The 115,343-nt window shown below is 47.0% G+C and carries 105 protein-coding genes, 2 pseudogenes, 1 CRISPR repeat array and 1 riboswitch (2 of these 109 only partly in view); of the genes and pseudogenes, 41 read left to right on the forward strand and 66 right to left on the reverse strand.

Annotation, left to right across the window (positions count from 1 at the left end; genetic code table 11):
• From brnQ to DESLBE_RS05455, 4 genes and pseudogenes are all read right to left on the reverse strand, one after another.
• Nucleotides 1-521 carry the start of a branched-chain amino acid transport system II carrier protein gene (gene brnQ, locus DESLBE_RS05440; RefSeq protein WP_144675540.1) on the reverse strand. The gene continues 793 nt to the left of window position 1, outside the view, so the window shows 521 of its 1,314 coding nt (coding positions 1-521); the start codon lies at nt 519-521; its stop codon lies off the left edge, out of view.
• 180 nt (nt 522-701) lie between these two features.
• The gene (locus tag DESLBE_RS05445; RefSeq protein ID WP_005814448.1) at nt 702-1,058 is read right to left on the reverse strand and encodes an arsenate reductase family protein; all 357 of its coding nucleotides are present in this window, start codon (nt 1,056-1,058) and stop codon (nt 702-704) included.
• Nucleotides 1,059-1,263: 205 nt separating this feature from the next.
• A pseudogene (locus DESLBE_RS26770) lies at nt 1,264-1,395 on the reverse strand (MBL fold metallo-hydrolase); the annotation flags it as partial.
• Between the two features lie 21 nt (nt 1,396-1,416).
• On the reverse strand, nt 1,417-1,863 hold the full coding sequence (locus DESLBE_RS05455) for an Lrp/AsnC family transcriptional regulator (protein ID WP_018213092.1): 447 nt from the start codon (nt 1,861-1,863) through the stop codon (nt 1,417-1,419).
• A gap of 135 nt (nt 1,864-1,998) precedes the next feature.
• Here DESLBE_RS05455 and DESLBE_RS05460 point away from each other — a divergent pair, with 135 nt between their 5' ends.
• The 3 genes from DESLBE_RS05460 (at nt 1,999) to DESLBE_RS05470 (ending at nt 3,527) form a co-directional block, all read left to right on the forward strand.
• The gene (locus DESLBE_RS05460) at nt 1,999-2,415 is read left to right on the forward strand and encodes a carboxymuconolactone decarboxylase family protein (protein WP_144675542.1); all 417 of its coding nucleotides are present in this window, start codon (nt 1,999-2,001) and stop codon (nt 2,413-2,415) included.
• Between the two features lie 199 nt (nt 2,416-2,614).
• Entirely contained in the window at nt 2,615-2,971 is a 357-nt protein-coding gene (locus DESLBE_RS05465; protein ID WP_194239729.1) for a hypothetical protein, read from the forward strand.
• Nucleotides 2,972-3,038: 67 nt separating this feature from the next.
• The gene (locus DESLBE_RS05470) at nt 3,039-3,527 is read left to right on the forward strand and encodes a GNAT family N-acetyltransferase (RefSeq protein ID WP_144675544.1); all 489 of its coding nucleotides are present in this window, start codon (nt 3,039-3,041) and stop codon (nt 3,525-3,527) included.
• Between the two features lie 237 nt (nt 3,528-3,764).
• Here the strand turns inward: DESLBE_RS05470 and DESLBE_RS05475 are convergent, their stop codons facing one another.
• From DESLBE_RS05475 to DESLBE_RS05515, 9 genes are all read right to left on the reverse strand, one after another.
• Nucleotides 3,765-6,026 (reverse strand): UvrD-helicase domain-containing protein, encoded by a 2,262-nt coding sequence (locus tag DESLBE_RS05475; protein WP_144675546.1) that lies wholly within the window; start codon nt 6,024-6,026, stop codon nt 3,765-3,767.
• A 310-nt stretch (nt 6,027-6,336) separates the two neighbouring features.
• Nucleotides 6,337-7,236, reverse strand: coding sequence for a YitT family protein (locus DESLBE_RS05480; protein ID WP_144675548.1), 900 nt, complete (start codon nt 7,234-7,236; stop codon nt 6,337-6,339).
• A 186-nt stretch (nt 7,237-7,422) separates the two neighbouring features.
• A complete protein-coding gene (locus DESLBE_RS05485) occupies nt 7,423-8,193 on the reverse strand; it encodes an ADP-ribosylglycohydrolase family protein (RefSeq protein ID WP_144675550.1) in 771 nt (256 codons plus the stop codon).
• A gap of 55 nt (nt 8,194-8,248) precedes the next feature.
• A complete protein-coding gene (locus tag DESLBE_RS05490) occupies nt 8,249-10,711 on the reverse strand; it encodes an excinuclease ABC subunit UvrA (RefSeq protein WP_018213100.1) in 2,463 nt (820 codons plus the stop codon).
• Nucleotides 10,712-10,946: 235 nt separating this feature from the next.
• Nucleotides 10,947-13,106, reverse strand: coding sequence for an HD domain-containing phosphohydrolase (locus DESLBE_RS05495; protein WP_144675552.1), 2,160 nt, complete (start codon nt 13,104-13,106; stop codon nt 10,947-10,949).
• The gene (locus DESLBE_RS05500; RefSeq protein WP_144675554.1) at nt 13,093-13,278 is read right to left on the reverse strand and encodes a hypothetical protein; all 186 of its coding nucleotides are present in this window, start codon (nt 13,276-13,278) and stop codon (nt 13,093-13,095) included. The genes DESLBE_RS05495 and DESLBE_RS05500 overlap by 14 nt, the downstream gene beginning before the upstream one ends.
• A gap of 13 nt (nt 13,279-13,291) precedes the next feature.
• Nucleotides 13,292-13,750, reverse strand: coding sequence for a chemotaxis protein CheX (locus DESLBE_RS05505; RefSeq protein ID WP_144675556.1), 459 nt, complete (start codon nt 13,748-13,750; stop codon nt 13,292-13,294).
• Nucleotides 13,747-14,166, reverse strand: coding sequence for a hemerythrin family protein (locus DESLBE_RS05510; RefSeq protein WP_144675558.1), 420 nt, complete (start codon nt 14,164-14,166; stop codon nt 13,747-13,749). The genes DESLBE_RS05505 and DESLBE_RS05510 overlap by 4 nt, the downstream gene beginning before the upstream one ends.
• A gap of 112 nt (nt 14,167-14,278) precedes the next feature.
• Nucleotides 14,279-15,082 (reverse strand): TVP38/TMEM64 family protein, encoded by an 804-nt coding sequence (locus DESLBE_RS05515; protein ID WP_005814431.1) that lies wholly within the window; start codon nt 15,080-15,082, stop codon nt 14,279-14,281.
• 228 nt (nt 15,083-15,310) lie between these two features.
• On the opposite strand from DESLBE_RS05515, the gene DESLBE_RS05520 reads away from it, so the two are divergent.
• The 8 genes from DESLBE_RS05520 (at nt 15,311) to DESLBE_RS05555 (ending at nt 23,402) form a co-directional block, all read left to right on the forward strand.
• Nucleotides 15,311-15,823 carry a ferritin gene (locus DESLBE_RS05520; RefSeq protein WP_005814430.1) on the forward strand — a complete coding sequence of 171 codons (513 nt, stop codon included), beginning with the start codon at nt 15,311-15,313 and terminating at the stop codon, nt 15,821-15,823.
• A 275-nt stretch (nt 15,824-16,098) separates the two neighbouring features.
• Nucleotides 16,099-17,283, forward strand: a complete 1,185-nt coding sequence (locus DESLBE_RS05525; RefSeq protein WP_144675560.1) for a BMP family ABC transporter substrate-binding protein — start codon at nt 16,099-16,101, stop codon at nt 17,281-17,283.
• A gap of 88 nt (nt 17,284-17,371) precedes the next feature.
• Complete coding sequence (locus DESLBE_RS05530; protein WP_144675562.1) at nt 17,372-18,916, forward strand: ABC transporter ATP-binding protein; 1,545 nt, start codon at nt 17,372-17,374, stop codon at nt 18,914-18,916.
• Nucleotides 18,906-20,135, forward strand: a complete 1,230-nt coding sequence (locus DESLBE_RS05535; RefSeq protein WP_144675564.1) for an ABC transporter permease — start codon at nt 18,906-18,908, stop codon at nt 20,133-20,135. The genes DESLBE_RS05530 and DESLBE_RS05535 overlap by 11 nt, the downstream gene beginning before the upstream one ends.
• Nucleotides 20,136-20,137: 2 nt before the next feature.
• Nucleotides 20,138-21,103 carry an ABC transporter permease gene (locus DESLBE_RS05540; RefSeq protein WP_018305885.1) on the forward strand — a complete coding sequence of 322 codons (966 nt, stop codon included), beginning with the start codon at nt 20,138-20,140 and terminating at the stop codon, nt 21,101-21,103.
• Nucleotides 21,104-21,239: 136 nt separating this feature from the next.
• The gene (locus DESLBE_RS26895) at nt 21,240-21,452 is read left to right on the forward strand and encodes a hypothetical protein (protein WP_018305886.1); all 213 of its coding nucleotides are present in this window, start codon (nt 21,240-21,242) and stop codon (nt 21,450-21,452) included.
• Nucleotides 21,453-21,675: 223 nt separating this feature from the next.
• Nucleotides 21,676-22,077, forward strand: coding sequence for a cytochrome c (locus tag DESLBE_RS05550; protein WP_011459546.1), 402 nt, complete (start codon nt 21,676-21,678; stop codon nt 22,075-22,077).
• A complete protein-coding gene (locus tag DESLBE_RS05555) occupies nt 22,074-23,402 on the forward strand; it encodes a cbb3-type cytochrome c oxidase subunit I (RefSeq protein ID WP_144675568.1) in 1,329 nt (442 codons plus the stop codon). Before DESLBE_RS05550 ends, DESLBE_RS05555 begins: the two co-directional genes overlap by 4 nt.
• A gap of 15 nt (nt 23,403-23,417) precedes the next feature.
• Here the strand turns inward: DESLBE_RS05555 and DESLBE_RS05560 are convergent, their stop codons facing one another.
• Nucleotides 23,418-24,134 (reverse strand): DUF169 domain-containing protein, encoded by a 717-nt coding sequence (locus tag DESLBE_RS05560; RefSeq protein WP_005814415.1) that lies wholly within the window; start codon nt 24,132-24,134, stop codon nt 23,418-23,420.
• 92 nt (nt 24,135-24,226) lie between these two features.
• Entirely contained in the window at nt 24,227-25,090 is an 864-nt protein-coding gene (locus DESLBE_RS05565) for an AraC family transcriptional regulator (RefSeq protein ID WP_144675570.1), read from the reverse strand.
• 159 nt (nt 25,091-25,249) lie between these two features.
• Between DESLBE_RS05565 and sigX the strand changes: the two genes are divergently transcribed.
• From sigX to DESLBE_RS05585, 4 genes are all read left to right on the forward strand, one after another.
• Nucleotides 25,250-25,807 carry an RNA polymerase sigma factor SigX gene (gene sigX, locus DESLBE_RS05570; RefSeq protein WP_144675572.1) on the forward strand — a complete coding sequence of 186 codons (558 nt, stop codon included), beginning with the start codon at nt 25,250-25,252 and terminating at the stop codon, nt 25,805-25,807.
• A complete protein-coding gene (locus DESLBE_RS05575) occupies nt 25,807-27,045 on the forward strand; it encodes a zf-HC2 domain-containing protein (protein ID WP_144675574.1) in 1,239 nt (412 codons plus the stop codon). Before sigX ends, DESLBE_RS05575 begins: the two co-directional genes overlap by 1 nt.
• A gap of 69 nt (nt 27,046-27,114) precedes the next feature.
• Nucleotides 27,115-28,062 carry an ABC transporter ATP-binding protein gene (locus tag DESLBE_RS05580; RefSeq protein ID WP_144675576.1) on the forward strand — a complete coding sequence of 316 codons (948 nt, stop codon included), beginning with the start codon at nt 27,115-27,117 and terminating at the stop codon, nt 28,060-28,062.
• The gene (locus tag DESLBE_RS05585) at nt 28,046-28,900 is read left to right on the forward strand and encodes an ABC transporter permease subunit (RefSeq protein WP_144675578.1); all 855 of its coding nucleotides are present in this window, start codon (nt 28,046-28,048) and stop codon (nt 28,898-28,900) included. Before DESLBE_RS05580 ends, DESLBE_RS05585 begins: the two co-directional genes overlap by 17 nt.
• A 3-nt stretch (nt 28,901-28,903) precedes the next feature.
• On the opposite strand, the gene DESLBE_RS05590 is transcribed toward DESLBE_RS05585, so the two are convergent.
• Genes DESLBE_RS05590 through DESLBE_RS05600 form a run of 3 tightly spaced genes read right to left on the reverse strand, consistent with a single transcriptional unit; the run spans nt 28,904 to nt 33,178 of the window.
• Nucleotides 28,904-30,859, reverse strand: a complete 1,956-nt coding sequence (locus tag DESLBE_RS05590) for an ABC transporter ATP-binding protein (protein ID WP_144675580.1) — start codon at nt 30,857-30,859, stop codon at nt 28,904-28,906.
• On the reverse strand, nt 30,856-32,604 hold the full coding sequence (locus DESLBE_RS05595) for an ABC transporter ATP-binding protein (RefSeq protein WP_144675582.1): 1,749 nt from the start codon (nt 32,602-32,604) through the stop codon (nt 30,856-30,858). The genes DESLBE_RS05590 and DESLBE_RS05595 overlap by 4 nt, the downstream gene beginning before the upstream one ends.
• 31 nt (nt 32,605-32,635) lie before the next feature.
• Nucleotides 32,636-33,178: a MarR family transcriptional regulator gene (locus tag DESLBE_RS05600; protein WP_144675584.1), complete on the reverse strand. Its 543-nt coding sequence runs from the start codon at nt 33,176-33,178 to the stop codon at nt 32,636-32,638.
• Nucleotides 33,179-33,378: 200 nt separating this feature from the next.
• On the opposite strand from DESLBE_RS05600, the gene DESLBE_RS05605 reads away from it, so the two are divergent.
• A complete protein-coding gene (locus tag DESLBE_RS05605; protein WP_144675586.1) occupies nt 33,379-33,699 on the forward strand; it encodes an SCP2 sterol-binding domain-containing protein in 321 nt (106 codons plus the stop codon).
• A gap of 185 nt (nt 33,700-33,884) precedes the next feature.
• Here DESLBE_RS05605 and DESLBE_RS05610 read toward each other — a convergent pair whose 3' ends face one another.
• On the reverse strand, nt 33,885-34,883 hold the full coding sequence (locus DESLBE_RS05610) for a chlorophenol reductase (protein ID WP_144675588.1): 999 nt from the start codon (nt 34,881-34,883) through the stop codon (nt 33,885-33,887).
• A 361-nt stretch (nt 34,884-35,244) separates the two neighbouring features.
• On the reverse strand, nt 35,245-35,844 hold the full coding sequence (locus DESLBE_RS05615; RefSeq protein WP_144675590.1) for a TetR/AcrR family transcriptional regulator: 600 nt from the start codon (nt 35,842-35,844) through the stop codon (nt 35,245-35,247).
• Between the two features lie 183 nt (nt 35,845-36,027).
• Between DESLBE_RS05615 and DESLBE_RS05620 the strand changes: the two genes are divergently transcribed.
• On the forward strand, nt 36,028-36,687 hold the full coding sequence (locus DESLBE_RS05620; RefSeq protein ID WP_144678616.1) for an ABC transporter ATP-binding protein: 660 nt from the start codon (nt 36,028-36,030) through the stop codon (nt 36,685-36,687).
• On the forward strand, nt 36,681-38,999 hold the full coding sequence (locus tag DESLBE_RS05625; RefSeq protein ID WP_144675592.1) for an FtsX-like permease family protein: 2,319 nt from the start codon (nt 36,681-36,683) through the stop codon (nt 38,997-38,999). The genes DESLBE_RS05620 and DESLBE_RS05625 overlap by 7 nt, the downstream gene beginning before the upstream one ends.
• A gap of 15 nt (nt 39,000-39,014) precedes the next feature.
• Here DESLBE_RS05625 and tsaA read toward each other — a convergent pair whose 3' ends face one another.
• From tsaA to DESLBE_RS05645, 6 genes are all read right to left on the reverse strand, one after another.
• Complete coding sequence (tsaA, locus tag DESLBE_RS05630; protein WP_144675595.1) at nt 39,015-39,716, reverse strand: tRNA (N6-threonylcarbamoyladenosine(37)-N6)-methyltransferase TrmO; 702 nt, start codon at nt 39,714-39,716, stop codon at nt 39,015-39,017.
• Between the two features lie 87 nt (nt 39,717-39,803).
• Nucleotides 39,804-40,181 (reverse strand): TipAS antibiotic-recognition domain-containing protein, encoded by a 378-nt coding sequence (locus DESLBE_RS26900; protein WP_243131388.1) that lies wholly within the window; start codon nt 40,179-40,181, stop codon nt 39,804-39,806.
• Nucleotides 40,182-40,235: 54 nt separating this feature from the next.
• Nucleotides 40,236-40,481, reverse strand: coding sequence for a MerR family transcriptional regulator (locus tag DESLBE_RS26905; protein WP_282433896.1), 246 nt, complete (start codon nt 40,479-40,481; stop codon nt 40,236-40,238).
• A gap of 3 nt (nt 40,482-40,484) precedes the next feature.
• A complete protein-coding gene (locus DESLBE_RS26910; protein ID WP_243131238.1) occupies nt 40,485-40,643 on the reverse strand; it encodes a hypothetical protein in 159 nt (52 codons plus the stop codon).
• 236 nt (nt 40,644-40,879) lie between these two features.
• A complete protein-coding gene (gene rbr, locus DESLBE_RS26915; RefSeq protein WP_172625379.1) occupies nt 40,880-42,058 on the reverse strand; it encodes a rubrerythrin in 1,179 nt (392 codons plus the stop codon).
• A gap of 7 nt (nt 42,059-42,065) precedes the next feature.
• A complete protein-coding gene (locus DESLBE_RS05645) occupies nt 42,066-42,728 on the reverse strand; it encodes a rubredoxin (protein WP_144675597.1) in 663 nt (220 codons plus the stop codon).
• 283 nt (nt 42,729-43,011) lie between these two features.
• Here DESLBE_RS05645 and DESLBE_RS05650 point away from each other — a divergent pair, with 283 nt between their 5' ends.
• The 5 genes from DESLBE_RS05650 (at nt 43,012) to DESLBE_RS05670 (ending at nt 47,469) form a co-directional block, all read left to right on the forward strand.
• Nucleotides 43,012-43,653 carry a Vat family streptogramin A O-acetyltransferase gene (locus DESLBE_RS05650; protein WP_144675599.1) on the forward strand — a complete coding sequence of 214 codons (642 nt, stop codon included), beginning with the start codon at nt 43,012-43,014 and terminating at the stop codon, nt 43,651-43,653.
• A 127-nt stretch (nt 43,654-43,780) separates the two neighbouring features.
• A complete protein-coding gene (locus DESLBE_RS05655) occupies nt 43,781-44,386 on the forward strand; it encodes an HD domain-containing protein (protein WP_144675602.1) in 606 nt (201 codons plus the stop codon).
• A 350-nt stretch (nt 44,387-44,736) separates the two neighbouring features.
• Nucleotides 44,737-45,288: a hypothetical protein gene (locus DESLBE_RS05660; protein WP_011459532.1), complete on the forward strand. Its 552-nt coding sequence runs from the start codon at nt 44,737-44,739 to the stop codon at nt 45,286-45,288.
• A gap of 26 nt (nt 45,289-45,314) precedes the next feature.
• Complete coding sequence (locus DESLBE_RS05665; RefSeq protein ID WP_041272297.1) at nt 45,315-45,995, forward strand: response regulator transcription factor; 681 nt, start codon at nt 45,315-45,317, stop codon at nt 45,993-45,995.
• Entirely contained in the window at nt 45,985-47,469 is a 1,485-nt protein-coding gene (locus tag DESLBE_RS05670) for a HAMP domain-containing sensor histidine kinase (protein WP_144675603.1), read from the forward strand. The genes DESLBE_RS05665 and DESLBE_RS05670 overlap by 11 nt, the downstream gene beginning before the upstream one ends.
• Nucleotides 47,470-47,632: 163 nt before the next feature.
• Here DESLBE_RS05670 and modD read toward each other — a convergent pair whose 3' ends face one another.
• From modD to DESLBE_RS05695, 6 genes are all read right to left on the reverse strand, one after another.
• Nucleotides 47,633-48,490: a ModD protein gene (gene modD / locus DESLBE_RS05675; RefSeq protein WP_144675605.1), complete on the reverse strand. Its 858-nt coding sequence runs from the start codon at nt 48,488-48,490 to the stop codon at nt 47,633-47,635.
• A 25-nt stretch (nt 48,491-48,515) separates the two neighbouring features.
• The gene (locus DESLBE_RS05680) at nt 48,516-49,241 is read right to left on the reverse strand and encodes an ATP-binding cassette domain-containing protein (protein ID WP_144675607.1); all 726 of its coding nucleotides are present in this window, start codon (nt 49,239-49,241) and stop codon (nt 48,516-48,518) included.
• Nucleotides 49,232-50,056: an ABC transporter permease gene (locus DESLBE_RS05685; protein WP_144675609.1), complete on the reverse strand. Its 825-nt coding sequence runs from the start codon at nt 50,054-50,056 to the stop codon at nt 49,232-49,234. The genes DESLBE_RS05680 and DESLBE_RS05685 overlap by 10 nt, the downstream gene beginning before the upstream one ends.
• Before the next feature lie 17 nt (nt 50,057-50,073).
• Nucleotides 50,074-50,871 (reverse strand): molybdate ABC transporter substrate-binding protein, encoded by a 798-nt coding sequence (modA, locus tag DESLBE_RS05690; protein WP_144675611.1) that lies wholly within the window; start codon nt 50,869-50,871, stop codon nt 50,074-50,076.
• Between the two features lie 89 nt (nt 50,872-50,960).
• On the reverse strand, nt 50,961-51,113 hold the full coding sequence (locus DESLBE_RS26505) for a hypothetical protein (RefSeq protein ID WP_172625380.1): 153 nt from the start codon (nt 51,111-51,113) through the stop codon (nt 50,961-50,963).
• Between the two features lie 43 nt (nt 51,114-51,156).
• A riboswitch (molybdenum cofactor riboswitch) is annotated at nt 51,157-51,288 on the reverse strand.
• A gap of 237 nt (nt 51,289-51,525) precedes the next feature.
• Nucleotides 51,526-54,174, reverse strand: coding sequence for a TetM/TetW/TetO/TetS family tetracycline resistance ribosomal protection protein (locus DESLBE_RS05695; RefSeq protein ID WP_144675613.1), 2,649 nt, complete (start codon nt 54,172-54,174; stop codon nt 51,526-51,528).
• A 255-nt stretch (nt 54,175-54,429) separates the two neighbouring features.
• Between DESLBE_RS05695 and DESLBE_RS05700 the strand changes: the two genes are divergently transcribed.
• Nucleotides 54,430-55,074, forward strand: a complete 645-nt coding sequence (locus DESLBE_RS05700) for a class I SAM-dependent methyltransferase (protein WP_144675616.1) — start codon at nt 54,430-54,432, stop codon at nt 55,072-55,074.
• 3 nt (nt 55,075-55,077) lie between these two features.
• Here the strand turns inward: DESLBE_RS05700 and DESLBE_RS05705 are convergent, their stop codons facing one another.
• Together DESLBE_RS05705 and DESLBE_RS05710 are read right to left on the reverse strand one after the other, a co-directional pair.
• Nucleotides 55,078-55,935, reverse strand: a complete 858-nt coding sequence (locus tag DESLBE_RS05705) for a DUF3102 domain-containing protein (protein ID WP_015943929.1) — start codon at nt 55,933-55,935, stop codon at nt 55,078-55,080.
• Nucleotides 55,936-56,027: 92 nt separating this feature from the next.
• On the reverse strand, nt 56,028-56,438 hold the full coding sequence (locus DESLBE_RS05710; RefSeq protein WP_144678617.1) for a response regulator: 411 nt from the start codon (nt 56,436-56,438) through the stop codon (nt 56,028-56,030).
• 602 nt (nt 56,439-57,040) lie between these two features.
• Here DESLBE_RS05710 and DESLBE_RS05715 point away from each other — a divergent pair.
• From DESLBE_RS05715 to DESLBE_RS05735, 5 genes are all read left to right on the forward strand, one after another.
• A complete protein-coding gene (locus tag DESLBE_RS05715; protein WP_005814354.1) occupies nt 57,041-57,283 on the forward strand; it encodes a hypothetical protein in 243 nt (80 codons plus the stop codon).
• A 264-nt stretch (nt 57,284-57,547) separates the two neighbouring features.
• A complete protein-coding gene (locus tag DESLBE_RS05720; RefSeq protein WP_005814352.1) occupies nt 57,548-57,928 on the forward strand; it encodes a DUF4183 domain-containing protein in 381 nt (126 codons plus the stop codon).
• A gap of 286 nt (nt 57,929-58,214) precedes the next feature.
• A complete protein-coding gene (locus tag DESLBE_RS05725; RefSeq protein ID WP_144675618.1) occupies nt 58,215-61,364 on the forward strand; it encodes a DUF4183 domain-containing protein in 3,150 nt (1,049 codons plus the stop codon).
• Between the two features lie 45 nt (nt 61,365-61,409).
• A complete protein-coding gene (locus DESLBE_RS05730) occupies nt 61,410-61,781 on the forward strand; it encodes a hypothetical protein (RefSeq protein WP_144675620.1) in 372 nt (123 codons plus the stop codon).
• Nucleotides 61,782-61,814: 33 nt separating this feature from the next.
• Nucleotides 61,815-62,684: a hypothetical protein gene (locus DESLBE_RS05735; RefSeq protein ID WP_144675622.1), complete on the forward strand. Its 870-nt coding sequence runs from the start codon at nt 61,815-61,817 to the stop codon at nt 62,682-62,684.
• A 5-nt stretch (nt 62,685-62,689) separates the two neighbouring features.
• On the opposite strand, the gene DESLBE_RS05740 is transcribed toward DESLBE_RS05735, so the two are convergent.
• The 3 genes from DESLBE_RS05740 to DESLBE_RS05750 all read right to left on the reverse strand — a co-directional run bounded on the left by DESLBE_RS05740 (nt 62,690) and on the right by DESLBE_RS05750 (nt 64,393).
• The gene (locus DESLBE_RS05740) at nt 62,690-62,893 is read right to left on the reverse strand and encodes a hypothetical protein (RefSeq protein ID WP_018305912.1); all 204 of its coding nucleotides are present in this window, start codon (nt 62,891-62,893) and stop codon (nt 62,690-62,692) included.
• Nucleotides 62,886-63,359, reverse strand: coding sequence for a MarR family transcriptional regulator (locus DESLBE_RS05745; RefSeq protein ID WP_144675624.1), 474 nt, complete (start codon nt 63,357-63,359; stop codon nt 62,886-62,888). The genes DESLBE_RS05740 and DESLBE_RS05745 overlap by 8 nt, the downstream gene beginning before the upstream one ends.
• Before the next feature lie 158 nt (nt 63,360-63,517).
• Nucleotides 63,518-64,393: an AraC family transcriptional regulator gene (locus DESLBE_RS05750; protein ID WP_144675626.1), complete on the reverse strand. Its 876-nt coding sequence runs from the start codon at nt 64,391-64,393 to the stop codon at nt 63,518-63,520.
• Nucleotides 64,394-64,625: 232 nt separating this feature from the next.
• Here DESLBE_RS05750 and DESLBE_RS05755 point away from each other — a divergent pair, with 232 nt between their 5' ends.
• Complete coding sequence (locus DESLBE_RS05755; protein ID WP_172625381.1) at nt 64,626-65,291, forward strand: phenylalanine--tRNA ligase beta subunit-related protein; 666 nt, start codon at nt 64,626-64,628, stop codon at nt 65,289-65,291.
• A 136-nt stretch (nt 65,292-65,427) separates the two neighbouring features.
• Here DESLBE_RS05755 and DESLBE_RS05760 read toward each other — a convergent pair whose 3' ends face one another.
• The 3 genes from DESLBE_RS05760 to DESLBE_RS05770 all read right to left on the reverse strand — a co-directional run bounded on the left by DESLBE_RS05760 (nt 65,428) and on the right by DESLBE_RS05770 (nt 68,978).
• Nucleotides 65,428-66,672: an MFS transporter gene (locus DESLBE_RS05760; RefSeq protein ID WP_172625382.1), complete on the reverse strand. Its 1,245-nt coding sequence runs from the start codon at nt 66,670-66,672 to the stop codon at nt 65,428-65,430.
• A 155-nt stretch (nt 66,673-66,827) separates the two neighbouring features.
• Nucleotides 66,828-67,256: an FMN-binding protein gene (locus tag DESLBE_RS05765; protein WP_144675632.1), complete on the reverse strand. Its 429-nt coding sequence runs from the start codon at nt 67,254-67,256 to the stop codon at nt 66,828-66,830.
• Nucleotides 67,257-67,295: 39 nt separating this feature from the next.
• Nucleotides 67,296-68,978 carry an FAD-binding protein gene (locus tag DESLBE_RS05770; RefSeq protein WP_172625383.1) on the reverse strand — a complete coding sequence of 561 codons (1,683 nt, stop codon included), beginning with the start codon at nt 68,976-68,978 and terminating at the stop codon, nt 67,296-67,298.
• A gap of 186 nt (nt 68,979-69,164) precedes the next feature.
• Here DESLBE_RS05770 and DESLBE_RS05775 point away from each other — a divergent pair, with 186 nt between their 5' ends.
• Complete coding sequence (locus tag DESLBE_RS05775) at nt 69,165-70,058, forward strand: LysR family transcriptional regulator (protein ID WP_243131239.1); 894 nt, start codon at nt 69,165-69,167, stop codon at nt 70,056-70,058.
• Between the two features lie 167 nt (nt 70,059-70,225).
• On the opposite strand, the gene DESLBE_RS05780 is transcribed toward DESLBE_RS05775, so the two are convergent.
• On the reverse strand, nt 70,226-70,588 hold the full coding sequence (locus DESLBE_RS05780) for an FMN-binding protein (RefSeq protein ID WP_018305920.1): 363 nt from the start codon (nt 70,586-70,588) through the stop codon (nt 70,226-70,228).
• A gap of 43 nt (nt 70,589-70,631) precedes the next feature.
• Nucleotides 70,632-72,401, reverse strand: coding sequence for an FAD-dependent oxidoreductase (locus DESLBE_RS05785; RefSeq protein WP_144675636.1), 1,770 nt, complete (start codon nt 72,399-72,401; stop codon nt 70,632-70,634).
• Between the two features lie 234 nt (nt 72,402-72,635).
• On the opposite strand from DESLBE_RS05785, the gene DESLBE_RS05790 reads away from it, so the two are divergent.
• The 6 genes from DESLBE_RS05790 (at nt 72,636) to DESLBE_RS05810 (ending at nt 78,457) form a co-directional block, all read left to right on the forward strand.
• A complete protein-coding gene (locus DESLBE_RS05790) occupies nt 72,636-73,598 on the forward strand; it encodes a helix-turn-helix transcriptional regulator (protein ID WP_144675638.1) in 963 nt (320 codons plus the stop codon).
• 270 nt (nt 73,599-73,868) lie between these two features.
• Nucleotides 73,869-74,531 carry a Crp/Fnr family transcriptional regulator gene (locus DESLBE_RS05795; protein WP_144675640.1) on the forward strand — a complete coding sequence of 221 codons (663 nt, stop codon included), beginning with the start codon at nt 73,869-73,871 and terminating at the stop codon, nt 74,529-74,531.
• Nucleotides 74,532-74,701: 170 nt separating this feature from the next.
• Nucleotides 74,702-75,892, forward strand: coding sequence for a M24 family metallopeptidase (locus tag DESLBE_RS05800; protein WP_144675642.1), 1,191 nt, complete (start codon nt 74,702-74,704; stop codon nt 75,890-75,892).
• A 51-nt stretch (nt 75,893-75,943) separates the two neighbouring features.
• Nucleotides 75,944-76,663, forward strand: a complete 720-nt coding sequence (locus tag DESLBE_RS27235; RefSeq protein ID WP_282433878.1) for an NAD(P)-dependent oxidoreductase — start codon at nt 75,944-75,946, stop codon at nt 76,661-76,663.
• Nucleotides 76,664-76,682: 19 nt separating this feature from the next.
• On the forward strand, nt 76,683-76,922 hold the full coding sequence (locus DESLBE_RS27240) for an NAD(P)-dependent oxidoreductase (protein WP_282433879.1): 240 nt from the start codon (nt 76,683-76,685) through the stop codon (nt 76,920-76,922).
• 236 nt (nt 76,923-77,158) lie between these two features.
• Nucleotides 77,159-78,457: an MFS transporter gene (locus tag DESLBE_RS05810; protein ID WP_144675644.1), complete on the forward strand. Its 1,299-nt coding sequence runs from the start codon at nt 77,159-77,161 to the stop codon at nt 78,455-78,457.
• A 300-nt stretch (nt 78,458-78,757) separates the two neighbouring features.
• On the opposite strand, the gene DESLBE_RS05815 is transcribed toward DESLBE_RS05810, so the two are convergent.
• The 10 genes and pseudogenes from DESLBE_RS05815 to DESLBE_RS05860 form a co-directional block, all read right to left on the reverse strand.
• A complete protein-coding gene (locus DESLBE_RS05815) occupies nt 78,758-79,792 on the reverse strand; it encodes an alcohol dehydrogenase catalytic domain-containing protein (RefSeq protein WP_172625384.1) in 1,035 nt (344 codons plus the stop codon).
• A gap of 366 nt (nt 79,793-80,158) precedes the next feature.
• Nucleotides 80,159-80,487, reverse strand: a pseudogene (locus DESLBE_RS05825) (4Fe-4S dicluster domain-containing protein).
• A 22-nt stretch (nt 80,488-80,509) separates the two neighbouring features.
• On the reverse strand, nt 80,510-82,768 hold the full coding sequence (locus tag DESLBE_RS05830) for a molybdopterin-dependent oxidoreductase (RefSeq protein WP_144675650.1): 2,259 nt from the start codon (nt 82,766-82,768) through the stop codon (nt 80,510-80,512).
• Nucleotides 82,769-82,822: 54 nt separating this feature from the next.
• On the reverse strand, nt 82,823-83,431 hold the full coding sequence (locus DESLBE_RS05835; protein WP_243131240.1) for a 4Fe-4S dicluster domain-containing protein: 609 nt from the start codon (nt 83,429-83,431) through the stop codon (nt 82,823-82,825).
• Nucleotides 83,362-83,631, reverse strand: a complete 270-nt coding sequence (locus DESLBE_RS26920) for a hypothetical protein (protein WP_243131241.1) — start codon at nt 83,629-83,631, stop codon at nt 83,362-83,364. The genes DESLBE_RS05835 and DESLBE_RS26920 overlap by 70 nt, the downstream gene beginning before the upstream one ends.
• Complete coding sequence (locus DESLBE_RS05840) at nt 83,631-86,210, reverse strand: molybdopterin-dependent oxidoreductase (RefSeq protein WP_144675652.1); 2,580 nt, start codon at nt 86,208-86,210, stop codon at nt 83,631-83,633. The genes DESLBE_RS26920 and DESLBE_RS05840 overlap by 1 nt, the downstream gene beginning before the upstream one ends.
• 357 nt (nt 86,211-86,567) lie before the next feature.
• Complete coding sequence (locus DESLBE_RS05845) at nt 86,568-88,607, reverse strand: sigma-54-dependent Fis family transcriptional regulator (RefSeq protein ID WP_018305934.1); 2,040 nt, start codon at nt 88,605-88,607, stop codon at nt 86,568-86,570.
• Between the two features lie 253 nt (nt 88,608-88,860).
• Entirely contained in the window at nt 88,861-90,078 is a 1,218-nt protein-coding gene (locus tag DESLBE_RS05850) for an MFS transporter (protein ID WP_018305935.1), read from the reverse strand.
• A 369-nt stretch (nt 90,079-90,447) separates the two neighbouring features.
• A complete protein-coding gene (locus DESLBE_RS05855; protein ID WP_144675654.1) occupies nt 90,448-92,262 on the reverse strand; it encodes an FAD-dependent oxidoreductase in 1,815 nt (604 codons plus the stop codon).
• A 55-nt stretch (nt 92,263-92,317) separates the two neighbouring features.
• Nucleotides 92,318-92,680, reverse strand: coding sequence for an FMN-binding protein (locus tag DESLBE_RS05860; RefSeq protein WP_144675657.1), 363 nt, complete (start codon nt 92,678-92,680; stop codon nt 92,318-92,320).
• 200 nt (nt 92,681-92,880) lie between these two features.
• Between DESLBE_RS05860 and DESLBE_RS05865 the strand changes: the two genes are divergently transcribed.
• Both DESLBE_RS05865 and DESLBE_RS05870 read left to right on the forward strand, forming a co-directional pair.
• Nucleotides 92,881-93,594 carry a LytTR family DNA-binding domain-containing protein gene (locus tag DESLBE_RS05865; RefSeq protein ID WP_144675659.1) on the forward strand — a complete coding sequence of 238 codons (714 nt, stop codon included), beginning with the start codon at nt 92,881-92,883 and terminating at the stop codon, nt 93,592-93,594.
• Nucleotides 93,594-94,946 carry an ATP-binding protein gene (locus DESLBE_RS05870; RefSeq protein WP_144675661.1) on the forward strand — a complete coding sequence of 451 codons (1,353 nt, stop codon included), beginning with the start codon at nt 93,594-93,596 and terminating at the stop codon, nt 94,944-94,946. Before DESLBE_RS05865 ends, DESLBE_RS05870 begins: the two co-directional genes overlap by 1 nt.
• Nucleotides 94,947-95,061: 115 nt before the next feature.
• On the opposite strand, the gene DESLBE_RS05875 is transcribed toward DESLBE_RS05870, so the two are convergent.
• The 4 genes from DESLBE_RS05875 to DESLBE_RS05890 are packed head-to-tail and all read right to left on the reverse strand — an operon-like array spanning nt 95,062 to nt 100,626.
• Nucleotides 95,062-96,549, reverse strand: coding sequence for a hypothetical protein (locus tag DESLBE_RS05875; protein ID WP_144675663.1), 1,488 nt, complete (start codon nt 96,547-96,549; stop codon nt 95,062-95,064).
• Nucleotides 96,542-97,936 (reverse strand): ATP-binding protein, encoded by a 1,395-nt coding sequence (locus tag DESLBE_RS05880; RefSeq protein ID WP_144675665.1) that lies wholly within the window; start codon nt 97,934-97,936, stop codon nt 96,542-96,544. The genes DESLBE_RS05875 and DESLBE_RS05880 overlap by 8 nt, the downstream gene beginning before the upstream one ends.
• Complete coding sequence (locus DESLBE_RS05885) at nt 97,933-98,646, reverse strand: response regulator transcription factor (protein WP_018213195.1); 714 nt, start codon at nt 98,644-98,646, stop codon at nt 97,933-97,935. The genes DESLBE_RS05880 and DESLBE_RS05885 overlap by 4 nt, the downstream gene beginning before the upstream one ends.
• Nucleotides 98,647-98,706: 60 nt before the next feature.
• Complete coding sequence (locus tag DESLBE_RS05890) at nt 98,707-100,626, reverse strand: acyltransferase family protein (protein WP_144675667.1); 1,920 nt, start codon at nt 100,624-100,626, stop codon at nt 98,707-98,709.
• Between the two features lie 269 nt (nt 100,627-100,895).
• On the opposite strand from DESLBE_RS05890, the gene DESLBE_RS05895 reads away from it, so the two are divergent.
• Together DESLBE_RS05895 and DESLBE_RS05900 are read left to right on the forward strand one after the other, a co-directional pair.
• Nucleotides 100,896-101,243, forward strand: coding sequence for a PadR family transcriptional regulator (locus tag DESLBE_RS05895; RefSeq protein ID WP_018213197.1), 348 nt, complete (start codon nt 100,896-100,898; stop codon nt 101,241-101,243).
• A complete protein-coding gene (locus DESLBE_RS05900) occupies nt 101,236-102,261 on the forward strand; it encodes a hypothetical protein (RefSeq protein ID WP_144675669.1) in 1,026 nt (341 codons plus the stop codon). The genes DESLBE_RS05895 and DESLBE_RS05900 overlap by 8 nt, the downstream gene beginning before the upstream one ends.
• Nucleotides 102,262-102,443: 182 nt before the next feature.
• A CRISPR array of direct repeats spans nt 102,444-104,492; the repeat unit is 33 nt; unit sequence ATTTCAACCCTCGAGCCTCGCAGAGGCCTCGAC.
• A 168-nt stretch (nt 104,493-104,660) separates the two neighbouring features.
• On the opposite strand, the gene cas2 is transcribed toward DESLBE_RS05900, so the two are convergent.
• The 10 genes from cas2 to DESLBE_RS05950 all read right to left on the reverse strand — a co-directional run.
• Nucleotides 104,661-104,951, reverse strand: coding sequence for a CRISPR-associated endonuclease Cas2 (cas2, locus tag DESLBE_RS05905; protein ID WP_026184041.1), 291 nt, complete (start codon nt 104,949-104,951; stop codon nt 104,661-104,663).
• Between the two features lie 9 nt (nt 104,952-104,960).
• The gene (cas1c, locus tag DESLBE_RS05910) at nt 104,961-105,992 is read right to left on the reverse strand and encodes a type I-C CRISPR-associated endonuclease Cas1c (protein ID WP_144675671.1); all 1,032 of its coding nucleotides are present in this window, start codon (nt 105,990-105,992) and stop codon (nt 104,961-104,963) included.
• Nucleotides 105,989-106,666 (reverse strand): CRISPR-associated protein Cas4, encoded by a 678-nt coding sequence (gene cas4, locus DESLBE_RS05915; RefSeq protein ID WP_144675673.1) that lies wholly within the window; start codon nt 106,664-106,666, stop codon nt 105,989-105,991. The genes cas1c and cas4 overlap by 4 nt, the downstream gene beginning before the upstream one ends.
• Nucleotides 106,663-107,544 (reverse strand): type I-C CRISPR-associated protein Cas7/Csd2, encoded by an 882-nt coding sequence (gene cas7c / locus DESLBE_RS05920; RefSeq protein ID WP_144675675.1) that lies wholly within the window; start codon nt 107,542-107,544, stop codon nt 106,663-106,665. Before cas7c ends, cas4 begins: the two co-directional genes overlap by 4 nt.
• Nucleotides 107,545-107,546: 2 nt before the next feature.
• Nucleotides 107,547-109,334, reverse strand: coding sequence for a type I-C CRISPR-associated protein Cas8c/Csd1 (cas8c, locus tag DESLBE_RS05925; RefSeq protein WP_144675677.1), 1,788 nt, complete (start codon nt 109,332-109,334; stop codon nt 107,547-107,549).
• Complete coding sequence (cas5c, locus tag DESLBE_RS05930; protein WP_144675679.1) at nt 109,331-109,987, reverse strand: type I-C CRISPR-associated protein Cas5c; 657 nt, start codon at nt 109,985-109,987, stop codon at nt 109,331-109,333. The genes cas8c and cas5c overlap by 4 nt, the downstream gene beginning before the upstream one ends.
• 70 nt (nt 109,988-110,057) lie before the next feature.
• Nucleotides 110,058-112,226: a CRISPR-associated helicase Cas3' gene (gene cas3 / locus DESLBE_RS05935; protein ID WP_144675681.1), complete on the reverse strand. Its 2,169-nt coding sequence runs from the start codon at nt 112,224-112,226 to the stop codon at nt 110,058-110,060.
• 478 nt (nt 112,227-112,704) lie between these two features.
• Nucleotides 112,705-114,075, reverse strand: a complete 1,371-nt coding sequence (locus tag DESLBE_RS05940; protein WP_144675683.1) for an aldehyde dehydrogenase — start codon at nt 114,073-114,075, stop codon at nt 112,705-112,707.
• Nucleotides 114,076-115,293: an iron-containing alcohol dehydrogenase gene (locus DESLBE_RS05945; RefSeq protein ID WP_144678619.1), complete on the reverse strand. Its 1,218-nt coding sequence runs from the start codon at nt 115,291-115,293 to the stop codon at nt 114,076-114,078.
• A gap of 47 nt (nt 115,294-115,340) precedes the next feature.
• Nucleotides 115,341-115,343, reverse strand: the 3' portion of a protein-coding gene (locus tag DESLBE_RS05950; protein ID WP_144678620.1) for a TetR/AcrR family transcriptional regulator. It continues 537 nt past the right edge of the window; 3 of the gene's 540 nt are visible here — the last part of the coding sequence; its start codon lies beyond the right edge, outside the window — the gene reads right to left on this strand; its stop codon occupies nt 115,341-115,343.

Raw genomic sequence — 115,343 nt, forward strand, 5'->3', positions numbered from 1 at the left:
ATCGTTCCTAAAGGATGGGTGACTCCGACATAAATGATCAGGGTTAAAAAAATCAGCATAAAGGGAGTAAGTATTTTACCCACACTATCAAGAATTTTCGCCGGCCTTAGGACAAAAAATAAGACAATGATAAAAAAGACAACCGATGTCAGCAATAAAGCCAGCTGAGGATGGATGGACTGGGTCACAGGAGCAATCGCTACTTCATAAGTTGTGGCGGCGGTCCTGGGAATAGCCAGAAGGGGGCCGATACAGAGAACAGAAATCGTCGTGATCATTTTACTGAAGGCAGGGTGAACCCGATTAGCGAGCAATTCCAAATCCCCGCCGGCTTTCGCCACGGCAGTTACTCCTAAAAAAGGTAAGCCAACTCCTGTAGCAATAAAACCCAATAAAGCCCAGGAAAGCTGATCTCCACTTTGCAAACCAAGCATAGGCGGAAAAATTAGGTTGCCTGCCCCAAAAAACATAGCTAAGAGTGCGAATCCTGTAATTAAAATGTCCTTGCTGGAAAGCTTCATTATTTCGCTCCTTATTGTAGTATTGGTTGGAATTCTAATATTTATATTATTTTCAAAAACTATTATAGAATAGCATTCACCCCAAAGCGATGTCAACCATGATTTGTCATTCATACTCTGTGCAAAAAACAAACCCAGTATCCCCGATTAATCAGGATACTGAGTTTGTCAGTGCCGGCCTTATGATTTGCTTAATCTCTCTTCCCATTCAGCTTCTTTAAAACCTGTCAGAACAAAATCCTCCCCCAGCAAAAGGGGGCGTTTCACCAGCATTCCATCTGTAGCCAGAAGCTTTAACTGCTCTTCTTCAGTCATCTCAGGCAGCTTATCCTTGAGATTTAAGCTCTTATACTGTTGACCGCTGGTGTTAAAGAAACGTTTCAAGGGCAACCCGCTAAGTTTATACCATGTTTGCAGTTCCGCAAAGGTTGGATTATCTCCTTTGATATCCCGGACTTCAAAGGAATGCTCTTTTTCCTCTAACCATTTCCTTGCTTTTTGACACGTCGTGCATCTGGAGTAGCATATAAATTGCATTCTTTCCCTCCTTACTGTCGTAACTATTTTAGGCGCTGCCAGGTGTTGGTTATTATACAACAAAGTACGGTTTACATGGGATTACACAGGGTAACGGTCTGATGGAATTGTGTTCTACCCGTCAGATTTTCCATGTAATGTTCATCTTATCGCTAACGGATTCCATGGTAGTAACTAGCAAATCCAGCACCTGCTGCTTATCATCAAGGCCGGTGTCAATGAGCAAACACCGATCTCCACCTTCAAGCAGGTAGCAGTGTGTTTCCTCCCAATAGCGGTATTCGCTGATAATATGAGTATCTGTATCAATTTGGTCGAGCGTAAACCAGTTTCCCATTCTTCCTGCTGTGCTGTGTAATTAAATTAAGAATTTATCAATACAGTCATTGACCTCCACTTCTGAAAAAACAATGGATGTCTTTGTGGAAGCATAAGCGGATACGACATTGATAAATGATTCAATATCATCTAAAGAAGGAACCGATAATTTGACAATAAAGCACGCGTCACCCGCGATACGGTAGCACCATTCGCTGTATTGATAATCTGTAATAAAATTTTTAAATTTCTCATACTGACTATCTCTCATGGTGACTTCTATAATACAGTCTATGGCAAGGCCAAGGTTCTTCTTGTTGAGGCGGATAGTATATCCCTCAATAACGTGATGATCCTCAAGTCTTCGCACTCTCTCTGTAACGGAAGGTGGTGAAAGATGTATTCGTTTTGATAGCTCCCTAATGGAAATTCGGCTATCAGTCTGCAACTCCTGTAAAATTTTTGCGTCGATTTCGTCCATCTTCATTAGAAACACCTTTTTCAAATATACATATCGAAAAATATATTATTACAAAATAATTATATCATATGGAATGCAATTTACATTGTATGTCTGCTACAATTTTTTTGTCAACAAATATATGATTTAGGAGGAAAGAGTATGGAATTGATTTCTTTCTCGCAAAACGGTTCTACACCATTTCAGCTGCTATTGGGACATAATAGAAACATATTAGAGAAATGGGCATCACTGGAAGAATGTCTTTTTTCCAGCAATACATTTTCTTCAGAATTAAAAGAGGAGGTCCGGCGTACCCTGGCTTTTCATAACGGCTGTGAATACTGCAAAGCCAAGGGGATTCCTTCAGAAATAATAATGGATCAGCGGATACAAACGGCCATCCATGCCGCGGATATATCCTGTGAAAAGATACATATGAGTAATGATGAATTCAGTTTGCTAAAAGAGGTGTTTACAGACAGCGAGATTTCGGAGCTTTTGGCACTCATTTGCTTTATAACAGCTTGTCAAAGATTTGGTGCCTTATTGAACTTAGGGCCAGTCTGCCAGATTTGATCGACCAACATAACCCCTCTCGTTTTATATACCCAAATGACAAGTCTGGAGTTGTTGGTAACAACTCCAGACCATTATCATGTGTAGTTCATTGTGAAACTGATCAAAATGCTATATTAATACTACTTTATACGCAATCGAACATAAATAGTTGTTATAAAATGATGGGAGGGAAAGAAAGTGCCGAGAATATCAAATATTGAAATTTGAAAAAGCAGAGCAGCCTACTATATCCATTCGTACGAATACAAAGGTTGAAAATCTTCCTATGCTTATTGGTGAAAGCTATGGGAAAATGGCAGCGTATCTAAAAGAATTAGAGGAATTCTTGTCCGATGTCCCTTACGTTGCCTATCACAATGTGGATATACAAAATCTTGATGTTGAAATTGGCTTTCCTGTGTCAAAACCTTTGCCTGGAATAGGAAGATTCAGTCAGATCTTATTCCGGCTGGAAAGGTTATCTTTTGCATGTATCGCGGGGCATACAGTGAGATGGAAACAAAAGGAGGGCACAACAGTATGCATACCATCCGTCCTCCATGCTAAGCGTTAAACCTGATTCGAGGGCCTTCGGGCAATGTTGTTTCCATATTCAAAATTTTTTAACGGAGGTCTGAAAAGTGCAAAACAAAGAACTGGCACTTCGCCCCCTCGATGATACGGATCTGAATTTGTTAACCGTATGGCTAAACAAACCCTATATTTTAAGCTGGTACCATGACGCAGATGAATGGCTTGCTGAAATAAACGAACGGCACGGCGCTTATGCGTGGATCCGCCATTTTATCGTTATGGAGGGCGAAACCCCTATCGGCTTTTGTCAATATTACGACTGCTGCGATGCAAACGATATGGAAGATTGGTATAGCGTCACCACACCCGGCGATACTTTTTCGATTGATTATCTGATCGGAAACGAAGCCTATCTAAGCAAAGGGTACGGAAAAGCAATTATCCGGCTTTTATCCAATACCATTCAAGCCGTGGAAGCTGCCAGGAGGATTATTGTCCAGCCGGATGCTGAAAACCATGCGTCCAACCATGTACTGCTGGCGAACGGCTATATCTATGATGCGCAGCAGGAATATTTCTACAAATCTCTGAATTAATTCAACCAATTTGAATCAGAGTTTGCAAAGGCAATGATGGGTTTATATACGCCCTGTCGCTGTCGAAATCAGGTCATCATTTACGACTTTTCACAGCAAATTTCCGCCCGCATTCTTGCCGCTTCAAATACCCCGACAACAAAACAAGCTGCATATTCTCACTGAGGAACATGCAGACCTTTTGTTGTCAGCAGCCTGTTTCACGGTCTGCGTGTAGTTCCCACACCAAAACAAAATTTAATGCGCACTGAACCGCAGGAAAGGGCTTTCTTCACCCACAGCATAGAGCTGCAAACGATGCAGAGCCCTGGTGCAGGCGATATAGAGCAGCCGTTTGTCCAGTTCGCTTTGGTAATTCTGCACATCCGCTCCATGAATCAACGCACAATCAAATTCCAGCCCTTTTGCTCCATAGGCCGGGATGATTAAAACCCCTTTCTCCATTTCCCCTTCCCGGGGATGAACCAGACTAACTTTGATTTTCTGATGAAGCTTTTTGTAGATCTCCTGACAGTCCGCAAAGGTCTTGCCGATCACGGCAATTGTTTCAAAGCCTTCTTCCTGAAAAGCCGCGATGTCCCGAAGCATTTTTCCCGTCATCTCCTGCAGGTTGGCGGCGAGCTTTACTTCCGGCTCCGGGCCGTGTCGTTCAAAAGGAAAACCACCTCTGCTTTCTCCATAAATCCTCTGGGCAAAGGCGCTGATTTCGAAGGTTGAGCGATAACCTTTGGTTAAGGTAAGCTTAAGGGTATGGGGGCAGGCGAAGATTTCCTTAACTTGGTCATAGGCTGCCTCATCTCCAGTGCGCTCAATAGTTTGGGCTACATCCCCCAGGATAGTGAAGTGAGCATTCGGGAACAAAAGCTTAAACACTTGGTACTGCAGGGGGCTATAGTCTTGGGCTTCATCGATCACCACTTGCCGTATATCCGAGTAATGTTCACCCTCCAGCCTCAGCTTAAGATAGAACAAAGCTGCGCTGTCTTCATAACTAAGCTCTCCTTTAGCCATATCTTCAAGGGTTCCCTCCAATAGCTCCTCAATCCCCTCAGGAAGTTCCAAGCCCTGGGCCAGTTTGCCAAAAAGGCGGCGGTCTTTCAATAAACGCTCATAAACCTCTTGATAATCCACCTCGGTAAAGCTATGAATTCTTTCCATTAAAGCATGAGCCTCCCTTAAGGCCAGGAGCCGGGCATAGGGTTTGATCTCCAGCAAATGCTCTGGATTTACAGCGACAAGGCGGGTCAAGGCAGCTCTGCGCTTCTTCTGCAAGGGATGAATCCGCTCCCATAGAGTCTTCTCGATGCGTTTCAGCTGCTTGGTCATAGGTATACCGATTTTGTTATTCAAAAAGCGGCTTTTAATCAGCTGTTTGGACTCGATTAATTGGCCGTGATAATAGACATCCTCAAACTGGATAAGCTGATGACCATAATGATAAATCAAGCGTTCCAGGATCTTCAAGAAAGACCGGGACCCTTTGAACATGATGTTTTTTCCCTTACGGCTGCCCAGTGGTGTGTTCTGCCGGTTCAGCAGAAGCTCCAGCTGTTGATCCCTTGTCTCCACTCTAAATCTCCCCGGAAAGACTCTGCCGGTTAAATCGTCGAAAGTAGCCTGGAGCACATTCTCTTCCCCTAATTCAGGAAGCACTGTGGAAATGTACTGGCAGAACACATCATTGGGAGAGATGATCAGGATATTATTGGAACGGAGGCGGGAGTTAAAGCCCTCATACATTAAATAAGCAATGCGATGCAAAGCGATGGAGGTTTTGCCGCTGCCGGCCACCCCTTGCACGATCAGCACTTCATTTGACCTATCCCGGATAATCTCATCCTGTTCCTTTTGCAGTGTTTCCACGATTTGCCGCATCGTGGGCGAAGAATTCCTGCCCAGAATCTCCTGGAGAGCGTCATCCGTAATGCGGAGACTGCTGTCAAAAAAATACTTCAACTGGGAGTGCCTAATCTTATACTGCCTTTTTAAGGAAACCTCACCCATTATTTCCCCCTGCGGGGCTTGGTACCTGGCCTCACCCAACTCATAGCGGTAAAAAATGCTGGAGATGGGTGCCCGCCAATCGTATACCCGGACATCCTGAGTGCGGGCATCAATAACATTATAAAGACCGATATAGATCTTCTCCTGATCATATCCTTCTTCCTGAAAATCAAAACGTCCAAAATAGGGAGAGCCCAGGATTTTTTTATAGCGCTCCACTCTCCTGGCGGTATGGGTATACTTTTCTGTCTGGTTTTTAACCACCGCAAGGTATTGATTCATTTCAGTCAGCCGGGTAAAATCCCTGGAATAGTGAACAGTATCCTCATACATTTCTTTACGAAAGGCTATCAGCTCTTCCTTGCTTAATGCCGCATTCTTCAGTTCTTCCTCCATCTGCTGGTTGACTAAATCCAGGACTTCCGACAGATAATGCTGCTCCTCCTCTGCTTGGCCCCCCTCCTGGTTGCCCTGGCCTTTGATATCGTCCTGCATCAGAATTCCTCCTCTGTCTAGTAACCATGGTGTATTGCTTCAACACTTTTCATTAAATGTTTATCTTGACATTCCTCGCAAATCATGATATGATATATGCGAGATAGGTTTATAATGTTATTTTTGTGTCTATCTTTTTATTATACACAAAAATCCTCAGATCGTAAACACTGTTTGTTATATTTTTTTACAATATACAATAAAGACTTAGTGCTCAGAGAGCCGTTCCCTGATCACTAAGTCTTTCTTATTATCCTTTTAACACACAAGGCCGCTTAGACCTCCGTGCAGCTTATTGCCAATCTTAAGATTAATGGATATCCCTTTTCTTAAACCTCCCACCTTTGACTTCTCCCACATCTGAGATAATCACAAAGGCAGAAGGATCGATTTCTCTGATAATATCTTTCATTTTAGCTTCTTCCAGCCGGGTAAAAACACAGAAAATGATATTCTTATCGTCTCCGGTGAAGGAGCCCTCTCCTCTTAAATAGGTCACTCCACGGCCTAATCTTTGCGCAATGGTTTCGGCAATGATTTGATTGCATTCACTGATGATATAAACGGACTTCATATCTTCAAAGCCTTTAACCACGATATCGATGGTCTTAAAAGCAATATAGTAGGTCAACATGGAATATAAGGCGTTATCCAGGCCGTAGACAAAGGCAGCCACGGAGAAAATAATAACATTGATAATCATGATAATCTCGCCTACCGAGAAAGGAAGTTTTTTCTCGATAAGAATGGCCAACGTCTCCGTTCCATCGAGAACTCCGCCGTTACGGATAACCAAGCCGACTCCAAAGCCCAGCATCAAACCGCCGAAAACCACAGCTAGAATCTCATCATGTACTACAGGAGCCAAATCATGCATGAGGAAGGTTGACACAGCCAAAGTGAGAATTCCGTAAAGCATGCTCACCGCAAAGGTCTTGCCTATTTGTTTATACCCCAGGAAAAAGAAGGGCAAGTTAAGCAGAAATAAAAATACCCCGAGCTTGATGGGGGTTAAATGGGAAAGCATCATGGAGACTCCGGTAACTCCTCCATCAATAATATGATTAGGAATCAATATCCCCTCAAGGCCAAAAGCCATTGCAACCGCTCCGAAGGTTATAAAAAACGCCCTCTTCACGAGGCTTCTTATTTTCATCTTTTGATGATTTCTTGTTAAACAGGCTTGAACTACAGCTTCTTCTTCAACCAATATGCATTCCTCCACTCTTTTTATACATTTTTTGCCATTAAGCTTTAACAATTAATTGTATCTTATCTCAATAGAATTAAGCAAGATTTTTATGCATAATTTTTTTATCCTTGCTTAGAGTTATCTTTTCTGAGGCAACAAAATAAGCCATCCTGAGCTCAGGATGGCTTATGGACCAGTGAAGGGCTAATCTTGAGCAACTTCATAAAAGCTGTTCAATAAGGCCTGGAGCGGATCATCCAGATAAGTTAAGGCCTGCTTTTTAATCTCTTCAGGAACATGACCATAATAGGCTTCTGCCAAGGCTCCCGTTATGCAAGCGATGGTATCACTATCCCCGCCGATGGATATGGCATTTCTTATGGCATCTTCAAAGTTCTCAGACTCCAGGAAGGCCCGGATAGCCTGGGGTACACTGCCTTGGCAAGAGACATCAAAAGTATACCCCTTCCTGATCTTCGCTAAGGGTTCATTCAGATTATAACCGAACTCCTGCTCAACCGTCTCTTTCAGCTTACTTTTTGTTTCTCCATGCTTAGCAAGAAATACAGCCGCTGCCGTGGCCTGAGCTCCCTTGATTCCTTCGGGATGACTATGGGTGACTTCGGCGCTCTGCTTGGCTGCCGCCAGCACTTCATCCAGTGTTTTATGGTAAAAGCCGATGGGGCTGACCCGCATAGCGGAACCATTGCCCCAACTGTTATAGGGCTCATTCTGACCGGACTCGGCCCAGGCTTTAAAACTCCGCCCATATCCCGCCTGGGGATACCGCTGAAACCAGGCCCGATAGGCTTCCCCGAAAGGCAGCTTATGGATAAGTGCATCCATGGTGGCCATGGTCAATACAGTATCATCCGTAAACCGTGAGCGGGAGGAAAACAGCGGAAAGTCCTTACTCTTTATATTCGCGAACTCATAGACCGAGCCAATGATATCGCCAACGACAGCCCCGAGCATTTTCCTCACATCCCTTCAGTTTTTCATCGTTCCAGTGAAGCTGAACTTTGTTTCCTCAAAGAAACCTTCCCGTAACTGAATCCGGCTCACTTTTTATCTGTTCAGGTGTTCCAACCGCCATGACCCTGCCCCCTTTGTGGCCCCCTTCGGGACCGAGGTCGATAATCCAATCAGAGGCCCGCATGACTTGTTGGTTATGTTCCACCACAATGACTGTGCTCCCGGCATCCACCATCCGGTTCAGCAGAGCCAGAAAGTTCTCTACATCCAGCGGATGGAGTCCTGTCGTGGGTTCATCAATGAGATAGAGATTCGTCTTTCCCTCGTTGCCGATCAGTTCCTTAGCCAGCTTGAGGCGTTGCCCTTCACCGCCGGATAAAGTAGTCAGAGTCTGCCCCAGCTCAAGATAGCCTAAGCCCACTTCTTCAAGCAGCTCCAGGACTTTAGTAATCCGTGGATGCAGGGCGAAGACTGCCAAGGTCTCTTCCACGGACATGCCCAGGACATCTTTGATACTGTGTCCCTTATACTTTACTGAAAGCACCTCATCCTGAAACTGGTCGCCATGACAGACCGGGCAGGAAACCTCCAGATCCTCAAAAAACAACATATTGCTGACCACATAACCCAGCCCTTCGCAATTCTCACAGCGCCCTCCCCGGCTATTGAAGGAGAAGTGCCTGGGGGTAATCCCTTTCCTTCTCGCCTCACTCAGATTGCCAAAAATCTTCCGGATTTCTGTGTAGACACCGGAATAGGTGGCCACATTAGAGCGTTTCATCCGGGTAACGGGAGATTGCTCTACGGTGATAATCTGCTCAAATAGTTCAGTACCCGTGACATGATTGCGCTTCATGGGATCCCCTTGACTTCTGAACTTTCCTTTGGCTAAGACCTCAAACACCAAGGTGGATTTTCCAGAGCCTGAAACACCGGTCACACTTATTAAGCACCCTACCGGGAATCTTACATTGATGTTCTTAAGATTATAAAGATCGCCATGCTGGACTTCGATAAACTCCCCCGTTCCCTTGCGGTAAGATCGAGTTTCCCGTACAGGCCGGTTAAGATAAAGGCCGGTAACGGACCTGCCTTGCTCTTTAAGTTCATCAATACTGCCCTGGCCGACGATCTCGCCGCCAAGTTTCCCGGCACCCGGACCTATATCAACAATGAAATCTGCGGCACTCATCACATCCATATCATGCTCAATAACGATGACGGTATTGCCTAAATCCCTTAGCTCCTTAAGAATCTGGATGATCCCCTGGGTATCCTGGGGATGAAGACCGATCGTGGGTTCATCCATAATATAGATAATCCCGGTCAAGGTGGAGTCTAAGGTTGCCGCCAATTTAATTCTTTGGGCTTCCCCGCCGGATAAGGTCATGGTTTGGCGGTCCAGAGATAAATAGCCCAGCCCCACCTTGATAATCCTCCGTATCTTTGTTTTCAAATCATTAAGATAGGATGCCACAAGATCCTGATGGGTGCCGGTTACCGAGTCCTCCAGCTTGATCAGCCAATCCTGCAGCTCCTCCAAAGATAAAGAAGCCAGTTCCGGTAAACGGGTTCCCAATACGGTCACACTGCGGCTTAACCCGTTCAAGCGTTCCCCCGCGCAATCCGGGCAGATTTGTTCGGCAAAGTAAGCAGATAACCCTCTCGGGTCACCGCTTTTTTCCGCGATACGCCGCCACAAAACGGGATAGATTCCTTCGAATCTTCCTCCCCCCACCGTTTTGGGCGCCTGGATATCCGGGAAAAACTCCTTCACTTGGTCGCTGTCCACGCCGTAAAAGAGAATGGCTTTTTGCACATTAGTAAATTCCCTCACCGGGGTGTCCGGTTCAATAGGAACGCCATAATGCTGAAAGGCATTGTAGAGAACTGAGATTTGGTAGTCCTTATATTTTTGCTCCCAAAAATCGACAGCTCCAGCTTCCAACGACAGCTTTTCATTGACGACATTATCTTTATTGACCTGGAGTATCTTCCCTAAGCCTTGACAGGTAGGGCAGGCTCCTTCCCGGGTGTTATATGAAAAATAAGTCCGAGTCAGTTTGTCCATTTTATGGCCGCAATGATTGCAGTACATATAGACTTTAAACTCATCTTCCCTCTTCTCCAGTTCCTCCTGGCATTGATCCGCCCTGATGTCTCTGTGGCAATGAGGACAGGTCCGTTGACTGAGCTTCTCATAAATCATCCGCAGTTCGGTGTAGATATTGGTTACCGTACCCACTGTGGAACGAGGATTTTTGCGGTATTCATTTTGAGTGATGCGTACGGCTGGAGAAGCATTGCGCAACTCATCCAGCTTCGGTTTATGTATCCCTTGGTACCCGATGGCCTCCAGATACTGTCTCTGACACTCTTGGTAGAGGACATCGATGGCCAGGGTTGTTTTTCCTGAACCCGACAAGCCTGTAAAAATCACCAGTTTATTTCTCGGTAGGGTTAAAGAAATATCCTTAAGATTCCCTTCTCTAACCCCATGCAAAAAAATATCTGCCATTTGAACCACCCCCTTCTCTATAATACCCTATCTGGGGGATTCTAGATAGGAATTGGCAGAAATTACATCTTGATGGCAATGGCTTTATGGTGAGAAGACGAAAGTTATATCTCCAGGATTTTGCTTTACACCGGTCGCTCCATAAGCTGCGCGGACAAAACTAACGCGAAAAGCTCGCCGCTCCGAAAGGTGTCCGGTGGACAGTTTCGCTCAAGGCCTAATGAGCCATTTCGGATTAATGTACACATCCGGACTCGCTATAGATCTTTTTCCCCAGAACTTTCTCTACGAAAACCTTCACAAGCTCAGGATCAAACTGGGTTCCGGCATTCTTGATCAGCTCGGCTACAGCCACTTCTTCAGGCAAAGCTTTGCGATAGCTTCTCTCACTGATCATGGCATCGTAGGCATCGGCAATGGCTATAATTCTAGCCTGAAGAGGAATTTCTTTCCCCTTTAAAGCCTTAGGATATCCTGTGCCATCCCATCGTTCATGATGGGCGAGGACGTACTCTGCCATTTCCGACATCTCTTTGATAGTACACAGCAACCGGTAACCGATCTCGGGATGACGCTCAATCTCTTTCCATTCATCATCCCGGAGTTTACCCGGCTTGTTCAAGATAGCTTCACTAATGACAATTTTCCCAATGTCGTGAAGCAGGCCCACTGTCTTAAGTTCCTCAATTTCGTCATTGGAACAATCCAGTTCGGTAGCTGTTTTCCTGCATAATTCCGAGACTCGATGGGAATGCTGCTCTTCCCGTTTGTTCTTTTCATGCAGGGTCTTAATAATAGTGTCAATGGTGTTGCTTCTGATACTGGGGCTTTCCGACAGCTTGTTCTTATACATATAATCTTCGGCTTTTTTCAGCAGTTCACTAATGCTCTTTTCGGAAGTCTCCATGGTTTCATACCCAAAAGAGACGGACAATTCGAAGGCGCCGATTTTTTCCTGCAAGGCCATGGCTTTGAGCCCCTTGATCACCCTCCGCGCCTCAAGTTCAGTGGTTCTGGGCATGAGAATAATAAACTCATCCCCACCAATTCTGGCCACCACGTCATCCTGCCGGCACCCCTCCTGAATGACTTCAGCTACTTTGCGAATCAACAGATCTCCATAAGCATGCCCGAAAGAATCATTGACAAGCTTAAGTCCGTTGACATCCGCCATCGTAATCGTTAAGGGCAAATCCTGATTAAAGTCAATGCGGGTGAGCTTCTCTTCCAGAAATCTGCGATTATAAAGACCGGTAAGCTGATCGTGGTAACTTAAATATTCGATCTTCTCTTGCTTCTCTTTGACAGATTGTAAACTTAATTTATATCTTTCTTTTTCCCAAAAGAGTTCCTCATTCTTTTGTCTGAGTTCGTTTACAAGACGACTATCCTGCAGGATGAACACAAAACCTATGACATCCTGGAGTCTTCTATCTTTAATCTGTTTGCATACTACATTGACGGGCAGGGTCCCTTGATCTTTCTTGATTACTTCTATATCTGTATACTTAAGATCCCTGTTTTTCATTTGGAGCAAGTCAAATTTGCCTTGATCCCCTTCCCGAAAAAGAAATCCCAGAGTGTGGTCTATAACTTCATCTGCATCATAACCAAGCAAGGCTTTCATCTGGCTGGATACCTTCCGTATCCGGCCTTCCCGGTCCGCCACAATCACCATATCCAGCGTTTCATTCATAATCTCCTGCATAATGATGCTTTCCGGAAGTTTAAAAAAGTTATAACGGGTTACCACAACAAAAACACCAAAAATCATGATCAGAGAGTAAAGTTGTCCCATCCCGGGCAAATCAATGTGGAGCAGGGCAGGTAAAATGGTCTGGGTCATTAAGTTTAATAAAAATGGGATCAGGCTTGTGATGACGAGGATCCGGGATTGTTTTTTAATCCGGATATGGGGTGATGCATACCCCCACTTAAACATCAAGGCAATGGCGATAAGCAAATAGGAAAAATCATATAGAAAGTCACCAACATAGAAAAATTTGACCACTTGGGCAGGAGTCTCCAGATCCGGGCCAAAAAAGAATACGGCAAGTACATAAAAAACAAAACCAGGCAAAAAGATCATGAACTTAATCCCGGCGTTTTTTACCAGAGGACTTTCGGTGATGTGCAGAACAAGGTAAAGAATCAGAGCGCTAAAACTGCACCAGCCCAGAGCGGACAGCTTATTCCAAAAGGAAAAGGCGAAGGCATCCTGAGCCAGATAAGCAAAGGCATAGGCAAAAGACCAAATTGAATAACTCAGACATAAAAGGAGAAAAGATTGATGAATGCGGGATTGAGGACTCTGTCTATATGTATAAATACCAAAAGACATATAAATAACTGCAGCAAGTAAAGAAAATGCTGAAAGCAAATTATGTATGGTCATTGGTTTCTCCTTCAATCGATTGCTTTTTGCTCATCTGATAAACTGCTTCAATATCTGCTGAATTTTGTTGTAGCCTGACCAATGTGTCTAAATTATATTGCTGTTCAGAATTATTTTCAACATAATAAAAATAAGCCCTGTTCATTTGCCATGAATAGGGCTTGATGCTCATAGGGTTGGCTACCTTAAACCGTACGGAAATTAAGCTCCACATCCCCAATCGAGGTCTTGACTTTGGTCCGGTAAATAGAACATTCCTTACCAGCAGGAAGGGCTCCTCCTTCAAGAATTTTAGGAGGACGGATATCGCACACCACTTGAGATTGGGAGAGCCCGGTCATGGCATTGCCACTGATAATATTGGCAATTTCACCTAAAGCCGATTTCACAAAGTCGTCGATTTCATTAAACTCCATGCCACTCATCATTTTGACCATTTCCAGAGTGGTGTCCTTCGGAAAGCTGTACATTACCTCTCCGGCCAGATCACCCGTAATCTCAATGACAATATTAACTTTTTCTTTAGTTTCCTCGCAGTTATCTGTGGGTTGACTTGAGTCCGTAGATACATCCAGATCCAGTAAGAGCTTAAAGGTTTGGCTGGCTGCATTGGAAAAGGGGGTCAGAAGGTCTTTCGTGCTCATTGCTTCCCCTCCTTGCTTCTTGCATATTCAGCTATTTTCTGATCATCAGCTACCACATGGTTGATCAGCCAAGCCAAAAGTTTTCCCCCAAATTGCTGCATAAGCTCTTCTTTAAAGCCTTCCTTTTCGTACTCCCGGGATACAGCAACCACATAAGCAACCATATTTTTATGTATCATCTGATGCTCTTCAAAATGCGGATAGCCAATCTCCAATTGATAAGCCTCTTCATCGGCAAAGTGAGTCACCACATAGTCTTTCATAAATTCGAGGGTTTCATTGACCTTTTCAACCTTTTGTTCCCATGGTTTGTCGGAACGCAATGTTTCCACGAAGCTCCCTACCCTTGAAAACAGCTCCTCATGCTGACTGTCAATAACAGGATCGCCGACCTTGTATTTTTCCTTCCAGATCATAGACTGACTCCTTTCACTCTCTCCTCAAATTAGTTCTATAATTTAGTCCCTATAATTCCTTCTCATTATAGCATAAGTGAAAATCCTATCAAAGAGTAATTATTCTTTGTTTTTACCGTTGAATGGGGGTGACTGTAGCGGCATAATAAAGGAACACAAAAATAATGACCAGCACAATAGTCCCAACAATGATCTTGTGCCAATACAGATTCCATTGCTCACTTATGAATTGAGTCCGGTTCCTGTGTTCGACAAACCTCCGCAGCCACTCTCGTTTCCACCAGCCCAGGATGAAGATAAGAATCAATGCCACAAGGGTAACCACCACAGGGTTGAGGTTTTCCAAGGCTAAGCCATTGCCCATAAAGGTCAGGACAGCATAGCCCGGCAGCCGGCCTGCCACAGAGATCAGAACCAAGGTGCGGATGGGAATCGTCGTTAGTCCGGCGATAAAGGCAATAAGATCGTCTGGAAAAGCGGGCAGAAGAAAAATGAAAAAGAATACCCAGGCTCCTTTTTCCTCTGTGAGATGATCAAAGCGCTCCATCGTCTTCTTGTCCACAAACCGTTCCACAAAAGGACGCCCCAATTTCCGGGAAAGAAGAAAAACCAGAGTAAAACCAAGGGTGGCTCCCAGCATTGTGTAAAATAAGCCCAGTAAGGGGCCGAATAAAAATCCGCCAATGACCCCAATCACCTGACCGGGTATGGGGGCAATCAAGATTTGCACGATCTGCAGAAGCATAAACACCAGTGGTCCCCAAGTTCCTGAGCGAATGATGAGCTCCCGGACCTGATCAGGATCACTTAAAAGAGTTAAGTAGGGCCAGCCCCAATATAGCAAAGAACCTATAATCACGATGGCTATCAGTCCAATAATCAAAAACGAAGGCTTTTGATGCTGCTTTTGCTTCATAGCTTCTTATTCCTTTAGATGTAATATTAACTTAATGACACTATTATAAATTAAAAAATGTCTGCATGAAATATCAACTTTTGACATTCTATTTTACCCGGAAAGGATTTACTAAATTAAAGGAATATTTCTCCTCATTGCTGACCGAATCCTGCGCTTGCTTGGGTTATGAGTAAAATTCTGCTATAATATGGTTAAATCCAAAATAAAAAAGAAGGAGAATTGCTTATGCTTGATCGTGAAGTCGCTTCATTGCTCAATGAACAAATCAACAAGGAACTCTATTCTGCTTATCTCTATTTGGATATGGCCAATTATTATTCCGACAATGGTTTGGATGGCTTTGAAAATTGGTTTTATATCCAAGCCCAGGAGGAAAGAGACCATGCCATGCTCTTCCGGACTTATCTTCTTAACAACGATGAAAAAGTTACTCTCGACGCTATAGCAGCTCCCGACCTTACTTATGAAGATTTTAAGGCTCCCCTTCTGGCTGCCTTGAAGCACGAGCAATTGGTGACAGCCTCTATCAACACCATTTACGCCGCGGCTTACGAGAAGAGGGATTTCCGCACCATGCAATTTTTAGACTGGTTCGTCAAGGAGCAAGGCGAAGAAGAGAAAACCTCCACAGATCTGATCAGCAAATTTGAACTTTTCGGACAGGATCCCAAAAGCCTCTATATGCTGAACCAAGAACTTGGCGCCCGGGTCTATTCCGCACCTTCGCTGGTTCTCTAATTATTGAAGAAGGCATGAAGTATTCATCAACGATACTCCTGCCTTCTTTCTTTTTCTTTTGCTCTCCTCATTAACATTTGTTAAGTTAATCTGCATTTGCTAAAAAACCCTGCTAAAAACTCAGCTAAAACGCTGTTAAAAACACTGCTAAAAAATTATCTGAAGCTTTAAAAATAGAATAGTTGTAAATTCCTATAAGAATGATAAAATACATTTGGGATACAAAATACATTAGAAACTCACAGAAGAAAAAGGAACAAAAAGGAGAAGAGAAGATGAAAAAAATTACATCCGTTCTATTGGCTCTTTTGATGGTAGCCCTTTTAGCTACCGGATGCGGCAGCAGCGCTCCAGCCGCCAAAGATGGAGGCAATAGCGGCACCCCCAGCACCTCCGGCCAGGGTTTTGAGATCGCTCTCATTACCGACAAAGGCAATATCGATGACAAGTCCTTTAATCAGGGATCCTGGGAAGGTGTCGTTGAATTCGCCGAAGCCAACAATGTTACCCACAAATACTACAAACCTGAAGAAGCTACCGACGCAGGTTATCTGGCCGCCATTGATTTAGCCGTTACCGGCGGCGCTAAGGTTATTGTCACCCCCGGCTTCCTGTTTGAGGTACCTATCTTTGAAGCCCAAACAATCTACCCTGATGTAAAGTTCATCCTTTTGGACGGAGCACCTCACACTGCCGACTATGCAACTTTTGAAACCAAAGACAATGTAGCCAGTATTATGTATGCTGAAGAAGAATCCGGTTATCTGGCCGGTTATGCCGCTGTTATGGATGGCATGACCAAGCTTGGCTTCATGGGCGGTATGGCTGTTCCTGCCGTACAAGCTTTCGGTTACGGCTATTTGCAGGGTGCTGAAAAAGCTGCCGCAGAACTCGGTCTGGCCGATGGAGCAATCTCGGCAATTTACCATTACACCGGGGATTTCGCTGAGACAGATACCAATAAAGCAACCGCTAAAACCATCTATCAAGGCGGTACTGAAGTGATCTTTGCCTGCGGCGGTTCCGTTGGCAAGAGCGTCATGTCTGCCGCTGCTGAAGCCGGTAAAAAAGTCATCGGTGTTGACGTTGACCAACGCTATGACAGTGAAACCGTCATTACTTCCGCAACCAAAGGTCTGCGGGCTTCTGTTGTTCAGGTTCTGGAGTCCATTTACAAAACCAACAGCTGGAGCACTTTTGCCGGACAAACCACCTATTTCACAGCAGCCAACGAGGGAATCGGACTCCCCACCACTGTCATCGGGGATGCCAATGCCAAAGCCTTTGACCGCTTTGAAAAATTCACCATGGAACAATATGAAGGCGCGTTTAAATCTTTAGTGGATGGTACTGTGGATCCGATCCGCACCATCGATGTTGAAGATGCCAACGGTTACGCCACTGCGGATGAGCTGGTATCCGGACTTAAGCTCAGCAAAGTCAAGGTTGAAGTAAGATAATTTAAACAGCACTTGATCGGGGAAAGGGAATACCCTTTCCCCTTTCCTCTATTTACATGTCCATGACTACCTACGAAGAGGGGTTATTATGAACGATTATATTATTGAGATGCTCAACATCACCAAAGAATTCCCCGGCATCATCGCCAACGACAATATCACTCTGCGTTTAAAAAAAGGCGAGATTCATGCTCTGCTGGGAGAAAACGGTGCCGGAAAATCCACCCTGATGAGCGTTTTATTCGGTTTGTATCAACCGGAAAAGGGCGAAATCCGCAAGAACGGCAACACCGTAAAAATCAACAACCCCAATGACGCCAATGCCTTAGGCATCGGCATGGTCCATCAGCATTTTAAATTGGTGGAGATCTTTACCGTTCTCGAAAATATTATCTTGGGAGTTGAGCCCCATGCCCTTGGTTTTTTACAAAAGAAAAAAGCCAGGGAAAAAGTCGTTGAGCTGAGCAAGCAGTATGGACTGGAAGTCAATCCTGATGCTCTTATTGAAAAAATATCCGTGGGCATGCAGCAAAGGGTTGAGATTCTCAAAATGCTCTATCGGGATAATGAGATTTTAATCTTTGATGAACCCACAGCGGTTTTAACCCCTCAGGAAATTGATGAACTTATGGAAATCATGCGCCGTTTTGCCAAAGAAGGCAAATCGATCTTATTCATAACTCATAAATTAAACGAGATCATGGCAGTTGCCGATCGTTGCACCGTATTGCGCAAAGGGCAATATGTAGGCACTGTTGACATAAAAGATACCACAAAAGAAGAACTCTCCCGGATGATGGTGGGCCGGGATGTAAGTTTCCGGGTTCAAAAAGAAGCCAGCACCCCCGAACGGGTGGTCTTATCTGTAAGAAATGTCTCCGTTCCCTCCAAAACCAGTAAGAAGAATGCTGTCAGCAATGTGTCTTTCGATGTTCGCGCCGGTGAAATCGTCTGCCTGGCCGGTATCGACGGCAATGGACAGACCGAATTCGTCTCTGCCCTGACCGGGCTGGAAAGACACACAAGCGGTACGATCACCCTTTGCGATCAGGATATCAGCAAAGCTTCCGTCCGCACCCGTTCCCAAGCAGGGATGAGCCATATTCCTGAAGATCGGCACAAATACGGCCTGGTCCTGGATTATACCCTGGAAGACAATCTGGTCATCCAGCGTTATTGGCAGCCACAGTTCCAACGGTTTGGCTTTATCAGGCGCAAAGCCGTGCGCTCCTATGCCGAAGGATTAATCAAACAATACGATGTACGCAGCGGGCAAGGACCTCTGACCATCGCCCGCAGTATGTCCGGGGGCAATCAGCAAAAAGCCATTATCGGCAGGGAAATCGATAAGGATCACGAACTGTTGGTGGCCGTGCAGCCTACCCGGGGCCTGGATGTAGGCGCTATCGAATATATCCATAAGCAACTGGTAGCCAGGAGAAATGCCGAAAAAGCGGTTTTGCTGGTCTCCCTGGAACTCGATGAGGTCATGAATGTCAGCGACCGGATTCTGGTCATGTATGAAGGGGAAATCGTGGGGGAACTGGACCCCAAAACCACCACCGTACAGGAGCTGGGTCTTTACATGTCCGGGGCAAAACGTAACCTGAAGGAGGGCTCCCATGCAGGATAAAACATCACTTACTTCAAAACCCTCTCTAATCAATAAGTTTACCCACAGCAAAGGCTTTTCGGCCTTCACGGCCGCCCTTATGTCTATTTTCCTGGGCTTTGTCTTTGCTTTCCTGATCATGGCCTTGGCCAGTCCCGACAACGCCGCTTCCGGACTGAAAATGCTGCTCTTCGGGGGCTTCAAGCGCCTGGCTGATGTCTTCTATTTTGCCACACCGATCCTGATGACCGGGTTAGCCGTTGGCTTTGCTTTTAAAATGGGGCTCTTCAACATTGGGGCCGCCGGTCAATACACCATGGGCATGTTCTTCGCCTTGTATGTGGGATTTATGTGGGACCTTCCCGATGGCATCCACTGGGTGGCCTGCGTCATAGCCGGTATGATCGGCGGACTTCTCTGGGGTTTGATTCCAGGTCTCTTTAAAGCTCTGCTCAATGTCCACGAGGTCATCACCTCCATCATGTTCAACTATATCGGGATGTATTTGGTGGATATGCTTATCCAGAGCAATGCAGCCATGTATGTTTCCTCCAAGACCCGTACTGCCTATCTTCCCGCTTCCGCTCAATTACCCAGTCTGGGCATCGAGCGTTCCAATGCCAATATCTCGATTATCCTGGCTGTCCTGATCGCTGTTCTTCTCTATATCATCTTAAATAAGACCACCTTTGGCTATGAACTCAGAGCCACAGGCTTTAATAAATTTGCCAGCACCTATGCCGGTATGAACGGTAAACGCAATATTATCCTCACCATGGGGATCGCCGGAGCCATGGCTGGCTTGGGGGGCGCTTTTGCCATTCTGGCTCCTTCCACTATTCAGGGCAGCAGTATGACTTATGAACCCATTAACGTCATCGCCGCCAACGGTTTTAACGGGATCGCCGTAGCCCTTCTGGGCAGCAATAATCCCTTAGGGATCATCTTTGCCGCAGTATTCATTTCTCACATCCAACGGGGGGGCACTCTGGCCAGCCTCTACGGTTACAAGCCGGAGATCATCGATATCGTTATCGCTGTCATCATCTACTTCTCAGCTTTTGCCATGCTGATGAATACTACGGTGGTATCCTTCTTCAAAAAGCTTTTCAAGCAAAATCAATCTTCTCCTTCAACAGAGCCTTCAACAACTTCGTCAGAGGCTTCAAAGGAGCTTTTATCCGAGAAAATCCCCTCTAAGGATCAGGAAATTTCAACATCAACCAAGGAGGAGGCGTAATTATGGATACCGTATATTATTTGGTTCAGAACACGCTTCCTGTGGCAATCCCCCTGCTCTTAGTGGCTCTGGGGGGAATGTTCAGCGAACGCAGCGGCATCATCAACATCGCCTTGGAAGGGATTATGCTCTTCGGCGCCTTCTTCGGCTGTCTCTTTGTCTACTTTATTCAAGGCTCTTCCCTGAACCCGCAGTATATACTCTTGCTGGGCATGGCGGTGGCCGCCCTGGCAGGCATAATCTTTTCCCTATTGCTATCTCTCGCCACAGTGACGATGAAGGCCGACCAAACCATCTCGGGAACGGCTTTAAATATGCTGGTTCCCGGCATGATCCTGCTCTATGCAAAAATGTTCTTTAACAGCGACGGTATCACCACCAACGTGAATTTTTACCTGCGCAAGGTTCCCCTTCTGGGAGATCTGCCAGTCATCGGCAAATTATTTTTTCAAAACACCTATATCACCGTCTATATCGGTTTCCTTTTCCTGATTATCGCCGCGATCATCTTCTATAAGACGCGCTTTGGTTTGCGCCTGAGGGCCTGCGGTGAGCATCCTCATGCTGCGGATTCAGTGGGCATCAATGTTTATGTGATGCGTTACGCAGGAGTCAGCATGTCCGGTTTCCTCGGCGGAATGGGCGGATTTTTCTATGCTGTGGGAGTCATGAACAGCAACATCAACGGCCACACCGGGGTAGCGGGATTCGGCTTCTTAGCCTTGGCCGTCATGATCTTCGGACAGTGGAAACCTTTTCAGATTCTGCTGGCAGCCCTCTTTTTTGCCTTCCTGCGCACCTTGGCCTATTCCATTGCCCTTATCCCCTTCCTCCATGACCTGAACATCAATCAAACCTTTTACAAAATGCTGCCCTACCTGGCGACGATGGTGGTTCTGGCCTTCACCTCGCAAAAATCCCGGGCGCCGAAAGCTGAAGGGATACCTTACGACAAGAGCCAGCGCTGATCAGCCATTAGACCATGGCTTTCCTATTGGCATTGTCGATGGTATAGTAAAATATTACTATAACGAAATCTCCGAATTCTGTGCCAAGACCAAACGACCGATTTATATCACGAAGAACGGGCGGGCCGACCTGACGGTGATCAACAGCGCCGAGTTTGACCGGATGCTGGAAATCGTGCAACTGTACACCGCAACACTCTCGCCTGCGCCGGAAAGCATTACCTTCCACAGTAAGGAAGAGCTATACCGAATGCTGGATGAAGGCTTGGAAGCTGTCAGGCAGGGTAACGTCAGACCGATTGAGGAAGCGTTCCCAGAAATAAAACGGAGGCTTGGTTTCGATGTATAAAGTCGTCCAAACCGTATTCCTGCTCCGCTTCCTCTACGCCGGCAGTAACTGGCAAAATAAGATTTAGCGTCTGACCCCGGCTGCACAAGCAGCCGGGGATTTATTTTGCTTAAACGAGATTATTCTTAAGGGCGGGGAGGTATTGATCTGCCCAACTCGTGAATACTAAAGAGAGGTGCTCTATAAGCATACTGCTTCATATTGCAGGAACGGATGATACGCTTTGAAACTCAGAACCTTTATTCTCATTTCCTTGTCTTCTTTCGCCCTGTTTGCTTGGGTCGTTAAATCCTCCTGGGCGCTGGACGCTCCCATGAGTGAGGAAGCGGTGGCCGGTAAAGAAGTCTGGCAGCGCTATAACTGCGTCAGCTGTCATACTTTATTCGGCAATGGCGGCTATGTGGGCGGAGATTTAACTCAGATCACGGCGCGGCGCAGCCCTGAGCAGCTGAGTGATTTTTTCAGCAACCCGCCGGTCATTCCACCCCATCAAAAAGAGACCCATGTCGCTTTAACTGAAGAAGAAACCCAGGCTATGACTGCCTATTTCGACTACCTGAACACCATTCCCACTTTAGGCTGGCCTCCTCAGCCAAGGGTGCTAGAAGGCGGGGATGCCCCTTGAAAACCTTCTCCGGAAAACAGATCGCCCGCAGATATGTCCTCTATGGTGTGTTCCTTTTTGCCATTCAGGGCATAGTTGCCCTGCTGGGAGCGACTTCATTGATATTTCCCGACTTGCCCTCCCCTGTTTCCTATGCATACGGCCGGGCAGTGCATCTGGCCCTGGCTACTTTTTGGCCGGTCATCGGTATGATGGGGATGGTCTATTACTACACCGTAGAGCAGCTTAAGGCAGATATCTACTCGCCGAAGCTAGCCAGATGGCAGTTTCTGATATTATTAATGGCTTCAGCAGGGCTCCTGGGAACATTGGCCTTGGGGATCGGCAACGGTCGGGAGTATCTGGACGGATTGCCTGTTTTTTATCTGGGAATTTCTCTGGGGCTATTGCTGGGGGCCTATAATTTAATCCGGACCCTTTGGCAAAACAAACAAAAAATAACCCCTGCTGCCGGAATTATGGCAGTAGGGGCAGTGTTTCTCTGTGTGCTGATCATTCCCAATGTTTTGAGATTCACTAATCCCGTGGCTGACGAAGCGGTAAAATTCTGGGTCGTCCATCTGTGGGAGGAAATGGCTTTTGAACTCACCACCAGTGGTTTCATCGCTTCCTTTTTTGTCACAGCCGGTATTGCGGAGAAAAGGGATATAGAAAAGTGGCTTTACTTAGAAGCCACTCTCTCAGTGATCGGAGGATTATTCGGCACGGGGCACCATTACTTCTGGATTGGCTTTCCCCCGGTTTGGCTCTTTCTCGGCACGTTTTTCAGCCTTATTCAGGTCCTGCCCGTCTTTCTCCTGGCTTATCTAGTCTATAAAGGCTTTAAGAAACATAAACCTTTCAGCCTCCGGGAAAAGCTTGCTGTTGGGCTGATTTTAAGCAGTATCTTTCATCATCTTACCGGAGCGACTCTTTTAGGGATCTTGATCACGATCCCCTGGATCAATGTCTATGCTCATGGCACCTATATAACCTCAGGCCATGCCCACCTGGCCTTGTTCGGCACCATCGGTTTTCTGGTTCTGGCCGGTGCTTATACCATTTTAAGTGAGAAAGAACCCCTGGACAAAAAAGCTTATGGCTATGGCCTATCCGGAGTCATCCTCCTCAACCTTGGCCTGATCGGCATGAGCAGCAGCTTGATCCTGGCCGGTTTTCTGCAGACTTATCTGTGGAGAGTCATGGGTATTGATTTCATGGCGGTCAATTCAGTCATCAATCCTTACTTAATCCTGCGGGTTCTCTGGGGCTCCCTGTTCACTCTGGGAGCAGCTATCCTCTGCTCTTTAATCATCCGAACCTGGTGGAAGACAAGAAAGGCTTAACTGCATTCCAAAAGCCTAGATGCGTTCCGCAACCTTCAGCCAGGTTTCCTTGGTCAAAAAGCTTTCCTCCACCTGTTCCTCCAATTCCAGAAAACGTTTATAGGTCATGCTGAAAGAAAGGATATCCTTATCGATAAATTTGCGGGCCGAAGGATCCGTGAGCCCGATAAAACAGTGATCCTCGTCCTTATCCACTTGATCTAAGGTAAAGAGCACGGTCTGGTGACAGCCTGCTCCAAAATTAACTTTAACATTATCCTGAGTCGGCCGGTCATAATTGGCCAGCACAGTCAAAGCCGAGATCTGATCCGCATTGGCTAAAAAGATGATTCCTTCCGGGGTTTCGTCAGCCTTTAGTTCGGACAGAGGTTTAAAGATAATATATTCTTTGGCTGTCACTTTAGGCAGCTCAAGAGCAAATTTACCGGCCAATTCAGGGTTCTTTTTATAAAACTCCCCTTCCCGTCCGCCTACACCGCCTACAGATAAGAAATGCTCGATAAAACCCAACTCAAATTGCCTGAATCCCAGTCCTACCTTACCACCGCTACAAGTAGTCGTAGAGTTGGCAAATACCGCAACCTGCCCTTTAGCAGCCATGTTGAGCAGAGAGATGGCACACCCCCATCTCCCCTCTTTAAACTGCATAGCCCCTTCGGGCTTGGCATCGGAACGCATTACTGCGACAGGCTGGTTTCCCAATTTAATCGCTTCGGCAATTTTGCTTTGCATAAGAACTACACCTCACTTTTTAAATTTCTGGAGAAGTTAACTATTATGCCTATGTTTTCGCTTGCCTCATGGGAAATCCTCTTTTAAATCGTTCAATTTTTCCGAACTGGAATCCAAACTTCACTGTAAGCGTAGTCTTTTTTATGCTGATTCATTTTGGTAAAAGAAAAAGCAGGGGCCTTGATTACTTCGTAATTTGAAGACGGAAGCCATTCTGAATATATTTTTGCCATTGTATCCTGTAACATAGAAGGAAATGGTCCTTCGTTGGGAAATATAGCCCAAGTGCAGGCTTCCACCGGCACTTTTTCCAATAGGTCACTTACTTGATTTTCCGTCGTTAAAATACCTATCAGATGAGTTAAATCACCTTCTTCTTTCAAAAAGTCTGCGTCAGCATCATAAGAAGCATTAATGATTTCATAAGGCTCAATATTTTGCAGAGCATGCATTTCTTCTCTTTGCTCCGCTGTGATGCTTTGGGCAAGTTTGACAATTTCCTTATTAACCCCTTCAAATTGCATGGGAACACGTTTGCTTACACCGACTAAATTAAAGGCCGGTTTGTCCTCAATTCTAAATTCCATAGCAGTTCCTCCCTTGACGCTTATTACAAATGAAAGTTTGGGAAAGGATTTACTTAGGCCTTTTTTTATTACATCTGAGGGTACGAAACCACTCCATTTTTTAAAAGCCCGAGTAAAGCCGTCCATTGACTGATAACCATATTTAAAAGCAACCTCCGTAACTGTTTCTCCCTGTAATAAATCCTTATTTGCTTCCGATAATTTTCTGTTTTTGATATATTCGCTAAGGGTCAACCCTGAAAGATAGAAAAAGATCTTTCTAAAGTGATAGTCAGAAACTCCGGCATATTCAGAAATGATTTCAAGAGACAGCTCCTCGGTTAAGTGCTCTTCAATATAGTCAATCACATGATTTAATTCCCGTAACATGATCTCCCTCCTTTCTACAGCTGCATAATACCAAAACTATTATAACGATGCTCGACTTTTATTAACCAAAATATATCGAATCCTTATCTATAAAGTGTACTTTTCTTGTCACAAAAACCCCGCCAGCGGTTTTATAGTTATGTCGAGAGGGGGTCAGAAATGAGAGAAGATCCTATAGTGACTAGGGAGCAGACGGCTGAACAGATGGCAGAGCAGACTCCGGATCCTTCTGATTTCGCCGCTGTATTTCAACACTACTACCCTATGGTGGTTCAGACCATCGAGAAGATCCTTCAGGAGAGAAATACCGCTGAGGATTTAGCCCAGGATGTCTTTTGGCGCTTATATCATGCACCCTGGCAAGACATCGGGAATCTTAAGGCCTACTTAATCCAATCCGGGATCAATGCCGCCTACAATCATTTGCGTACCAGCAAACGACAGCATAGTCTCTGGGAAAGGCTCACCCGCCAGACATCAGCCAACGAACCCTCAGCAGAAACACAATGGCTTAGAGCCGAAGAGATTCAACGAGTCAGAGAAGTCCTGACTGAGCTGCCTGAGCGGGATCGGTCCCTGCTCCTGCTGCGCTTTGCAGGGTTAAGCTACAAGGAAATCAGCGAGACGATCTCTATGGAATTTGCTTCCGTAGGAAAATCCTTGGTACGGGCCAAAGAGCGCTTCCGCAAAGGTTACCTGAAAAGGGGGGAATACTAATGACCTGTGGCCTTGAACAAGACTATATTCAGGCCTATCTTGACGGTGAATTGTCAAGAGAGGAAAGAAAAGAGATGGCTCTTCATCTGCAGAGCTGCCCCGGCTGTCGGGAAGAGCTGCAAAACATGAAAAAACTGGATGAATGGATCAAGACAGCCTTGACCGAGAGCTTGACGTTAAGCACCGGCAGCGAGGGATCTCCCGATACCCAGGCCGCTTGGGAGAAATTCCAAGCCCGGCTGGCCACGGCACCCGGTCCCCGCCCCGGTGACAACGCTCTGGGAGCTTTGGAATTACCTAACCCCAATACAGAACCAGCACAAAACCTGACAAAGAGTCTCAGGACGAAAGGAAGATGGTCAACAATGAAAATCAATCCCAAACGCTGGATAGCCGGAGGCGTAGCGGCCGCGGTCCTGGCTTCCGCTCTGTTCATACCCCAGGTGAGAGTGGCCGCCAGCGATATGCTGGGCTTATTGCGCATCGACAAACTGCAAACGGTTAAACTTACCCCGGAAGATATTGAACAGATTAAAGCCAATATGAGCGCCCTGCACAACGGGGAGATCGATCTTAAAGGCATGGGCCATATGTCTGTAGCCGGCCAGCCTGAACCGGCAGTCTTTACCTCACTTGAAGCAGCCCGCCAAGCCGGTGTGTCCGTTCCTGAACTAACAGGTTATACCATGCTTCGAGCCGGGAAACAGGAGCCCTTTTCTGCCGATATGCAAATCGACGTAGCCCAGTTTGAAGCCTTTGCTCAGCAATTAGGCACTGCCGTAGCCTTGGATCCCAAGCTGAATAAGGAGAGCATTTTTATCTCCTTTGGTCAAAGCAGTTTTATTGAGTATAGCTCGGAGAGCAATCCCCAGGCTCGTTTGCATTATGCTGTATCCGCCTCACCTCAGCTCAAAGTACCCGAGGGGATTGATGTGGATCAGGTAAGAGGCGCTCTCTTAATGACGCCTCTCCTTCCCGAAAATGTCCGTCAGCAATTAGCCAATATTCAGGATTGGGAGTCCACTCTTCCCATTCCTTATGTGGAAGGCCAGGATTATTCTGAAGATGTTAAAGTCCAGGGGAACCCTGGAGTATTTGTTGCCTATGCCGGCGGGGAGCATGCCGTGCTGATTTGGCAAAAGGATGGTTTAATGCACATGCTGGCCTCCCAGGGAATGGAAGCCCAAAGCAATAAAGAACTGAAAAACAGCCTGCTTGCTATGGCAAGCCAAATTTAAATCCTTCATAATACCTAAAGGGCAGCCCCACCGGCTGCTCTTTAGGCTTATCAAGCAATGAGGTGGCTTATGTCGGAATTCGTCATTCAAACCTGGAATTTAACCAAACACTATGATGGCAAAGCCGGGTGCTCGGATGTGAGCTTACAGGTCCCTCCCGGTGTCGTCTATGGTTTTATCGGACCCAATGGTGCGGGAAAGAGCACTTTTGTCAGAACCTTGCTGGGTTTAATCCATCCGACTTCAGGACGGGCGGAAATCCTCGGCCATCCCCTCAAAGAGGTTAAGGCTCGGGCCAAAGTGGGCTATCTCCCTGAGCTTTTCCGTTATCCCGATTGGCTGACAGGGGTTCAACTGCTGGAACTCCATGGCGATTTGGCCGGAGTACCTTCCGCGGAACGGAGACTGCGGATTCAGAACTTAGTGGAACGGGTGGGGTTATCCGGCCGTGAGCAGGAAAAAATCCGGCGCTACAGCAAAGGAATGCAGCAGCGCATCGGCTTGGCTTGTGCCTTGATCTCCGATCCTGAACTGATCTTTCTTGATGAGCCCACCTCCGCCCTGGACCCTATCGGCCGCCGGGACGTGCGGGATCTCATCCTTGCCCTGCGCAAGGAAGGTAAGACAGTGTTTCTCAACAGCCATCTCCTGGCCGAAGTGGAAAATGTCTGCGACCAAGTGGCCATTATTAACCAGGGAAAAGTAGTCGCCCAAGGAGACTGGCGGACCCTCTGTGACTTTAAATCGGAAATTAAACTGCGGGCTCAAGGGTTGACTCAGGAAATCCTGAACACGGTGAATTCACTGGTTCAGAATGCCGAGCTTTTATCCCGAACCCAGGAAATCTCCGAATGGCGGGTGCAGCTCAGCTCGGGGGAGGCTGTGCCGGAGCTGATCTATCGCCTCAGCGGGATGGGAATTGGGCTCTATGAAGTGGTTTCCCTGCAGCCCCATTTGGAAGAGGTGTTTATGTATTGGGTGGAGCGAAAGGAGAGAGAACATGCTGTCCATCATTAAGCTGACCTTCAGGGAGATTCTCTCGCGGCGGATCTTTTTCATCACCCTGCTCATGACCCTTGCCTTTTTAATCTTCTTTGGGGTGGTCAATCATTATGCTGCCCAAGGCTTCATTCAAGCTATGCACGGTTTTGACGGCACCAACACGGTTATCCAAAATTCAATCCGTTCCCAAATTATTATGATGGGACTTAATTTTTCCAGCATGATTCTGGCTCTGCTCACCATACTCTCCACAGTGGGAGGGGTAGCCGGGGAAATCGAAAATCATCAGATCGATACGATTCTGGCCCGTCCCCTCCCCCGCCGTTCTTATGTTTTAGGAAAGTTCCTTGGCTTGGGAACCGTAGTCGTAGTTTATGCTCTTAGCTTATTTGTTGGTGTACTGCTGATCAATCAGCTGACCGGCGGGGATATTGCCGCCCGCCTTGAACCTTCCTCTGTTGTTCAAGGCGGGCTGATATTTGTCCTATCCCCTCTCCTCATCGTCGCCGCAGGTTTATGGCTGAGTACCCGTATGAGCACGATCAACAGCGGCATCATTCTCATTATTCTCTATGGGGCAGGCTTTGTGGGCGGGCTGGTGGAACAGATCGGAACCCTGCTCAATAACCCGTCCTTAATCAACACAGGCATCGTCTCCAGCCTCATCTTTCCCTATAATGCTCTCTTTCGCAAAACCGATGCTTTGCTGACGGATTCCGGGAACAGCGCCATGGCCATGTTCAACGGCGGGGCAGGGAGTGAGCCCAGCAATCTGATGCTCGGATATGGGGTCTTCTACACTGTGGCTTTGTTGTTCTGGGCAATCCGCCATTTCGAGGGGCGGGATGTTTGAGCACTACTCCAGTTCAAAGGCTCCCGTATAGAGCTGATAATATTTGCCCTTTTCAGCAATCAGCTTCTCATGGCTGCCCCGTTCAATAACTCTCCCCTCCTCAAGAACCATGATCACATCGGAGTTCTTGACGGTGGAAAGCCTGTGGGCAATGACAAAGACCGTTCTCCCTTCCATTAAGGAGTCCATGCCCCGTTGGACGATGGCCTCGGTGCGGGTATCGATGGAGGAAGTGGCTTCATCGAGAATCATCACCGGCGGATCTGCTACCGCAGCACGGGCAATGGAGATGAGCTGCCGCTGACCCTGGGATAAACCGCTGCCGTCCCCGGAAAGAACTGTCTGATAACCTTGGGGGAGCATGCGGATAAAACCGTCGGCATTGGCCAGCTTGGCCGCCGCGATACAGTCCTCATCCGTGGCATCCAGGCGGCCATAGCGGATATTTTCCATCACCGACCCTGTAAACAGATTGACATCCTGGAGCACGATACCTAAGGAGCGGCGCAAGTCCTCCTTTTTGATTTTATTGATATTAATACCGTCATAGCGGATCTTGCCGTCGGCCAGATCATAGAAACGGTTGATGAGATTGGTAATAGTGGTCTTGCCCGCTCCCGTAGCCCCCACAAAAGCCACCTTTTGCCCGGGTTCGGCATACAAAGTGATGTTGTGCAGAACCATCTTGTTCTCCTCGTAGCCAAAGTCCACATCGAAGAAACGGACTTCTCCTTTAAGCTCCCGATATTCCACCGTGCCATCTTCCTGAGGAATTTTCCAGGCCCACCCATCGGTATGCGAGCTGGTTTCAACTATGGGGCCCCTTTCTTGTTTGACATGGACCAAGGTCACTTGCCCTTCATCCTTTTCCGGCTTTTCATCAAGGAGTTTGAAGATCCGTTCCGCCCCTGCCAAAGCCATAATAATGGCATTCAACTGCTGGGACACCTGCGCAATGGGCATGATAAAACTGCGGGACAACTGCAGAAAAGAAGCAATGGTTCCCAGGGTGAGCGCATTGGTCCCGGCGATGGTCAGATTGGTCACTCCTCCAATCGCCAGGAGACCTCCCACAATGGCCAACGCTACATAAAGGAGATAGCCAAAATTGCTCATCATGGGCATGATGATATTGACATAGGAATTGGCGGCGGTGGCATGGGCGCAAAGCTCTTCATTTTTGCGGTTAAAGGCCTCTTTGCTTTTTTCCTCATAGTTGAAGACCTTGACCACCCGCTGGCCATGAATCATTTCCTCAATATAGCCATTGAGAGTTCCCAGGGCTTGCTGCTGCTGCATAAAATAGGTGCCGCTCTTGCCGGCGATGCTGCCAATAACCTTTAGGATTAGGAAAATACACAAGACCACAAACACGGTCAGCCAGACACTGAGGTAAAGCATGGCAAAGAAAACCGCCACAATCGTAATGAAGGAAGAAAAGGTCTGAGGGATACCCTGAGAGATCATCTGTCTTAAGGTATCCGTATCATTGGTGTAATGGCTCATCACATCCCCATGAGTATGGGAATCAAAGTATTTAACCGGCAGCTTCTGCATGTGGGAAAACATCTCATCCCGGATTTTCTTTAAGATGCCTTGGGAGATCGACACCATAATCCAGTTGTACATTAAGGTGGCCAGAACGCCAATCAGGTAAATCCCTGCCATCACCATTATGATCCGCAGCAATCCGGCATAGTTGGGAACAGCCTCCAGAAGAAGAGGTGCAATATAATCATCGATCAGGATTTTCAGGAATACTGAAGACAGAACCCCAACCAGGGCACTGATCAGAATAGCGACCATAACGAAGAAGGTTTGCACCTTGTAATCCCGCAAATAGGATAAAAGCCGTTTTGCGGTCTGGAGGCTGAACTTGGCATGGGGCGGTTTCCCGCCGGGAAGTCCCCTGCCATGAGCAGAACTCTTGCCGCCCGGACCGCCTCTGAGTCCCATCATTCTTCATCCCCTCCTTTTGCTTGTGACTCGTAGACCTCTCTGTAAATCTCACTGGTCTGCAGCAATTCCTCATGGGAACCCACAGCCTTTATTTTCCCATCGTCCATGACGATGATCCGGTCGGCATCCTGGACCGATGAAACCCGCTGAGCGATAATTAGCTTGGTGGTATCCGGCAGGTGCTCAGCCAGCGCCTTGCGGATCTGGGCATCCGTCTCCATATCCACGGCACTTGTTGAATCATCGAGAATCAGGATTTGCGGGTTCTTCAGCAAAGCCCGGGCGATACAGAGCCGCTGCTTCTGCCCTCCCGAGAGATTGACCCCTCCCTGCTCGATCAGGGTATCGTATTGGTCGGGGAACCCGGCGATGAAATCATGGGCATGGGCCAGCTTGCAGGCCTGAATCATCTCTTCCTCAGTAGCCTGCTCATTCCCCCAGCGCAGATTCTCTTTAATCGTTCCTGAGAAAAGCACATTCTTCTGCAGGACCATGGCTACTTGGTTGCGCAGCGTCTCCAGGTCATAATCCCTGACATCAACACCGCCCACCTTGACCTTGCCCTCAGTCACATCATACAAACGGGGAATCAATTGGACTAACGTGGATTTAGAGGATCCCGTTCCCCCCAGAATGCCAAGAGTCTCACCGGATCGAATGTCCAGATTGATCCTATCCAGGACCGGTTTATCCGCATCTTTGCTATAGCTGAAGCTGACATTTTCAAAGGAGATATCGCCATTGGGGACTTGGCAAACCGGGTGGTCCTTGTTTTGCAGGTTGCTCTCTTCCTCCAGAAGTTCCACGATTCTCGCGGCAGAAGCCCGGGAGATGGTCAGCATCACAAAGACCATGGAAAGCATCATCAGACTCATGAGAATCTGAGTGGCATAAGTAATCAAACTCAAAAGTTCCCCGGTGGAAAGTCCGGCCACAGGATCGCCGCCGGAAGCCACAATGGCCCGGGCGCCAAACCAGGATACGAAAAGGATACAGGCATACATGCAAAATTGCATCAGCGGCATATTAAAGACCAGCAGCCGTTCCGCTTTGCTAAAGTCCTTATAAATGGATTGGGAAATAGTCATGAATTTTTGGGTTTCAAAATCTTCGCGGACAAAAGACTTAACCACGCGCATGCCCCGGAGATTTTCCTGAACGACATTATTGAGCTTATCATAGGTCCGGAAGACCCTGGCGAAGATGGGATGAACATTGCTCATAATCAGCCATAGCCCCACGCCGAGAATGGGGATGCTCCCCAGGAAAATAAGGGACAGCTTCTGATCGATGCTAAAGGAGACAAAGAGGGCAAAGCAAAGCATGATCGGACTGCGTATAGCCATACGGGTCAGCATTTGGAAGGAGTTCTGCACATTGGTGACATCAGTGGTCAACCGGGTCACAATGCTTGCCGTGGAGAACTTATCAATATTGGAGAATGAAAAGCTCTGGACTTTATAAAACATGTCTTGACGCAGATTCTGGGCAAAGCCTGCTGAGGCAACGGCGGCAGTCCTCCCCGCCAACAGTCCGAAAGCCAGGCTGATCAAGGCGGCAAGGAGAAGAGCGCCTCCCATTTTAGCTACATAGTTCATATCGCCCGCGTCAATGCCATAGTCGATCAGCCGGGCCATCAATAAAGGAATGATCACTTCCATGGTCACTTCCAAAGCCACAAAAAACGGCGTCAAGAGAGTGGTTTTCTTGTACTGCCGGATACTTCCGGCCAGTTTTTTAATCATAGATCAAACTCCTCCAATAACTACCTTATAACTACTTACACTGACATTCACCATCTTTTTTACCTGTTAAGTTTTCTTTCATCCTCTCGATATAATCATTGAATTGCTGGATTTCCTCTTCCGTAAAACCTTGAATCAGCATGGTTTCCAGGCTGTCAATATCCTCAACGATACTTTGGTGAAGAGCCAGGGCCTTAGGTGTAAGCACCAGTTTTTTCAGACGGGCATCATCGGGTACACTCCGACGCTCAATAAGCTCTTTCTGCTCCATAAGTTTCAGCACTTTTGAAGTCGTCGACCGATTCACAGTAAACATCTCTTCGATATCTTTCTGAAAGATATCCTTATCCCTGTTTTCCGCCAGATAGGCTATAATCCAGCTGTTTGTTCCGGTAATACTTTTAGCATATTGAAAGTTTGCTGAGTTTTCCACATGCCGTTTAATCAGATGATTGAGAGAACGAATCTGAAAGCCTATGTCCTTTTTGCCTTTATGAATTGGTTTCATGCTTTTATCCCTCTCTATGCCAATAAGATTATAATGTTGCACAACGAATTGTTTGCTATGCAACATTATAATCTTTTCCTGTGTCATTTTCAATTAATATTAAGTTAAGATTCACAACTTCTTTAAATATTACGTGCGAGTAATTTTAAGGCTTCTAATAAAAATAATTTAAATTCCGGGCTGGATATGCTAGAGTTGATGTTAGAATATTCTGTCAATATCGGCGGCTTTTTAACTTTTGACAGGAAAAAACGGGGGGTAATACCATGGATTCACCAAAGGCACTGATGGATGACTTCATCAGAAAGACCGAGGAAAAAGCAGAGCTAACCTCAAGCATCAACGGTGTTTATCAATATGATTTTTCAGCCAGCGACCACGGGGTATGGATCATTACTTTTGAAAACGGCAAAGCTGTCTATACAGAGGGCGAAACTCAGAATCCCGTAGTTACCATCAAAGCTAAATTTGATACTTTTGTTGATTTTTACCAAGGGAAGCTCAACGCTATGTCTGCGGTTATGACAGGCAAAATCAAGATCAAAGGCAATATGTCCGCTGCCATGAAGATGCAGCAATTCCTATAATATAGCTTCACATTGAGCAAAGCAGCCCTACAAGAGCAAAACAGTTCTCTGCTCAAGCTGCTGCTGAGATTGGCACCCCGTATGTCTTCTGTATCACTGCGGAAAATGTGCGGGGTATTTAGCGCAAAAAAATGCCTTGAATTGGACAACCAATTCAAGGCAACTCTTTGTAATTATCTGCTATGTTATTTAACTTCTTTTCTGACTTCATAAGCTTTTACTAAAGCATCTATGAAGCGGGAATGTGGATCTTGGAGTGACATAGTAGCACCGGTAGTAACGTCTACCAGCATTTTCTTTTCAGCTTCTGTGAAGGTTGCAACTTTAGCTTTATCAGCGTCAGTTAACTTCTCAGGATAAGCCATTTTGTAAGGTCTTCCGTTGGCATCGCAATACTTAGCAAACCAATCCTGAACTTCAGCGACAGTCTTCCCTTTGAAGTATTCTTCATAGAAGTTCATTTGCTCCCACCATTCTTTACCGGAAACAGCACTGGCTTTCATGCCATAAGCATCGCCTTCTTCTTTCTTGGTTTCCCAGTTAAAGCCATTGGCTTGAGCATCTTTATAGAATGACTTGTCTGCAGCTTCAGGATCCATCCAACCTGGGAACATATCAGGCAGGATTTCCACAACATCAAACTGTAATTTTACAATCTTGCCGGCATCATCAAAAAGTGCGGCAACTGTAGTAATGTTTAAATTGTCGTGATCTTTTTGTCTGGCAGTGTTATCACGATAGTTGGCTACCATACCAATTCCTTGGTAAAGTTTCTTGGCTGCTGGGGCAACGGCAACAGTAGAAGTAGAAGTAGAAGTAGAAGTAGCAGCAACTTCTTCAGCTTTAACAAGAATTTTTTGACCGGGGAAAATCAGGTTAACATTCTTAATCTGTGGATTTAATTTTGCTAATGCATCAATTGTCAGTCCATGCTTCGCCGCAATTTGCCAGAAAAAATCACCGCTTACTACTGTGTAGTAAGTTCCTGCTGCGATTTTAGAAGTATCAACACTAGGGGCTGCTGCCGGGGCCGTTGCTGCAGGTTTTGCAGGTGTTGCAGGTGCAGCTGGTGTTGCCGCCTCCACTGTTGCTGAAGTTGTAGTGTCAACTGCAGCAAAAATCGGGAGTGCCAGTACGGAAAAAGCGAGCGAAATTGATAGAATAATACCCAGGGTTTTTTTCATGTTACTCCTCCTTAAATTTTTTTATTCCAGGATTCACAAACCCGAGTTCATGAACCCCAAATCTAACCCCTCAATAATCGCTTATTATCTATCTGCTATCTGGCAATATCACTTTGTGAGAATCATGGTAAACCCAGGCAAAATTATGTAGCTTTTGGACTGACTGATTAAATATAGTCTAAGTTCTAACTTTCATAAATCCTTCGATTATTGCAGATACAATTATTATCTAGTCAAGTATTAGATAAACAAGTATTGCACCGACAAGTATCTGACATGTAAAAATTAACATAGCTTTAAGAGTTAGTCAATAGATATTTTTATCAAAGTATAAAAAATCTAAATAGACTTAATTTCATACTTATTTTCTATTTTTCTGCTGAATTAATCCATCAAGGAAAAGCACATTAAGCTGTCGTACCAATTCCGGATTGTGCTCAAGCTGGTTGCGGATTTCTTTATTATGCAAAAAATAGGACTGAATCATATCGAGATAAATGCCAATTGCCGTATCGGATACATCCTGCGCGAAAACTGCGGAGCGCTTACCGGCTGCTATGAATTTAATAAACAGCTCTTTATTCGCGGTGTTGTAATGGTCAAAATAATTGCGAAGCTCCGGATCACTCTCAACGGCTTCAAAAAAGAACCGCAAACTGTATTGGCCATAATACCAGGTGCGGATCTGGATATACTGCTCAATTTTAGCGAAGAAATCCCCCTCTTTTTCAATGAGCTCTTTTATTTTGGCAATGCTTTCATCCAGCATATTCATGATGATGATACGCCGCAGATTATCCTTGCTTTCAAAAAAGTTATAAATAGAGACTTTGGAAACATGGGCTTTTTCGGCGATTTCCGTCATCGTGACTTTATCAAATCCATAGTGATCGAATAATTCCAAAGCCGTCTGCATGATGGCTTTTTTCTTATCATTTCTCCTCTTTGCAAATCCATCCAAAACAAATCACCTCAAATTATGAACTATATATACCTTAAACGTAAATAATATAGCATAGGGTCCTTGACGAGTCAAGGCACAGCTAGTAATATATGAACTATAATAGTATTTATAGTTCATATATTTGAAGGAGGTATTGAGGTGGCGGACATTCGTTTTGAAAAGGTTAGAAAAGAGTATCAGATGGGAGAAGTCGTCATTTGTGCAGCAAATGATGTGTCCTTTCAGGTGAAGAGCGGTGAGCTTTGTATCATACTCGGCCCCTCCGGCGCAGGCAAGACCACGGTGCTTAATCTGCTGGGAGGCATAGATACAGCCACATCCGGGAGAATCCTCTTTAACGGCAAGGATATTACCGCTATGAACGATCTGGAATTGACCGACTACCGCAGACACAAGATTGGTTTCGTTTTTCAGTTTTATAACCTGATTCCTAATCTTACTGCTATTGAAAACGTGGAGCTGGCCAGGCAAGTCTGCAAATCCCCCCTCGATCCGGAAGAGGCCCTGAGAATTGTGGGTTTGCAGGATAGGATTCATAATTTCCCGGCCCAGCTTTCCGGCGGGGAGCAGCAGCGGGTTGCTATCGCCAGAGCTGTCTGCAAAAACCCGGACCTGCTTCTTTGCGATGAGCCCACCGGCGCCCTTGACACGGAAACAGGCAAAACTGTATTGAAAGTATTAGCGGATGTGAGCCGCAATATGGGTAAAACCGTAATCATCATTACCCACAATTCCCTGCTCGCACCCATCGCCGACCGACTGATTGAGATGAAGAACGGGGCGATCATCAAGGAACACCTTGAAAAATCGCCCCTTGAGCTGGAGGGAATCCAATGGTAAGCATGTTGCAGAAGAAAGTTCTTCGGGATACAAAGGAAAATCGCTGGTCCTTTCTGGCTATCGTGTGCATTTGCTCACTAGGGATTGCCCTGTTCAGCGGCATCAACATGTATGTGACTACGGTCGAAACTGCAGTATCCGATGCCTATAAGCAGGCAAATCTTGCTGACTACTGGATTTATAAAGGGGAAATTTCTCCTTCCCATTTGGCTGACCTACGGTCTTTGGGGGAAGTTCAAGAGGTTCAGCGGCGGAAAGTAACCGACATCACTCTCCCCGGAACCTCAGGGGCGGTGCTTCATCTGCACGCACTGGATGAAACAGCCACCATCAATGTGCCGGAGCTTCTGGAAGGCAGCGGACTGGATGGCAGTGAAGCCAACGTCCTTTTGCTGGACAGCCGCTTTGCTGAGGCTCATGGACTGTCTGTCGGTGACAGAATTACGGCAGGAGAAGGGGAAAAACAGACAGAGTGGCTAATCCAAGGGATTGTCCGTGCCGGGGAATACATTTATTACGCGCCGGAAGGCTTAACCGTTCCCGACTACCAAAAATATGGCTTCGCCTACACCAATGCTTCCTCTTTGCCGGAGGTTCCTTTCAATGAAATCATCCTCACTGTTGCTGAAGGCTCAACTCTTGCACAGGCAGAAGTTTCGGCCCAAATACGGGAAAGGCTGGCCGGAGCCAATATCCTCAGCCGCCACCATCAGACAAGCTACCGGAAGGTTGCGGATGCTATGACCGGGATCAAACAAATCGGTCTGCTGTTTTCCTTGGCTTTTTTCCTGACAGGGGCCCTGGTGACCTGGATTACAGTATCCAGAATGCTGGAGAACCAACGCCAGCATTTGGGAACCCTTCGTTCTTTAGGCTACTCCAAAAAGGAAATTACAGGGCGGTACGCGCTTTTTGGGGTTTTGATCACTCTGCCCAGCATGATTTTAGGCTGGATGATGGCCCGCTATCTGATTGCGGAATTTTTGTACAGGATTGGCATGACCTATTACACCATCGAAGCTACCGGTGTCATCCCCTTTACGCCCCACTTCTTCCTGTCGGCCCTCTGTGTGGCGGCGGTTACCTGCGGCGGGGCCCTCCTCTCCTGCCGCAGATCATTGAAGCTGACACCGGCTGCTCTGATGAGACCCAAGCCACCGGCTCAAGGACACCGGATTTTTCTGGAGCGAATCACGCCTTATTGGCGCAGACTCAGCTTCAGCGGTAAAATCGTGACAAGGAATCTGTTCCGCAACAAAGGCCGGATGCTCATGGGGCTTGTCGGCATTATCGGCTCCACTTCCCTGATTTTGTGCGGCTTCGGACTGATGAATTCCATTAACGGGATGCTTGACAAGGCCTTTAAGGAGACGGTTCACTATGACGTGGAAATCAAACTCCGTACTCCATCCACCGTTGAAGAGCTTGCCGATATGTATAATACATTGAGCGGGCAGCATGTAGACGCCACCATGGCTCTCAGTGTCTATCTCTATGGGAAGGGGGATGTACAAAGCCCTTATCTTGTGGTGATGGACGAAGGGCAAAAAAGCCTCAACTTCAAGGACACAAAAGGTAAGGAGATTCCTTTACCGGAGGAGGGAGCCTTGATTACTCCCAGAATGGCCAAGGCTCTGGCCGTGGACGCAGGGGATATCCTCAGAGCGGAAAGCCTGGATGGAACGGTCATGGCCCTGAAGGTTGCTGATATTGTAGATTTCCCTGTGGGTAATGAAATCTATCTATCCAAAACCGCCTTTGCCAAGGTGTCCGCTCTCCCCTTCCTGGTCAGAACCCTTCTCATGCAGGGCCAGGATCTTGATTTAAGCAAGCTGAACGGGGATCCGCGAATTTCCCTGGTGGAAACAAAGGAAGAAATGCGCAACAATATGCTGATTGTTTTGGAAAGCCTGCAAAGCTTTCAAATGATCTTGATTTTATTTGCGGGCTTGCTGGCCTTTGCCGTTATGATGGTCCTGGGCCGGATGAACTACTATGAGCGAATCCGCGAGCTTGCGACCCTGAAAGTCCTGGGGTTTTATGAAAATGAGATGAAAAGGCTGGTATTGCGCGAAACGATCTGGATTACCGTATTCGGTCTGCCTTTCGGCTACATCCTGGGCTCTTTGCTGCTGGGCGTCATTGTTGACCAGGCCACAACGCCGGACTTGGAAATTCTGCCCATGATTGATCTTTCCAGCATTGCTGTAGGGTTTGCTTTCATGCTGGGCTTTACCATGCTTGTAAATTTTATGATGGGGAGAAAATTCAAAAATGTCGATATGGTGGCATCACTAAAAAGCGTGGAGTGAAGCTTGGCGTGATTTTTAAGGAACAGGATGAGTTCCGGTTTGTTTCACCTCACACACGGTCAGCACCTTATCCAGCACCGTAAACTTTATCTCGAATCCGGCGAATTCGAGGCCGTAAATCCGTTGGGGATCCTTTTGATAGGAGGGCCTGGGATCATGGGCCAGTACCCTTACCAGGGCTTGGCGCCGCTGGGGCGGAATGCTGTTCAGCCATTGTTCAGGGAAATCCACCACCAATTCATGGTCGGCGAGAGGCTCGATGAATCCCCCTGTCGCCTCCGGGTGACAGTCCGTATAAGGAAGGTAGGGCTTAATATCGAAGATGGGCGTCTGATCCAGGAGATCGGCTCCTGATACATGGAGAATCGGCCCCAGCTCCGGATCGACTTCAATACTGTCCAGGCGGACGGAAGAGAGTCCCAGGGGGTTAGGCCGGAAGGGGGAGCGGGTGGCAAAGACACCCATGCGTTTGTTCCCCCCCAGCCGCGGCGGGCGCACCGTGGGCGACCAGGTGTCACGCAGGGCGGCGGAAAACTCCCAGATGAGCCAGATATGGGAAAACCCTTCCAAACCCCGCAGAGCGTCGGCATTGCGGTATTCCGGCTCGAAGACGACCGCTGCTTTCAGGTCATCAATCAGGCCGCTTTGCCGGGGAATTCCAAACTTGGTCGGAAAATCCGTGCGAATGCGGGCGATGATGTTTAGTTCTTTGGACATGATTCGTTTGCCCTCCAGTCTTTTTCAAGTAACTGTCCCTGCCATGGGGGTCAATTTTTTATAGAATTTAATCAGAGCATTCAGCATTTAACATTCATCATTCATCGCTTCAATAGCCTTACTCAAGTATCCATATAATTCATGAGTAAGACCATAATTCAAATGAGGATCATTATTCTCTGCGTGGAATTTATGGGCAGCATCAACAATGTCTTGATCGATATCAGAAAATGTCTTTAAAAAATCCTGCCAATAGGCAGCCAGCTCCTGGATATCATCACCATCAACAGGCTTATTTTCCTTCTTGCATGCCGCTAATCTGGCAATAAAATTTTGCCACTCCTTTTTCAGGTTTATTTCTTGTTCGATGGAAAAGGAGGAGTACAGGCTTTTCAGCTGAGCTATTTGTTCCTCTGTCAAATAGTTTTGGGAATGATGCTGAGCCATTTCAATCAGAGCTACCATATCTGCCAAGGATGGGGAACTTTCAGCCTTCAGCTTTTTTTGAACCTCAACCAATCAATTGTACAGGGCTTGCTGCAACTCAAGCGCTTCGGCAGCTTTTTCCACCTGAAGATTAATTAAAACTAAGGGATCCGGATCTATTGAGGATGTCATCTTCCCTATTTCTTCTAAGCTGAAGCCGAAATTTTTCAAGGTGATGATCTGGTAAAGTCTTTTCACATCGTTTTCGTTGTAAAGACGATGACCGGAGGCCGTCATCTGACTGGGAATCAGCAACCCTATCTGGTGGTAATAGTGCAGGGTTCATACCGTAACTCCGCATAAATTGGCTAAATCACCTATCTTAATGAGGAATTCTTCCATCAGGCGCTCCTCCCTTTTCATTTTAGCAGAGATACAATATCTTTGGCAGCATACACAATATTTTTTACCACAACCACTGCAGGCTGTCGCTTTCATCATAGCTTCTCCCCTTTCGTCGCCTCCCATTATATAACCTGACGTAAGGTAAGGTACAAGTTCCTTCCTTAAACTTCCATATATTGCATAAGCCGGGGTATGACAACTATAGCACAGCTTTCGTGCCGACAGTTGCTGACAGTTATAAAACAAGCATGGCAACGGCTGAGCAAAGGTGATCAAATAAGGAGCTGCCTTCAGCGACAGCTCCCATCTTTTAGTCTATAAGCATGAATCGTTTAATAGTTTTCTTTTCTTACTTCAAAATAACTCTGGGAATACTTACATACCGGGCAAACATCGGGGGCTTTCCTGCCCATGACAAGATGCCCGCAGATACGGCATTCCCACATGGCTTCTTCCCCTTTGGCAAAGACCTGCTGCATCTCCACGTTTTTCAGCAAGGCACGGTATCTTTCTTCATGGGCTTTCTCGATAGCACCCACTTTGCGGAATCTTGCCGCTAAATCCTTGAACCCTTCCGCTTCAGCATCCTTGGCAAAGCGGTCGTACATATCCGTCCATTCATAGTTTTCCCCTTCAGCCGCATGCAAAAGGTTTTCGGCGGTCCTGCCCAGATTGCCCAGCTCTTCATACCAGATGCGGGCATGTTCCTGCTCATTCCTTGCCGTATGCAAAAAGAGTTCGGCAATTTGATCGTATCCCTCTCTTTGGGCTATGGCGGCGAAATAAGTATATTTATTTCTGGCCTGGCTTTCTCCGGCAAAGGCGTCCAGAAGATTTTTCTCTGTTTTGGTGCCGGCGTAAGGATTGCCTGCACTCCCCTTCTCTTCTACCAGTTGAAATACGGAAGCGGGTTGTTTACAGATTGGACATTTAAAGTCCGCGGTTAATTCTCCTTCATGAAGGTAACCACAAATTGAACAACGATAGTGAGTCATTTTTTTCTCCTCCTGCCCTTTTTCCTGATTGGTTTTCAGTTTCGCTAATAATCTTGCCGCCGCTTCCCTGGGAAAATCCTCTCCTTGGGGGCTGTCCAGCAAGGATTGAAGAAAATCCTGAATGTTGACGCTCTGGGGCAGCAGATACCCGGCTTCACGCAGAATATCTTCGGCCATGAGCCGGTTGGAGGCGCTTAAGGCTTCGGCAAACTGCCGCAAAATCGGGCTGCCTGATCGCTCCGCCACTTGGGCCGCGATCTTTTCCTGTTTGGTTTTACTTGCCGATAAAGATAACATGGCTCTTTTTACCGAAGCGGATTTTTCTTGTTGAGGAGGATACACATCAGGTACAAAGGATATGGCGTGGGATGGGCAGGCGTCGACGCAGGCCCGGCATCCGTCCAGACATTTGGCTGGATCAATCTGACCTGTTTCTGTATCGGTTGCTCCTGTCGGGCAAACATAAAGACACAGGCAATCCTTGGTACAGAGATTGATATTTCTAACTGCAGGCATAGTTCGCTTACCCCCTTTTCACCTCAGTAATCTTCTTCCTGGGAACTTTGCACACCGGACAGATCTCAGGCGCTTCCTCACCTATGTAGACGAAACCACAAATTTCACAAACATAGACATGGGTGTTTGCCAATAAGGCCTCTCCTTGTTTGTCATAGCGATTGAGAAGAGAGTTGAGGATTCTGGTTACTTTTTCTCCCCAGACAAGAGCCCTGAGAGCCCCCCGGTCGGCTGCCCGGGCCGCAACACCATTGACATGGGGATAAGCGGAATTCAAATCCTCTTCAATAAGTGCCATGAGATCCTTTAAGCTGCCTTCTTCTGCCAGGCTGTTCCTGCTGTTGTAGTACTCTGCCAATTGGTTAAACAGATCGGCTTCTTCATTCCGATATTGCTTTTCACACCCTTTGGCCAGGTTTGAGCATAAAGCACTCAGTTCACCGAAGGATAACTCCCGCATATCCTCTCCATCATGCTCGTCACTTAACTCCTGGACAACGGTTGGAGCACCGCTTTGCTCCTGGAAGTCGGATTTTGTTGCACCACATAGGGGACATTCCCATCCCTCAGGTACATCCGCCCACAGGGTGCCTGGAGCAATCCCTCTCTCAGGGTCCCCGGCGGCTTCATCATAGATATACCCGCATATAGAACATGCAAGCTTTCTCAAATTCCATACCCCCTTCAGCTACTTTATAATAATTATAAACTAGACAAAGCGATATTTCCAGTAATTTATTTATTTTTTTAAATTAATATCGTTTATATTTATTAAATGAAATCCTTTAAGTTTATCTCAACAAAGGACAATACTTTTGTATCCTTTCATTCTGAGCTGTTGATGTTCTGATGATGTCCTGATGGTGTCGGTGTTGCAGTTCCATTTTTTGTGCAGAAATGGTACACTGATTTTTGAGAATCCGATATTACTTTTCTTATGCGAGGTGACAAGCATGCGTTATGGCCCTGATCCCAATGCCATCCATCCCAACGAAGCTATTAAAAGCCTTTGCTATATCAAAAATGTCATTACCCGTCCCAATATCATGGTGGGGGATTATACCTATTATGATGATGATCAGGGGCCGGAAAAGTTCGAAGACCATGTGACACATCACTATGAGTTTTTGGGAGATAAGCTGATCATCGGCAAATTCTGTGCTATTGCCAAAGGAATAGAATTTGTCATGAACGGGGCAAACCACCGGATGTCTTCCGTCACTACCTATCCTTTTAACATCATGGGAAACGGCTGGGAGATCGCAATGCCTTCTTTAGCGGACTTGCCCTTTAAGGGGGACACGGTAGTCGGCAATGATGTCTGGATTGGACAGAATGTTACGGTCATGCCCGGCGTACATATCGGCGACGGCGCGGTTATCGCAGCCAACAGCGTCGTGGTAAAAGATGTTCCCCCTTACCATATCGCCGGCGGGAATCCGGGCAAGCTCATCAAAAAACGGTTCAGCGACGATCTGATAGACTATCTGCTGGACTTGAAGTGGTGGGATTGGCCGGCTGAGAAACTATTCCGCAATCTTGATGTTCTTTGCAGCTCTGATCTGGAAAGAATCAAGACGGTAAAAGATTTGTGATTTCTGCTCCGCTGGCGTAAGCTCCTTTTTGGCACATTGGAGGAAAAATAATAGACAAAGAAAATATATCAACTCAATAAACTGTGCCCTGTAATATATGTAAACTTAATTTACTGAAGGGGATATTATGTTAAGTCCGAAAGAAGCAGAAAGAGAGCTGTCAATAGCTGCACAACTCAATCCAGGACCCTGGATAAAACATAGCATGTCTGTTGGTTTGAATGCTAAATTCATTGCAGATAACATTGATATATTAGATAGCAATCAAGCTTATGTTATGGGATTATTGCATGATATTGGCCGCAGAGAAGGCATAAAATCAATTATGCACACGATTGACGGGTATAATTATATGATGAGTTTAAACCAAAAGGAGATTGCCAGAATATGTTTAACTCATTCATATCCGATACAAGATGTAACTACGTTTTTTGGAAAATTTGATTGCACAGAAGAGCAGAAGGCTTTCTTGTCGTGCTTTATAAAGAATGCAATATATGATGATTATGACCGATTAATACAACTGTGTGACGCAATATCATTGCCAAATGGTGCCTGTATAATGGAGAAAAGACTAATTGATGTGGCATTAAGACATGGTTTAACAGGTTTCACTATTGATAAATGGAAGGCATTTTTAGAGTTAAAAAATTATTTTGATAGATTGTGTGATTGCAATATATACACGCTATTACCAAATGTTGTAGAAAACTCTTATGATAGTTTGCTGTAAATCCCAATTATCTCATCACACAAATCCTGCCCTATCATTTTTGTTTTTCTACCTTGTTTTATCCTCCGAACAACGCTCGGGGGCACTAAATATTCCCTGGCGTTCAGAACGATACCGCGAGCCATTGACTTAATCTGAAATTTGTATATTATGGGTTTATTACGCGTATATTACGCACAGAAAATTAGACTTTTTACAAGCAATTAAACCCTTGAAAAGCCTGAAATATACTTTATTTTACTTTCACCGTTTTTTAATCCCATTTTAATTTTCAGCAAACGATCCTTAAAGTTTTTTGGGTTAGAATTCAAACATAGCCAGTTGAAATACCAAAAAACAAGGAGGAACCCATGATGACACTTTTAGAAAAAGTAGAAAAACTATGCTCAATGGGCAATATAACTTTTGAAGAGGCTAAAGCTGCTCTGGATGCCGCTAACGGTGATCTGCTGGACGCCATCATCTATCTGGAAAAGCAAGGCAAAATCCACGCCCCTGCCGGCGGTGGTTATTACAACAGTGAAAAAACCGTCGATGCCCATGTGGTCTCCTATCAGGCCAAGGATTGGAAACACCAGAATCATGGCAGCGACAAGGAGAATCCTTTCCTTTCTTTCTGCAAGGACGCCTGGAACCTTTTCGTAAAACTTCTGCGCAAGGGCAACGCGAATTCCTTTGAAGTGCTCCACGGTAAGGAAGTGAAGGGCTCAGTTCCCATCACGGCTCTGGTCCTGCTTCTGATCTTCGCCTTTTGGGTGACCATTCCCCTGATGGTGATCGGATTGTTCTTCGGCTTCCGTTATCGTTTTGTGGGAACCGATATTAAAGGCACCACAATCAATGATGCCATGGACAGCGCCGCCGACGCCGCTGAAAACCTCAAAAAGTCCATGGATAAATAATATTTTTGCAAAGGGTGGGACTTCCCTTGAACCAATCAATCCTGATTATTGAGGATGAAGAAAAAATTGCCCGCTTTGTGGAGCTTGAGCTTGGTTATGAAGGATATAATGTAACCAAGGCCTTTGATGGCCGGACGGGACTTGAGCTGGCGGAAACCGGCCGGTTTGACTTAATCCTGCTTGATGTTATGCTGCCTAAATTAAACGGTACAGAGGTTCTGCGGAGAATCCGCCGGACCTCTGCCGTCCCCATCATCATGCTCACAGCCCGGGACAGTGTCATGGACAAGGTTTCCGGTCTGGACAGCGGGGCCAATGATTATATCACCAAACCTTTTGCCATCGAGGAACTGCTGGCCCGTATCCGCAACGCCCTGAGAAACACGGCCCCCCTATCCTCTACAGAGGTCCTCTCTGCTTCCGGTCTGGAGCTCGATGCCGACCGCCGTACCGTGACCATGAGGGGCAAGCCCGTTGATTTAACCAAACGGGAATTCGATCTCTTGCACTTTCTCCTGAAAAACAAAGGAATCGTCCTCTCCCGGGAATCCCTTCTGGAAAATGTCTGGGGCTTTGATTTTGCGGGAGACACCAATGCTGTGGACGTCTACATACGCTTTCTCCGCGGAAAAATTGACGAAGTGTTCAATCTTAAATTTATTCACACCGTCAGAGGAGTAGGATATGTGATTAAAGATGACCAATAAATCCCCAACCCGTCCTCCTGGCCGCATTCGTAACAAAATGCGGTTTTCCATCGTCTGGAAACTGAATATCAAGCTCTTCTTTCGGTTGTTTTGGATATTTATAAATCTGAACATCTGTCTTATTCTTGTATCCGCATTCGGGCTGTTTATCCATGCTGAACAGACTATAGGAACAGTTGCTGAAAAGCTGACTCAGGCAGGACCGCCGCTGCCTCTGGAGGTAGACGACTGGCTTGACCTTACCCCAATCCGTATTGAGCCTAGTGCCGCAGAACCGGAGGGTTTTCACATTCCTTCAGGCATACAGGCTTACCTTCCTTCTCTGACCGCCCAGCAGATCAGGAGTATTGACCTGCCTCCCCGGGGAGAAGGTCTGGGGATGTGGGGACGCATTCAGCAGGTAAGCTATAATGTGGCCCTGCCCATGGACGACAGTTTTTATCTTCTCTCCTACCGCCCTGTGCAGACGATCAGGATTTTAGCGGCTATGTTCGGGATTATGCTCTTGATCGAAGGGCTCAGCTTGCTCAGAAGCATTTCTTCCAGTGCCAGGGTCATCCGCCACACTCTTCAGCCTATCGAGCAATTGGCTGAAACAGCCCGGAGCTTAAGCCATGAAGGGGTTTTTTCACCGGAACAGCTCAAGGATTTGGCAGGCAAATTGGATGATATCAATGCCACACATTTGGATACACGCATTTCCGTGGACGAAACCCAGAGCGAGCTGCAAAGCCTGGCCGCGGCTATCAATGGTATGCTGGACCGCATCAACGAATCCTACCGCTCCCAGGCGCGTTTTGTCTCCGATGCCTCCCATGAACTCAGGACCCCAATCTCCGTGATTCAAGGCTATGCCAACCTGTTGGACCGCTGGGGTAAAAAGGATGAAAAAACACTCCAGGAATCCATCGATGCCATCAAAAATGAGACTGCCCATATGAAAACCCTGGTAGAACAGCTCCTGTTTCTCGCCCGGGGAGACAACAACACTATGGCTCTGCAAATCGAGTCCTTTGAATTATCCTCCCTCGCCCAGGAGATTCTGCGGGAAACCCAAATGATCGATGGGGGTCACGAATACTCCTCTATACTTACTCCCGTTTACATCAAGGGGGATAAGGGCCTGATTAAGCAAGCCACCCGGATCCTCATGGACAATGCTATGAAATATACCCCTGCCGGAAAGCAGATCACCCTCTCTGTTTCCAGCAAGGATAACTTGGCCCGCCTCACGGTTCAGGACGAAGGAATCGGCATTGAACCGGAAGCGGTTCCTTTGATTTTCGATCGGTTCTTCCGCACCGATGAGTCCCGCACCCGGGCCACCGGCGGCTCAGGGCTGGGCCTGGCCATTGCCAAGTGGATTACGGAGCGGCACGGCGGGCACCTGGAGGTTCTCAGCCGGCTGGAAGTCGGCACCCGGATCTCCATCGTTCTGCCCATGGTCCCGGAAGGGGAAGTTCACAAAGGGTAAATATGAAGCGGCCTTATTCCACTTTTTATCGTGAAATATAGGCCGCTTCTTTAAGCAAAAGAAACCGCTCACCACTGTGATAACGACTTCTTTATACCTTAAAAATTCTTTTTTCGGCCTCACATTATACTGCCGATGCATTACTTTTTAAAGGCTTAATGGTTTATAAATGTATCTGTATCGGTTCTATTTTCACCCCGATATCCAGGGGCTTGGCACTGAAGAGGCTTGTTGTGACGATGCCGTCCACCCCGGTTTCCGCATAATCCTTGACATTGCTTTCGTTGATGCCGCCGGCAGCCAAAGCAACTACATGAGGAAATTCCGTTCTTAAATGCTTCACCGCATTTTTAAGTTCTGTGCTCTTTATTTTCTCGAACTGAATCCCATCCACGCCGGCCTGGCAAAGGCTGACCGCCTGTTCCAAAGACCCTGTTTCCACGATGATCTTCTTTTCGCAGCATTCCCCTTTGACCTCCGGCAGCTTTTTCAGCAAAGCTTCAAACCCACCGATCATATTCATATGCTGCTTGAAAATCAGGATGGTTTCGGAAATACCCAGTCTGTGAGGCAGAGCACCTCCCACCATAATAGACTTGGTGGTCAGGGATTTGGTACCGGGAAATCCTTTGCGGGTGGTCAGAACAGCTACCTTGGGGTTAATGCTTTTCGCATCATCCACCATTCTTCGTGTCTTGGTGGCGATTCCTGAGCAATGATCCAAAATGTTCTGCCCCACCTTCCAGGCCATATTCAGATCCTCGGCTCTTCCTTTCCCGGAGATCAACACTTCCCCTTGTTTGACCTGCTGGCCGGAGGGGATGAAGCGGTCCGTCTCGATATGCAAATGATCGAAAATCTGCCTGACTTCCTCAGTTCCGCACACTACGGCCTCATCTCTGGTAAAATAAGCGATGCTCCCCTGCTGTTCCCTGATTCCCAAGGTCCAGCTGGTCAGGTCAATATAAGGAACATCTTCCTTGAGCCAACGGTCTATTTCATCACGAGTTAAGTACAGCATAGTGAAACCTCCTCATAATAATGATTTATTCTCCGCTCAGCCCCAAAAACTGATTAACTTCCTCATCGTTGTCTTGGACAAAGAGTTCCGTGCTCCGGCGGATACGTTTCAATTCCCCTTTGATCATGATGCCGATCCGGTCCGCCATGCTCTGGGCTTCCTTAAAGTCATGGGTTACAAAGAGAATGGTACAGCCAAAAAGCCGGTGGATTTCTTTCACCTGTCGGTACATGGTTTCCTTGGTAGCCGGGTCCAGGGAAGAAAAGGGCTCATCCAGCAAGAGAATCCTGGGGTTCAGGACAAGGGCCCTGGCGATGGCCGTCCTTTGCCGTTCCCCGCCGCTTAGGGTTCCGGGGTACTGTTTTAGAATCGAGCTGATGGCGAGAATTTCCGCCATCCGGTTTACCTCATCCTTGATGGTCTGCTTTTCCTTCTTTTGCATTCTCAACCCATACCCAATATTGTCGGCTACCGTCATGTGAGGAAATAAGCCAAAGTCCTGGTACACGAAACCAATGCCCCTTTTCTCCAGAGGAACCTCGGCGATATCCTGACCCTGGATATACACTTGCCCGGAGCGGCCCCGATAAAAACCTGCGATAGATTCCAAAAGCACGGTTTTTCCTGAACCGGTTTTCCCTAAGACTCCGAAAATTTCCCCCTCATGGATCATCAAATTGATGGGCTGCAATTTAAATTTTCCTAATTCAAGGGAGTAGTCCCTGATTTCAACAAGTGGGTTCACTGCCAATACACGTCCTTCATCCGGCTTGCCTGAAGGTTTTTTCCCTCCAAGCGGCTTGTTGCAAAAAGCGATACAAAAGAAATGAGCAGGATGATGATGGCGGAAGCCATCGCCGCTCCGATATCCCCTGTGGCCATATTCAGATAGATGCTGGCCGGTAAGGTTTCCGTCTTCATTCTGGTCGCGCCGACGACCATTAATGTGGCGCCGAATTCGCCGAGGCCCCTGGACCAGACCAGAATAATGGCGGAGATCACCGCATTGCGGGCCAGCGGCAAGGTGATCGTCACAAATCTTTGCCATCGGGAAGCACCCAGCATTCCGGCAATGATCTCCAGCCGTTCATCCAGTTCTGCAAAGGCTGTCTTGATCAAACGGATCATGTAGGGCAGATTGACGATGATCTGTGCCATAATGATCCCGTTTTTATCAAATACCACCCTGAAACCCATATCTCTCAGTGCTTTGCCGAATTCCGAGGAGAAGATGAGCAGCAGACACAAGCCCAGGACCAAATAGGGCATGGATAAAGGCAGCTCAATAATAATCTGGGCTATTTTCTTAAAGGGAAAGGAGCCCCTCGTCAGTGAGTACGCGGTGGGCACAGCAAGCACAAAGCAAACAAAAGTCGAGATGCTGGCTGTATTCAGGCTTAATTTCACCGCAAACCTCACTTCTTCTGAGAAAAAGGCTTCCCCAAGGTATGGGAAGCCTTTAATAAGAATAGACAAGATTGCCGCAGAAATAAAGGCAACAACACTCAGTGTCACAGCAGCAGTCAAAACATCGAACAGACTATACAGGGAAAGCTTCTTTTTCATGGCAACCTCTTAAACCCTTAGTTTACCACTTCATATCCGTATTTCTCCCAGATGCTTTTGGCTTGATCAGTATCAAGGAATTTCAGCAGGGCTGCGGTGGTCTCCGTATTCTTGCTGAAGCTCAACGTGGCTGCCGGAATTTTTTTGATCTGGGTGTCCAAATCCGTGGTATTGACGATCTCGATCCCTGACCCGCTGACATTTTCTTTCCAGACGATAATAGCATCGCATTGGTCAACAGATAGGGCTGTGATCATTTCCGGTGCGGTAGCCGTTCTGGCAATGACATTGACCTCTGCCAGCACGCCTAAATCGGTGAGGGCTTTATTGGCAATTTTGCCGATGGGTGTAGCCTCCGCATCCCCCAGGACAACTTCCACATCTTCTTTCGTCAGATCCTTCAGTCCGGCGATCTTCAGGGGATTGCCGCTTTTGACGGCCAGGACGGGAATATGTTTGACAAGCTCTTTGCTGGCGGCCACAACATCTTTGACGGGATTAAGCTCTTCCACAGAACCGGCTATAAAGAGATCCCCTTCCTGAGTGGTCTTGATTTGGGTCTGGATTTGGGCCGCATTGGCGTAGGCCACTTCAACTTCAACCCCGCTCTCTGCTTTGAAGGCTTCGGCAATTTCACCAAAAGGCTTGGTCATTCCCGCCCCACAGTATACGAAAAGGGGTTTCCCGCTCAAGGATTCCGCTGGGCCTGCCTGACCCCCGGGAACCTCTGCCGGCTTGCTGCTGCAAGCTGTCAGAAAAATCAAGGCCAGGCACAAAACGCTGACGATTGCCAGGTACTTATGGTTTTTTAACATTTCTTCTCACCTCTTCTTACCTTTTAAATTAACATAACATAACTAAACATAAAAATAAATACTTAAATTTTATTTATATTTTTATTGAGTTACATCCGGTTTATTGGCTCTTTGCCGTTCACAGCGAAGCCCTGCACCAGAACTGCTTCCCTTACTTTTTCCCCCTTCTTCTCCTCTAAGGCCTCTACGGAACCCTTGGTCACCCAAAGCAAAAACCATAGCAAAAGCGCACTTTCGCTCACAATCGAAAATGCGCCTAAAATCCCATCATTCTGGGTCTTTGCACCTTTCTTTCCTGAGGCATCCCAGACAGAATACCCCTTTGCGGGAGGCCGGTACATTTCTATGCCGACCCTGTGAGCCTTTGCTCAGATCGCCCCCGCATAGCATGGCTTTAGCGGGAAACGATTCGAAAGATTTCACTATTCTGTTGGGTTTCTATTCAATGGATTATGACACAGCCGCTCATAACATAAATAATTACAACAGGAATGGTTATAAACCTAACAAACTCAACACAATATTCTCTGATATAAGCAAGTATAACACAACTCCCGGTCCATGTCGGTTGCATTTCCAACAGATTTACAGCAAATACCCCTGCATCCCTAAATATATTGCAAAATAAATTTAGGGATGCAGGGGCATTGAGGGCTAATCCTTCTCTCTTTTAAGGAACTCTTTCATCTGCTGTTCACTTTCAGCAGATAAGGCATCCTTCAGATAATGCCGGGTCGGCGTTTGTTGTGCCTGATAAGCCTCGATGACCTGTTTATTGGCCATTATGACTTCTTCCTTCAAATCTCGGGCGGATAATAAGGCGCACCCTGCTCCTCTGATAATGATCTGCTGCAGGCCATCGGAGGTAGCCACAGTGATCTTATACTTTTTCTGATGATCATAAGCAAACCTTTCAATATATTGATCCGCGGTTTGCGCTTCTTTGGTATAGACCATCAGGATATTATGATAATCGATGGCTTCCTCGGGATGCCCCTGAACACGATAAGCATCGAAGACGACGATAATCCGGCACTTGCGAATCCCCTGATAATTGCTTAGGATATCAAGAAGCCTTATCCTGGCTCCATCCATATTATCCTGGGCAAGCTCTTTCAGTTCCGGCCAGTCAAAGATAATATTATAGCCGTCCACAAGAAGATATTCTTCCTGACTTTCTTTAGGCTTGTTTAAATCGGCAGGTGGTCTATAATAGCTTTCCGCAGCTTTTTTCCGTTTCTGCCAAAGGGATTTTTTGCCTTGGTTGGCATAATAGGTCTGGTTGAGGATCCTGTCGATCTCCTCCGGGTCGATCCACCTTTCCTCGGCATAGGGTATCTGCAGATAAGGTTCTGCTGCTAAGGCTTCATTCGCTTTGGCGAAATAGCTTTCCACATGCATATATTCCTTGACTTGATCCCAGGGGACCAAATAGCCGGAACCCTGGGTACAGAATACGGAATCGGCGGGATTCTCCACATCCCTTTCCGGGTCGTACCCGGCCATAGCTATGACCTCATCCGGATTATGGCAGGGTTCATAGCCCTTCAGGCTGCAAAAAAGCCTGCCCAGACCTTTGCTGTAAGCCATGACCTCCTGCTGATAGTTTCTCATTGTCGCCACGGGAGCACTGCCGGTAAGAGTTGCCCGCTCCCCTTCTATCCGGGCAAGCTGGCAGGTTCCATGCATTTTTTCAACATCGTTCATGGCCCGTCCCACCATTTTTTCCGGCAATTCCAGCTGAAAAGCATAATAAGGCTCCAACAGGATGGACTCCGCTTCCATTAACCCCTGACGCACCGCGCGATAGGTGGCCTCCCTGAAATCACCGCCATCTGTATGCTTGGTATGGGCCCGGCCTGACACTAAAGTGATTTTTATGTCGGTAATCGGTGACCCTGTGAGAACTCCCTTATGAACTTTTTCTTCCAGATGAGATAAAACGAGTCTTTGCCAGCTTTTGCTTAAGCTATCCTCGCTGCATTGCGCTCCGAACTGAAGGCCGCTTCCCCGCTCCCCCGGCTCCATTAATAGGTGGACTTCCGCATAATGCCGCAAGGGTTCAAAATGCCCTACTCCTTCCACGGCATTGCCAATGGTTTCTTTATAAACAATCCTCCCTGATCCGAAGGACACCTCCAGGCCAAACCGGCTCCGGATCAGGCTTTGCAGGATTTCCAGCTGGACCTCACCCATCATCTGCACCTGGATCTCCCTGAGCTCTTCGTCCCAGACCACCTGCAGGCCCGGATCCTCTTCCTCCAGCTGACGCAGCTTAGGCATCATCACCCGGGGATCACAGCCTTCCGGAAGGATCATCTGATAAGCCAATACGGGTTCCAATAAAGGGGAGTGGGCGGCGGTCTCTGTGCCTAAGCCTTCTCCCGGTTTGGTTAGCGTAAGTCCTGTTACCGCACAGACCGAACCGGCTTCCACTTCATTGACTGCCTCGAATTTCTTCCCGGAATAGATGCGAATCTGGTTAACCTTTTCTTCCCATACACCATTGCTTAAACTCTCCCTTACCTTGAGCCTTCCACCGGTGATCTTCAGATAGGTAAGGCGGTTGCCCTGTTCGTCCCTGCCTATTTTGAATACTTTAGCCCCAAAGCTTTCCGGATAGGCCGGCAGATAAGCATAGTCCACAATACCCTGGAGCAGTTCCTCTACACCCTCCAGCTTTAAAGCGGAACCGAAAAAGCAGGGGTACACTTTACGCTTCCTAATCCCTTCCCTGATCAGGGGAAGCTCAATATGTCCCGTATCCACATAGGCGTCCAGCAGCATTTCATCACACATGGCCAATTGATCATAAAAATCAGCGGATTCAGGTTGTCCAAAGTCAATGCAGCCGTCGCTGAGTTGGCTTTTTAATTCATTGATCAGCTTTTCTCTATCCGTACCCACCTGATCCATTTTATTGATGAATAAAAAGACCGGTGTCTGATAAATATCCAGCAAGTGCCATAGGGTCTTGGTATGGCCCTGTACTCCATCGGCCCCATTGATCACCAAAACGGCATAATCCAGCACCTGGAGGGTTCTTTCCATCTCCAGGGAAAAATCCACATGGCCGGGGGTATCCAATAAGGTGATTTGGGTATGAGCCACTTCCAGTATGGCCTGTTTGGAAAAGATGGTAATCCCTCGGGCCCGTTCCAGTTCGAAATTATCCAGATGAGCGTCTTTATTATCCACTCGGCCCATTTTGCGAATGGCACCGCTCAAGTAAAGCATACTTTCCGATAGGGTTGTCTTGCCCGCGTCCACATGGGCACATAGGCCAATGACCAATTTTTTCATCTATATTTATACCCTTCGCTGTCCATAGTGTTATCTATATAATAACAGCAAGCGGGAATTAAATAAATTGTCTATTAGTCGCTAATATTTGGGGGAAGTTTCAAAGAGAGGCTATGCTAAACTTCAAGGCTTATGGGGATTTAGAGGTTTGGACGCTGTTTGCGTGGCAATCGGCATGCAGGCACTTTCCGGAATCAATAAGCATACGAATATTAGTGAATTCGTAATCACCTCGTTGAAAGGAGCCTACGGCAGATGAATGACAAGTATACTTCCAGGTTTATTACTACCTCCGATGCTCAAACTGACTCCATGATTTTCAAACTGCGTTCAACATGGTGGAGCCGGTTTTATGAATATGCCTGGGCGGCATCCTTTGCCGAACCGGAAGCAACCGTGCTCGATGCCGCCTGTGGTATCAGCCACCCTTTTAAGTTTTTCTTATCCGAAAATTGTGCCCATGTCTACGCCTGTGATATCGATGAACGCATTCTTCATCCTGGATCGATCATTCAGGAAATCACGGCTGACCTGGGCTATGAAGCTGCTCAAGCCATCCACCCCGGATATTTTGAACGTATTCACTTTAGTCAGGCAAACCTGGCTCAACTACCCTACTCTGAAAGCATGTTCGATACAATATTCTGTATTTCGGTTTTGGAGCATCTTGATCTTCCTACCCTTCGGTCAGCACTGCAGGAATTCAAGCGTATATTAAAACAAGATGGTCTCATTATCCTGACCTTTGATTACCCTGTAATTAACCTGACCCTACTGCAAACTGAGATCCAGCAGCAAGGACTATCCTTTTATGGTTCCGTGGATTTCACCCTCCCTGCTGATGCTATCACCGGATATAACTTAAACTGTTTCCGGGCTGTTTTGACCAAAAGCCGCTGACAATCAGCGGATGACCTTCAGAGGCTTTTTCGGGGGCGGCCACACCTTAATCGTCTCGGCAATTGTCTCAAGCAGCTTCTGAGCCTCTTTTCTTTTTTGCTCTTTCAGATTCCCGTCAAGATAATGCAGATTGGTAAGGGCTGTGGTCAGGTCAAAAAAGGCGGTGCTAATGGTTTTACAGCAGGTGTCACAACGCTCCACATATTTAGCTGGAGCATTGGGATCTATTTCTGTTTTGAGGTTATGCGTCGGCATGGCGGCATTACTTTCCAGGGGAGCACTGCCGGTACTGCCGACTGAGGAGGATGCACCGGCAGCGGGGGATTCCCTTTGGGCATTCTCCGGAAGAAGAGACTGGACCATCAAACTGGAGATTGCATTGTTGATCCCCTCCAGCCCTTTTTTGAGGGCTTTATTTTCCTGCTGGATCTCCTCACTCTCCTGCTTGGCCAGATCTCTGTCTTTTAGAGCCTGCTGCAATTCCAGCTTGGTCATGCCGGTCACATCGTTCTGGGCCAGGAATTCTTCCCGTTCCTCTCCCGGCAGACCCAAGAGGAGGAGGGCCTGAGTGTAAGTCAAATCGCGCACTGGTGCGTGATTTGACAGACCCGGCTCGTCCGGGAAGCTTGCCCCATACTCTTCGTAGAGCTGCATCAGCCTTCTGGCAGTACTCAGGGAATATCTCACCGACTCCTCCAGCCACTTCTCCCATTCCCCGTGGTTGACCAAACTCTTCGCTTCCTTGAGCCGACGACCGATTTCCACGGCGCTGGCCAGCAGAATTTTCCGGGTTTGCCGGGTAATCATAGTTATTTCAGCCGCGATCACCTGCGGCGTCCGTTCAGTGGATAAATCATTCACGATCCATTTCCCGCCCTTTCATCAATCAATCTAATCCAGAATATGCCAGGCGGTAATAAATCGTAAAGTTCATGGGCAAAAAGCAGGGCTCATCAGCCACTATGGCTGGGGCTGATTTTTTCTGCCGAGACCTTGTCCAGAATGTCCCGGATGGCTGCCGGCTGGGCCGGTTTAGTCAAGACGCGGAGCGGCGACACGGCTTTAAAATCCTCCTGCTCCTCCGACGCTGTTATAAAAACGATGTGACACACTTTATTGCGCTTCCTTATATAAGAGGCAGTCTCAAGACCGGTGATGTTTTTCATCCGGTGATCCAGAAAGAAAAGGTCAAATAGCTTAGGGTTCTGGTTGAATTTCTCCAGCAGTTCTTCCCCGCTGCTGAATTCATAAAGGTTAAACCTGACTCCGCATCTGCTTTCATAGTCCTGAAGGATAAGTTTTATGTACGCCCGCTGCAGTGCACCGTCATCACACAGGCTAATATTCAACCCGGCGGCCGACATGGCTGCCGCCGGGCCTTTCTCCTTCGCCCTTGGCCCTTGGCCGTCTCCTGCTCTTCTATTCATAATACTTCCCCCTTTTCCGCCCGGCGCCGGACCGGACCCTCATCAAGGGCCCGCTTCCGGCAGCCTGGCGGTGATCAGGGGAAATTAAAAGACGCATGCAAGGGTTTATCCCTACACATGCGCCTGAATTCATACTGTCTCATGTTTACTGCTCTCAAGTCGCACACAATCAGCACACCCCCTGAGCGGCAGTCCGATTATACCCCTTGGCCAACCGTACGGTTGTACTGGAGCGAAGGGCATTGTATAATGGATCTGTCGTCGCGGACAGCTTGCTGTTACGTGTAGGTGTGCACACACCTTGCGCGTGCCTGGAAGTGTTCCACCACTTTCAGACCGCGGCGGCCTTTTAATTTCCACCTGTATCCATTATAGGGGTATTGGGAGGGAATTACAAGCCAAGTAATGTTGAGGCAGGAATTTTATCCCAAAAGATTAATGAAGCTTAGTGGCTGCCAAAGCTGCTGTATTTTATAAATTTTCCTGGGATTGTATTACAAATATCGTTGTGGTAACATAAAAATCGGGAGGGATAGGCAATGGATAAGTTGGATATTATTCTGGAAAAGTTGGAAAAGCTAGAAGCCGGGCAAAATGAAATGCAAGCTAACCTGAAGGAAGTGCAGTCTGACATGAAAGAAATGCAAGCTGACCTGGATAGAATGGAACTTGATATCCTCTCTTTGAGGCTGGATAACAAATCTATACATCGAAAGCTTGATGTTATTGCGTCGGCGGTAGTCGATGCCCAGGAAGATATTACAATTTTAAAAGCTCAATAAAATAGCTATGTAATACATACCCGGCCCGGGGATCCCTGGCCGGCTTTTCTTTTCGTCTTACAAATCATTGCCACCATAAATTTTGCTCCCGATTCCTTTTTATAAATCCCCATTTTTAGGGAATTCCGCTGGGCTCCCGCCAGTCGAGGGATTTTCTCCTGAAAACTTGGCAATATAAAAACCCTGAGCTATTCGGTCACATCTTGTCAACTTAGCGAATATAATAAAGTAAATTACCAAAATATTACAATAGGAGGTCTACTCATGGCCACGAAATTATTCAAGCTTGCCATAGACGCCGTTACGACAACGGACACCGCGATTAATCCAGCCGTGGAAAGCTATTTTTATGAGTTAAGCGAAGATCAAAGAACCGGTGGAACGGTCACTATTCCGGCTACCGAATTTACTGATGATGCCGGTAATGTCATGACAGGCAACCTTACTCCTGTAACTACGGACAATGGCTATTATCTATTGTTTATCAACGGCGTGTTGCAGCAAACCAGCTTATACACGGTCAGCGGCGACGGTTCTCAAGTAGTGATCACAGATGCCGATACAGTTCCTGTCGGCGCCCCCATTACCTTAGTCGTCACTAACTTCGCCCCGGTTTCCGATTCCGACACCACCGTAACAACCTAATTTTCAGAGTTAAGAATATGCAGCCATCCCACATCCGGACTGGCGGCAATAAGGAGCTTACGCAAAGGCACACCCCCAATAAGGGCGTACAGCAAGACGGCCTGGGCATTTTAGCCAGGCCGTCTTGCTGTTGTTTAATACACTATGTAAAAGTTTGATAAAAGCAACGCCATAACCTTTCATCCTTCATAGTTATATTTCTGTTGCACTTTAAAGAACCTGCTTCCCCTTATAAACATAGACTAAGGAAAGAATAAGGCAGAAACCATGTCTTCATTGCGGAGTGATGTCTGTGTTTAAAGAGGAAATAGGCTTCAATCCCACTAAAAAGCTACTGACTGCAGAGGCTTATCAATATAATGCACGGTCTGACGGCATTAAGAAAGTTTATACCAATGATGATGAGATAAAAGAATATGGGGATCAGGGCATCCTTGATCCTCATCAAGTCTCTTATTTTAATTTATTTATCAACGGTGTATTGCAGCCTAAGGTTAACTATGAGCTTCATGAAGGCCTGCTCGTCCTTAAAACAGAAGATGCTCCTTTACAGGGCTCTCCTATAATCATCACTTTCGTTACTTTTAGGGATGAGGAACCCGCTCTGCTCAATTCCGCCCTGGCTGAAGGGATCCTGCCTTCGGGGCAGCTATCCCGCGGCCCGGTGACCGATAGGGGGATTGAGGTAAGTGATACGGCCCGCCCTGATCTAAAGCTGGAAAAGCTGACCCTGTCCGGGCCCGAATCTCTGGCCGCCGGTCAGGCGGCCACCTGGGTATTTACCATTACCGTAAGCAATCAAGGGGCTCTGCCTATTCGTGATATCGTGGTCAGGGAATTTATCCTCCTGGATTCTGTGCTGGCTATAGAAACTCTGTCTTTGTCTCAAGGGGATCTGGCTCTTGAGGATGAGCTGATCACCTGGACTATTGATCATTTAAATCCTGAAGAGCCTGCCGCCGCAAGCTTCCGTGTGGAGGGTCTGTTTAAAGCCGCCGGCACCCGCTTCCTCAGCCGGGGTTCGGCTACAGGCCGCAGCTCAGCGGCGGCTGTACGAACCGACATAATCGGGGCAGGTCCCGTCGCTGTCAGTAAAGGATTGGAGCTTACCAACACGATTCTGTCCGGACCCACCCAGGTAACCAGGGGCCAAACCTGTACATGGCGAGCAGAGCTCAAACTGACTAATCTTAGTGGTGTTGAGCTGTCCGATCTTCTGGTCACCGATACCCTGTTGATTGAGAACATCAGCAATGTGAATGTGGTCAGCATCTCCCATGGTGATGCTCATCTGGTAAACAGGGAAATCCACTGGAGCCTTACTGGACTGAAACCTTTGGAAATGGCTGTTCTCGTCCTGGATATAACAGGGTCCTTTACCCAGGAAGGTTTGAGTGCCTTAGACACTGCATCCGGTTCGGGCAAGCTGGGAACCGGCAAACCAGAAACCGGCAGGCTATCCACAAATCTTGCCCGGGATGTTCAAATCATCGTTCTGCCGGAAATCACTCCGGTTCAGGAAGCGCTGTTCTTGCAAACCTCTGTCTTAACTATCCCTCTGAGCGGGTCCTTAGGTACTCCCAAACGCTGGGAGCTGTCTTTAGAGATCACCAACCTCAGCAATGAGGTGATCCGCACTATCTTGGTCACCGATACTATCCTGCTTGATGAATTTAAGTGGACGGACACGGTCTTTGTCTCCTCAGGGGAGGTGGCCACCGCCCATAATACCCTGCTCTGGACTATAGAAGAGCTCTTGCCCGGCAGAACCCTAACCGCCCGGTTTGCAGTCGAAGGGCTTTTTAATACCACCGGCCTGCGTTCGCTCAGCAGGGCTGTCGCCTCAGGATGGAGTCTGAATTCTTGTGTACTGTCCAACATTGCTTCCGGAGCACTCATCCGCATCTCAGGCTATATTTTTGCTTGTGTTATTGTCGACAAAGTCTTTTCTCAGTGTCAGGATCGGTATTGCTTTGAAGATATAGCCCTCCCCATCTCCGCTTTTCAGAGGATTCTCTTTAAACCGGGACGTATTATGGAAGACACTCTGGAGATCACTGCTATAAGAGATCGCCCCAATTTTAAAAGAGTTCAATTCCTTTTAAAGATACCCTTTACAATCGTTGCCGGAGGCACGACGCTGGGCCAGGACTCTCTGCCCTCTATCCCTATGGACCTCATCATGTTCATGCCGGAACCACGGGATGAGTTTTCTTATGATATTGTGGTGGAAACCCGTTCTGAGCTGCTCGGCTCTCCCGACGGTTGTGAGGAAGGCCGGCATTGTACCGTAGGGGTATTTATCGTGATCAAAGCCGTGGGCAAAGTACAGTTATTGATCCCCAGCCTGGAGGTTGATCCTGAGCCTCCCCTGTGCGAGGAGTTTTTGCCGAATCAGCTCTGCGCTGGTTTTAAAACAGCGGTTTTCCCGGATTTTTATCCTTCGCAAAATACGATGCAAAGTAATTTTCAGGACAGACTCCAAGATAAGCTCCAAAATAAATTCCAAGATAGGCCTCAAGGTAAGCTCCAGACGATACTCTCACCCCCTAATCCTCCGGCCCAGCTCAGGGAAGCTCTCCCCTGCCCCCCGGTCTTCGGCAACCTGACCCTGGAAAAGTACATCACAGCAGGACCTTCCGTAATAAATCCTCAAATGAATGGTACCTGGACCATCGAAATTAAGCTTATCAATGACGGTTATGGTCCGGTCAGCAATGTGGTTATGACCGATACCATACTGGCAGATAGCTTAGCCGTCATTAACCTCCTCAGCCTTACCCAAGGCACAGTATCTCAAGAGGAGAATAAGCTGATCTGGGATATCGGGACCCTCAATTCAATGGACACCGTTGTTTTGGCGGCAGAGGTAACCGGTTCTTTTAATGCCCAAACCGGTGCACTTCTCCAAGGCGAAAACCAACAGTACAATGCCCTTGCCGATGGAGTTAAGACTGCTTTTACCGACAATGATGAGTTGCTCATCTACGGCAATCAGGGAATACCCGACCCTGGGGAAATTTCCTTTATTAATCTTTATATCAATGGGGTATTGCAGCCTCAAACTAACTATAAAGTAAGGCCAGGACTTCTCATCCTGACCGTAGACAGTCCTCCCCAAAAGGGAGTCCCCGTTATTCTTGAATCACTGATTATCAGGGACAGCAAGGATACTCTTTTAAAAGCGGAACTCTATCAATACAACACTCGGGCCAATGGCCAAAGAGAGTATACCAATGCCGATGAAATAACCATGTACGGTGATCAAGGAATCCTTGCCCCTCAGCAAACTTCTTATCACTACCTCTTTATCAATGGAGTTATCCAGCCTAAAAGCAATTATACCCTTGAAAAAGGTCTCCTTACCCTGAAGGTTGCCCACCTGCCTCTGGAAGGAGTACCCATGTCCATCCAGTTTGTTTCTTTATATTCATGAATCTGCGGGGATTACCAGTCGGTAACGCTATAAGGGGGTTTTTTGATGGGTGATAACACAAAACTCATGAGCATCGTTTTTAGTTTGGAAGATCCTTTGATTACCAGGGAGTATCCGTCGGACATTGTCCTGTTCCGGACCTTCATCTCCGCTCAGACCAATACAGCGCTCTGGACACCGGCTTCCGGCAAAAGTGTCTTTATGACGGCCTGGCAAGCGTCCGCTTCTGTTCCCGTCACCATTCAACTAAACAGAGGAAGCAACGCTGCGTTTATGTCCATCATGCTTACCAGCACCCTGGCAACCTATGGGGCAAGCTTTCCTTCCCCTGTTCAGCTTAACCAGGATGAAGCCATCTCAGTGACGACAAGTGCCGCAGGAACAGTCAATATCACCCTTATAGGGTATGAATTTTAAGGCTATGTCCGCAAACCAAAGGAGTGCCGGATTATGAGACAAGTTCTGCAAACTCCCCAGTCTATTCCAGTGGCTATCGAGAAAAGCTCCAGCACGATCAAATATGACCGCTTTGGTGTTCTGCCCACCAGGCAGGGACTTTGGACTCCGGCAGCGGGGAAAAGTATTTGCCTGACAGCAGTGCAAGGAACGGCCTCCCTGGCTGTATCCATTCTCTTAAGCGACGGCAGTGACGATTTTCTTTCCCTGAGGATAACAACACCCTTCAGCACCGTAAATCAGAACTTTCCTTCACCCTATCAGCTCAAAGCTAACAACACCCTAATGGTGAGAACATCTGACGAGCAGATAGACTGCAATACTTCCGGGGCCGCTACAGCTACCCAGGCAGCTTATAACGGCCGCACAGATTTCACCAATGTCAATAATGCCGTCGGGCTTCGTAACGGCAGCGTTGCCTCTTTAGCCTCGGCATTGCTCACCCAAACCGGAGGAAATATCGTCCTGGGATACAACCTGCTCCCCGCCCTGGCTGATTATTTGGACATTGAACAGGTTGTGATCAAGTTCTATTGCCGGCTCAGCCTGACCCTTGCCGTAGGCGTCAGCTCGATGCTCCTTAATTGGCGGCCCAATCCTCAGGCAGCCTGGATTCAATTGGATCAAATCAGCCTTGCCATCATCGGCACTCTTAATTATTTAACAAACCCTCTTGAATTCGACATCACCACTGCTGTGCTGGGTGCCGCTAACCCCTGGGATGTCATCACAACCCTGCAAACCTCATTTATCGGCAGCCATACCGGGTTAGGCATAGGCAATACCATTCAATTGGACGCTGTGGAGATTGAGATTTGCACCACAGGCCAAAACCAGCTCACCCTTTTCGGATATGAGGTTTGAAAAACTCAGTCGAGAGACAGCTTTGTCAGTAATTTTTCCACTGTAGAGGCTGAGATATAGCTGTCATCCTGTTTGATCATCACACTGGTGCGGCATTTAAAGCATTTCTTGGTACAATCTACGATCTCAAAATCAATCTTTCGATCGGTTAAAGCTTGGATTACTTCAGCATGTTTTTTGGTATTTTTGCATACCACAAATTTAGACATCCGGTTTCTCCTTATTTGCACTCATTTCTTTTACTTTTTCAGCTTCGTTATTCATCAGGGCATATATATCCTGCAGAAATTTCAGTATAACCCTCTGTTCATCAATACTATATCTGTCTATAACATCTGTTTGACAATGGTGCGCGCTGTCATGAACGACCTCATGGGCTTCATAGATGGCCTGGCCTTTTTCTGTCAGCCGATAATACACCTCCTTATTGTTTTCCGGATTCTGATACTTCACAATGTAATTTTTGTCGGACAGTTTCTTGCATATTTTGGTGACTGCGCCGGTGGTCATTCTCAATTCCGCCGCTATCTTGGTCACATTGGGGTTTTCCATAGTTCCAATCCAATGAAGACAATGGACCTGGGAAAAATTAAGGTCATCAAATTTATGAGTCATGGAATCTACATCTTGTTGTATGCTTAGCAAGGTGTCCATAATATCTTTGGCGATAGTCATTGTATACTCCTTACTTCATATTACTTCCATGGAAGCAATTATAAGTATAGGCTCTTTTTCCTTCCATGTCAACAATAAGCAAAGACGACTGCCAGCTTCCGCCGGTTGTCGTCTTTTGCTGCCTTTCCAACTGTCCTGCCGGGACAGCCGCTATGAATTTAGCCGATACTTTTGCGGACAGGAATCCAGATTTCGCTTTTGTAATCGGGCTTGCTGGTATCCGGGGTTTCGTTCCATAATAATTCAGGACCCCCGGTCATTTCATATCCTGATGCGGGAAACCATTCGGCGTATATTTTGGCCCATGTATCCTGAAGAGCTTCCGGGAAAGTACCCACCGCTTTAAACACTGCCCAGGTGGCTGCCGGAACATGCAGCAGATCATAGTGATTGGAAGTTGCCTGGGATGTGGCAACGCCAATGTACTGGTCAAGCTGGGAGCCTTCTGCGGTGCGCTCATCAAAATTCGCGGATACACTGAGCATGCCTTTGGGTTCGGTATCGCACAAACTTTTCAATTCAGCGATGATTTGAGGTGTCAGTTTTTGTACTAAGGAATCCATTTCCGGATTAATGCCTTTGAATTGCATGGTAATCCGTTTTTTAAACCCGACGATATAGAATTCATCTTTTTCCACAAGGCGATAGTTCATTTCTGTTCCTCCTTTAATCGTTAATTGGAAGGTCATGGGGGGCATGACTTTAAGTTCCGCATTTGCTTTTTTGGCTTGAGAGGGAGCTACTCCATGCATGGCTTGAAAAGCCTTGCTGAAAGCTTCCGGGGACTCATAGCCCAGCTGCAATGCCAAATCGATAATCTTGACTTGTTCAGCTCTCAACAGCGTACCCGCCAATGACAGCCGTCTGCGGCGAATATATTCACCTAAAGGCATTCCGGCCAGAAAAGAAAACATTCTGCGAAAGTGATATTCTGAGCAGCCGGCTATACGGGAAATCTGCCCCGGCTCAATATCATCCAGCAAGTTTTTTTCAATATAAGCCATGACCTCATTAAATTGAGCCAACATATTCATTGCTTATGGCCTCCTTTCAAATGAATCATAGCAAAGCGTTAAAATGGATTCCTGATAATTATGGTGCGAATGATCACAGGTTTTGACAGAGTAAGCGAGAGTCATTCCATATTTACTTACTACGAAAGAAATTATACAATGCGATTACATAGAGGGACAACTGTGCTCTCTGGTGTCATTTATTCTATGGTCATTTATATTAAGGGCAATGATAGAAAGAGTGGATGAAAACATGAAGATTTCTATTTCAGATGAGGTCTATTCGCTTTGTCCGGGAACTGCCTTAGGCGTTTTATCTTACAAGGCTGACGTTGTTCCCAGCACACAGGAATTGCTCATATTATTTGACGCTGCAGTCGCAGCATTATCAGAGAGCTATTCAACTGAAAAAATAGCTCAAAATCCCCATATTGCCGCAACCCGTCAAGCCTATAAGGCCCTTGGAAAATCTCCTCATGACTATCGCAATGCTGCGGAAGCTATGCTTCGCCGTATCGCGCAAGGCAAAGGGCTCTATCGCATCAATAACATTGTCGAGATCAATAATCTCATTTCCATTTCCTCCGGCTACTCCATCGGCTCATATGATACGGACCAACTCCAGGGGAACCTTGAGCTTCGGCGTGCCGAAAAGGGAACCCATTACGATGGTATAGGGAAATCTGCTGTGAACATCGAATACCTGCCTACCCTCTATGATCAGTCAGGGCCTTTTGGCAACCCCAGCAGCGACAGCCGCCGAGCTATGATCCAACCCGGCGGGCATAACATAGTTACCATTATCTATTCTTTTGACGGTACAGAGGAACTGAATTATTGGCTGGAAAAGCTTGCTTCGTATTTAAGAGATTATTGCGGAGTCGTTGAGGCGGAAAAAGCAATAGTAAAAAAGTGCTGATAACAGAGATTAATAATCGCAATCTATGCAGAAGTAAAACTGAAGAATTTAACATAAAAGATCGCGCGGCGATAACGATTGTCTGAAAGATTAAAAACCATGTTGAGATAAGAGACTTAGCGAACAAGAAAGATGCTCAAGGGTGAGAAGCTCCTGGCTTCATTTTCAGAGCTAAGATGGCCATGGCAAATGATGCGACAGCACATACGATTTCAATAATATAGGCAAATACATAATTGTGGTATATTTCATAGAAAACATTAATGACCGGAACTCCAATTGCAATCCCAGCCGCTATAGCTGTCATAAGCGGTCCCATTATTGCCCCGAATTCTTTTTGACCATATAATTCGGCGACGAATAAGGGTAAGGGAACAGACATCATGACCATCGCAATCCCATAGAAAGCACCGCCCACATAGGCCAGACCGAGGCTACTGTTGACAAGAATAAAACTAACGGCTGCCACTACCGAAGAAGCATAGCCAATCAGCAAAGTCATTTTCAAGCCAAATCTGTCATTGACCATTCCCAGCACTATTTTAAAAATAGCCATGAAAGCATAAACCACAGACATAACTGTAGAAGCGATAACGGGAGTGAATCCTTTGTCCACAAGATTTGGAGCAATGGTATAGTTCATAGCCTGTATACCGATGGCTTGTACCAAAATCGCCAGAATCAGCAGTTTGTAGCTTCCTGTTTTAAGAACTTCTTTGAACGTGTGGCCCTGCATGACAATTTCTGCATTCCTATCTCGGTCTGCAACGACCTTTTGGGTCCCCAAAGCAACAGTTCCCTTATCCTCTGGCCGGGGAGCAAGGAGGATTGCCGCTATAAGAGCTACAGCTGCGATCATGATAGCTTCAAAAAGGATTGTCTTTCTCCAGCCATATTTGACGATCATACCGCCGATAACCGGATTGAAAATAAATCCGCCGATTCCGCTTGAGGCAAGCATCAACCCCAAATAAAATCCCTTTTTTTCAATAAACCAATTGGTGATGATTGCGGACAAAGGAGTGTTCGTGCAAAAAGCACTGCCTATACCCACCAAACCTGCCAAAACATAAAATACATACAGGTTATTGCTTATACAGAACAGCCCATAGCCCAGAGAAATAAAGATGCAGCCCAGTATTATCATCTCTTTAAGTCCAATTTTTCTTGTGACAAGCCCGAACAAAAAGCTAAAAACCGCCATAAATATACCTGTTATGCTTATGATGGCCGAAAAAGATGCTCTTGAAAAACCCAGATCTTCGGTAATTGGGTGAATATATAAGGATACCGTTCCCTGGGCAACACCAGATGTAAACATAAATATCAAAAAGCATAAGATTACATTGATATAACCATAGAAAAACTTTTTATCCGACATTTTACCACTTCCAGTTAATTTTTGCTTGTCTCTTATCCGCCCTATCGATAGCATCCTGCCAGGCAGATATACTGTCAAAACCCGTGTAGCAGAGATTGTACACGGGTTTCAAGTAAAAAAGGATTGTTCTTTTGACTTTATTGATTACTGAAACATTACTTTTTAGCATGCTCCAAAGCTATGTCAACGGCTTCTTTAATGGCTGCGGAAGACAGGCTCGCTCCGCTGACGGAATCCACATCGGTAGATTGCGCTTCAACGATTTTACCCGGCAGCTGTTCCACTGCGATGGAACCGACGCCAACGGTTTCATTATTCTCGACGACATTAACCTCCGCGATTTTACCGTCTTTAACAGTAACCTCTACTTTAAGTCCCGGATGAACTCCTTTATCGCTGGAGCCTTGATACGTTCCATCCTTATACGCTGAAGTGTCTGCGGGTTGTGTATCAGGGGATTGTGTTCCTGGGGATTGTGTTTCTGCGGCTTGCGAACCGCAGCCGGTCACCAAAAATACAACAGACAAAATAACACCTGCGAATGAAGCCAATGCCGACCCTCTGCTCTTTATAATCCGGTTCATATTAAATTTTCCTCCTTGCTTTTTACGTCAATTCTGCTTTTACTCCCACGATTCGAGGTTGGTCATGTCCACGGCGGCGAGATAGGAAAACACCATACCTGGGCCGACCGTCCCGCCGGCACCGGGATAGTACTTGCCGGGGCCGCCCATGCCGGCCATATTGCCGCAGGCATACAGGCGCGGCACAATATCACCGTTGACATGCATGACCTGGCCCTTTTCATTTGTCCTGGGCCCTCCCTTGGTGCCCTGAACGAACGGAACAATCTCAGCAGCATAATATGGCGGCTTGTTCATCGGCTCCAGGCAGTCTGCGGGGCGCCCCGGTCCCCCCTGGTCGAACAGCGATTCACCGCGATGAAACTCGGGATCTTTCCCTTCGGCGGCATATTTATTGAAACGCGCCACCTGCTCGACAAAATTTTCAGCATTAATACCGATCTTCGCCGCCAGCTCCTCCAGCGTATCAGCTTTGTAGACCCACTCGGGCGGTTCAGCGTCAGGCTCGACGCCCCAGAGCTTCCCAGGTGCGTCCGGTGTGGCGACAGCGCCTGCTCCCCCTGCCCCGATACGATCGCGATTGCCCTGATCACAGACGTACCAGGCGGGAATGTTGGTATAAGCCATATCACCGGTCGTATCCCTGCCGCCGCCAAAGCCATACCAGAAGGAATCATAGTCGGAGGCCTCGTCACAGAACCTGCGCCCATGTCGGTTGATCCACATCGAACTGGAATCATTTTGATAACACAGCGGGCAAATGTTGATATCGATAACCCTCTTTTCGTAGGCTTGTTTGCCGATGACGGAATAAGCGACCTGGCCCCAGCCATACGGCATAAGGTGCAGATCGGCTCCCACAGCCTGAGCCATCAGGATGCCCTTGCCGTCAGAGCTCGAGACCGCAAAGGAACAAGGGCTGGGAATAGGCAGATATCTCGCCTTCATCTCGTCGTTGTAGTCAAAACCGCCGGCTCCGAGCAGGACCGCCTTCTTCGCTTTGATATTCAACGTCTTCCCCTCGCTGTTGGCAACAACCCCGATGACCTCCTGCCTTCCATCCGCAAGCGGCCGTGCAATCAGGCGTTCAGCAGTCGTCTTCACCATAATCTCCCCGCCCAGCTTGACCAGGGTATCCGCTTCAGGCTTGGTGTATCCCGCACCTAACGATGATAGCTGGCCATTTTCATCCAAAGGCTTAAGCGTCCTGACCTTGCGGGTTCCGCCTTCCCATTGGACATGATAGTCGGTGCGGTCGGCCAATGCCCACTTAATGCCGGCTGTCTCGGTCAAAAAGTCAATCATCTCCGAACCATGCTCAATATAAGCGTCGATGATCTCAGGGGTGGAAAGGCCGTCCGCGACCTTGGTCATATATATGCGCGCAGCCTCCTTGCTGTCCTGGGCATAGGAATTGCAAGGAATCCATACCGCTCCTCCCGACAGCGCCGTGGTCCCCCCGACTAATCCCAGCGCCTCCAGCACGAGCACAGACATGCCCTGGCTCTGGGCTTTCAATGCTCCCGTGAGGGCGGTGCCTGAGCCTACAACGACCACATCGGCCTCCTTATCCCAGGTCTCGGGTACACCCGTGAACGCCGGAGCGGCGGTTTGGGTCGAAGCACATGCTCCCAGCATGCCCGCTATGGCAACACCGGCCGTACCTGCTGCGGCACCCCTTAGAAAAGACCTTCTGGAAATTCCATTTTGATTGTTTTCCATTGCAATTAAACCTCCCTTTAATAAGCAGCCTCTCGGAAAGAAGCCCAACCAGGAACCACCATTCTTCATTGCTAGTTCCGAGGCTTGATTATCTATATTATATAAGTTATAATTTTCACATCAAGCAACTCCTTTTTACATGCATTTAACTTTTAATTGATATATTGACAAAATTCGAACCGGGAGGTGGGTAAAATCGAGATCAAACAAATCTATTATTTTGTTGAAGTAGCAAAGTGCGGCAGTTTAACCAAGGCAGCCAAAGTTCTGTTTGTTACTCCTCAGGCTTTAAGCAAGTCAATCAGTCAGTTGGAAAAGGAATATAACTGCCAGTTTTTTATAAGGAAAAACCACAACCTCATCCTTTCCGATTCCGGTCGGCAATTTTTGATTGATGCCAAAGCATTGCTGGAGCATTATCACTCTGTGGACCGGCGTGTCAAAGAGTTGTCGGGAATTGAACCAGGTTATCTCCGTGTGGCAGCTGCACCCGATTCTTTGGGCAGCCTTGATATTGATTTGTTTAAAAAGTTCAGGCATTTATACCCGCAGCTGAATTCCGATTACATTGAATTACCGGACAAGATAGTGGAAGAATATATTGAAACCGACCAGGTTGATGTCTGCTTTAATATCAATAAACTGCCCAATCAGAATGAGTATGAATCGATTTTGCTCCTCCATTCCGAGCTTTGCGTTGTAACACGCTGCAACAATAATTTCCTGAATAATAGAGATTATGTTACTTTAAAGGATTTGGAAAATAAGAAAATCGTCATGAAGGGCGAGTTGTTTAAGAAATTCCATATTCTAGAGAAGGCGGCTCAAACCGAAAATATTACCTTGAATTACGAATTAACATCAGACACGACACTGGTGTTAGACCGGATTGCTTTGCCCGGCTGCATTGGTATAGGGACTTACGCCTATCGTTATGTGCCGAAAAATCTTGATGATAAAGCAGTCCCCTTTAAGCCCCCCTTGCCGTGGGATGTCTATTTAAGTTACAAAAAATATAAGCCTTTGTCCAAACCGGTGCAGTTGTTTATCAAATTTATCAAGGAAAACTATGGGCTGTAGCAGCGTTGCTTTGTTTCCTGTTCTGGTGAAAACGAAGTCACCGGCCTGGAGCTCATGAGCGAATGGCAGCTCTTGTCAATAAGAAACGGCCTTACCCCACTATAATGTAGGGTAAGGCCGTCTTTCTTCTCTAAACTGTCAGGAAAATGCAAACGGAAATAAAAACCTTATTTAGCCTGCTCCAAAGCCTTGTCTACAGCTTCCTTAATAGCTGCCGAGGACAGGCTGGCGCCGCTGACCGCCTCCACTTCAGTGGATTGGGCTTCAACAATTTTACCGGGCAGCTCTTCGATGGCCATGGAACCCACGCCTGGAGTTTCTTGATTCTCAACAACCGTAACTTCGGCGATTTTTCCGCCCTGGACAGTAACCGAGACCTTAAGCCCAGGATGAATGCCTTTATCACTGGACCCTTCATAGGTTCCGTCCTTGTACAGTCCGGCATCTGCAGATTGGGATCCGCATCCGGTTACCAAAAACACCGCGAATAAAATAACACCTACTAACGAAATCATTTTGGCTTTTTTCATTATATTCTCCCCCTCTGTTCATCAAAAAATCTATTGGATAGAGTCAAATCTGTTTTACGGCATTCTTCCCGGCGATATAGCCATAGAATAAAGCCGTGGCATGGGAAACTCCCTTTAAGCTGATTGGGTATTCCACTCCATAACGGTTGCCTTGAACATTTCCCGCCGCATAGAGGCCGGGAATCACATTGCGGTCCTCATCAAAGGTATGGCATTCTTCATCGCTTTCCAGCCCGCCGATGCAGACCAGCAGTGCAGCCGTGGTCATCTTGACTGCATAAAAGGGTGCTGCTTCCAGAGGGAACAGACGCTTGGCAACTTTACCGAAATCTTCATCTTTACCCTTATGGCATAACTCGTTATAGCGTTGGATGGATTTGAGGGCTGTCGCCTGATCGATTTCCAGCTTGCTCAACAGTTCTTCAAGGGTATCCGCCTTGATGCAGCGCCCGTCTGCGACTGCTTTATCCAACTGGGCCTGACTTTTATGATTGGCGCTGGTTGCATTGTTTTTGGGCGTTGATTCATCGTAATAGCAGGGAGTTCCATGGGCGGCCGGCATATATTGGATTTCATCCTTCCATTTGGCATCCCAGAACTGGTAAGAGTATTGCCCCTTCAACAGTTCAATCTGATTCTCTACCTGCTGACCGGGTACATCTTCATTCATAAAACGCTTTCCATTAGCGTCCAGCTGCAGGAATCCGGCAATACCCATGACACCGATGCCTTCAATGTCGGCCTCCCCGCCCATGTGGTGAATCATGGGAGCATGGTGCTGCTGGATTTTCGCTCCGGCCCAGGCCCCTAACTTCAGCCCGTCCCCGGTATTGGTCTTATTGCCTTCCACATCGATATTGACCCAGATGCGGGGGATATTGTTTTCCAGGACTTCCGGACAATAGTAATTAAGGATTTCATCGTTGCTGGAATATTCCCCGGTGGCCAGAATGACACCCTTATTGGCGATGGCTTTGACATACTTGCCGGTTTGGGCGTTGCGGGCGTATACCCCGGTGCAGCGGCCGTTTTCCATAATCAGTTTTTCCACGAAGTGGCCGTAGTAAGGTTTAACCTTGCCGGTGCTGATGGCTTTATCCATATTGGCGTTGACCACCGGCGCCTGAGAAGGTGAAAGAATGACTGAAGTGGGAAATGTGGGGAACTGCTCCTCTTTGTAATTGTAATGCTCTGGCAGCGGGTGCAGAAGGGGAGCTAAAAAGGCGTCTTTATGCTCATCCGGAACATCGCTGCGGGAGGTATCGCAAATATATATATCAGGTTTGGCAGCAATAAACCAGTCAAAGACTTCAGCGCTTCCTTTAGCCCAGCGCGACATAATTGAGCGCTTGACTTTATAGGAGCTTTCTTTCATGTGGCTGTCCACCAATTCATCCGGGTCCATATTGTCCCGGCCCCAGCGTGCCTGCAGCTTACCGTTGATCACTGCGTATTCACCGCTGCGGCATTGGGGGCCTTTGCCCTTCTCAAATACCGCTACCGCAGCCCCTTCTTCACTGGCCGAACGGGTTGCCGCGACGCCTGCCACACCTGCACCGATCACAATAACATCCACCGTGGTTGTCTCTTCCACATTGGCGTCGGCAATTTCCGGTTCTTTGCCCAGCCAGGGCAGTTTGCCGGAAGGTACGGGGTCCCCTGCCGGAGTCTCCGCCACAGGGGATTGGGTTGCAACCGGGGCACACGCTCCCAATACACCGGTCATGGCTACACCTGCCGTACCGATGGCCGCACCTCTCAGAAAATCCCTGCGGGATATTCCTGTTCTGTTCTCCTTTTCTCTACCTTCCATTTAAGCTTCCTCCTTTATTGGCCTCGGTTTTTGTTCTTGAATTCACATGAAAATGATACCATAGGCCCTATTACTCTGGACATCTCTCTGATTTAGTCAAAAAAGTGGCTTATTTTAATATCTTCAATTCAATACATGGTCAGCTGTCATATCATTAGTCTTATCATTTGCCTTAAAACAGGCTATACTATACATGCAAAAGAGATCCAGGTCGTTCAGAAAGGAGAACGTCTTATGTCAACTATTCCTTCCCGGCAGCTTCCAAACGTTTTGGCAGCATCAAAGCAGCAGTTCTGTTTTGACCCGGTAAGCGGCTCCTTCTCTCAAGACAAGTTACTTTTCGAACAAAGTGACGCCCTCTTTGCTCTGCTGCTTCTGCCCGCTGGCGACAACCCCGTACACTGCTCCAGCAGCCATGTCAGCATTTTGTTTTGCGGCGGACCGGCCACTGTTCTGATCGGGCAACAAAAAACAACCTGCTTTGCCGGAAACATCTTTTTATTCCGCAGCCAATGCAATTTTGTCGTTGAACCTAAAGATGGTGCAGAGATCTATCTGGCCCTGTACAAAAAAGAACTGTTTGACAGCTTGTTTATTTCCATGCTGGCCGATTGCCATCTTATTTATAGTTTCTTTGGCCTCAGCAACTGCAAGGATGAGTTTCTGTATTTTGACTGCAGCCGGGAAATGCCGATTCAGCAGTTCGCCAAAGCCCTGCAGCTGGAGCTGAGCAATACGGATGATCTGTCCGTCAAAACGGTGCGCTGTTCCACAGTGCTTTTCATGACCAATCTTAATCGCATCCACCGTACCCATTTGGTGATCAACGAATCCAGTATGATGAAAGATTATTTGATCGGGGATATTCTCAAATACATGTCCGATCATTTCACGACCGCCACCCTTGCCAGCACAGCCGCCCATTTTAACTACCATCCCGCTTATTTTTCGGCCATGTTTCAAAAAAAGGCTCTCTGCAATTTCACGACCAAAATGCAGGAAATGCGGCTGGAACAAGCCCGCCGGCTTCTGGTCTCCACAGAGCTTTCCGTGCAGAATATTTCGGAAAGCACGGGCTTCCACGACAAGAGCTATTTTTACCGCTGTTTTAAAGCAACCTATGGACTTACTCCCGGGGCATACCGCAGAAAATATGCTGATGAGAAAAATATCCTGACGGAAAAACTTGATATTTAGAGACTACATTTCCCTTAATTACAATTGGACATAGAACTTAGAAAAGGCTGGAGCAGTCAGCTCACAGCCTTTTCTGAGCTCTATGCAAATTATTATAATTTTTTTACTTGTTAGATAGCTTACAGAAAACAGATAAATTTCTGCTTATACTTATCCTAAGCCCTTTTATACTCAATTTTATACTCGAGTCAATTGCACGAAGCCTTTTGATTTTCAACACACAGATAGTTCTGTCCTAAGACCATAAAATAATTAACGGATGGTGAGCTTATGGAAGAAAATAAATGGCTGCCTTGGACTACGAATATGCTCGATGATGAGCTGGTAAAAAAAGTGCTGGAAGTCTATCAAACCAAAGAATACAAAAAGGGACAGTTTGTTTTTGAACAAGGTGAGCTGAGCGATCAGATTTATCTTCTCCTTCAGGGCAGAATTGAAATAAATATGGTCAGCATAGATGGTAAGAAAACTATTTTCTCGATCCATGAACCGAGGTGCTTCTTTGGCGAGCTGATCATGGATCATTCCCCCCGGCTTACCAGCGCTGTTTGTTTGACAAACGTCACCGCGGCTGCCCTGGACAGTTCTTTAAATTTGGGGTCGGATTATTATGAGAAGAAGCTGTATCAGGCTTTATTCTACTCAACAAGCCGCAAGCTGAAAATCCAGATTCAACAATTAAGCGATCAGGTATTTGAAGAGGCTGAAGATCGTATAGAGAAGCTGTTATTAGGTTTATGTAAAAATTTTGGGCAAGAGAAGGCGGGATATATCGAGGTGGATATGCCGATAACGCATCAAACCATTGCTGATTTAACAGGCTGCTCCAGGCCAACCGTATCTCTGATCTTAAAAGACTTATCTAAAAAAAAGCACATCATAATGGAAAGGAACAAGCTGATATTTCCCAAATATGAGTGTGATACTATTTAATTTCCTACCTAAAAAGAGAAGTGTTGTTACCGCTAAAATTTCGCAACACTTCTCTTTTTTTGCCTTTGTTTTTAAATTGATAATTTTCCGATTTGTTAGCCAGCTAACATAACTTAATTCACCCTGTAATTTATACTTAGCTCAAACACAAAAAGGAGTGGTGAATTCTTATGACGGAAAACACTGTTTTTAAGGAAAGAATTCGATTCCCTATCCCAACCCGAGAATTGGCAAGACGGTGGAGTCTGGTTAGAGAAGCTATGCAAGCTCAAGGTATCGATCTGCTTGTTATGCAAAATGACAATAAATTTTTGGGCGGATATGTAAGGTATTTTATTGATATACCTGCTGAGCACGCCTATCCTGTTACGGTGCTGTTTCCAGTCGATGATGAAATGACGACAATCTTCCATTCCTCTGCCCAAAACCCTGCACCCCCTGCCTGGTCGGCAAGAGGTATCAAGACCAGGCAGGGAGCTCCTTATCTGAGAACGCTGCATTATACTAACCATTACGATGCCGAGGAAATTGTCAAAGTGATCAAAGGCAGAAAGGACAAAAAAGTGGGGATTGTTGGTATGGGGCTGATCAATGCAGCTTTATATCAATACTTGCATGAGCATCTCCCCCATGTCGATTGGGTTGATGCTTCCGATTTAGCCGACGAGATCAAAGCAGTTAAGAGTGAGGATGAGCTGATCTATGTCAGAGAATCTGTCAAAGTGCATGATGCTTTTGCTTCTGCTATGCCGGCTATTATTCGTCCCGGGATATACGAATATGAAATCAGAGCTGAAATCAAACGCTTGCTGGAGAACTTAGGCAGTGAGGAACAACTTATTATGCTTGGCTCATCCCCAGCCGGAACACCAACCCCTCATCTGGACACATTTTTTCAAAACCGTCAGCTTAATTCCGGGGACCAGATATTGATCATGGTGGAAGCCAATGGCCCGGGCGGGTTTTACTCAGAGATTATGAGGACCTGGTGTTTGGGCGAGCCTTCTCAAGAATTGCATGATCTATGGGAAGCATCCAAAAAAATTCAAGATTTCGCCGCAAGTCTATTAAAGCCCGGCGCTAACCCGCCAGAAATTATCGATCAGGTTAACCGTTTTATGAGCAAGACCGGATTCCCTCCGGAAGGACGTTTGTTCGGACATGGCCAGGGCTATGATCTAGTGGAGAGACCGGCCTTTGTCAAGCATGAAACCCTTAAGCTGAAGGCCAATATGGTGGTTGCTTTACACCCCATCCTTGCCAATGACAAAGCGTTTGCATGTTGCTGCGATGATTTCTTAATTACAGAAAATGGTGCTGAACGTCTTCAAAAAACACCTCAGGAATTGATCATACTTTAACAGTTTAAAATACCAGCCAATCTATAAATCGGGAAATCTGGAGGGAAACAAATGGAGATTAAGAAAATCGCAATCTTATTTCAATCCACCAACAAAGTTCCTATCGAATTTGAAGAACGGCATCTGGACATGATCAGGCAAACGGTCCCAGGGGTAAATGTTGTCCGGGCTTATACTGAATCAGAGCTGTTGCCCGGGGATCTGGACGCCGATGTTCTCATCACTTGGGGACAGTACTCTCCCGTAGAATTCTGCACTAAAGCCACCAACTTAAAATGGATCCACGCTGTATCTGCCGGAATCGAAGGACTAACCATACCGGAAATCATGAGTTTGGATGCGGTTATGTCCAATACTAAAGGGATACATGGCATACCCATGGCTGAGCATACCATGGCCCTGATTCTGGCCTCTCTCCGCCAATTGCCGGTATTGCTCAAACAGCAACAGGAAAAAGTATGGCTGAAGCATAAGCCTGATGAAACTCAGGGCAAAACCGTAGGAATTATTGGCTTAGGCAGTATTGGCGAGGAAGTTGCCAAGAAATGCAAGCTGTTCGGAATGAAGGTTGTCGCGACCAAAAGAACGCCTGTCGCCTGTGAATGGGTTGATGAACTGTATCCTGACCATCAGCTGGACAAATTGCTTTGCCAAGCGGATTTCGTTGTCGTAGTGGTCCCTCTTACACCGGAGACCACAAAACTTATTGGTGAAAAAGAGTTTAAGCTTATGAAGAAAACTGCATATATCATCAAATATTGCCCGGGGTAAGGTCATTGATGAAAAGGCCTTGGTCAAAGCCCTCCAAGACGGTGATATCGGGGGCGCCGGACTGGATTGTGTCGAAGATGAGCCACTGCCCCAGGACAGCCCTTTGTGGGATATGCCTAACGTGATTATTACACCGCACACGGCGGCGGATTCCCCTTTTTATATGGATAGAGCCATGAATCAGTTTTGTGAAAGTCTTAAAAAGTTTATCAATAACCAAGATATATTAAATAAAATCAACAAAAATAAGGGTTATTAGTGAATGGTGATCACTTAACATGAGGTTTAGCTCATAATCTGTGTTCGGTTTTAAAAACTCAAACAACGATCTATCGAGTTATGGGTTATGAAAACCAGTATCCTTCAGGCAAACAAGTGCTTTATAGAACAAAACAGGCAATTACCCCCTATAGGTTTTGGAGGTGAACTTTAATGAACTAATATCCATGAAGCTCCAGCTCCAATGTCTTCTCATTATGAAGGAGGGTTAAATCCATGCGCCAAGTAAATGTTAATGACGTCATTGACAACAGTAAGATGAATAATTACTTTCGTTCTATCTGGACCATAATATTATTTGCACTAATCATTGATGGTTTTGATCAGGCGGTTTATGGAGCAGCACTGCCCATGCTTATGAAGGATCTGAATCTAAGTGCTTCAGTAGGCGGTCTTCTTGGCAGCGCCAGTCTCTGGGGAGCTGTCGTAGGAGCGCTGCTCTTAGGCTACTTGACCGACAGAGTCGGCAGAAGGAAAATGATCGTTGTGGCCGTTATCTTATATACTGGTTTTACTGCCCTTTGCGCCATAGTTGCCCATGATATTCTCCTTTTTGCCACCTGTCGTTTTTTAGCGGGAATGGGCATCGCCGCGATTACTCCCATCGCCAATTCAATCTTATCGGAATTTACGCCGAAAAGCTCAAGACGCTTTTTACTCACAAGCAATATCATCGGTATCAACATCGGTCAAATGGTTACATCCCTGATTGCTATCGGATTGATTCCCTTAATTGGCTGGAGAGGACTCTTTGGCATATCGATTTTCGGCTTGGTCATCATCCCTTTCCTGCTTAAGATCCCGGAAACAATGGTTATTGCCCTGAAGAAGGATCCTAAGAGTAAAATCGCCTCCGTTCTGACCAAAGCAGATCCCAGTTTTGTGCCCCAAGAGGATGATGAATATGTGGTGGACTCCGTACAAACAGTGAAGCAATCCGTAACGGAGCTATTTAAAGGCGGTCTGGCCTGGAATACCATCTTGATTTGGATTATGTTCTTTGTCAATATGTTTATCATTTCTTCTTTGTTGGTATGGCTGCCGAAAATCATCACCTTAATGGGCTATAGTCTGAATTCGGCCTTATTGCTGAACTCCTTGCTCTACTTGGGGTTAATCTTCGGCGGGATTGTCAGCGGCAAAATTGCCCAAAGATTCGGCTATAAGAAAACGCTTATCTTTTACTATATCATCAATGCAGTATTCATCCTTTTAATGACGATTAAGTCGACAACCACGGTATTTGCAGTCTTATTATTCCTGTTAGGTTTCACCTTGTGTGCGCAAAGTTTAATCTATCCCTTTACTTCTGCCAATTACCCCATGACGATTCGCGGCACCGGTCTGGGCTTTGGCGCCGGTGTAACCCGCTTGGGCGGAGCCCTTTCACCCATCGTTATCGGCATATTTGTTGCCCAGGGGATGACACCGGTGGATATTTTCCGTTTTCTTCTCATTCCTGCCTTAGTCGGACTGGCAGCATCCGCACTCACCAGAAAGGCTGCTTATGATTGATTAGTTTAAGCAAAGAACCTGATGCTCCTGCCGCCTACCGGCAGTCAGGGGCATCAGGTTTTCTTTTGCTATTTTTGCGGTTCTTCTTTGGGTGGGGCGGCATCTTTTTTAAGCTCAGCCTTGCATTTAATGCAGTTTTTAACAATTTCCGGGTTAGGTGTTCCGCAAGCCTCGCATATAACTTTTTTTCCTGCGGAAGGTGGTCTAAAGCACATAGTATTTTCTCCTTAAATTTTATTTGGTAAATGAAATCTGCAGCTCATGTTTCGATAGGCAAACATTGCTGATGATATAGAGTAATTAAATAGTAATGGCAATTTTGATGACATTGTCTTCCCGCTTTTCGAACAGGCGGTAGCCTTCTTCAATGTCATCCAGCTTCATTCTGTGGGTAAACAGGGGTTCCAGGTTGATCTGACCATTTCCGTACAGCTTCAGAAGTTTTTTCATATTGCCCAGATAGCCTAATCCCATTTTGACGGTTATGTTCTTGACGAAGGCTTGAGGCAATGGGATTTTCATTTCTTCGCCAATCCCGACCACGGAGACACACCCGCCCACATCCAGGCAAAGCGCCGCTTCATGGAAGGCCTTGGCATCGCCGGCAGCTTCAACCGCTACATTGGCTCCCCGTCCATCTGTAAGTTTGAGAATAGTGCCCACCACATCCTCTTCTGCCCGTATGATGCTGGTAGCTCCCATCTTTCTGGCTACATCCAGGCGGAATTGATTATAATCAACCACTATGATCTGAGCAGCGCCAAACAGCTTGGCTGATTCAACGGCAGCCAGCCCAACCGGACCAGCCCCAAAAATGACGACTTTATCACCGGGACGTGTTCCCGCAGCATCAAGGGCGTAAAACCCTGTGGACAGCACATCACCGATAAAAATAGCCTGCTCATCATTAATATGGTCGGGTACTTTAAGCAGCACTACATCAGCAAAAGGAACCCGGATGTATTCGCTTTGGGTGCCTGAAAGATTGCCGGCAGTGGGGCCGCTGCCATGTATCCCTCCGGTTAGGCACTGTTGGATATTCCCTTTGAGGCAATTTTCGCATTGCCCGCAATAAGGTGCTGCTGGTCCAGCCACTCTGTCTCCGGGTTTGAATTTTTTTACCGCTTTCCCCACTTCCTCGATTACGCCTGCATACTCATGCCCCAGCACAAACGGAGGTTTGGAGGGAATTTGGCCGTGCATCAGATGGATATCGCTGCCGCAAATGGTGGTCAGGGTGATTTTGATGATGACATCCGTATCATTGATAATACGGGGTTTCTCCACTTCCTGCAGTTCGATTTTGCCCAGCTCAGTTAATACTAAACCTTTCAAGCATTCCAACTCCTTTTCATCTGATTATCGGCTGCCTGGGCTCCGGCCGCCGAACTTAAGTCCGGCGGGCCCGGTCCAAGCATCTTTCTCAACCTTTAGATTCGATGTCCGGGCGGCCCTTTTCTTTACTCTTTGTTTTTCCGGCGCTTTGCCTGCCACGCCTGTCTGGCTGCCTCTTTCAATTCTTCCGGGATATGCGTGTTGCAGAAGATACAGGAATCCGTCAGCAAGTAGGTTTTTCTTTCGCAATTGGGGCAGGTTACCATTTTGGGCCTGCATCTTTCACATGTGCTGGTACAGACAAAACACGCCATCATAAGTCGCCTCTTTTCCTGCTCCAAAGGTATGAGCGGTCGGTTATCCCTATTACGGCAGGAAGATCACAACCTTCTCCCCTATTTCTTCAGCTTTTCTCGCCAGTTCGCTAAGGGGGCCGTACTGCATAACCTTAGCTTGGCAATGTTGGACGCAAGAAGGCTCTTTGCCTTGCTCTACACGTTTAGCACACAAGTCGCAAATCTCCGTGGGGCCGGGATGCAATCCCAGTGCCAGGTGCCGTCGGGCAGTTTCCACGGGCCGTTTTCAAATACCTTGATTCCCCATTTGCCCACGGGGATGTCGTGTTCGGTTTTACAGGCCACCTCGCAGGAGTGGCAGCCGGAGCAGTATCTATAGTCGATTAATAATCCGTTCACAGTTCTTCTTCCTCCTTCCCGCTTATTGCTCTGTCACTTTGTAGATATTGCAGATTTCGCATTTGAAAGTATCGCCAAAGCCCATCTTGCCGATGGCTTTATGGGGCATGATCACATTGATATTAGACTGCCGGAAACCGAAGAGATTGGGCTCTTGACCGTCCTGCTCGGGGAACCACCAGCCGTGCTGAGCGTGGACCACCCGTTCGTCGATGCCCTCTGTGAGATGAGCGACCTGCTTGACGCGGCCCAGTTCGTTTTCGATCCACACCCAGTCGCCCTCGGCGATGCCCAGGCGCTTCGCCGCCGCGGAGTTGATCTCCACGATCGGCTGCGGGTTGATTTCGCGCAGCCGGTCGATTTGGCGATGCTCGGAATGGAAGAAAGGATAGACACGCCCTCCGGTCGTGAGGACGAAAGGATATTTTCCAAACAACTCAGGGGTGCTGACCGGGCTGCGGGGCGGCTCGATAAAGTAGGGCAGGGGATCGTCGCCGAAATGCTCGTAAACGGTGGAATAGAGCTCAATCTTGCCGGTGGTGGACATATAGCCCGGCTCGCCGTCAAAACGCATCAAGCCCTTCTCCGCCTTGCGGTAAATCTCCTCGGGCTGGTCGATACCGATCTCGCGGAATTGTTCCCAGGTCAAATTCCCGGGTATGCGTACTTTGGCTTGATAATCTTCCTCACTGGTGAATTGACTCCAATAATCCGGGAACATCCGCCTGCCGATTTCCATCATGAAGCCCAGATCGCTGACCCCTTCCACCACATCCACGGCTGCGTTGCAGGCGCCGTTGAAAGCGACATTGAAGCCGTAGTGGGATTCCACCATGGTGTTGTGCTCGGCGAAGGTTTTCAGCGGGATAACCAGATCCGCCAGAGCCATGGTTGTGGCGTTATGAAATAGTTCGGTGGCGCAGACGAATTCCAGGCTCTTCTGCATAGCCTCCAGCCAGCGTACCTGGGCGGCGGAGATCGCACCGCCGATGACATTGCTGCTCTGGAACACACCCATGCGCAGGCGATAGGGTTCTCCGCTCTCCAGCGTGTCCAGCACCGCGTCCGGGTGGTTGGTGGACATCAGCTGGCAGACAAAGGGATACTCCTTGGCGCCGATGCGTTTCTCAAACAGTTCCGGGGAAACGGTTCCGGCCTCCATGGCGCGGTTGATCATGTCCACATTGGTATCGTCCTGGATGGGCAGGCCGAGGGTACAGCCGCCGGGGACGTCAATATTGTCGGTAATGGCCAGTATAGCGAGCAGGGCCTGGCCGACCTGGATGCCGTTGGGGTTTTGATCCACAGACAAGCCCCAGCCGAGAGCCGAATGTTTGCTGGTGGCGAACTTGCGGGCGGCGTCGATGATCAGCTCTTTGGGAACCCAGGTGATCTCGGCCACCTTTTCCGGCGGGTATTCCTTCACGCGCTCGGCCAGCTGGTCGAAGCCGTACGTCCACTTTTCCACGGCTTCGTGGTCGTACAGGTCTTCCGTGATAATGACGTTCAGCAATCCTAAGGCCAAAGCCGCATCGGTACCCGGTCTGAGTTGCAGATTGATCTCGGCGCGGGTTCCGATCCAGTTGATGCGGGGGTCAACGCAGATGAGTTTCGTACCATAGTTTTTCATCATATCGATGATCGCATGGCCCCAGAGGCCGTCGGCATTGGATTTCAGCGGTTCTTTGCCCCAGAGCATGATGTACTTGGGCGCTTCCCAGCCGGGGTGTTCATAGCGGTCGGGATAGCGGGCGGCATAATCGATTTCCGGATAACCGCCCCCCATGAGGTAAGCCATCTGCGAAACCCGCGGTGCGTAGCATGACCAGCCGCTCTGGGCGTAGCAGGCATTGGGCGAGCCGAAACCCATGAACGTCAATTCATTGTGAAACACTGTCGCCTCGCGGCCGGTACCGCAGAACACGACGATGGATTCGGGGCCATGCTCTTTGGTGAAGTATCTGGTTTTTTCCTCAAGGAGATCGAAGGCCTCCTTAAGGGTGATCCGCTCCCATTTGTCCTTGCCGCGATCTTTGGGATCACGCTTCATCGGATACATGATCCGATCCTTGTGGTAGACGACATCCTTCAGCGCCAAACAGCGTGGGCAGAGTGCTCCCCGGGTGATGGGATGCTCCGGATCCCCTTCCACACTCGTCAACACGCCGTCTTTGACGTGCAGCTGCAAGCCGCATCCCACCGGATGGCAGCCCGGCGGGGACCAGGCGCAGGTGCGAATAATGGTTTCACCGTTTTCTTCGCGCTTCCATGGTTTTGTCATACGATTATTCCTCCTTGTATTATTTAATTCTCCCCGGCGCAATGCCGCTCGAGGCTACTTTGACTTTAAGGCGATATCCCCCACATTGATACTATCTCCCGCCTTGATATCAGCCATTTCAAACGGATAGTAGCCCTCCTTTTCAATTTTCAGGCTATAATTTTCACCGATAAGCCCCTTAAACCAAAAATCCCCAAAGTCATCCGTCTTGGCTGTCAGCGCTTTATTTGTTTGCTTATCTATTAGAGTCACTGCGGCATCTTCAATACAGATGTCCTGCTTCGGGTCCCATACTTCACCGGCTACAAATTTTTTCGGCAAATTCACGTAATAGACTCGTGGCTTTGTCCCGGATTCCGGCAGCATGACTTCCGCTTTGGCAATTAAATCCTTGAAGTCTTCTTCCTCGCCGAACTTAAGCGCATCTGTGGCACATGCTTCCGCACAGCGAGGCGGCTTTCCTTCATCGATGAGGTGAGCGCAGCCGGTGCATTTTTGGGCTAAACCCAGCTTATCATTCCAATAAATGGCACCGTAGGGACAAGAATCAACAAGAGTACGATCTCCTTGCGCTTTTTCCGGATCAATCACGACTAATCCGTCCGTGCGCTTGTAGACCGAACCGTTTCCCGCTTTGATGCAAGGTGCATCATCGCAATGCATACAGGGGTTGGAGTATATTGGACCTGTACTTTAGGAACGCTTCCCACCGTCTTTTCCTTCATCTTCATCCAGAAATGCCCTGTTTCGGGTTGAGGCCTGGCAATGGGCGCCCAATCATTGTCTACATGCTCATCTTTACAGACAATCTGACAAGTATAACAGCCGTTGCATCTGGCGACATCGATTACAAACACTTTCATTATTCTTTGCCTCCTTCAATCCAAGCTTCAAAGACCAGGCCGCTGTCAGCATCATACTGGCGTTGGAAGGCTTCCGGATACTGCGTCTTTAAGGCGTCGATATCCACTTTTTCCAAACCTACTAAATAGCCATTGGTCACTTCTCCCGCAGCATTTTGAGAAGTGGTGGCTCCAGGACAAATCAGATTATTCGCTCCACCGCGGTCCAGTTGACCCGCAACGATCGGGTCAAGTCTGGCTCCATGATCCTGGTAGAGTACGCCCGGCATAATTCTCTCTGTGACATAAGCGCCGCCCAGAACACCGCCTCTTTCATTATGCAGCTTCACAATGTCGCCGTGCTGAATCCCCAGCTCCTGGGCATCGAGCGGATTGATCCAGACCGGTTCGTACAAATAGCCGTCTTTTCCCCGGACCTTACAGGTCGGGATTTCCCGGAACCATTTAATATCGTCCATATTGGCATGAACTCTCCAGCGGGGATGGTTGGACATCAGCAAATACGGATATTTTTTGCCCCGTTCAAGATAGGTCCGCTCCTGGTGGCGTTCGCTGCCGTGAATCCATTTCGGTACCGGACCTCGCTCGATATCATCAGGAAAATGTTCTGCCAGACCGGTGGAATAGAATTCCAGTTTGCCGGTAGGGGTGGGCAGAGGGAAGGTTTCCGGATCTTCAGCAAAAAGTCTGAGCCCGGGAATATCGTTTTCCCAACCGTCAGCCGTCGGCACAACAAAATAACCGTTTTCCATAAACTTGTCGTAGCTGACCATACCCTCAATCCCAGAGTGGTCAAAACTGAGTTTGATAAGGTCTTTGACCGATTGTCCCTTAGTAAATTCTTCAAATAAATCAAGTTTCTTGGCTACTTCCTGGACAACTTCGTAGTCGCTTTTGGACTCATAATAGGGTTCGACACAGCGATCCATATGAACAACAAGATTGTACTGCCCGCACATGATGTCGGTGCCAATGTCTTCATTTTCAAACCGGGTGTTGGATGGGAGGATAAGATCGGCAAACAAACAATCATTCTCAAACCAGGGATGCTGAAGGACAACGCATTCAATTTCCGGGCTCCGCATGGCCTCAATCATCCGGTTGCCGCCGTTCCAGCAGGTGGTCCAGCAAGCGGTATCACTCCAGATCATATGGATCCTTGACCCGCCTTCGATAGGGAATTGATATTTGACAAACTGGTTCTCTCTGGGACTGGTGCACCAGACTGTGCTGTACCAGGTCACCGGCTCCTGACTCAAGATGGCATCCGGCGTCAATGTTTTCGGAATAAAGGACGGTGTCGCTTCGGTGGCACCGCCCGTATAACCGGCGTATAGCATCGGGATCACCTCAGACCGCGGGGCCGGATTGGTTTCATCCATACCAAAAATTTCCCATTCAATCATTTTAAGCTGGGTTCTGCCCGGTTTGCCCAACCCCTGCATGCCTAAAAGGCAAGCTTCCAAACGGGCGGGTTCGGTGGAAAACGGCGACCTGACAAGTCCGCCTCCGTTGCCGTGGACAATAGCCGTTACTTTTTTCGCCCAGCGCCGCGCAAGTGCTTTAATCGTCCGGGAAGGAACACCGCAGATTTCCGCGGCCCAAACCGGTGTTTTCGGCACGCCGTCTTCATAACCCATCACATAATTTTTAAATTCTTCAAACCCATGAACATGTGTGTCCACATAGTCCTTGTCAAAACCGTCCTCGCTAATCCAGGTATAGGCAATCGCCAGATGCATAGCCGCGTCGGTATTTGGTTTGATCGGAATCCACTTATCGGCATGTACGGCCCCCGCGTAGTTCAGGTCAGGTGAAATATAGATTTGCTGAATACCAAGTTCAGCGAACCAGTAAGTCAACCGGCTTGGCATCAGCCCGCCCCAGCCCCAGGGCGTGGTTTCCTGATCGCATCCCCAGAACAGAAGCATTTCGGTGTTTTCAGAAACATCCTTCCAAAGATTTGCTTGATTGCACTGACCGAGTGGTTCCTGCCCCCAGACATGCTTAGCTCCCCAGTACCACCCTTCCCAGCTGTCTGTCTGACGCGCCTGCTGGGTGTATCCCCCCATAAGGTCCAACAGGCGGGTCTGGCAGCCGTGCGGGGCATGAACAATTTTGGTTTCCCCATGGCCTTCACACATAGCCAGGACGGAAGTCGGTCCATACTGTTTATTAACCCGTTCCAATTCCTTCGCCACCAGGTCGGTTGCCTCATCCCAGGAAATACGCACAAATTTGCTTTTGCCCCGGTTCTGAGGATTGCGTTCGCCTTCGGGATCCCAGTCAACCCGTTTCAGGGGATATTTTATCCGATTGGGTGAAGTGACACGTTGTTTATAACCGTAAGCGAACGGTGCCAATAGGGTTCTATTGGTAGGTTCAAAAACCTTTCCCCGTGCCTCCAGCCGCCAAGGATTCATTTCTTCTTTCGTATAACTGTTATCATAATGCAGGGGACGGGTCCGAACGATTTTTCCGTCCATTACATCGACTTCATGGGCATCTGAACCTAGTCCAAATGAGCAGAAACCAGCAATGTTGTACAAAGTCTTAAGTTTTGAATCTTTCTTGTCCACAGTAATCCTCCCTTTGAAATACTTACCCTGATGGTTAATAGCTTGCTTATTCCTGGTTTTCGACTTTAAACTCACCTCCAATTGTGGCATTAGATTTGATTTCGAAATCAACCCAGTAAATATGCAATTTGCATGCCAATACCTACAGGTTGTATTTTGCAGGAAATACAAGGCTTTAAGGCAAAATCTTCACCCTGGCTGTTCCCCGAATGGGAAATACCCTAAGACAAGCGCAAATGTCTTCCCTCTTTGGGAAAAGTAGAGCAAACACCTTGTGATCTGCCCCAAAAATTAAACCCCGGCACAAAATAAGATGTGCCGGGGCCCCGCTTAGAGAATGATTTCACCTGATCTGCCTCAGATTTCTATCTCATATCTTTTTAATTTACGGTAAAATGTCGATTTGCCCATACCGAGAAGCTCTGCGGATTTGATGGCATTATTATTGGTCTTGGCAAGGGCCATGAGCATGGATTTCTTTTCAATCTCGGACATGGAAAGCACCGTATCCCCTTGTTGCTCCTTATGTTTTTCAGGAAGGGGGTTATAGTTTTCTGCTTGTATTTCCCAAGGCAAATCCTGAGGGAGGATTATATTGCCTTTTGAAGTGTTGATACAATATATAATTGCATTTTCCAGCTGACGCACATTGCCGGGCCAATAATACTTATTCAACTCCCTGCGCACTTGATCGCTGATTTCCGGTTTGGGCATACCGACTTTTTTACAGTAATTATCCACACAATAATCCGTGAGGAGATCAATATCACCAAAACGCTCTCGAAGGGGCGGTATGCGGATGGTGAGTACGGAAAGGCGATAATATAAATCCGGACGAAAGAATCCATCTTTCACCATTTGATATAAGTTTCTGTTGGTCGAAGCGATCAGGCGGAAGGATATCTCCAGATATTTGTTCCCCCCTACCCGCATGATCTTTTTATCCTGCAGCGTTCTTAAGAGCACCGCCTGCAATTCCAACGGCATGTCGCCGATTTCGTCCAGAAACAATGTGCCTCCGTTAGCCAGCTCAATTTTGCCCGGTCTTCCTTTGCGCTCGGCACCGGTAAAAGTACCGCCTTCATAGCCAAAAAGCTCACTTTCAATCAGACTGCGGGGAATAGCAGCACAGTTAACAGCTATAAAAGGTCTCTGTTCATCGTTATTGTTGTGAATAGCCTGGGCAAAGAGCTCTTTGCCGGTACCGCTTTCCCCGAGCAGCAATATATTTTCGGGGGAGGCGGCATATTGCCTGGCCTTTCTGATGGCCTCCCTGATCACCGAGCTGTTGCCGATAATCCCGTCAAAACTGAATTTGGCATAAGCCCCGGAGCGGTTGTGGGCTACCGTGCTGATCGACTGATCATTCAGAAAAGAAAGCACCGCAACTTCCATGGACCCGGTTTCCTGGTTGATGATAGGATTAGCTGTAACCACATATTTTTTACCATAAAAATTCACGACAAAATTATCTTCTATTTCTGTTTTGCGGCCGCTCTTCACATCTTCCATAAAATCAGGGTAACCAGCAAAAAACTCCACAATATTATGTTCATAAGTGCTGTTAAGATGCAGAACATCATAGGCTTTTTCGTTAGCGTGGATAATTTTCCCCTCATAGTTAATTGTAACGACCCCATAATCCATGAGAGTAAGTGTCGAATTTAAGGTATCGCTCATGGTTTTAAGCTTTTTATGACTTTCTGTTAAAGAGCGGTTTGTCGCTTTCAGGTGTTCGTTCTTACTGCTTATCTTTAATTGCAGACTGATTACGTTGGCCATTGTCGTCAAAAAGCCCAATGTATAAGCGCAAAAATCCTCGAACTGCTTTAGCCACGGTTCTTTCGGCATCCGTTGGATTATATCGATCGAACCGATCAGTCTGTCATTTTGATCAAATATTGGGGCTGAAGAGCCAACAAAATTCCAAAAATCTTTACAATAATGCTCCGGCCCTAAAAGCTGAATTGGCTTTTGCTGCTGGATACAAAGAAGATGAGAACTGGTTCCGATAGATTCTTCGTCCATAATCGAGCCAACGATCTTATCGGTTTTACTAATCTCTTCAATCAAGTCCCCGGCTTGGAGTAAAAGCATACAGTTAGTATCACAAAGATAAAAAGCAAAATCAGATTTCACAAAGCCTTGAAACGTGTCCATCATCGAGGAGGTAATTTCTATAATAAAAGAATATTTGCGAGTTGTTTCCTGCAGCAACTCAGGGGCGGCTATTTTCCTTCTGCTAATCATCTCTTGACCGAAATCAAATCTCTTTGCTTTCTCCCATGAAGCAAGAACGTCCTGACGGATAAATTGAAATTCCGACAAATCATTCCATTCGCCTTTAAGATAAACCTCTTTTTCTGCCAGTATGCCATTCCATTCTTTTTTCACCATGCTTTGGCCTCCTATTTAAATGATAGGGACATTTAAAGCTTATAATACAACAACATGTTTTTCAATTCACATGTCATAAAAATAAAGAACTTATCCAAAGCTCAAGATGATGCGGGCGTTTTCCAAGATGCCCCCCATTAAAGAACAGTTGACACTTCAGAGAAGTGCCAACTGATAAAACAGACTTTACTAATTAGAGCAGGTCCTTGGTTATTTGAAAAGGTTAGAAATTACTAAAAATGCAATCAGGCACTTACATGCTTTTTCCTACCCGTATTTGAGCGGCCGCTTTTTTATTCATCGTTATAAGAAATAAAATGGCAAAAATTACTCCCATGATTCCGGCACCAAGAAGGATAGGCGTCACCGAACTCCAGACATATCCGCTATTTTCAACTATAGTGCCAATAATAACCGGCGCGATGCCGCTGGCAACGTTTTGCCCTAAAATGCATAAACTCAGGGCCATGCCTATGGATGCGGGGGATAAGGCCGAGTCCGGTGCGACTGTGAAAAGGGTGGCAGCAGGCGTGGAATAGACTACGCCTGCAAAGAACACATAGGCCAGAAGAATATTCAGGCTGGTTATTTCAAAGGTGAAGTAACCGAATATTCCTGTCAATGCCATACAGAAGATCAGCAGAGCCGGCCGGTTTTTCACTTTATTCAATACAAACCCCATCGCAAGTCCGCCTACGATCATCCCTATAGCCATAAAGCCGGAATAGGAATTGGCGACGGCAACATCCAGTCCCAGCACTTGAACGATATAAGTTGGAAAATAGGTGGTAAATGCGGAGACCACCGTAGCGAAACATATGAAGATCAGACACAAAAGCCATGAGGACATGGACTGGAATCCTTCTTTTAAGGAGGGCTGAGAGGCTCCCTTTTCAGCAGGATCTGCTTCCGGCTCGGGGACTTTTACGAAAAGCACAAACACCACCAGCATAACAGCCGCCAGAATTGCTACCAGCCACCAGTCACCGCGCCACCCAAAAGCCGGCACGATAGCATTGGTCACATTAAATATGAACAACATGCCTAAACTGATCCACAAAGCCCATAGGGCCATAGGCAACCCCCTTTTTTCGGGAGGAAAACATACAGCAATAATCGATGGAGCCACTACACTGATAAATGCGAAGCCTATCCCTTCAATGGCCCTGCTGATCATCAGAATGGTAAAGTTCGGAGCCACTGCACCAACTACACTGCCAACCAGGGTACAGGCCAAAGAAAAGGCTCCAAGTTTTTTCGGCCCGGTTTTCATGATAATGCCACCTGCGGGTAAGGCCAATATAATTCCGGCGATAACAGACATTGACATCAGAATGCCGCCTTCCGTTACACTGACCTGCATCTCATCCATCAGCACAACCATCGTCGGCGGCACCTTAAAGTTGCAAGCAGCAACAACGACTCCCGTCAATACTACAATGAGCGTTACCAGCCATACTCTGTTTTTCAATTTGTGCACCTCCTATTTATTTGTAAAAACAGCTATGAAACTTATGTTATGGACCCTTTCCCTCACCACCTTATACCTGTTATTTGATTTCGAAATCTGCAACGCAATAATTGCAATTTTTGTACCAACCGGAACAAAATACGATAACAAGCCATTTCAAGCATTTTTGCTCTATCTTTTACACTGAAGAAAACGCTATATTTTCCCTCTTTGGGAAACATCCTGAGAAATAATTCCCCACTCGGGAAATATTTTGATAAATTATTTCAGAGAATAAATGCTGCATCTGGTTTCATTAGGGTATCCAGGCCATAAAAAAAGCTGAACCCCGAGTGTGGTAATCGGTTGTTCAGCTTTCTTCTATGCAGGTTACCCTAAATACCTGGCAACGCTCTTGCCGCATTCGCGTCCAAGCGTGATTGCCATACCTAATGATACACCGGGTGTTGGTGTAATGTATTCAACACCAAAACGACGACCGCAGTCATTGCCGCTGACATACAAACCGGGGATTGGTTTGAAGTTTGCATCCAACGCATTTTGGTCTGCATCGGTGATGATACCGCCGCATGTGCACATGACCTCGCCCAGACCGGGGTTGCCGGCTACGGCATAGAAGGGTGCTTTTTTAACCGGGAAGAGCACCTCTTTATGGCGTCCGAACTCTTCATCGAAGCCCTGCTCACAATATTTGTTGTAGCGCCCGATTTGTTCCACAAAAGCGGAGACTGCATCGCCGGTAAGGCCAAGTTGACCGGCAAGCCCTTCCAAGGTGTCATCGGCAATAAACTCAACCGGGTCAAAAGGACCTGATGCAGCAGGAGTGCCAGACTCCGCCGGCGCAACATATGTGCCCTTGAATTTCTCATAAGCGGTTTTCATGCTTTCTTTTAAGGACTCAATGCTGGCCTTTGAGGGACTGAACATACCGTGCTGCGGGACCGTATATTGACGATACTCGACAAACTCGCTGTCAAATACGCAGTTGATCTTCTCATCGTGGGCCATATAAACATTTGGCACGCCGCGTTGCTCAACCACCGGATAAAACTCGTTTTGGAAACGCTTGCCGTTGCTGCGGACCCAAACGGCTTGCGGGAAGTTATTCATGCTTGTAGGGGCCTGAATGTGCTTGGCGTTCATGCCGGCAACAATGCTCTCAAGGTGCGCGCCTGCCCAGTGAGCCATTTTAATGCCGTCGCCTTGGTACTGGCTGGCCTCAGCAGCTCCCGGGTTGGCAAATCTGGCGCCGCCAAAGGCATTTTTCCACTCCTCGCCTTCAGTTAAGTTGTTGGCGATATCGGGCATGAGATCGTTAAGCATTTCCTGGTTGTCAGCAAAACCGCCGGTAGCGACAACAACGGCTTTGCAGCCATATTTTTTGTAGGAATTGTCTGTCATGCTCTGGGCAATCACGCCGGTAATTGCACCGTTTTCCTGCATAATCTGAAGCCCGCGGGTCGCAAAGAAAAACTCGGCGCCGGCGGCTTTGGCCTTTTCGCGGTTATAACCCTGAATCTTTGTTTGGTTGCACTCTTGCGCATATGCAGAAATAACGCCGGGGTAAAATTTGATTGGGCCGATGTTGGGAAGCAAGTGCGGCCATGTCTCGCCCTCAGCCGGAGAGCCGGTGTGAGTAAGCGACGCAATGTCTGCATCGGTAAGGCTGTCATAATACCAGTCGATGTTTTCGCCCATGGTTTGACAATACTTCATAACAAGACCGGGATTGATTTGATTACCGGTGATCGCGGTCCAGTTTTGGTAATACTCAACCGGGTCAACATCTTTATATTGATTGCCCTTGGTGATTTTGTTGACGAGCTTTGAGTTGATACCGGCGGACTCGTTGCCTAACGCGGTATAAGTGTCTTCGGCTTGACGTTCTATCAAGGCAACTTTTTTGCCTTGCTCGGCAAGCTCACGAGCGGCACAAACACCGGCATAACCGTGTCCCACTACAACAACATCATAAGAACCGGCGTCGGTTGCCTGTGCCGAGAAGTTCTGGGGCGTCTTCCATGATGAACCGCCTCCTGACGGAGCCCCGGGTGCAGCGGGCGTAGAAGCCGCGGGCGCGGACTCTGCCGGCGAGCAGCCTGCCACAAAGCCGACTGAGGCAACACCCAGAGCGGCAGCTGAAGCCCCTTTCAAAAAGTCACGGCGGGAAAGGTTGTTTTTCATTAAATTTCCTCCATTCTTCACCTTTTTGGGGCCGAAGGTGTTCTTTTCGGCTTGTTTACTTTTTGGCCTGCTCCAGTGCGAGAGTTACAGCTTCTTTAATTGCATTGGAAGACAAACTGGCGCCGGCGACAGAGTCAACTTCTGTAGATTGAGCTTCGATGATTTTGCCGGGCAGCTGGTCGATAGCGTTGGTGCCGATGCCTTGAGTTTCTTTGTTCTCAACAACCTTGATTTCGGTAATCATATCATCCTGGATGGTGACGGCTACCTTCAGACCCGGTTGTATTCCTTTATTGCTCACTCCTTCATAAGTTCCGTCCTTGTAGAGTCTGGAGGCGGCCGAATCTCCGCAGCCGGCAGCTAAAAATATAATCGAGATAATGATGCATAACAATGCCAATAACTTGGTTCTCTTCATAGTTCTCTCCTTTCTTTACTCAGCCTGAACGCATGCTTTTCAGTCTTAGGAGAAGTATATATGAGTATTTTTGCACAAGGAAGCCCTTGGGAACAACTGGACATTTTTTGAGGACAACTGGTCTATACTCTGTTTGTTTTTAAACTGTCGTCATGATAAGATAAACTTGTAATATTTTTCTCAAACGGGGGTAAGCAGTTATGATTTTGGTGGCCGTAGTGGAAGACGAAGTTCAGGAACAGCAGAAGCTGCGCTCCTTCCTTGCTGACTATGCGGCGCAGACCGGCGAAAAGTTTACAGTGTCTCTTTTCAGCAGAGGGGCCGATTTTTTAGACTGTCCGGAATCCTTCGACCTGGCCCTGGTTGACATAATGTTAGGCCAGGAAAATATCAACGGCATTGAAGTCGCTCATCAGTGGCGCGCCAAAAACCCTGACGCCCTTTTAATATTTGTCACCAATATGCTCCAGTACGCTTTGCAGAGCTACGCGGTGGACGCGCTGAATTATATCGTCAAGCCGGTGGAGTACTCTCTGTTTGCCCAGAAGCTGGTGCGGGCCGTGGAGCTTCTGCATCTGCGCCGCAAGAAAAAGATTTGCTTTACCACCCAGAGCGGGATGGAATGTCTGGACGGCGAAGAAATCTACTACATCGAAACTTTTGGCAGGGGGCTGAAGATTCATACGGTAAACCGCTCAATTTACTGTACGGAAACCCTGAAAACCATGGAAGAGCTTCTGCAGCAGGAATGTTTCTTCCGTTGCCACAAGGCCATTCTGGTAAATCTCCTGCATGTAAGCAGTATTCATAAAGCCAGCGTCACAATCGGAGGCGAGGAAGTACCGGTCAGCCGCCACCGCAAAAAGGAATTTATGGACGCCCTGGTTAATTGCTTCGGAGGCTCGGTATCGTAATGAACAATCTGATTCAGTTCGACCCGGTTCTGCTGCTCTACAGTCTGCTTGGCCTGGCAGCATTTTGGCTTTATTTCTGCAAGCTGGGCACGCCCCGCCTTTCCTGGCCCCGGGCCTGGGCGGCGCTGGCAGGTTTGGCGCTGGTCCAGACAGTTTTAATCAATAATATTGACCTTTTTTTAAATTATGATAACACTTTTTACAGCACCCATAACTTTGCTTACATGCTTATGCATCTTGGCTTTCTTTTTGCCGTTATCCGGATGATCAGGAACATTCGCTGGGATCAGGCCTTCTACCACGCGCTTTTGCTTTCCATGTGCACCCGCTATTTTGAGCAGGCCCTGGGCGCTGTGACCAGCTTTTTTGATATCTTTTATTTGAGTTTCCGCGTCGATAGCGTTTACCGGGTTTTTGGCTGTCTGCTGGTCTTCCTCCTTTATCTGATGGTTTCCCTGCTGCTCGCTCAGTATGTGGATATGCGGGGGACGGCTCCTCTTAAACGCACCCGTCTGGCCTTGATAAGCGTTTTCGCGCTGGCTCTGGAGATGATGAACTACCTGACTGTAGTAATTATTACTTCCGAAATATCTGAATCCAACGCCATTTTGGGTATGTCTCTGATGGAGCTGCTCTGTGGGTTTACAGCTCTGATTTTTATTGTCTATAACGAAATAGCGCTAAAAAAAGCTCAGGAACAATCCGAACTGACCCAAATCCGCATCCTGATGGAAAAACAGGCGCAGCAATATAAACAACAGCAGATCATCGCAGCTTCCATTGACCGTAAATATCATGATTTGAAGCATCACCTGAATGCCGTCAAAGCGCTGCAAACCAATGAAGCCCGGCATGAATACATTGTCGAACTGGAATCCAGCATCAATAGTTATGCATCCTTTTGTCATACCGGCAACGATATTCTGGATACCATTCTTAATGAAAAGAACATGTATTGCTCTCAGCATAATATCCGGCTGATTTTGTTGGTTGACGGCGGGGCGGTTTCCTTTGTCCACGCTACGGATATGGTGGCCATCTTCAGCAACGCACTGGATAACGCCATCGAGGCCGTCAGCCCGCTGACCGACTCCTCCCTGCGCGAGATTATCGTGCGCGTCACCACGCGGGACAACTGGACAGTCTTAAGATTTGAAAACCACAGCAACGTACCTCTGGTCGAGGAAAACGGAATCCTGCTTACCACGAAGCAGGATTCCTCCATCCACGGCTTCGGCTTCAAAAGCATTTCCTATGCCGTTCAAAATTACGGCGGTCACTGTACCTATGCTATGGAAAAAGATTTATTTGTTTTGAACATTCTGCTGGCCCGGCCGGCCGGCGAAGTATAGAAGCTGTTTGACTATTTGAAAAAGTAACCAGCCAACCGCTTTTCGGGTTGTTAAAGGAGAATTTGCCACGCTGTAACTTCTAAGAACTTTAGCGCAGTGTAGGCTAACCGGTTGTTCAGCGCATCCGCACCGAGCCGCTGTCTAAAGCCTGGGCTCCATAAGCAAGAAAGGATTTCTCCCAGCTGTCCACATAGGACCCGGTAGCCCATTCCGCCATGATCACGGTGGCACCCTCCGGCAGTTCAAGCTCCGCCAAATGGGTTTCTCCTAATTTATCGGCACTGATGGGATAAATGATTAATTTAGTCCTGGTTTTGACCAGGGCGATATCCCGGTTGGGGGAAGTAAAAGCGTCCGTGGCATCGGGAACCCGGTCTTTGATATTGTACCAGCTTAACACCAAGGCATCATAGAAGATCAAATTGGCCGGTGGAATAATTTTCAGATCGAAATCTTTATATTCAAAATTACCGCCGCTTTGATAGTGGATTCTTCCCACTAAACTCCAACGGCCGTTTTTACGAATCAGGCCGAAATTTTCCCCAGATTCATCCTGGCTAACCGAGGTGATCCCTTTCTCCCTTAAGGCGGCGGCTGCCTGCTCTCTGGCATTTAAATAGGCGTTAAATCCCTTGTCCCCCAGTAAATCGGACACCTTTATTTCGGTGGGGGATAAAAGTTTATCCACGGGAAGCACCTGCAAGTGATTGATTCCGGCGGTTCTCTTTTCGATGGCTACATAATCATTGCCGATATAATTGATCACTCTCTCCGCCTCGGCATAGGGTTGCTCTTCTGTTCCTGCTCCCCCTTCCCTTTCCCCATTCTCTCTCTTCAGGTCGGGGGCCTTGGCTGTTACATTGCGAGCGGTCAGTAGATTATTTGTCATGCCGTCAGTCGGGAGGTTCTGGACACTAAGTTCCCAAAAACCGCTGGTCCGCGGGAAAAAGATTTGTGCGGAAGTCAGGATCGGTTTGATCTGCTGATGATCAACGGCAACCCATAGGGTCTGATAGGTATAGCCAGCAGCTGATGGTATCCTCAGCCCCAGCAAGACTCCGGAAATTCCTTCCCTGCTGTCCTGGTTCAGCTCCTGGGCATTGGTATTCCCCGCCACCAGGGTGCTGTCGGCTTCATCGGCAACTTTCTTCAATAAAAGGGCTTTGTTTTGCACAAAAAAAATCATACTGGTATCATCCAGCTTCATAAATTCACCCAGATAATTGCCGGAGGCGTAAACCGTAATCACATCCACCTTCTGAGACTTCAGTCCGGAACTCCCAACAGATGGAATATACTTGGTCAACAAATAATCCTCTGCCTTCACCCTTTTGATTTTATAAGCAGGGTTATCCCAGACATGGCCGCCGAAAGAAACAACACCTGGAGCAAATTGGACATCACTTCCTAACCATGGCTGGCCCGCTCCTCCTTCGCTGCCGTTGCTGTCCAGTTCCTCAAGTACCGTCCATTTGCCTCCCAAGGGGCTGACCTGAGCGGAGGGCGGAATAATCTTACCGGCCGATGCCCCTGAAAATTCGGCACAACCGCCCAGAAAAAGCAGCAAGAAGACCAGCGGGAGCAGAAGGGTTTTCTTAACCATGGGCACACACCTCTCTGGGCAGAGTAATGACCACCGTTGTCCCAACATTGACTTCACTGTGAATTTCCAGCCGGCCTTTCATGAGGGTAATGATCTCTTCACAGATGGATAAACCAATCCCGTTGCGGGAACGTGAGCTCTTGCCTTTGTAAAACTTTTCCTTCACCATGGGCAGTTCACCGGCAGCAATGCCGCATCCGTTGTCGGAGATCATAAAGGTGTAGTCTTTCTCCCCTACCTCGGCCTGAAAACGGACACTCCCCTCGGCAGCCGTAAAATTCAAGGCATTATCCAGAATATTGATCAAGACCTGTTTCAAGCGGTTAGGGTCTGTCAGCAGGTCGGGGAGGTTATCCGGATAATCCACTGTAAACTGGATAGTTTCCCTGGTGGCCCTTGGGGTCAGCTGTTTGCGGATATGCTCCATCAGTTCGGCCATATTGACCTCTTCATAACTCAGCTTGATCCTGCCGGAAACAAATTTAGAAAAGTCCAGGAGTTCTTCCACCATCCGGGTGAGCCGTTCGGACTCTTTGGCGATAATGCCGAGACCGTCATTCAGCATTTCTTTCTGTTGGAATTTTTCGCTTTGCAGGGTAATGGCCCAGCCCATAATGGAGGTCAGGGGAGTTCGCAATTCATGGGAGACCGAAGAGATGAAATCATTTTTCAGCTTTTCTTTTTTGGTTATTTCTTCAGCCATATAGTTCAAGGTATCGGCAAGCTTACCGATCTCGTCATCCCGCTTTTTCCTGCTCTTGATTTGAAAATTGCCGGCCGCCATGCTTTCGGCAATGGCTGTCACTTCCTTCAAGGGAATAAGAATGGTATTGGCCAAGAAAATGCTGAGGAAACCCACCACCATGGCCACAAAAAGACCGATAGCGATAAAAATTTTGGCCGTGTCCTGAATGCCCTGGTCGATTTCATGTGTAGAAGCAATAAACCGCAGGGCTCCGACAATCTCCCCTTCGGATTTTAAGGGATAGGCTACGGCCATGACCTTCTGGCCGTTTAATTTTCCTATCCATTCCCCCATCCGATCATTGAGGGCATCCTGAATATCCTCTGTGGGCCCCTCTTGTTCCGAAATCGCTCCCAGGGAGTCCATGACGATCTTCCCGTCTCTATCGACAATTTCCACTTGAGCGTTGCTTTGATTCCAAAAGGCATCGACATTATAGAGGATGTTATCTTCCAAAGAGGTATCGGAATAGTATTTGGAATACATATCAGCGCTGATTTTCACCTGATTGGTCAGGTTGCCCCTTAGACTGCCGTAATAATTCTGCTGGACAGTATAAATCAGCAGCACTTCCAAAATGGCTACCGAAACCAGAATCACGATCATAAAATTAGCCGTCAGTCTGCCGCGGATCCCTTTCATGGCAGCCTCCTGACCATCTCCGGCTGCCACCGGTAACCCGAACCCCAGATGGTTTTAATATACCGGGGATCGGAGGGGTTATCCTCGATTTTTTCCCGGAGCCGCCGGATATGCACATCTAAAGTTTTGGTATCCCCAAAATAATCCTCTCCCCAGATCCCATTGAGCATTTCCTCTCTGCGCAGCGCTTTCCCCGGATTCTCCATAAACATTTTCAGCAGAGAATATTCCGTAGGGGTCAGCTCCACTTCCTGATTGTTTTTGAGGAGTTTATTGGCGGCGGTGTCCAGATGCAGGCTGCCGTAAGTATAACCTGTTCTTCCGGCTTCATAGCGATCCCGGCGTCTTAGCATGGCTTTGATCCTGGCAATCAATTCAAAGGGATTAAAGGGCTTGACCATATAATCATCTGCTCCCAGTTCAAGCCCCATAATTTTATCCGTATCCTGCCCTTTAGCGGTCAGGATGATGATCAGAGGGTCCGGCATGGTTTCACGAATGTGCTGGCAAACTTCCAGACCGTCTATCCCCGGCAGCATCAGATCCAACACCACCAGGTCGGGGAGAAATGCGGTAAGGAGAGCCAGGGCATCTTCCCCGCTCTCCGCTTCTCCCACCTCATATCCGGCCATCTCCAGGTTAAGGGTAATGAAACGCCGGATGGACGCTTCATCTTCCACAACCAATACTTTAACCTTTTTTTCGCGCATAGTCCCATCCCTTAATTTTACTTTAGGCCTTTATTATAACACGATTTTCATTTGATCATTTTAGTAATCATTTTCTTCAACAGCTAAGGCTTTGGCCAACATTTCCCCGTAGGCTTCCACCCCGGTCTGGGTAAGATGAACTCCGTCTTTATAGAAGTAATCGTTGTGGCCCTTGCTGACCGTATGCCAATCGATCAATCTGGCCCCTGGGTAAGACTGGGCTACTTTATTCAAAGTCTCATTGACCCCCCCTTCCCAAGGCTTGGGAACCCGGGTATTGACCAGGAGGATCTCCGTACTTCCCGGCAGGGTGTCCAAGGTCTCTTTGAGTTGTTTCTCACTGAAGGGCCCGTTGTTTCCTAGTTGAATCACGACGGTTTTCCCCAGCTTCCCTTCTTCCCGAAGCCCGGCAATAACCTCCGGGGCCTGGTACATCTGTCTGCCCAGCTGGGCGTCGATAACAATTCCCTTAAACTGTTCCTGCAATACGGGCGTTACATTGATCATGACGGAATCGCCGATGATGGTGATTTCATTTTCCTGCACTGCCTCTGTTGCTTCTCCGTTAGCTTTATTATCTTCCTGATCCGTCTCTTGAGCCTGAGTCCCTTGTTCATCCTGCTCCTGAGTCTGATTCTGATTCTGAGCTTGAGTCTGATTCTGGTTCTGTTCTGTTGTTTCATGGTTTTGAGCGATGGCTTTTGCTGAGATTCCCGTCCCCCCATTGGGGGTTACAAACAACAGTAAAACCATCAGCATGATCCCCAAGGACATTTTGGCACCAACACCCAAAGGCTTCTGCCACCATTGCAAGGTCTGAACCCGTCTCCGCCCCCGTTTCCGACTTCCGTAACGGATGGGGTCCTCAATGAAATGGCGGGACAGGACAGCCAGAAGGATACTTAAGCCAATTTGCCAGAAGGTGCGGGAAAGGTCCACGCCACCCGTATTCACAACCGGATTGGTCAGGATGATCACCGGGTAATGCCACAAGTAGATCCCATAGGAACACTCTCCCAGCCAGCGCAAGGGCCCCCAACTGAAGAACCGGCCCAAACTGCTGGCCGGATGGGCCAGAACCGCTACCAAAACAGCCGCGGCAATGGAGAACAGCAACAGTCCGCCCTGATAGAGAAAGGGTTGGTATTGATTGGTTTTCACGATCATCAGTAGAACCGCTAATAACCCCAGTGCGCCTGTCCCATCCAGGATCAGCTTTTTGGAGCCGGTGAGCTCTCCGGTCATTTTCCCGCTGGGCCACACCATAGCCAGGGCGGCACCGGCAAGCAGGGAGAAGGCCCGGGTATCCGTTCCGTAATAGACCCGGCTGGGATCCTGACCTGGTATATAGATCAAGGCCATAGCCGCAGCCGATGCCAAGGTGAGGGCAATTGTTCCCAGGACCAGCCATTTGCGCTGCCGAATCCAGCGCAGACCCAGTCCCAAAAGGAGGGGCCAAAAGAGATAGAATTGTTCTTCTACCGCTAAAGACCAGAGATGCCCCAGTGGAGATGGGGGGCCAAAGCTTTCAAAGTAGGAGACCTGATGGAAGATCAGATACCAGTTGCTGATATAGAAGACTGCGGCCAAAGCTTCCTGCTTCAAGGCGGCCAGACGTTCCGGAGCGAAAAGCAGCATCCAGACCATTACCCCGGCCAGCATCACAAAAACCGCCGGCAGAAGTCGCCGGGCCCGGCGCAGCCAGAAATCTTTCAAATCGATGGTTCCGGTGCTCTCCCATTGCTTCAGCAGAATATTGGTGATCAAATACCCTGACAGCACAAAAAATAAAGTTACCCCTAAAAGCCCACCCGGTGCCCATGATAAATTGAGGTGATAAAAAATCACGGCGAACACCGCCAAAGCCCTCAGGCCATCCAACCCCGGCATATAGCCGTGGTCAACCGTCCTCAATCTTCTTCCCCTATACTGCCGATTCGGCTGCTCATTGAATTGATTTGTTTTTGTGCTGTAATTCATATCCGCTCACTCTCCACTTTATGCCAGGCTTCGGAGCTTTCCGTCACGCCTATTTCGTCCTCTTCACCTTATCAAGTTTTGAGCTGGAGTGCTTTACAAAAACCTTTAAAAATTCTTACGAAAAAGTTAAAAATTCGCGAATGATGGCAAACCATAAGGGAAAAAGAAAAAAGAGCAACTTCCCCCGCTGGGATGGCTAAGCATTATTACAATAAATTCATTTTGACAATATTGTGTATCACACAGTATAATAATGACGGGGTGATACGATGTCAGCGAATGAGCAAATGCAAAGCTTTATCACGGAACTTCGCCGGGGCAGCTTAACACTGGCGGTTTTGGGATGTTTGAAACAACCTCACTATGGCTATGCATTGCTTCAAACAATGCAGGAAAAGCAAATAGACGTTGAAGCCAACACACTCTACCCCCTTTTGCGGCGGCTGGAAAATCAGGGCTTACTGGTCAGTGATTGGGATACAAGTGAAAGCAGGCCAAGAAAATATTATACCGTCAACGAAAAAGGCGAAATGGTGTATAAAGAATTAATGACAGAATGGAAAAAACTGCAGAGCAGCATTGAATCCATTTGTGGGGAGGATAAATGTAATGGATAATCTGATTGAGCGTTATGTTTATGATGTTACACGCCGCCTCCCGGAAAAAGACCGGGAGGAAGTAAGTAAAGAATTGAAATCCAATATCTATGACATGCTGCCGGAGAATGCGGACGAAAATGAAAGAAAAATGGTGTTGTATAATTTGGGTTCGCCCGCTTCATTAGCGGAGAAGTACCGGCAAAAACCCCGCTACCTAATATCTCCGGCTGTTTACGAGGATTATGTGCGTGTACTAAAATGGGTTTTGCCTCTGGTTGGCGTTGTGGTTTTGGTTATCGGCATGATTCTGGGAGCTATCGATGCTATTAAAGACGGCATGGTTGATTTGCCTTATTTAATAAGCAATACTTTGTCAAAAGGTATTGTCATGGGCATATCTGCGGTTTTTCAAGCACTCATATGGACAACGGTTGGTTTTGTAATCGCCGATCGTACAGGTGCTAAGGCTAACAAAAGCAAAGAACAGGAGTGGAGAGTCGAAGATTTGCCGGATGCCTTGCTTGATGATAGAGGCAAAATAAAATTGTCAGACAGCATTGCAGAACTGGTGTTAACTGGTGTATTCTCTGTTTTGGGTATTTTAATATGCCGCGGAGTATTGCCCGTCGCTTTTGTTATCCAAAATGGTGATACACAAATACGCACCCTTTTCAGTTCCACCTTTTTGGCAAGCTGTGTCCCCGCTATTGCAGTCATGGCTATATTAGCTGTCGGCGCATGTATTTTCAAAATCAAGGTCCGCAGATGGACGCCTATCGTTTGCGGTGCAGTTGTTATAAGCACTATAATCAACATGTGCATAATGATCTATCTACTAAATAGGCCGGATTTGTTTAGCACGGAGTTTACAGTCTTTCTGCAAAGTGTTGATTGGGGCAGCTTTGACCCATTAGGCTTCATGGAAGTGGGCGGAACGAACTTGTTTGTTGTTTTTACTGCTATTGTTGTTGTAGTTTGTTCCTTGGCCGAATGTGGTCAGGCAGTCTATAAAACCTTAAAATATCAAAAACAGTAATAGTCGCAATGCAAAAGTTAGAGGATGCCTTTTATCTGGCATCCTCTAACATATTTCAGAGATATAATACAATCCGAACTCTTCGCCACAGGGTTTACCTGTCGTAAGCAGTTCGGATTATGTGCGTTTGATGCGGAGTGGAGATCTGTTTTTGTGTTTACCGCAGATCAAGAGCTTAGGCGATTTAAATCCTCGAGCCTCGCAGAGGCCTCGACAGGTTTTTAGAGCATGTGGAAACCCTGTAATATATTTCAACCCTCGAGCCTCGCAGAGGCCTTGACCTAACATCGTGGCTTTACCACGAGCTGCGGCAAATTTCAACCCTCGAGCCTCGCAGAGGCCTCGACTGTACTCGAACATATATTCGGTTATACTTTGTATATTTCAACCCTCGAGCCTCGCAGAGGCCTCGACATACCGTCTATATACCCTTCTGTATAGGGACTTAATTTCAACCCTCGAGCCTCGCAGAGGCCTCGACCCGCCGTTTGTCTTAACCTCACCTGTGTTGGTGATTTATTTCAACCCTCGAGCCTCGCAGAGGCCTCGACGCTCATACAGCAGGCGGGGAGACCTATGGGCATATTTCAACCCTCGAGCCTCGCAGAGGCCTCGACAAAATCATTTTCCTTGTGATATATGCGATTGCCCAATTTCAACCCTCGAGCCTCGCAGAGGCCTCGACCTGATGCGCGCATTTATCACATGTAGGCGAATAAGTATTTCAACCCTCGAGCCTCGCAGAGGCCTCGACAAAGAAGTCAGCGCGATATTCCCGACCTTCAATCTATTTCAACCCTCGAGCCTCGCAGAGGCCTCGACGGAGTTTAGCCGCCCGGCTTTCGGCTTTTGTGGGATTTCAACCCTCGAGCCTCGCAGAGGCCTCGACGGCCAACTCAGGAGCAACAGCCGGTACTTATACATTTCAACCCTCGAGCCTCGCAGAGGCCTCGACTATTTAACAGGAGGAAAATCTATGAGAACGATTATTTCAACCCTCGAGCCTCGCAGAGGCCTCGACTTCGCTCAAAATCTTCTCGCATAACTCCTTTAAGATTTCAACCCTCGAGCCTCGCAGAGGCCTCGACAAAAGTTCGCTTAACCGAAATCGACACCTCAACTATTTCAACCCTCGAGCCTCGCAGAGGCCTCGACTAGGGTAGCTCATAAAGAAACATTTAAATTAAATATTTCAACCCTCGAGCCTCGCAGAGGCCTCGACATTTGTGGCTGAGATAGAGGGGTGACAGTGATGATTTCAACCCTCGAGCCTCGCAGAGGCCTCGACGCGGACGGATTTTTCAGCCATGATGCACCTCCGGATTTCAACCCTCGAGCCTCGCAGAGGCCTCGACTGCTTCAACCTCGAGCTGACCTCTAAAATTTTCGCAGATTTCAACCCTCGAGCCTCGCAGAGGCCTCGACTGATGGGGGCCATACGCTTACCGGTCCTGCGGCAAATTTCAACCCTCGAGCCTCGCAGAGGCCTCGACACAGAGCCGCAGGATTAGAACTTGGCATTAAGCCAATTTCAACCCTCGAGCCTCGCAGAGGCCTCGACCCATGCCGAGATTGTTAACTGGTTTAAGCAGATATTTCAACCCTCGAGCCTCGCAGAGGCCTCGACGTCGGAGAGTTGTTCATGGTTGGCCGGGCGACTGAATTTCAACCCTCGAGCCTCGCAGAGGCCTCGACTTCCTCTATTCTTTGCACGGCATTTCCTAATGTCATTTCAACCCTCGAGCCTCGCAGAGGCCTCGACTAACTCTTTTTGTACTCATAAGTACCTCCAAAACGATTTCAACCCTCGAGCCTCGCAGAGGCCTCGACATTACTCTCGATGATCTGAGGGTCCTTTTCAAGATTTCAACCCTCGAGCCTCGCAGAGGCCTCGACTCATTCGAATAGCCTAAGGCTTGTACGGCTTCAATTTCAACCCTCGAGCCTCGCAGAGGCCTCGACCTGCCAAGAAGATAGCCTCGTCGGGATTATCTAGATTTCAACCCTCGAGCCTCGCAGAGGCCTCGACATTTACGCAAAATATTGAGAGCTTTAACGACATATTTCAACCCTCGAGCCTCGCAGAGGCCTCGACTTTATTCGGGTCTCTTTTTAATACCTTAAAGAGAGATTTCAACCCTCGAGCCTCGCAGAGGCCTCGACCCGAATCTATTTTTACCGCGATTAAGGCGGCCATAATTTCAACCCTCGAGCCTCGCAGAGGCCTCGACTGCAAAAAGTAATCAAAACTATCTACTAAAGTCAACTTTTGTTCATTTCCTTAAACTTCTTCCCCTCACTACAGCACACTCCCATTATTTACCTACACATTTCAACAAATTTCCTCTTGTTTCACGGTGCGAACCTCCCGAGGATTTGCTGTGCACTATAGGTTCGCACTAAATAATCAACGTATCCTCAACATTAAACGAAGGTTTTGCCCCAATATGCTCAACCTTGTTCTTGTAATTATTCCCCAGCATATAGAACCTCAGACTATCCGTCTCCGTATCAATAATCTGCTCCAGCTTATGCTGAACCTCACGGAATTTTGCCGCATCCAGCACACATTCAAAGACAGAATTCTGGACACGTTGTCCATAGTTCACACACTGCTTAGCAACCTGACGCAGCCTCTTTCTTCCTGCCGCGGTTTGAGTATTAACATCATATGTGATCAGCACTAAAATCTCTCTCACCTACTTCCACATAAAAGCCGGATATCCATCCAAATCCCCACGGATAAACCGGGCCAGCAACATAGCCTGAGTATAGGGCACAAGCCCCCACTCCATTTTCTCCTGCAGAAAGGGATGCTTTATCTCTTCCTGTTTCCTGCTTTGCCATGCCTTGAGGATATCTCTTCTTGTATCATCATCCATCACAACTGCTCCGTTTTCCATCCGGGTGAACCCGCCGGAATTGACTTCCCGTCTATTGATTAAAGAAAGGACAAAACGATCTGCAAAGACTGCCCGCAGCTCTTCCATCAGATCCAGGGCCAGCGAGATCCTTCCCGGTCTATCCCGGTGCAAAAATCCTACATAGGGGTCCAGCCCCACTGTTTCCAGAGCGGCAGCAGCATCATGAGCCAACAAGGTGTAGACAAAGGAGAGCATAGCATTAACATTATCCAGAGGAGGCCGTTTATTCCGGAATTTGAAATAAAAATCCTCCTTTTGCTGGAGAATCAGATCATCCAGTGCCCGGAAATATTGAGCTGCAGCCTCCCCCTCAACACCCCGCAGCTGGTCCAAATCCTTACTGTTCTCGACCAATCTCAGAGCATTAGCCAAGGTTTGGCAGACTCCTTTTAATTTCTCTACATCCAGTCTTGCCCCGTGATCCCGGGTGGCTCGTTCCACCACCCAGCGGGAATTATATACTTTCCCCAAAATAAAACTCTTGGCGATTCTATGGCTTGCCGCTTCATCGTCGGAAAGTCTATACTGGGCTTTTCTTAAGGTGACATTCCCTCTGACTTCCCCCACTACTCTGCCCAGAAATTTTCCGCTGGATTTCATAAAGCTCAAGGAGATATTGCGCTTGGCACAGGCACCCATCAAAGCCGGGCTGGCCCCGGTATAGCCAAAGGCAATGATGCTCTCCAGATTATGCAAAGGGACTCTCAAGGCCTCCACATCATCCTTCAAAATCACAATATTTTCTCCGTCAAGAGATAGATAAGTATTGGGCGAAGTCACGTAGAGGGTATTCAATAATTTTCTCATGGCTCAACCTCGATCTCTGCAATCATTTTCTTCATATAGTCCAGGGCCGATGGGTTCTTACACAGTTTGGGTAGACAGAGTTCACTGAGGGAGCAGGCTCGGCATGCTTTCGTCGTTTTAACTTTAGGGGTATATCTTTTGGCATAAAGCTCATGCATCTCCTGACAAATCCTTTTGACTTCCTCCCGAATCTCCTCATCCAAAATAACTTTCGTCCTGCGCCTGGGTTCACCATAATACAAAAATCCTTCCGGTATGGTGCAGAGGAGCATCTCTTCCAAACACATGGCCTGAGCACATAACTGCAGCACATCCGCATTATCCTGCTTTGGTTTGCCCCGCTTGTATTCTACAGGAACCGGCTGATAAGTCCCCTCCCGACCATAGAGGGTGACTCCGTCCCGGGACTTATGAAATTCCACCACATCGCAGGCTCCGGTAATCCCCAGGGTACGGGAAAAAATCCCCATACCCCGGGAAATAATCAGCGCTCCCCGCTTTTCCTTGATCGTCGAGTCATGGGTTTTCTCGTGCAGGATTGCCCCTTCGATGGTACGAAGGTTTTCCTGCCATTGCTGTTCAATGTGGATCAAGGCCCATTGGCGTTTGCAAAAGACAAAGTGCTGGATTCCAGATAAAAGCAGAAAATCGTCTTCGTTATATTCCTTGCTCATATCATGCGCAGGCACTGTACTTCGTTAGGAACTTTCTCGACGTCATGTCTTACCTCATAATCAGCATATGCTCTGGCTGGCCTTGTTTTATCTTTGCGTTCAACCGTTATAGTCTCAAATAGCTTATATGCTTGGGTATTACCGAATTCACTGTTATGTTTAAATACGATTAACTCTCTGACATTCATCTTTCCTCTTGCTGCTGAGTGATCATGTTCAAACATATTAATGATAGCGTCCCACAGAAGCTGTAAGTCATCTTCAGAAAATCCGGTTATATTTTTCGCCAGGTTAGCGGAAATATAGCCCTCCGCTCGATAGAGAGCATAAGGTACAATATATTTTCTACCCATCTCCGTTTCTTTCTTCTTAAAATCTTCTTCAGTTGTGATCGCAACCCTGGTTATGGTAACTTCCTGTTGAACGATGGGGTCTATGCTTCTGGCAAATCCGATTTGCACAGGTCCTCTAACCTGTCCGCAGTTTAGCTTGGCCTTGACAAAAGTCGTCATAACAGCGCCGAAAGTTCTGATATCAAAAAAGTTCTCACACATGAAATCTCGAATCTGATGATCTTTTTCGCCTTTGCTCTTTTGCGCTTCTTCCTCCTTGATACCCAAGTATTCATAAGCCGACTTGTCACTGGTGTTCAGAGGAACTCCGTCTTTGATATATATTCTGTAACCCTTGCTGTCCCCTTTTACAGTTTCAACATAATTTCTGATTTTTCTTTTCAGGCAAACGTCGGTAACAATCCCGTAACCCGTTTCAGTATCGATTCTAGGCATGTTACCGGCATCGGGATCGCCATTTGGATTACCGTTTTCGACCTCAAATAAAATGACAAATTCGTATCTGTTCTTAATGACTTCACTCATAATTATTTCTCCTCACTTTTTTTATTATTTTTTTGATAGAATGCGTTTCTTTGGTGGTAATAGCCTAAAATAAACACGCCCTGCTGCTCTAACGATAGGTTTGCCGGAAATGGGTTATTGTCTATATCTATTTTATCTAATAGATCAGCTATCCTTTTATTGCTTGTTTTTCCATATTCGGCTTTTGAAATATGATGCTGCGCCAACCGCAACAAAACAGGAAACACTGTAGCCGGAGTCGCACATGCCGATGTAAAATAACGATCTTTAATGGTTGTATTTATCCCTGGATTGGCATCTTCCTGTGCCTTTTCCAGCACTGCGAATAATCTTCCCAAAATATAGGCGCTGTTTTCACTTTGCTCATTCAGAGCCATTGTTAATACCTCCTTAAACTCTTCTGTATTTCTGGATAAATACGCTTTGATTATTGACGCTTTATAATAACTTATCTCTTTTTCTGCTTTAACCCTCAGCAGTATAGAGTTATATAGGCCTGCCGGATATTGGGTGCCTGTAATAATCGCCTTTAGCAAAGCACCAGCCAGTAGTGGTGAAGCCGCTTTATCCTTGGACATGGGGGATACGGTTTCATTTAACAATCTCCATAGGGAGAAGACATCCGGGTCCGTAGGGTATTGTTTTTCTATCCTTAAATCTTTATAATGCTTTCCGATCTTTTTCACAAATTCCCCAAAAGAATTAACGAAGAAAAATCTGACCGCTAACCTCGCCGCGTTTGGAGATATTGCCATGATATAAAAGTTCGTCTCTTGATCAAAGACTTCCGATAAGTCGTCGATAGGTTTACCTTGCGCTATTTTTTCAAAAACAGACTTTATTTCCCTTGCTGCATCTTCATCCTGTGCAAAACTATCTCCATTACTTACCGCTCCGCCATTTAGATAAAGAGACATAAAATCCTGATAGATTCCCTTGGGGCTTTCCGCCCAAAATATAATCGTTGCATCACCTAGATTCAGCTTATGGGCACTATCTGCCAAAAGAAAATTCAAGACGGTGGTGTAGGCAAAGGTTGCGTACTCACTCACAGGAGCATTCAATCCCTGTTCTTTTTCACGGCCATAAGACTCATAAGCCCGATCGTTGAACGAAACCAGCGATCCCCCTACTGATTGCGCACCGCGAACCCCTTTGATACTGGGATGTAATCTGGCAATCGGACTCTCCTGACCTGTTACCAGACATTGCATTGTATTTGTGTTATCTGAATTGCTTTTATATATTTCCCAGGCTTCTCTGATCTCGGAGTTTTGATGAGCAAATTCTCCGCCATTAATTTTAAAAATGAAATTTGCACCTGATAAAATATCATCCAGATATTCGGCAAGAGCAGGATGTTCCAGTGCTTGATTAATATCCCAGCGACTCACGTAATTGACGACCGCCTGTGCCGTTGCATTGTCAACATCCTTCAGTATCTGCATATGCAATTGTTTAAACGCTTCAAAACATGCTTTGGCTCTCTCCGGTTTTCCTTTATTGTCCACACCGAAGACATAGCTTGCATTTTCACAAAGAAAATTGGATTTTGCTCCAGTTCCAGCTTTCTTTTCCTGTTCAGGTACTTCCATGCTTTGCGGAATTTCTACCATTTTCTTGCCGCGCTGGGCACCGATTTTAAGGGGAATAATGTTTAACAGTTCTCCTTCCAAAGATAAATTAACTGCGTAAGACACGTTCACCTTACCGTAACCCAGCTTGGGAATGTTGCTGTCCTCATCATTAGCCAGGATTTCATAATACTTAACGAGTGACTGTAAAATCATCGAACCACCTCGCAAGCGGATAAATCAATAATCCCGTGACGCATAACTGCTCTAAAAAACATAGGTTTAATATTTTGAGGATCTGTAAAGTCCATATCATAGAGCATATAGCCAAGGTCTTTTTCTCCAATCAAAGCGGATTCAGGAACATCACCCTCACTCAGCCTGAAATTTGCCGGAAACTCTCTGCAACCAAAGCAAGGTTGATGATAACACTGACCTTTTCTCATCCTCCGAAGCGCGATATTGTAGTGTTTTTCAATAGTATCCATTTCTCCAGCCTTGTCAGTTAGTTCAAAGTGAGCTTCAATAATATAACGAACATTTTTGAGAATCATTGAGGCTCTTTGCTGTCTATCCTCATTCGTATTGATGTATAAGGGCCTGGCAGCGCCGTTCATTACCGAATCGACGGATCTAGCCGATATTTTGGAGCTGACTTCATTTCTTCTGACATTGGTAAACTCGATCGGATTGCAGATATGTATCTTGTCGATACGCCAAACAATTGCAGGTTTCCAGTAAATAGAATCAATAATACCACGTGCTGCCGATGGTGTGATGACATCATAGCTCACCCGTTCTACCTTCATCTCTGGTCTGGAAAAAAGCGCATAATCACCCCACGTCTCCAAGCGAATTCCATACCCCATTTCATCACTCCTCATAAATTATTATTCTTATGTCGAGTAGCCAATAGCATATCATTGGCTGCCCGACATTTTAGGCGAAGATCGCCACACCGGATTCGATATTGAACTCAAGGCCTGTTTTTTCATTGTACTTTTTGATATCCCTTAGAATATAAATCCCATCATCAAAAATTTCTATCAGGCCCGCTCCATTCATCGCTTTGAATTCATTTTCGTAAATATTAACAGAATAAGGCTGTATCGCTCTTAATATACCTTTATGCTCGCTGACATAGCGCAACTTATCAATCAACTCTTCTGCCTCCTCATCCCATCCAATAATAATTGGCATCGTATTTTCATCAATTAATTTAAACAGACCAGCGACTTGTTTGAAATTAAAATTAAAGTTACAGCCTTCCGCTCCCTTTTCCATTGTTTTAAAAATATCATGTATATCGAGTCCTATCTCACCTTCAAAGTTATATAATTCTTTAAAGTAGGTCTCTATGGCTTGAAGAGATAGAATATCCTCAAAGTTTGTCATAATGCTTTTTGCTACCTCAATCGGTCGTTTGATCGAACTGGGCATATTTTTGGTATATTTGCTTTCCGGTTCGAAAACATGGACGAAGCCGATTTTAAGCTTATTCTCCCTGTTACACCGACCTGCGGCTTGCACAATGGAATCAATTCCGGCCATTGCCCGGTAAACCACAGGAAAATCCACATCAACACCGGCCTCAATTAACTGGGTGGAGACCACTTTACAAGGCTGCTCATCTTTTAATCTTTGTCTTATTTCCCCTAATACCTCGCCTCGGTGTTTAGGACACATTCTCGTTGATAAATGAAAAACCCCTTCTCCCCGTAGGGCTAAATATATTTCTCTGGCGTGTTTTTTGTTATTGACAATGCATAACACCCGATCGCAGCTATTCAGTTCCGCTGCAATTTGTGCTGTTTCCATTTCTCCTCTGAGGATAACATTGGTTCGTCTGAAGAATTCATATAAGTCTTCAGTATTTTCACATATTTCATCCACTTTTATTTCTTTTGGAAATCTTTCCTTTAATGAGGGCTGGGTAGCACTGCATAACACACAAGTTGAGCGATAACTTCTGACTAATTCAGAAATCGCCATCAGACAAGGTGTAAGAAACGGCGTAGGCAGCATTTGAGCTTCATCAAAGATGATTACACTGTTTGCGATGTTATGGAGTTTTCTGCATTTAGAAGATTTATGGGCAAACAAGGATTCGAAAAACTGTACGTTCGTTGTTACAACAACCGGGATATCCCAGTTCTCTGAAGACAGCTTCAGTTTGCACAATATTGAATCTTCGTTATCCTTAAAATCAAAGTTCGAATGATGCTCTAAGATATTTTCTTGCCCCAATATATCTTTAAAAACTTTTCCTGTTTGTTCGATAATACTTGTATATGGAATCACATAAATAATTCGCTCCATATCATGCTTCATTACATGCTTTAGGGCAAATGCCAGAGAGGAAATCGTTTTCCCCCCGCCTGTGGGAACAGTAAGGGTGTACATCCCTCTTTGGCTCTGCGCTTTTTCGAGACAACAATTTAGTATCTCCGCTCTTTTTTGATTGATTGCACGTCCTGTATCCTCAAATTTATTAATATGAGCATTTAGTTTCTCATTGAAAAGCAGATAATTGTAATTTGCGCTTCGATCTACTTTGCCCATGCCCATGAATCTTTCGGTATCGAGGAAATCAGCATCCACCAAGCATGAATAGAGCATTCTTATGAAAAATGACAGTGAAAATCCGCCCTTATTTAAAGGTTTTATATTAGGTAGCCCTCCTGGTAAACATTCATGAATACTAATCTCATTTTCAAAATATGAGTAATCATGAAGCTGCTTTGCTCTTTTTAAACGTCCATTCAATGTTGTTTCAATTGCGGTGTCGCTTCTACTTCCACCATCTGGAAGGCCTCCATGGTGACCGGCAATACAATAAGCCAACAACTTTCCCAGCGAAACAAATACTTTATTAATTTCAACCGCACCTGCAGTCGAATGATCTACCCGGGCGTTCGAGTTATTGATAATTTTATCTTGAAATTCCGTTGAGTACTTTCCGATATCATGCAACAGTCCGCATGCATAGGCATAATCGCCATTATGGAAACTATCGGCAAACTTTTTTGCCTGATTAGCGGTATTTTCTAAATGCGCTTTTAATCTTTGAGATTCCGAATCATCTTCTCTACGGCGAGCAATATGCATGATATCGGTTCCTCCTTTTTCTCTCTATCAGGAACAATGGTGCCCGTTCTGTTCGACAATGACCTGAAAATGATTTTATACGCTGCTTGGATATGAGCAGCAGAGTGCTAAAATCCGTATACCCACTGCTTATGCCTGTCTGTTAATTATAGCTCTCCTTTACCAAATTTTGTGTTGCATTTTGTCATTTATTTGCCAAACAAAAAGAATATCTTAACTAAAATCATAGTTTAAGACATTCTTTTACACAAAACCTTATATATTTTCAAGCCACACTCCCTCTTACCATTATATTCCACAAACGAAGTTTCTGCATATTATGGAATATAAACCTAAAGGGGGCTGAGTCTATGTTTCTATGCGCAGCGGGAATCGGCATTATCGCCATTGCTATTCTGATCCTGATCGCTCTGGGTCTTGTCTTCTAATCCGGGAGATAAATTTCAGCACAGACTGACTACAGTCTGTGCTGAAATTTTTACTTCATAAGCTTTTTTAGCAGGGACAAATGATTTTTGAAGGGCGGATACCGGAGCGGAATATCCAGCCTGTTGGATTTCTTCATAATGCTCTTCACATGAGAAAAGGTGTCATAGCTTCCTTTACCGTGATATTGTCCCATGCCGCTCTCTCCCACCCCTCCGAAGCGCAGATTAGGGTTAGCCAGATGGATAATCGTATCATTGATACATCCGCCGCCAAAGGACGTTTTACCGATGGCCTGGGCCTCATGGTCCTTGCTTCTGGTAAACAGATATAAGGCCAAGGGCTTGGGATGCTGATTAACCGTAGATAGGGCAGCGTCAAAGCTCTCAAATTCCAGCACCGGAAGCAAGGGCCCAAAGATTTCTTCCCTCATCACCGGGCTTTCCCAGGTCACATCATCCAGAATGGTAGGCGCAATCTGCCTGGTTTTCTCTTCGGACCGACCTCCCTCCACAATCCGCCCGCTCTTCAGCAAGCCTAAAAGCCGCTCGAAATGCTTCTGATTAATGATTTTTGGGTAATCCTCATTGCGTATAGGATCATGGCCATAAAAGGCGGTGATGGATTTTTTGATCTCCTGGATGAGCTTTTCCTTGACAGTCCTGTGCACAAGCAAATAATCCGGGGCAACACAGGTCTGTCCTGCATTCAGAAATTTCCCCCAGACGATTCTTTTGGCTGCCAATTCAAGATCGGCAGTGTCATCGACAATACAGGGGCTTTTCCCGCCCAACTCCAGGGTTACCGGGGTCAGGTGCCTGGCGGCGGATTCCATCACCGTTTTTCCCACCTCGATGCTGCCGGTAAAAAAGATATAGTCAAACTTTTCATTGAGCAGGGTTTTGTTGGCTTCTCTGCCACCGCGCACCACGGCCACAAAGGACTCATCAAAGATTTCTTTAACTATCCGCTCGATCATTGCGGAAGTGTTGGCTGAATACTCCGACGGCTTGAGGACGGCGCAGTTTCCTGCACTTATGGCACCTACCATCGGAGCCAGGGTCAGCTGAAAGGGATAATTCCAGGGTGACATAATCAGGACCGAGCCGTAGGGTTCTGTATAAAGATAGCTGGCGGAAGGAAAGTGCATCAGAGGAGTCCGTACACGTTTGGGTTTGACCCAGCTTGAGATATGTTTAAGGGTATAGTTGAGTTCTTCCAGAACCATGCCCACTTCTGTGGCATAGCCTTCAAAAGGCGCTTTATTCAAATCAGCCTTTAAAGCAGCTATAATCTCCTCTTCATGGATCTTTATGGCTGACCTCAGTTTATTCAGCATATCCCTCCGAAACTGTAGCTCCTTGGTTTTCCCGGTCTGGAAAAGAGCTTTTTGATTGGCCAAAATTTCTTTAATATCCGACATCTAGACCTCCTCCTTTTTGGCTGTACTAATCAGGTGCAGGATATTGCTCAAATCATTTTTGGACAAGAGCTTGGGAACGGGATAAAGAGGGGTAGATTCCTTCCAGGCATGCTCCATCAGCAAAGGAATATCTTCGGCATGAATAACCTCAATTTTTTGAGGAATATTCATTTTTTGCCCCAGTTCCTTAATGGCCTCAATGAATAAAGTTGCTTTTTTCTCATGACTATCCCCAGGCGAACCTATTTCCAGGACATCGGCTAATTCAGCTAGTTGTTCATGGACCGCTTCTCCATAGTACTCCAGAACATAAGGAAGAATTACGGCATTGGCCAAGCCATGAGGAACTCCGTAAAACCCTCCCAAAGCATGGGCAAGAGCGTGAATATATCCCACATAGGCACGGGTAAAGGCCACCCCAGCGTAATAGGAGGCCTTGAGCATATTTTCCCGGGCTTTTACGTTCTCCCCCTGGGAATAGGCCGTGTAAAGATTATCAAAAATCAAGCGCACTGCCTTCCGGCTTAATTCCTTGGTCTCCTGGGTATTGCTTCTGCCGATATAGGCTTCCACGGCATGGGTCAGGGCATCCAGGCCTGTTGTGGAGGTGATGTTCTTCGGCAGGCCCACAGTCAGCAGCGGGTCGAGGACGGCATAGTGAGGGATAAGGGCAGTATCGTTAACCGGGTATTTTTCACGGGTTCGGGGATCTGACACGACGGCGGCAAGGGTGGCTTCACTTCCTGTCCCGGCTGTGGTGGGAATGGCAAACAAAGGCGGAAGCTTCCTCCTCACTTTAAGGACACCCTTCATTTGTGAGATGCTCTTATGGGGATTGGCTACCCTCGCTCCCACCCCCTTGGCGCAGTCCATAGGGGAACCGCCGCCAAAGGCCACGATGCCTACGCACTGCTGTTCCTGATACAATTTTAGTGCTTCTTCAATATTATCAAGGGTAGGATTCGGCACGGTTTTATCATAGATACTATACCTGACTCCTGCCTTATCAAGACCCTGAAGAAAGCTATCCATCAGTCCTAAGGAGGAAATCCCCTGATCCGTGACAATCAGAACCTTATGGATGCCTTTGCGGCCTATTAGCTCAGGAAGCTTTTTTAAACTGTTTTCGCCCTCCAGCAAAGTAGGCTTGCGCCAGGGAAGAAAATAAGATACTAATTGTAAAGTCCTCTGATACAATCTGCAATACAAAGTATTCATCACGATCGTCTCACTTTCTTTCACAATTTGGGTATCTTATCAGAAAGCTA

The organism is Desulfitobacterium sp. LBE, from assembly GCF_007830365.1.
GTDB classification, from domain to species: domain Bacteria; phylum Bacillota; class Desulfitobacteriia; order Desulfitobacteriales; family Desulfitobacteriaceae; genus Desulfitobacterium; species Desulfitobacterium hafniense.

Coding starts and splice junctions, on each gene's coding strand:
- DESLBE_RS05770 (WP_172625383.1), bottom strand. CDS start 68,978: ATGGAAAACAATCAAAATGGAATTTCCAGAAGGTCTTTTCTAAGGGGT.
- DESLBE_RS05610 (WP_144675588.1), bottom strand. CDS start 34,883: ATGAAAAAAACCCTGGGTATTATTCTATCAATTTCGCTCGCTTTTTCC.
- DESLBE_RS05655 (WP_144675602.1), top strand. CDS start 43,781: ATGTTAAGTCCGAAAGAAGCAGAAAGAGAGCTGTCAATAGCTGCACAA.
- DESLBE_RS26910 (WP_243131238.1), bottom strand. CDS start 40,643: ATGATGAAAGCGACAGCCTGCAGTGGTTGTGGTAAAAAATATTGTGTA.
- DESLBE_RS05595 (WP_144675582.1), bottom strand. CDS start 32,604: ATGATTAAAAAACTGGCCGGAAGTATCCGGCAGTACAAGAAAACCACT.
- DESLBE_RS05855 (WP_144675654.1), bottom strand. CDS start 92,262: ATGAAAAACAACCTTTCCCGCCGTGACTTTTTGAAAGGGGCTTCAGCT.
- DESLBE_RS05580 (WP_144675576.1), top strand. CDS start 27,115: ATGTCGGAATTCGTCATTCAAACCTGGAATTTAACCAAACACTATGAT.
- cas8c (WP_144675677.1), bottom strand. CDS start 109,334: ATGATTTTACAGTCACTCGTTAAGTATTATGAAATCCTGGCTAATGAT.
- DESLBE_RS05750 (WP_144675626.1), bottom strand. CDS start 64,393: ATGAATATGTTGGCTCAATTTAATGAGGTCATGGCTTATATTGAAAAA.
- DESLBE_RS26920 (WP_243131241.1), bottom strand. CDS start 83,631: ATGAAAGTGTTTGTAATCGATGTCGCCAGATGCAACGGCTGTTATACT.
- sigX (WP_144675572.1), top strand. CDS start 25,250: ATGAGAGAAGATCCTATAGTGACTAGGGAGCAGACGGCTGAACAGATG.
- cas4 (WP_144675673.1), bottom strand. CDS start 106,666: ATGAGCAAGGAATATAACGAAGACGATTTTCTGCTTTTATCTGGAATC.
- cas3 (WP_144675681.1), bottom strand. CDS start 112,226: ATGCATATTGCTCGCCGTAGAGAAGATGATTCGGAATCTCAAAGATTA.
- DESLBE_RS05810 (WP_144675644.1), top strand. CDS start 77,159: ATGCGCCAAGTAAATGTTAATGACGTCATTGACAACAGTAAGATGAAT.
- cas1c (WP_144675671.1), bottom strand. CDS start 105,992: ATGAGAAAATTATTGAATACCCTCTACGTGACTTCGCCCAATACTTAT.
- DESLBE_RS05485 (WP_144675550.1), bottom strand. CDS start 8,193: ATGCTCGGGGCTGTCGTTGGCGATATCATTGGCTCGGTCTATGAGTTC.
- DESLBE_RS27235 (WP_282433878.1), top strand. CDS start 75,944: ATGGAGATTAAGAAAATCGCAATCTTATTTCAATCCACCAACAAAGTT.
- DESLBE_RS26900 (WP_243131388.1), bottom strand. CDS start 40,181: ATGGTAGCTCTGATTGAAATGGCTCAGCATCATTCCCAAAACTATTTG.
- DESLBE_RS05785 (WP_144675636.1), bottom strand. CDS start 72,401: ATGGAAGGTAGAGAAAAGGAGAACAGAACAGGAATATCCCGCAGGGAT.
- DESLBE_RS05880 (WP_144675665.1), bottom strand. CDS start 97,936: ATGAAAGGGATCCGCGGCAGACTGACGGCTAATTTTATGATCGTGATT.
- DESLBE_RS05755 (WP_172625381.1), top strand. CDS start 64,626: ATGAAGATTTCTATTTCAGATGAGGTCTATTCGCTTTGTCCGGGAACT.
- DESLBE_RS05525 (WP_144675560.1), top strand. CDS start 16,099: ATGAAAAAAATTACATCCGTTCTATTGGCTCTTTTGATGGTAGCCCTT.
- DESLBE_RS05885 (WP_018213195.1), bottom strand. CDS start 98,646: ATGCGCGAAAAAAAGGTTAAAGTATTGGTTGTGGAAGATGAAGCGTCC.
- DESLBE_RS05715 (WP_005814354.1), top strand. CDS start 57,041: ATGGATAAGTTGGATATTATTCTGGAAAAGTTGGAAAAGCTAGAAGCC.
- DESLBE_RS05940 (WP_144675683.1), bottom strand. CDS start 114,075: ATGTCGGATATTAAAGAAATTTTGGCCAATCAAAAAGCTCTTTTCCAG.
- DESLBE_RS05765 (WP_144675632.1), bottom strand. CDS start 67,256: ATGAACCGGATTATAAAGAGCAGAGGGTCGGCATTGGCTTCATTCGCA.
- DESLBE_RS05605 (WP_144675586.1), top strand. CDS start 33,379: ATGGATTCACCAAAGGCACTGATGGATGACTTCATCAGAAAGACCGAG.
- DESLBE_RS05695 (WP_144675613.1), bottom strand. CDS start 54,174: ATGAAAAAATTGGTCATTGGCCTATGTGCCCATGTGGACGCGGGCAAG.
- DESLBE_RS05660 (WP_011459532.1), top strand. CDS start 44,737: ATGATGACACTTTTAGAAAAAGTAGAAAAACTATGCTCAATGGGCAAT.
- DESLBE_RS05520 (WP_005814430.1), top strand. CDS start 15,311: ATGCTTGATCGTGAAGTCGCTTCATTGCTCAATGAACAAATCAACAAG.
- DESLBE_RS05620 (WP_144678616.1), top strand. CDS start 36,028: ATGGGAGAAGTCGTCATTTGTGCAGCAAATGATGTGTCCTTTCAGGTG.
- DESLBE_RS05760 (WP_172625382.1), bottom strand. CDS start 66,672: ATGTCGGATAAAAAGTTTTTCTATGGTTATATCAATGTAATCTTATGC.
- DESLBE_RS05900 (WP_144675669.1), top strand. CDS start 101,236: ATGGATAATCTGATTGAGCGTTATGTTTATGATGTTACACGCCGCCTC.
- DESLBE_RS05860 (WP_144675657.1), bottom strand. CDS start 92,680: ATGAAGAGAACCAAGTTATTGGCATTGTTATGCATCATTATCTCGATT.
- DESLBE_RS05460 (WP_144675542.1), top strand. CDS start 1,999: ATGGAATTGATTTCTTTCTCGCAAAACGGTTCTACACCATTTCAGCTG.
- DESLBE_RS05870 (WP_144675661.1), top strand. CDS start 93,594: ATGAACAATCTGATTCAGTTCGACCCGGTTCTGCTGCTCTACAGTCTG.
- DESLBE_RS05945 (WP_144678619.1), bottom strand. CDS start 115,293: ATGAATACTTTGTATTGCAGATTGTATCAGAGGACTTTACAATTAGTA.
- tsaA (WP_144675595.1), bottom strand. CDS start 39,716: ATGTCCAAAGAACTAAACATCATCGCCCGCATTCGCACGGATTTTCCG.
- modA (WP_144675611.1), bottom strand. CDS start 50,871: ATGTTAAAAAACCATAAGTACCTGGCAATCGTCAGCGTTTTGTGCCTG.
- DESLBE_RS05585 (WP_144675578.1), top strand. CDS start 28,046: ATGCTGTCCATCATTAAGCTGACCTTCAGGGAGATTCTCTCGCGGCGG.
- DESLBE_RS05830 (WP_144675650.1), bottom strand. CDS start 82,768: ATGACAAAACCATGGAAGCGCGAAGAAAACGGTGAAACCATTATTCGC.
- DESLBE_RS05600 (WP_144675584.1), bottom strand. CDS start 33,178: ATGTTGCATAGCAAACAATTCGTTGTGCAACATTATAATCTTATTGGC.
- DESLBE_RS05625 (WP_144675592.1), top strand. CDS start 36,681: ATGGTAAGCATGTTGCAGAAGAAAGTTCTTCGGGATACAAAGGAAAAT.
- DESLBE_RS05495 (WP_144675552.1), bottom strand. CDS start 13,106: ATGACCATACATAATTTGCTTTCAGCATTTTCTTTACTTGCTGCAGTT.
- DESLBE_RS05720 (WP_005814352.1), top strand. CDS start 57,548: ATGGCCACGAAATTATTCAAGCTTGCCATAGACGCCGTTACGACAACG.
- cas5c (WP_144675679.1), bottom strand. CDS start 109,987: ATGGGGTATGGAATTCGCTTGGAGACGTGGGGTGATTATGCGCTTTTT.
- DESLBE_RS05800 (WP_144675642.1), top strand. CDS start 74,702: ATGACGGAAAACACTGTTTTTAAGGAAAGAATTCGATTCCCTATCCCA.
- DESLBE_RS05745 (WP_144675624.1), bottom strand. CDS start 63,359: ATGACTATCGCCAAAGATATTATGGACACCTTGCTAAGCATACAACAA.
- DESLBE_RS05700 (WP_144675616.1), top strand. CDS start 54,430: ATGAATGACAAGTATACTTCCAGGTTTATTACTACCTCCGATGCTCAA.
- DESLBE_RS05590 (WP_144675580.1), bottom strand. CDS start 30,859: ATGATGGGACTCAGAGGCGGTCCGGGCGGCAAGAGTTCTGCTCATGGC.
- DESLBE_RS05510 (WP_144675558.1), bottom strand. CDS start 14,166: ATGATCTGGAAGGAAAAATACAAGGTCGGCGATCCTGTTATTGACAGT.
- DESLBE_RS05725 (WP_144675618.1), top strand. CDS start 58,215: ATGTCTGTGTTTAAAGAGGAAATAGGCTTCAATCCCACTAAAAAGCTA.
- modD (WP_144675605.1), bottom strand. CDS start 48,490: ATGCTGTACTTAACTCGTGATGAAATAGACCGTTGGCTCAAGGAAGAT.
- DESLBE_RS05790 (WP_144675638.1), top strand. CDS start 72,636: ATGTCAACTATTCCTTCCCGGCAGCTTCCAAACGTTTTGGCAGCATCA.
- DESLBE_RS05895 (WP_018213197.1), top strand. CDS start 100,896: ATGTCAGCGAATGAGCAAATGCAAAGCTTTATCACGGAACTTCGCCGG.
- DESLBE_RS05455 (WP_018213092.1), bottom strand. CDS start 1,863: ATGAAGATGGACGAAATCGACGCAAAAATTTTACAGGAGTTGCAGACT.
- DESLBE_RS05535 (WP_144675564.1), top strand. CDS start 18,906: ATGCAGGATAAAACATCACTTACTTCAAAACCCTCTCTAATCAATAAG.
- DESLBE_RS05475 (WP_144675546.1), bottom strand. CDS start 6,026: ATGCAGGACGATATCAAAGGCCAGGGCAACCAGGAGGGGGGCCAAGCA.
- DESLBE_RS05530 (WP_144675562.1), top strand. CDS start 17,372: ATGAACGATTATATTATTGAGATGCTCAACATCACCAAAGAATTCCCC.
- DESLBE_RS05500 (WP_144675554.1), bottom strand. CDS start 13,278: ATGAGCATCAAGCCCTATTCATGGCAAATGAACAGGGCTTATTTTTAT.
- cas7c (WP_144675675.1), bottom strand. CDS start 107,544: ATGAGTGAAGTCATTAAGAACAGATACGAATTTGTCATTTTATTTGAG.
- DESLBE_RS05890 (WP_144675667.1), bottom strand. CDS start 100,626: ATGAATTACAGCACAAAAACAAATCAATTCAATGAGCAGCCGAATCGG.
- DESLBE_RS05710 (WP_144678617.1), bottom strand. CDS start 56,438: ATGTCGGCCGCCGGGTTGAATATTAGCCTGTGTGATGACGGTGCACTG.
- DESLBE_RS05490 (WP_018213100.1), bottom strand. CDS start 10,711: ATGGCAGATATTTTTTTGCATGGGGTTAGAGAAGGGAATCTTAAGGAT.
- DESLBE_RS05835 (WP_243131240.1), bottom strand. CDS start 83,431: ATGCATTGCGATGATGCACCTTGCATCAAAGCGGGAAACGGTTCGGTC.
- DESLBE_RS05670 (WP_144675603.1), top strand. CDS start 45,985: ATGACCAATAAATCCCCAACCCGTCCTCCTGGCCGCATTCGTAACAAA.
- DESLBE_RS05685 (WP_144675609.1), bottom strand. CDS start 50,056: ATGAAAAAGAAGCTTTCCCTGTATAGTCTGTTCGATGTTTTGACTGCT.
- DESLBE_RS05565 (WP_144675570.1), bottom strand. CDS start 25,090: ATGTTACGGGAATTAAATCATGTGATTGACTATATTGAAGAGCACTTA.
- DESLBE_RS05560 (WP_005814415.1), bottom strand. CDS start 24,134: ATGCAAAGCAAAATTGCCGAAGCGATTAAATTGGGAAACCAGCCTGTC.
- DESLBE_RS05865 (WP_144675659.1), top strand. CDS start 92,881: ATGATTTTGGTGGCCGTAGTGGAAGACGAAGTTCAGGAACAGCAGAAG.
- DESLBE_RS05515 (WP_005814431.1), bottom strand. CDS start 15,082: ATGAAGCAAAAGCAGCATCAAAAGCCTTCGTTTTTGATTATTGGACTG.
- DESLBE_RS05650 (WP_144675599.1), top strand. CDS start 43,012: ATGCGTTATGGCCCTGATCCCAATGCCATCCATCCCAACGAAGCTATT.
- DESLBE_RS05505 (WP_144675556.1), bottom strand. CDS start 13,750: ATGAGCACGAAAGACCTTCTGACCCCCTTTTCCAATGCAGCCAGCCAA.
- DESLBE_RS05575 (WP_144675574.1), top strand. CDS start 25,807: ATGACCTGTGGCCTTGAACAAGACTATATTCAGGCCTATCTTGACGGT.
- DESLBE_RS05795 (WP_144675640.1), top strand. CDS start 73,869: ATGGAAGAAAATAAATGGCTGCCTTGGACTACGAATATGCTCGATGAT.
- DESLBE_RS05730 (WP_144675620.1), top strand. CDS start 61,410: ATGGGTGATAACACAAAACTCATGAGCATCGTTTTTAGTTTGGAAGAT.
- DESLBE_RS05540 (WP_018305885.1), top strand. CDS start 20,138: ATGGATACCGTATATTATTTGGTTCAGAACACGCTTCCTGTGGCAATC.
- DESLBE_RS05735 (WP_144675622.1), top strand. CDS start 61,815: ATGAGACAAGTTCTGCAAACTCCCCAGTCTATTCCAGTGGCTATCGAG.
- DESLBE_RS05845 (WP_018305934.1), bottom strand. CDS start 88,607: ATGGTGAAAAAAGAATGGAATGGCATACTGGCAGAAAAAGAGGTTTAT.
- DESLBE_RS05740 (WP_018305912.1), bottom strand. CDS start 62,893: ATGTCTAAATTTGTGGTATGCAAAAATACCAAAAAACATGCTGAAGTA.
- DESLBE_RS05780 (WP_018305920.1), bottom strand. CDS start 70,588: ATGAAAAAAGCCAAAATGATTTCGTTAGTAGGTGTTATTTTATTCGCG.
- DESLBE_RS05445 (WP_005814448.1), bottom strand. CDS start 1,058: ATGCAATTTATATGCTACTCCAGATGCACGACGTGTCAAAAAGCAAGG.
- DESLBE_RS05875 (WP_144675663.1), bottom strand. CDS start 96,549: ATGGTTAAGAAAACCCTTCTGCTCCCGCTGGTCTTCTTGCTGCTTTTT.
- rbr (WP_172625379.1), bottom strand. CDS start 42,058: ATGCCTGCAGTTAGAAATATCAATCTCTGTACCAAGGATTGCCTGTGT.